The organism is Stutzerimonas xanthomarina DSM 18231 (assembly GCF_900129835.1).
Lineage (GTDB): Bacteria > Pseudomonadota > Gammaproteobacteria > Pseudomonadales > Pseudomonadaceae > Stutzerimonas > Stutzerimonas xanthomarina.
In genome coordinates this window covers 226,402-337,582 of sequence record NZ_FQXA01000003.1, presented here as the reverse complement: position 1 = coordinate 337,582, position 111,181 = coordinate 226,402, and the positions used below count along the sequence as shown (strand labels likewise).

116 protein-coding genes, 2 tRNA genes and 2 pseudogenes (1 of these 120 cut by a window edge) are annotated in these 111,181 nt (G+C 58.2%); 91 read left to right on the top strand and 29 right to left on the bottom strand.

Annotated features, from left to right (window positions below; all coding sequences use genetic code 11):
* The first annotated feature begins 58 nt into the window (after nt 1-58).
* From BUE09_RS09575 to murB, 8 genes are all read left to right on the top strand, one after another.
* On the top strand, nt 59-2,284 hold the full coding sequence (locus BUE09_RS09575) for a DNA internalization-related competence protein ComEC/Rec2 (protein WP_172830722.1): 2,226 nt from the start codon (nt 59-61) through the stop codon (nt 2,282-2,284).
* Nucleotides 2,285-2,355: 71 nt separating this feature from the next.
* On the top strand, nt 2,356-2,988 hold the full coding sequence (locus tag BUE09_RS09570; RefSeq protein WP_073300770.1) for a MotA/TolQ/ExbB proton channel family protein: 633 nt from the start codon (nt 2,356-2,358) through the stop codon (nt 2,986-2,988).
* Complete coding sequence (locus BUE09_RS09565; protein ID WP_073300769.1) at nt 2,985-3,413, top strand: ExbD/TolR family protein; 429 nt, start codon at nt 2,985-2,987, stop codon at nt 3,411-3,413. Before BUE09_RS09570 ends, BUE09_RS09565 begins: the two co-directional genes overlap by 4 nt.
* Nucleotides 3,413-4,420 (top strand): tetraacyldisaccharide 4'-kinase, encoded by a 1,008-nt coding sequence (gene lpxK, locus BUE09_RS09560; RefSeq protein ID WP_073300768.1) that lies wholly within the window; start codon nt 3,413-3,415, stop codon nt 4,418-4,420. The genes BUE09_RS09565 and lpxK overlap by 1 nt, the downstream gene beginning before the upstream one ends.
* 47 nt (nt 4,421-4,467) lie before the next feature.
* On the top strand, nt 4,468-4,653 hold the full coding sequence (locus BUE09_RS09555) for a Trm112 family protein (RefSeq protein WP_019342470.1): 186 nt from the start codon (nt 4,468-4,470) through the stop codon (nt 4,651-4,653).
* The gene (gene kdsB / locus BUE09_RS09550) at nt 4,650-5,414 is read left to right on the top strand and encodes a 3-deoxy-manno-octulosonate cytidylyltransferase (RefSeq protein WP_073300767.1); all 765 of its coding nucleotides are present in this window, start codon (nt 4,650-4,652) and stop codon (nt 5,412-5,414) included. The genes BUE09_RS09555 and kdsB overlap by 4 nt, the downstream gene beginning before the upstream one ends.
* 2 nt (nt 5,415-5,416) lie before the next feature.
* Complete coding sequence (locus BUE09_RS09545) at nt 5,417-5,881, top strand: low molecular weight protein-tyrosine-phosphatase (RefSeq protein WP_073300766.1); 465 nt, start codon at nt 5,417-5,419, stop codon at nt 5,879-5,881.
* Nucleotides 5,878-6,897 carry a UDP-N-acetylmuramate dehydrogenase gene (murB, locus tag BUE09_RS09540; protein WP_073300765.1) on the top strand — a complete coding sequence of 340 codons (1,020 nt, stop codon included), beginning with the start codon at nt 5,878-5,880 and terminating at the stop codon, nt 6,895-6,897. The genes BUE09_RS09545 and murB overlap by 4 nt, the downstream gene beginning before the upstream one ends.
* 217 nt (nt 6,898-7,114) lie before the next feature.
* On the opposite strand, the gene rne is transcribed toward murB, so the two are convergent.
* The gene (rne, locus tag BUE09_RS09535) at nt 7,115-10,261 is read right to left on the bottom strand and encodes a ribonuclease E (protein ID WP_197675245.1); all 3,147 of its coding nucleotides are present in this window, start codon (nt 10,259-10,261) and stop codon (nt 7,115-7,117) included.
* Nucleotides 10,262-10,812: 551 nt separating this feature from the next.
* Here rne and rluC point away from each other — a divergent pair.
* The 3 genes from rluC to sppA are packed head-to-tail and all read left to right on the top strand — an operon-like array spanning nt 10,813 to nt 13,421.
* Nucleotides 10,813-11,766: a 23S rRNA pseudouridine(955/2504/2580) synthase RluC gene (rluC, locus tag BUE09_RS09530; protein ID WP_073300763.1), complete on the top strand. Its 954-nt coding sequence runs from the start codon at nt 10,813-10,815 to the stop codon at nt 11,764-11,766.
* Nucleotides 11,759-12,448: an HAD-IA family hydrolase gene (locus tag BUE09_RS09525; protein WP_073300762.1), complete on the top strand. Its 690-nt coding sequence runs from the start codon at nt 11,759-11,761 to the stop codon at nt 12,446-12,448. Before rluC ends, BUE09_RS09525 begins: the two co-directional genes overlap by 8 nt.
* Entirely contained in the window at nt 12,438-13,421 is a 984-nt protein-coding gene (gene sppA, locus BUE09_RS09520; protein WP_073300761.1) for a signal peptide peptidase SppA, read from the top strand. Before BUE09_RS09525 ends, sppA begins: the two co-directional genes overlap by 11 nt.
* 15 nt (nt 13,422-13,436) lie before the next feature.
* Here sppA and BUE09_RS09515 read toward each other — a convergent pair whose 3' ends face one another.
* Complete coding sequence (locus tag BUE09_RS09515; protein ID WP_073300760.1) at nt 13,437-14,015, bottom strand: Maf family protein; 579 nt, start codon at nt 14,013-14,015, stop codon at nt 13,437-13,439.
* 104 nt (nt 14,016-14,119) lie between these two features.
* Here BUE09_RS09515 and BUE09_RS09510 point away from each other — a divergent pair, with 104 nt between their 5' ends.
* The 14 genes from BUE09_RS09510 (at nt 14,120) to BUE09_RS09445 (ending at nt 25,921) form a co-directional block, all read left to right on the top strand.
* Nucleotides 14,120-14,647 (top strand): YceD family protein, encoded by a 528-nt coding sequence (locus BUE09_RS09510; RefSeq protein ID WP_073300759.1) that lies wholly within the window; start codon nt 14,120-14,122, stop codon nt 14,645-14,647.
* A 12-nt stretch (nt 14,648-14,659) separates the two neighbouring features.
* Complete coding sequence (rpmF, locus tag BUE09_RS09505; protein WP_019342480.1) at nt 14,660-14,842, top strand: 50S ribosomal protein L32; 183 nt, start codon at nt 14,660-14,662, stop codon at nt 14,840-14,842.
* A 3-nt stretch (nt 14,843-14,845) separates the two neighbouring features.
* Nucleotides 14,846-15,916 carry a phosphate acyltransferase PlsX gene (gene plsX, locus BUE09_RS09500; RefSeq protein ID WP_073300758.1) on the top strand — a complete coding sequence of 357 codons (1,071 nt, stop codon included), beginning with the start codon at nt 14,846-14,848 and terminating at the stop codon, nt 15,914-15,916.
* A gap of 61 nt (nt 15,917-15,977) precedes the next feature.
* Nucleotides 15,978-16,916 carry an ACP S-malonyltransferase gene (fabD, locus tag BUE09_RS09495; protein ID WP_073300757.1) on the top strand — a complete coding sequence of 313 codons (939 nt, stop codon included), beginning with the start codon at nt 15,978-15,980 and terminating at the stop codon, nt 16,914-16,916.
* A gap of 14 nt (nt 16,917-16,930) precedes the next feature.
* Nucleotides 16,931-17,674 (top strand): 3-oxoacyl-ACP reductase FabG, encoded by a 744-nt coding sequence (gene fabG, locus BUE09_RS09490; protein WP_073300756.1) that lies wholly within the window; start codon nt 16,931-16,933, stop codon nt 17,672-17,674.
* A gap of 190 nt (nt 17,675-17,864) precedes the next feature.
* Nucleotides 17,865-18,101, top strand: a complete 237-nt coding sequence (gene acpP, locus BUE09_RS09485) for an acyl carrier protein (RefSeq protein ID WP_003283670.1) — start codon at nt 17,865-17,867, stop codon at nt 18,099-18,101.
* A gap of 178 nt (nt 18,102-18,279) precedes the next feature.
* The gene (fabF, locus tag BUE09_RS09480) at nt 18,280-19,524 is read left to right on the top strand and encodes a beta-ketoacyl-ACP synthase II (RefSeq protein WP_073300755.1); all 1,245 of its coding nucleotides are present in this window, start codon (nt 18,280-18,282) and stop codon (nt 19,522-19,524) included.
* A 2-nt stretch (nt 19,525-19,526) separates the two neighbouring features.
* Nucleotides 19,527-20,342, top strand: coding sequence for an aminodeoxychorismate lyase (gene pabC / locus BUE09_RS09475; RefSeq protein ID WP_073300754.1), 816 nt, complete (start codon nt 19,527-19,529; stop codon nt 20,340-20,342).
* Nucleotides 20,339-21,406: an endolytic transglycosylase MltG gene (gene mltG / locus BUE09_RS09470; RefSeq protein ID WP_073300753.1), complete on the top strand. Its 1,068-nt coding sequence runs from the start codon at nt 20,339-20,341 to the stop codon at nt 21,404-21,406. Before pabC ends, mltG begins: the two co-directional genes overlap by 4 nt.
* Nucleotides 21,403-22,035: a dTMP kinase gene (gene tmk / locus BUE09_RS09465; protein WP_073300752.1), complete on the top strand. Its 633-nt coding sequence runs from the start codon at nt 21,403-21,405 to the stop codon at nt 22,033-22,035. Before mltG ends, tmk begins: the two co-directional genes overlap by 4 nt.
* Entirely contained in the window at nt 22,028-23,017 is a 990-nt protein-coding gene (locus BUE09_RS09460; protein WP_073300751.1) for a DNA polymerase III subunit delta', read from the top strand. Before tmk ends, BUE09_RS09460 begins: the two co-directional genes overlap by 8 nt.
* Nucleotides 23,018-23,048: 31 nt before the next feature.
* Nucleotides 23,049-23,405: a PilZ domain-containing protein gene (locus tag BUE09_RS09455; protein ID WP_019342489.1), complete on the top strand. Its 357-nt coding sequence runs from the start codon at nt 23,049-23,051 to the stop codon at nt 23,403-23,405.
* 143 nt (nt 23,406-23,548) lie between these two features.
* Nucleotides 23,549-24,334, top strand: a complete 786-nt coding sequence (locus BUE09_RS09450) for a TatD family hydrolase (protein ID WP_073300750.1) — start codon at nt 23,549-23,551, stop codon at nt 24,332-24,334.
* A 183-nt stretch (nt 24,335-24,517) separates the two neighbouring features.
* Complete coding sequence (locus tag BUE09_RS09445) at nt 24,518-25,921, top strand: amino acid permease (protein WP_073300749.1); 1,404 nt, start codon at nt 24,518-24,520, stop codon at nt 25,919-25,921.
* A 206-nt stretch (nt 25,922-26,127) separates the two neighbouring features.
* On the opposite strand, the gene BUE09_RS09440 is transcribed toward BUE09_RS09445, so the two are convergent.
* On the bottom strand, nt 26,128-27,261 hold the full coding sequence (locus BUE09_RS09440) for an aminotransferase class V-fold PLP-dependent enzyme (protein ID WP_073300748.1): 1,134 nt from the start codon (nt 27,259-27,261) through the stop codon (nt 26,128-26,130).
* A gap of 73 nt (nt 27,262-27,334) precedes the next feature.
* On the opposite strand from BUE09_RS09440, the gene BUE09_RS09435 reads away from it, so the two are divergent.
* The 4 genes from BUE09_RS09435 (at nt 27,335) to BUE09_RS09420 (ending at nt 30,147) form a co-directional block, all read left to right on the top strand.
* Nucleotides 27,335-27,955, top strand: a complete 621-nt coding sequence (locus tag BUE09_RS09435; RefSeq protein WP_019342493.1) for a TetR/AcrR family transcriptional regulator — start codon at nt 27,335-27,337, stop codon at nt 27,953-27,955.
* A gap of 47 nt (nt 27,956-28,002) precedes the next feature.
* Nucleotides 28,003-28,893 (top strand): radical SAM protein, encoded by an 891-nt coding sequence (locus BUE09_RS09430; RefSeq protein WP_073300747.1) that lies wholly within the window; start codon nt 28,003-28,005, stop codon nt 28,891-28,893.
* Nucleotides 28,894-28,965: 72 nt separating this feature from the next.
* A complete protein-coding gene (locus tag BUE09_RS09425; RefSeq protein WP_073300746.1) occupies nt 28,966-29,571 on the top strand; it encodes a DUF4823 domain-containing protein in 606 nt (201 codons plus the stop codon).
* 9 nt (nt 29,572-29,580) lie between these two features.
* On the top strand, nt 29,581-30,147 hold the full coding sequence (locus BUE09_RS09420; protein WP_073300745.1) for a DUF1285 domain-containing protein: 567 nt from the start codon (nt 29,581-29,583) through the stop codon (nt 30,145-30,147).
* 110 nt (nt 30,148-30,257) lie between these two features.
* Here the strand turns inward: BUE09_RS09420 and BUE09_RS09415 are convergent, their stop codons facing one another.
* From BUE09_RS09415 to dapE, 3 genes are all read right to left on the bottom strand, one after another.
* Nucleotides 30,258-30,629, bottom strand: a complete 372-nt coding sequence (locus tag BUE09_RS09415) for a hypothetical protein (RefSeq protein ID WP_073300744.1) — start codon at nt 30,627-30,629, stop codon at nt 30,258-30,260.
* Nucleotides 30,630-30,749: 120 nt separating this feature from the next.
* Nucleotides 30,750-31,553, bottom strand: coding sequence for a putative RNA methyltransferase (locus BUE09_RS09410; protein ID WP_073300743.1), 804 nt, complete (start codon nt 31,551-31,553; stop codon nt 30,750-30,752).
* Entirely contained in the window at nt 31,547-32,695 is a 1,149-nt protein-coding gene (dapE, locus tag BUE09_RS09405; protein WP_073300742.1) for a succinyl-diaminopimelate desuccinylase, read from the bottom strand. The genes BUE09_RS09410 and dapE overlap by 7 nt, the downstream gene beginning before the upstream one ends.
* 160 nt (nt 32,696-32,855) lie before the next feature.
* On the opposite strand from dapE, the gene tcdA reads away from it, so the two are divergent.
* Nucleotides 32,856-33,662: a tRNA cyclic N6-threonylcarbamoyladenosine(37) synthase TcdA gene (gene tcdA, locus BUE09_RS09400; protein WP_073300741.1), complete on the top strand. Its 807-nt coding sequence runs from the start codon at nt 32,856-32,858 to the stop codon at nt 33,660-33,662.
* 18 nt (nt 33,663-33,680) lie between these two features.
* Here tcdA and BUE09_RS09395 read toward each other — a convergent pair whose 3' ends face one another.
* The 4 genes from BUE09_RS09395 to BUE09_RS09380 all read right to left on the bottom strand — a co-directional run bounded on the left by BUE09_RS09395 (nt 33,681) and on the right by BUE09_RS09380 (nt 36,856).
* Nucleotides 33,681-34,112, bottom strand: a complete 432-nt coding sequence (locus tag BUE09_RS09395; protein ID WP_073300740.1) for a SufE family protein — start codon at nt 34,110-34,112, stop codon at nt 33,681-33,683.
* Nucleotides 34,109-35,314, bottom strand: a complete 1,206-nt coding sequence (locus BUE09_RS09390) for an aminotransferase class V-fold PLP-dependent enzyme (protein WP_073300739.1) — start codon at nt 35,312-35,314, stop codon at nt 34,109-34,111. The genes BUE09_RS09395 and BUE09_RS09390 overlap by 4 nt, the downstream gene beginning before the upstream one ends.
* A 93-nt stretch (nt 35,315-35,407) precedes the next feature.
* Nucleotides 35,408-36,442: a 2,3,4,5-tetrahydropyridine-2,6-dicarboxylate N-succinyltransferase gene (gene dapD, locus BUE09_RS09385; protein WP_073300738.1), complete on the bottom strand. Its 1,035-nt coding sequence runs from the start codon at nt 36,440-36,442 to the stop codon at nt 35,408-35,410.
* Between the two features lie 42 nt (nt 36,443-36,484).
* The gene (locus tag BUE09_RS09380; protein WP_073300737.1) at nt 36,485-36,856 is read right to left on the bottom strand and encodes an ArsC family reductase; all 372 of its coding nucleotides are present in this window, start codon (nt 36,854-36,856) and stop codon (nt 36,485-36,487) included.
* Nucleotides 36,857-37,043: 187 nt separating this feature from the next.
* On the opposite strand from BUE09_RS09380, the gene BUE09_RS09375 reads away from it, so the two are divergent.
* Both BUE09_RS09375 and BUE09_RS20365 read left to right on the top strand, forming a co-directional pair.
* The gene (locus BUE09_RS09375; RefSeq protein WP_073300736.1) at nt 37,044-37,289 is read left to right on the top strand and encodes a hypothetical protein; all 246 of its coding nucleotides are present in this window, start codon (nt 37,044-37,046) and stop codon (nt 37,287-37,289) included.
* An 11-nt stretch (nt 37,290-37,300) separates the two neighbouring features.
* A complete protein-coding gene (locus BUE09_RS20365) occupies nt 37,301-37,447 on the top strand; it encodes a hypothetical protein (protein WP_167369778.1) in 147 nt (48 codons plus the stop codon).
* A 36-nt stretch (nt 37,448-37,483) separates the two neighbouring features.
* Here BUE09_RS20365 and dapC read toward each other — a convergent pair whose 3' ends face one another.
* Genes dapC through purM form a run of 5 tightly spaced genes read right to left on the bottom strand, consistent with a single transcriptional unit; the run spans nt 37,484 to nt 41,876 of the window.
* A complete protein-coding gene (gene dapC / locus BUE09_RS09370; RefSeq protein WP_073300735.1) occupies nt 37,484-38,680 on the bottom strand; it encodes a succinyldiaminopimelate transaminase in 1,197 nt (398 codons plus the stop codon).
* A 49-nt stretch (nt 38,681-38,729) separates the two neighbouring features.
* Nucleotides 38,730-39,395: a COG3650 family protein gene (locus BUE09_RS09365; protein ID WP_073300734.1), complete on the bottom strand. Its 666-nt coding sequence runs from the start codon at nt 39,393-39,395 to the stop codon at nt 38,730-38,732.
* A 56-nt stretch (nt 39,396-39,451) separates the two neighbouring features.
* A complete protein-coding gene (locus tag BUE09_RS09360) occupies nt 39,452-40,162 on the bottom strand; it encodes a DUF3108 domain-containing protein (protein ID WP_073300733.1) in 711 nt (236 codons plus the stop codon).
* Between the two features lie 8 nt (nt 40,163-40,170).
* The gene (gene purN / locus BUE09_RS09355) at nt 40,171-40,818 is read right to left on the bottom strand and encodes a phosphoribosylglycinamide formyltransferase (protein WP_073300732.1); all 648 of its coding nucleotides are present in this window, start codon (nt 40,816-40,818) and stop codon (nt 40,171-40,173) included.
* Entirely contained in the window at nt 40,818-41,876 is a 1,059-nt protein-coding gene (gene purM / locus BUE09_RS09350) for a phosphoribosylformylglycinamidine cyclo-ligase (RefSeq protein ID WP_073300731.1), read from the bottom strand. The genes purN and purM overlap by 1 nt, the downstream gene beginning before the upstream one ends.
* A gap of 325 nt (nt 41,877-42,201) precedes the next feature.
* Here purM and BUE09_RS09345 point away from each other — a divergent pair, with 325 nt between their 5' ends.
* From BUE09_RS09345 to hda, 3 genes are all read left to right on the top strand, one after another.
* Nucleotides 42,202-43,335, top strand: coding sequence for a DUF2066 domain-containing protein (locus tag BUE09_RS09345; RefSeq protein WP_073300730.1), 1,134 nt, complete (start codon nt 42,202-42,204; stop codon nt 43,333-43,335).
* A 134-nt stretch (nt 43,336-43,469) separates the two neighbouring features.
* Nucleotides 43,470-44,558: an AI-2E family transporter gene (locus tag BUE09_RS09340; protein WP_073300729.1), complete on the top strand. Its 1,089-nt coding sequence runs from the start codon at nt 43,470-43,472 to the stop codon at nt 44,556-44,558.
* Nucleotides 44,555-45,259 carry a DnaA regulatory inactivator Hda gene (gene hda, locus BUE09_RS09335; protein ID WP_073300728.1) on the top strand — a complete coding sequence of 235 codons (705 nt, stop codon included), beginning with the start codon at nt 44,555-44,557 and terminating at the stop codon, nt 45,257-45,259. Before BUE09_RS09340 ends, hda begins: the two co-directional genes overlap by 4 nt.
* A 181-nt stretch (nt 45,260-45,440) precedes the next feature.
* Here the strand turns inward: hda and BUE09_RS09330 are convergent, their stop codons facing one another.
* Genes BUE09_RS09330 through arsC form a run of 3 tightly spaced genes read right to left on the bottom strand, consistent with a single transcriptional unit; the run spans nt 45,441 to nt 46,799 of the window.
* Entirely contained in the window at nt 45,441-45,851 is a 411-nt protein-coding gene (locus BUE09_RS09330) for a DUF2069 domain-containing protein (protein WP_073300727.1), read from the bottom strand.
* A complete protein-coding gene (gene wrbA, locus BUE09_RS09325; protein ID WP_073300726.1) occupies nt 45,844-46,449 on the bottom strand; it encodes an NAD(P)H:quinone oxidoreductase in 606 nt (201 codons plus the stop codon). The genes BUE09_RS09330 and wrbA overlap by 8 nt, the downstream gene beginning before the upstream one ends.
* On the bottom strand, nt 46,446-46,799 hold the full coding sequence (gene arsC, locus BUE09_RS09320) for an arsenate reductase (glutaredoxin) (RefSeq protein WP_073300725.1): 354 nt from the start codon (nt 46,797-46,799) through the stop codon (nt 46,446-46,448). The genes wrbA and arsC overlap by 4 nt, the downstream gene beginning before the upstream one ends.
* Nucleotides 46,800-46,960: 161 nt before the next feature.
* Here arsC and BUE09_RS09315 point away from each other — a divergent pair, with 161 nt between their 5' ends.
* Nucleotides 46,961-48,181, top strand: a complete 1,221-nt coding sequence (locus BUE09_RS09315; protein ID WP_073300724.1) for a virulence factor BrkB family protein — start codon at nt 46,961-46,963, stop codon at nt 48,179-48,181.
* Between the two features lie 36 nt (nt 48,182-48,217).
* A complete protein-coding gene (locus BUE09_RS09310) occupies nt 48,218-48,679 on the top strand; it encodes a TlpA family protein disulfide reductase (protein ID WP_073300723.1) in 462 nt (153 codons plus the stop codon).
* 28 nt (nt 48,680-48,707) lie between these two features.
* Here BUE09_RS09310 and BUE09_RS09305 read toward each other — a convergent pair whose 3' ends face one another.
* The 4 genes from BUE09_RS09305 to BUE09_RS09290 all read right to left on the bottom strand — a co-directional run bounded on the left by BUE09_RS09305 (nt 48,708) and on the right by BUE09_RS09290 (nt 53,390).
* Nucleotides 48,708-49,280: a lytic transglycosylase domain-containing protein gene (locus BUE09_RS09305; RefSeq protein ID WP_073300722.1), complete on the bottom strand. Its 573-nt coding sequence runs from the start codon at nt 49,278-49,280 to the stop codon at nt 48,708-48,710.
* A gap of 8 nt (nt 49,281-49,288) precedes the next feature.
* Nucleotides 49,289-50,236 carry a hypothetical protein gene (locus BUE09_RS09300; RefSeq protein WP_073300721.1) on the bottom strand — a complete coding sequence of 316 codons (948 nt, stop codon included), beginning with the start codon at nt 50,234-50,236 and terminating at the stop codon, nt 49,289-49,291.
* Nucleotides 50,237-50,244: 8 nt separating this feature from the next.
* Nucleotides 50,245-51,960: a proline--tRNA ligase gene (locus tag BUE09_RS09295; protein ID WP_073300720.1), complete on the bottom strand. Its 1,716-nt coding sequence runs from the start codon at nt 51,958-51,960 to the stop codon at nt 50,245-50,247.
* A 164-nt stretch (nt 51,961-52,124) separates the two neighbouring features.
* Nucleotides 52,125-53,390, bottom strand: a complete 1,266-nt coding sequence (locus tag BUE09_RS09290; protein WP_073300719.1) for an OprD family porin — start codon at nt 53,388-53,390, stop codon at nt 52,125-52,127.
* A gap of 454 nt (nt 53,391-53,844) precedes the next feature.
* Between BUE09_RS09290 and BUE09_RS09285 the strand changes: the two genes are divergently transcribed.
* Nucleotides 53,845-54,273 (top strand): HIT family protein, encoded by a 429-nt coding sequence (locus BUE09_RS09285; RefSeq protein WP_073300718.1) that lies wholly within the window; start codon nt 53,845-53,847, stop codon nt 54,271-54,273.
* Nucleotides 54,273-54,479, top strand: coding sequence for a SlyX family protein (locus tag BUE09_RS09280; protein WP_019342525.1), 207 nt, complete (start codon nt 54,273-54,275; stop codon nt 54,477-54,479). Before BUE09_RS09285 ends, BUE09_RS09280 begins: the two co-directional genes overlap by 1 nt.
* A gap of 63 nt (nt 54,480-54,542) precedes the next feature.
* On the opposite strand, the gene BUE09_RS20755 is transcribed toward BUE09_RS09280, so the two are convergent.
* Together BUE09_RS20755 and BUE09_RS09270 are read right to left on the bottom strand one after the other, a co-directional pair.
* On the bottom strand, nt 54,543-55,172 hold the full coding sequence (locus BUE09_RS20755; RefSeq protein WP_073300717.1) for a cold-shock protein: 630 nt from the start codon (nt 55,170-55,172) through the stop codon (nt 54,543-54,545).
* A 294-nt stretch (nt 55,173-55,466) separates the two neighbouring features.
* Nucleotides 55,467-55,937 (bottom strand): Dps family protein, encoded by a 471-nt coding sequence (locus tag BUE09_RS09270; protein WP_073300716.1) that lies wholly within the window; start codon nt 55,935-55,937, stop codon nt 55,467-55,469.
* Nucleotides 55,938-56,310: 373 nt separating this feature from the next.
* Here BUE09_RS09270 and aspS point away from each other — a divergent pair, with 373 nt between their 5' ends.
* From aspS to nadA, 17 genes are all read left to right on the top strand, one after another.
* On the top strand, nt 56,311-58,086 hold the full coding sequence (gene aspS, locus BUE09_RS09265; protein ID WP_073301023.1) for an aspartate--tRNA ligase: 1,776 nt from the start codon (nt 56,311-56,313) through the stop codon (nt 58,084-58,086).
* Nucleotides 58,087-58,161: 75 nt separating this feature from the next.
* Nucleotides 58,162-58,908: a YebC/PmpR family DNA-binding transcriptional regulator gene (locus BUE09_RS09260; protein WP_073300715.1), complete on the top strand. Its 747-nt coding sequence runs from the start codon at nt 58,162-58,164 to the stop codon at nt 58,906-58,908.
* Nucleotides 58,909-59,055: 147 nt separating this feature from the next.
* The gene (gene ruvC / locus BUE09_RS09255) at nt 59,056-59,580 is read left to right on the top strand and encodes a crossover junction endodeoxyribonuclease RuvC (RefSeq protein ID WP_073300714.1); all 525 of its coding nucleotides are present in this window, start codon (nt 59,056-59,058) and stop codon (nt 59,578-59,580) included.
* Between the two features lie 81 nt (nt 59,581-59,661).
* Nucleotides 59,662-60,267: a Holliday junction branch migration protein RuvA gene (gene ruvA, locus BUE09_RS09250; RefSeq protein WP_073300713.1), complete on the top strand. Its 606-nt coding sequence runs from the start codon at nt 59,662-59,664 to the stop codon at nt 60,265-60,267.
* Nucleotides 60,268-60,402: 135 nt separating this feature from the next.
* The gene (gene ruvB, locus BUE09_RS09245) at nt 60,403-61,455 is read left to right on the top strand and encodes a Holliday junction branch migration DNA helicase RuvB (RefSeq protein WP_073300712.1); all 1,053 of its coding nucleotides are present in this window, start codon (nt 60,403-60,405) and stop codon (nt 61,453-61,455) included.
* A gap of 51 nt (nt 61,456-61,506) precedes the next feature.
* A complete protein-coding gene (ybgC, locus tag BUE09_RS09240; RefSeq protein WP_073300711.1) occupies nt 61,507-61,950 on the top strand; it encodes a tol-pal system-associated acyl-CoA thioesterase in 444 nt (147 codons plus the stop codon).
* Nucleotides 61,951-61,952: 2 nt separating this feature from the next.
* The gene (gene tolQ, locus BUE09_RS09235; RefSeq protein WP_073300710.1) at nt 61,953-62,645 is read left to right on the top strand and encodes a protein TolQ; all 693 of its coding nucleotides are present in this window, start codon (nt 61,953-61,955) and stop codon (nt 62,643-62,645) included.
* A gap of 12 nt (nt 62,646-62,657) precedes the next feature.
* Complete coding sequence (tolR, locus tag BUE09_RS09230) at nt 62,658-63,110, top strand: protein TolR (RefSeq protein ID WP_073300709.1); 453 nt, start codon at nt 62,658-62,660, stop codon at nt 63,108-63,110.
* Nucleotides 63,110-64,114 (top strand): cell envelope integrity protein TolA, encoded by a 1,005-nt coding sequence (gene tolA, locus BUE09_RS09225; protein WP_073300708.1) that lies wholly within the window; start codon nt 63,110-63,112, stop codon nt 64,112-64,114. The genes tolR and tolA overlap by 1 nt, the downstream gene beginning before the upstream one ends.
* Nucleotides 64,111-65,412: a Tol-Pal system beta propeller repeat protein TolB gene (gene tolB, locus BUE09_RS09220; RefSeq protein WP_073300707.1), complete on the top strand. Its 1,302-nt coding sequence runs from the start codon at nt 64,111-64,113 to the stop codon at nt 65,410-65,412. The genes tolA and tolB overlap by 4 nt, the downstream gene beginning before the upstream one ends.
* A gap of 49 nt (nt 65,413-65,461) precedes the next feature.
* Nucleotides 65,462-65,965, top strand: a complete 504-nt coding sequence (pal, locus tag BUE09_RS09215) for a peptidoglycan-associated lipoprotein Pal (protein ID WP_045428720.1) — start codon at nt 65,462-65,464, stop codon at nt 65,963-65,965.
* Nucleotides 65,966-65,971: 6 nt separating this feature from the next.
* Entirely contained in the window at nt 65,972-66,799 is an 828-nt protein-coding gene (ybgF, locus tag BUE09_RS09210; RefSeq protein ID WP_073300706.1) for a tol-pal system protein YbgF, read from the top strand.
* A 113-nt stretch (nt 66,800-66,912) separates the two neighbouring features.
* Nucleotides 66,913-67,560: a 7-carboxy-7-deazaguanine synthase QueE gene (queE, locus tag BUE09_RS09205; protein ID WP_073300705.1), complete on the top strand. Its 648-nt coding sequence runs from the start codon at nt 66,913-66,915 to the stop codon at nt 67,558-67,560.
* Between the two features lie 56 nt (nt 67,561-67,616).
* Nucleotides 67,617-68,291 (top strand): 7-cyano-7-deazaguanine synthase QueC, encoded by a 675-nt coding sequence (queC, locus tag BUE09_RS09200; RefSeq protein WP_073300704.1) that lies wholly within the window; start codon nt 67,617-67,619, stop codon nt 68,289-68,291.
* Nucleotides 68,292-68,344: 53 nt separating this feature from the next.
* Nucleotides 68,345-68,420: transfer RNA gene (locus BUE09_RS09195), tRNA-Lys, on the top strand.
* Between the two features lie 197 nt (nt 68,421-68,617).
* Entirely contained in the window at nt 68,618-70,114 is a 1,497-nt protein-coding gene (locus BUE09_RS09190; protein WP_073300703.1) for an acetyl-CoA hydrolase/transferase family protein, read from the top strand.
* Nucleotides 70,115-70,351: 237 nt separating this feature from the next.
* On the top strand, nt 70,352-71,410 hold the full coding sequence (gene nadA / locus BUE09_RS09185; protein WP_073300702.1) for a quinolinate synthase NadA: 1,059 nt from the start codon (nt 70,352-70,354) through the stop codon (nt 71,408-71,410).
* A gap of 61 nt (nt 71,411-71,471) precedes the next feature.
* Here the strand turns inward: nadA and BUE09_RS09180 are convergent, their stop codons facing one another.
* Complete coding sequence (locus tag BUE09_RS09180; RefSeq protein ID WP_073300701.1) at nt 71,472-72,902, bottom strand: M48 family metalloprotease; 1,431 nt, start codon at nt 72,900-72,902, stop codon at nt 71,472-71,474.
* Nucleotides 72,903-73,008: 106 nt separating this feature from the next.
* Here BUE09_RS09180 and BUE09_RS09175 point away from each other — a divergent pair, with 106 nt between their 5' ends.
* Both BUE09_RS09175 and BUE09_RS09170 read left to right on the top strand, forming a co-directional pair.
* Nucleotides 73,009-73,260: a sulfurtransferase TusA family protein gene (locus BUE09_RS09175; protein ID WP_073300700.1), complete on the top strand. Its 252-nt coding sequence runs from the start codon at nt 73,009-73,011 to the stop codon at nt 73,258-73,260.
* 19 nt (nt 73,261-73,279) lie between these two features.
* Nucleotides 73,280-74,359 carry an AI-2E family transporter gene (locus BUE09_RS09170; RefSeq protein ID WP_073300699.1) on the top strand — a complete coding sequence of 360 codons (1,080 nt, stop codon included), beginning with the start codon at nt 73,280-73,282 and terminating at the stop codon, nt 74,357-74,359.
* An 89-nt stretch (nt 74,360-74,448) separates the two neighbouring features.
* On the opposite strand, the gene BUE09_RS09165 is transcribed toward BUE09_RS09170, so the two are convergent.
* Both BUE09_RS09165 and BUE09_RS09160 read right to left on the bottom strand, forming a co-directional pair.
* Nucleotides 74,449-74,922: a peroxiredoxin gene (locus BUE09_RS09165; RefSeq protein ID WP_073300698.1), complete on the bottom strand. Its 474-nt coding sequence runs from the start codon at nt 74,920-74,922 to the stop codon at nt 74,449-74,451.
* A 14-nt stretch (nt 74,923-74,936) separates the two neighbouring features.
* Complete coding sequence (locus BUE09_RS09160; protein WP_019342548.1) at nt 74,937-75,497, bottom strand: glycine cleavage system transcriptional repressor; 561 nt, start codon at nt 75,495-75,497, stop codon at nt 74,937-74,939.
* A gap of 220 nt (nt 75,498-75,717) precedes the next feature.
* Here BUE09_RS09160 and dapA point away from each other — a divergent pair, with 220 nt between their 5' ends.
* From dapA to BUE09_RS09035, 25 genes and pseudogenes are all read left to right on the top strand, one after another.
* The gene (gene dapA, locus BUE09_RS09155; RefSeq protein ID WP_073300697.1) at nt 75,718-76,596 is read left to right on the top strand and encodes a 4-hydroxy-tetrahydrodipicolinate synthase; all 879 of its coding nucleotides are present in this window, start codon (nt 75,718-75,720) and stop codon (nt 76,594-76,596) included.
* A 39-nt stretch (nt 76,597-76,635) separates the two neighbouring features.
* Nucleotides 76,636-77,736, top strand: coding sequence for an outer membrane protein assembly factor BamC (gene bamC, locus BUE09_RS09150; protein WP_073300696.1), 1,101 nt, complete (start codon nt 76,636-76,638; stop codon nt 77,734-77,736).
* 135 nt (nt 77,737-77,871) lie between these two features.
* The gene (locus BUE09_RS09145; RefSeq protein ID WP_073300695.1) at nt 77,872-78,741 is read left to right on the top strand and encodes a phosphoribosylaminoimidazolesuccinocarboxamide synthase; all 870 of its coding nucleotides are present in this window, start codon (nt 77,872-77,874) and stop codon (nt 78,739-78,741) included.
* A 122-nt stretch (nt 78,742-78,863) separates the two neighbouring features.
* Nucleotides 78,864-78,953 (top strand) — tRNA-Ser (locus BUE09_RS09140).
* A 312-nt stretch (nt 78,954-79,265) separates the two neighbouring features.
* Complete coding sequence (rfaH, locus tag BUE09_RS09135; protein ID WP_231975577.1) at nt 79,266-79,763, top strand: transcription/translation regulatory transformer protein RfaH; 498 nt, start codon at nt 79,266-79,268, stop codon at nt 79,761-79,763.
* A gap of 611 nt (nt 79,764-80,374) precedes the next feature.
* Entirely contained in the window at nt 80,375-80,899 is a 525-nt protein-coding gene (locus BUE09_RS09130; RefSeq protein WP_073300694.1) for a hypothetical protein, read from the top strand.
* A gap of 83 nt (nt 80,900-80,982) precedes the next feature.
* Nucleotides 80,983-82,170, top strand: a complete 1,188-nt coding sequence (locus BUE09_RS09125; RefSeq protein ID WP_073300693.1) for an outer membrane beta-barrel protein — start codon at nt 80,983-80,985, stop codon at nt 82,168-82,170.
* 77 nt (nt 82,171-82,247) lie between these two features.
* Entirely contained in the window at nt 82,248-82,781 is a 534-nt protein-coding gene (locus tag BUE09_RS09120; RefSeq protein WP_073300692.1) for a polysaccharide biosynthesis/export family protein, read from the top strand.
* Nucleotides 82,782-82,917: 136 nt separating this feature from the next.
* Entirely contained in the window at nt 82,918-85,164 is a 2,247-nt protein-coding gene (locus BUE09_RS09115) for a GumC family protein (protein WP_073300691.1), read from the top strand.
* 559 nt (nt 85,165-85,723) lie between these two features.
* A complete protein-coding gene (locus BUE09_RS09110; RefSeq protein ID WP_073300690.1) occupies nt 85,724-86,449 on the top strand; it encodes a tyrosine-protein phosphatase in 726 nt (241 codons plus the stop codon).
* Between the two features lie 65 nt (nt 86,450-86,514).
* Nucleotides 86,515-87,201, top strand: a complete 687-nt coding sequence (locus tag BUE09_RS09105) for a hypothetical protein (protein ID WP_073300689.1) — start codon at nt 86,515-86,517, stop codon at nt 87,199-87,201.
* Nucleotides 87,164-87,688 (top strand): annotated as a pseudogene (locus BUE09_RS09100) (hypothetical protein); the annotation flags it as partial. The gene BUE09_RS09105 and the pseudogene BUE09_RS09100, both read left to right, overlap by 38 nt.
* A gap of 52 nt (nt 87,689-87,740) precedes the next feature.
* Nucleotides 87,741-88,520 (top strand): annotated as a pseudogene (locus BUE09_RS09095) (nucleotide sugar dehydrogenase); the annotation flags it as partial.
* Nucleotides 88,521-90,050 carry an MATE family efflux transporter gene (locus BUE09_RS09090; RefSeq protein WP_073300687.1) on the top strand — a complete coding sequence of 510 codons (1,530 nt, stop codon included), beginning with the start codon at nt 88,521-88,523 and terminating at the stop codon, nt 90,048-90,050. It begins immediately after the preceding pseudogene.
* Nucleotides 90,047-91,132 carry an NAD-dependent epimerase/dehydratase family protein gene (locus BUE09_RS09085; protein ID WP_073300686.1) on the top strand — a complete coding sequence of 362 codons (1,086 nt, stop codon included), beginning with the start codon at nt 90,047-90,049 and terminating at the stop codon, nt 91,130-91,132. Before BUE09_RS09090 ends, BUE09_RS09085 begins: the two co-directional genes overlap by 4 nt.
* On the top strand, nt 91,129-92,895 hold the full coding sequence (locus BUE09_RS09080; protein WP_073300685.1) for a thiamine pyrophosphate-binding protein: 1,767 nt from the start codon (nt 91,129-91,131) through the stop codon (nt 92,893-92,895). Before BUE09_RS09085 ends, BUE09_RS09080 begins: the two co-directional genes overlap by 4 nt.
* Nucleotides 92,896-92,902: 7 nt before the next feature.
* Entirely contained in the window at nt 92,903-94,036 is a 1,134-nt protein-coding gene (locus tag BUE09_RS09075; protein ID WP_143164648.1) for a polysaccharide pyruvyl transferase family protein, read from the top strand.
* A gap of 52 nt (nt 94,037-94,088) precedes the next feature.
* On the top strand, nt 94,089-95,003 hold the full coding sequence (locus BUE09_RS09070) for a glycosyltransferase family 2 protein (protein ID WP_073300684.1): 915 nt from the start codon (nt 94,089-94,091) through the stop codon (nt 95,001-95,003).
* Between the two features lie 407 nt (nt 95,004-95,410).
* A complete protein-coding gene (locus tag BUE09_RS09065; RefSeq protein WP_073300683.1) occupies nt 95,411-96,517 on the top strand; it encodes an EpsG family protein in 1,107 nt (368 codons plus the stop codon).
* The gene (locus BUE09_RS09060; protein WP_073300682.1) at nt 96,514-97,308 is read left to right on the top strand and encodes a glycosyltransferase; all 795 of its coding nucleotides are present in this window, start codon (nt 96,514-96,516) and stop codon (nt 97,306-97,308) included. Before BUE09_RS09065 ends, BUE09_RS09060 begins: the two co-directional genes overlap by 4 nt.
* Before the next feature lie 79 nt (nt 97,309-97,387).
* On the top strand, nt 97,388-98,461 hold the full coding sequence (locus BUE09_RS09055; RefSeq protein ID WP_073300681.1) for a glycosyltransferase: 1,074 nt from the start codon (nt 97,388-97,390) through the stop codon (nt 98,459-98,461).
* A gap of 272 nt (nt 98,462-98,733) precedes the next feature.
* Nucleotides 98,734-100,137, top strand: a complete 1,404-nt coding sequence (locus BUE09_RS09050) for an undecaprenyl-phosphate glucose phosphotransferase (RefSeq protein WP_197675246.1) — start codon at nt 98,734-98,736, stop codon at nt 100,135-100,137.
* Nucleotides 100,138-100,215: 78 nt separating this feature from the next.
* On the top strand, nt 100,216-101,292 hold the full coding sequence (galE, locus tag BUE09_RS09045; RefSeq protein ID WP_143164647.1) for a UDP-glucose 4-epimerase GalE: 1,077 nt from the start codon (nt 100,216-100,218) through the stop codon (nt 101,290-101,292).
* A gap of 224 nt (nt 101,293-101,516) precedes the next feature.
* Complete coding sequence (locus BUE09_RS09040) at nt 101,517-101,912, top strand: VanZ family protein (protein WP_073300680.1); 396 nt, start codon at nt 101,517-101,519, stop codon at nt 101,910-101,912.
* Nucleotides 101,913-102,092: 180 nt separating this feature from the next.
* The gene (locus BUE09_RS09035) at nt 102,093-102,446 is read left to right on the top strand and encodes a hypothetical protein (RefSeq protein ID WP_143164646.1); all 354 of its coding nucleotides are present in this window, start codon (nt 102,093-102,095) and stop codon (nt 102,444-102,446) included.
* Nucleotides 102,447-102,448: 2 nt separating this feature from the next.
* Here BUE09_RS09035 and BUE09_RS09030 read toward each other — a convergent pair whose 3' ends face one another.
* Nucleotides 102,449-103,870: an O-antigen ligase family protein gene (locus BUE09_RS09030; RefSeq protein ID WP_083380814.1), complete on the bottom strand. Its 1,422-nt coding sequence runs from the start codon at nt 103,868-103,870 to the stop codon at nt 102,449-102,451.
* Nucleotides 103,871-104,054: 184 nt separating this feature from the next.
* Between BUE09_RS09030 and BUE09_RS09025 the strand changes: the two genes are divergently transcribed.
* The 3 genes from BUE09_RS09025 to BUE09_RS09015 all read left to right on the top strand — a co-directional run bounded on the left by BUE09_RS09025 (nt 104,055) and on the right by BUE09_RS09015 (nt 106,154).
* Nucleotides 104,055-104,603, top strand: coding sequence for a hypothetical protein (locus BUE09_RS09025; RefSeq protein ID WP_073300678.1), 549 nt, complete (start codon nt 104,055-104,057; stop codon nt 104,601-104,603).
* A 320-nt stretch (nt 104,604-104,923) separates the two neighbouring features.
* A complete protein-coding gene (locus tag BUE09_RS09020; RefSeq protein WP_073300677.1) occupies nt 104,924-105,355 on the top strand; it encodes an OsmC family protein in 432 nt (143 codons plus the stop codon).
* Between the two features lie 253 nt (nt 105,356-105,608).
* Entirely contained in the window at nt 105,609-106,154 is a 546-nt protein-coding gene (locus BUE09_RS09015; RefSeq protein WP_073300676.1) for a Tll0287-like domain-containing protein, read from the top strand.
* Between the two features lie 231 nt (nt 106,155-106,385).
* Here BUE09_RS09015 and BUE09_RS09010 read toward each other — a convergent pair whose 3' ends face one another.
* Nucleotides 106,386-106,646, bottom strand: a complete 261-nt coding sequence (locus BUE09_RS09010; RefSeq protein WP_073300675.1) for a hypothetical protein — start codon at nt 106,644-106,646, stop codon at nt 106,386-106,388.
* A gap of 167 nt (nt 106,647-106,813) precedes the next feature.
* Here BUE09_RS09010 and BUE09_RS09005 point away from each other — a divergent pair, with 167 nt between their 5' ends.
* The 5 genes from BUE09_RS09005 to BUE09_RS20245 all read left to right on the top strand — a co-directional run.
* Entirely contained in the window at nt 106,814-107,461 is a 648-nt protein-coding gene (locus BUE09_RS09005) for a hypothetical protein (RefSeq protein ID WP_073300674.1), read from the top strand.
* A 285-nt stretch (nt 107,462-107,746) separates the two neighbouring features.
* The gene (locus tag BUE09_RS09000; protein ID WP_231975578.1) at nt 107,747-109,108 is read left to right on the top strand and encodes a GMC oxidoreductase; all 1,362 of its coding nucleotides are present in this window, start codon (nt 107,747-107,749) and stop codon (nt 109,106-109,108) included.
* A gap of 9 nt (nt 109,109-109,117) precedes the next feature.
* Nucleotides 109,118-109,537 (top strand): hypothetical protein, encoded by a 420-nt coding sequence (locus BUE09_RS08995; RefSeq protein WP_073300672.1) that lies wholly within the window; start codon nt 109,118-109,120, stop codon nt 109,535-109,537.
* 122 nt (nt 109,538-109,659) lie between these two features.
* On the top strand, nt 109,660-110,661 hold the full coding sequence (locus BUE09_RS08990; protein ID WP_073300671.1) for a 2-hydroxyacid dehydrogenase: 1,002 nt from the start codon (nt 109,660-109,662) through the stop codon (nt 110,659-110,661).
* A 431-nt stretch (nt 110,662-111,092) separates the two neighbouring features.
* Nucleotides 111,093-111,181 carry the 5' portion of a hypothetical protein gene (locus BUE09_RS20245; protein ID WP_156889446.1) on the top strand. The gene runs 79 nt beyond the window's last position, so 89 of the gene's 168 nt are visible here — the first part of the coding sequence; it begins with the start codon at nt 111,093-111,095; the stop codon falls past the right edge of the window.

The window sequence follows — 111,181 nt, the reverse complement described above, 5'->3', positions numbered from 1 at the left end:
TGACGCGGTGTCTGAATTTGCCAGACGGCCGATGACTGGAACGGACTCCGGAGATCCGATGCGTACAGCGATGCTGGCGCTAGCAGCAGGCGTTCTACTGCTGCGTTTTTTACCGCAATTGCCGCCCGCTTCGGTGTTGCCATTGGTGTTGGTGGCCGGCCTGGTGTTATTACCGTTCCGCTGGCAGGCGATCGGGTGCTTTCTCTGCGGGTTTGCATGGGCCTGTCTGTGCGCCCATGGGGCGTTGGACGACCGCCTTTCAACTGAACTCGATGGCCGTACGTTCTGGCTCGAAGGCAAGGTGACCGGCCTTCCGGATGTTCGCGACGGTGTGGTGCGCTTCGAGCTGATCGATATAACGTCCCGGCACGGTGGCCTTCCATCCCGTCTTCGCCTTGCGTGGTACGGCGGTCCGGTAATGCAGGCAGGGGAGCGATGGCGGGTTGCTGCCAAGTTGAAAAGGCCACGGGGCTTGGTCAACCCGCATCCTTTCGATTACGAGGCCTGGCTTCTTGCCCGGCAGATCGGTGCCAGTGGCACGATAAAAGCTGGAGAGCGCGTGGCAGCAGCGGAAGGCGGGCTGGCATGGCGTGACCAGTTACGGCAGCGCTTGCTGGCGGTTGACGCTCAGGGTCGCTCCGGCGCCCTGGCGGCATTGGTGGTCGGCGATGACAGCGGTCTGTCCACCGCTGACTGGCGCGTGCTACAGGACACCGGAACCGTCCATTTGATGGTTATCTCGGGACAGCACGTGGGCATGCTGGCCGGCTTACTTTACGGCCTGGTGGCATTGTTAGCGCGTTGGGGACTCTGGCCACGTGGCGTAGCCTGGTTGCCCTGCGCTTGTAGCCTGGCTTTGGTTGGAGCGCTTGCGTACGGTTGGCTGGCTGGCTTCGAAGTCCCGGTCCAGCGAGCGTTGGTTATGGTCGCTCTGGTGCTTCTGTGGCGTTTGCGGTATCGGCATCTGGGTGTCTGGCTGCCGCTGCTGATCGCGCTTGATGCTGTCCTGCTGTTGGATCCGCTAGTAGGGCTGCAGTCGGGCTTCTGGTTGTCATTCCTGGCGGTGGCGCTTCTTGCGCTGGTGTTCCGCGGCCGGCTTGGCAGCTTGAGCTGGTGGCGCACGCTCGGTCGCGCACAGTGGAGCATGGCCCTGGGGCTGTTGCCGATCCTGTTGGCGCTGGGCCTGCCGGTTAGCCTGAGCGGGCCGATCGCCAACCTCTTTGCTGTACCGCTGGTCAGTGCGGTGATCGTTCCGTTTTCGTTATTGGGCACAACCTTGCTGTGGGTGCCAGGCATTGGCGAGCCAGTGCTATGGGTGGCCGGTGGGTTGTTGGCAGTTCTCTTCGATGCGCTGCAATGGCTTGCCGGCTGGCAACCGGCATGGCTTCCGGCGTCTTTACCGCTATGGAGCTGGCTGTTGGTTGCGCTTGGAATGCTGCTGATCCTGCTACCGTCAGGAGTGCCGTTTCGGGCGTTGGGTCTGATGTTTCTGTTACCGCTGCTATTTCCACCCGCCGACAAGCCGGCAACAGGGCAGGCGGAGATCTGGCTGTTCGACGTCGGTCAGGGACTCGCCGTGCTGATCCGCACGCGTGAGCATGCTCTGTTATATGACGCGGGGCCGCGATATGGCGATTTCGACATCGGTGAACGGGTTGTCTGGCCATCGTTGCGCACGCTAGGAGTGAGCGGTCTTGATCTGCTGATTCTCAGTCATGCTGATAGCGACCATGCCGGCGGCGCTTCGGCGATCCAGCGGCATATGCCAGCTGATCGAGTGGTTAGCGGTGAACCGGAAAGCCTACCGGCGTCGCTAAACGCCGAGCTTTGCCGTTCCGGGGACGTCTGGGAATGGGATCAGGTCAGCTTCATGCTTTGGCAGTCACCTCAGGCCAAAGATGGAAATCAGTCCTCCTGCGTGTTGTTGATCGAGGCGAATGGCGAGCGGCTGCTGCTCACCGGTGACATCGATGTGCAAACCGAGCAGGCGCTCCTATCGAGCACCATGCCACTCGACGTCGAGTGGTTGCTGGTGCCACATCACGGCAGTCGTAGCTCCTCATCAACGGCGTTCATCGAGGCGACTGGAGCGGGCGGGGCGCTCATCTCGCGTAGCTTGCATAACGCATTCGGTCATCCTCATCCCGAAGTGGTGCGGCGACTTCAAGCGGCCGGTGCTCAGCTTCATGACACGGCAGAACAGGGCGCGCTACGGATTCGCCTCGGCCGTTACGAGCCTATTCGAGGATTACGTGCCGAGCGTCGATTCTGGCGGGAAAAATGAGAACCGGGGCCGTCGGCGGGCTGGCGGCCCTATGCTAGAGTGGCGCCACTTTTTCGAGGGGGATTCATCTCGTGTGGGAGCTGGTTAAAGCGGGCGGCTGGATAATGCTGCCAATCATCCTGTGTTCCATCGCCGCCGCCGGTATCGTTGCCGAAAGGCTGTGGACGCTTCGGCCTAGCCGAGTGACCCCGTCACACCTGCTCGGTCAGGTATGGAAATGGATCAAGGACAAGAAGCTCAGCAACCAGAAGCTTAAAGAGCTGCGCGCCGACTCGCCGCTGGGCGAGATCTTGGCTGCTGGTCTGGCTAACTCCAAGCATGGTCGGGAGATCATGAAAGAGTGTATCGAGGAAGCAGCCGCCCGCGTTGTCCATGACCTGGAGCGCTACCTCAATGCCTTGGGTACGATTGCCGGTATCGCGCCCTTGCTCGGGCTTCTCGGTACGGTACTGGGCATGATCGAAATTTTCAGTGCCTTCATGGGCTCCGGTATGGCCAACGCGCCGTTGCTCGCAGCGGGCATTTCCAAGGCGTTGATTACCACCGCTGCGGGTCTGATGGTTGGCATCCCGGCACTGTTCTTCCATCGTTTCCTCTTGCGCCGTGTCGAAGAGCTAGTGGTCGGTATGGAACAGGAGGCGATCAAGCTGGTTGAAGTGGTACAGGGTGACCGTGACGTCGACCTAGGAGAGGGCAAGGCGTGAAGTTTCGGCGCAAGGCGCGGGAAAACGTCGACATCGGCCTGGCCCCGCTGATTGATGTGGTGTTCATCCTGCTGCTGTTCTTCGTGGTGACGACTACCTTTACTCGCGAAACCCAGCTCCAGGTTGATCTTCCGGAGGCGGCTAGCGGTGTGCCACCACAGGAAAGTGAGCAGAAGCGGCTGGAGGTTGTTATCGACGTCAACGGCAACTTCAGTCTCAACGGCAAGGCACTGATCAAGCATGATCTGAACACCTTGATGGCGGCACTCAGCAAGGAATCGGGCGGCGATACGAGTTGGCCAATGATCATCAGTGCCGATGGCAAGACTCCGCATCAGGCGGTTATTACCGCCATGGATGCGGCCGGGAAACTGGGCTTTGCGCACCTGCGCATCACTACCGTTGAGGCCCAGGCGGAGCCCTAATGTCCTTTGCTGATCGCTTCCAGCGGGCCTGGTACGAAGGACATCCTGCCCTGGCGCTGCTCGCACCGCTGGAAATGCTCTACCGCCACGTGGTGACCGCTAAGCGTAAGCGGTTCATCAGTGGCGTGAGCGACTGCTATCGCTCGCCAGTGCCTGTGGTGGTGGTCGGTAATATCACCGTCGGCGGCACCGGCAAGACTCCCTTGATTCTCTGGCTCATCGAGCACTGTCAGCGACGGGGCTTGAGAGTTGGCGTCGTCAGCCGGGGCTACGGTGCCAGACCACCCGAGTATCCGTGGCGAGTTGAGCCCGAGCATTCGGCAGCCGAGGCTGGCGACGAGCCGTTATTGATCGCGCAGCGAACAAACGTACCGGTAATGATCGATCCTGATCGCTCCCGCGCGGTTCGTAAGTTGCTTGAGCTCGAGTCACTGGATCTGATTCTATCCGACGATGGGCTGCAGCATTACCGGTTGGCTCGCGACCTGGAGCTAATCCTTATCGACGCGGCTCGCGGGCTGGGCAACCAGCGCTGCCTTCCCGCAGGCCCACTGCGAGAGCCACTGGAGCGACTAGACTCGGTGGATGCGGTACTGATCAATGGCACGCTGACGGACAGTCCCTCCGGTTTTGGGTTCGCCCTGCAGCCCTCAGGACTGATCGAGCTAAGCACTGGGGACGTCAGGTCGCTTGATTATTTCCCGGCAGGCCAGCAGATGCACGCGGTCGCTGGAATCGGCAATCCGCAGCGTTTCTTCACTACGCTCGAGGCGCTACACTGGCGACCGATTCCGCATGCCTTCGCCGATCACGCCCGCTATAGCCTGGAGCAGCTGAGTTTCAGCCCAGAGCTACCCCTGGTGATGACCGAGAAAGATGCGGTCAAATGCCGGGCTTTCGCGCTGCCGGGCTGGTGTTATCTCCAAGTGCAGGCCGAGCCTTCCACAGCGTTCGTCGCCTGGTTTGATGCCCAGCTGGACCGTTTGCTGCCGCCCGTTCATATCTAAGCCGCTCGATCTGCCTGGTGCAGTCGGCTGCACCCAAGGACTGCGCTATGGATACCAAACTGCTCGATATTCTCGCCTGCCCGCTCTGTAAGGGCCCGCTGAAGCTGACCGATGACAAGTCCGAACTGATCTGCAAGGCTGACGGCATGGCCTTTCCGGTCCGGGACGGCATCCCGGTGATGCTCGAAAGCGAAGCCCGCACCCTTGATGTGGATGAGCGTCTGGACAAATGACTAACGCTTACACCGTAGTGATCCCGGCGCGTTACGCATCCACCCGCCTTCCGGGTAAGCCCCTGCAGGACATCGCCGGCAAGCCGATGATTCGTCATGTATGGGAGCAGGCCTGTAGGAGCGGAGCACAGCGGGTGGTGATCGCCACGGACGATCAACGCATTCTGCAGGCTTGCGAAGGCTTTGGCGCGCAGGCATTGCTGACCCGCGCCGACCATAACTCGGGCACCGATCGGCTCGCCGAGGTGGCGGACCAGCTGGGCCTTGCGGCTGATGCGATAGTTGTCAATGTTCAGGGCGATGAGCCATTGATCCCGCCTTCGGTGATCGACCAGGTCGCGCTCAATCTGGCTGCGCACCCCGAAGCGGCTATCGCTACGCTCGCGGAGTCGATCAGTGATCCGCATGCGCTCTTCAACCCGAACGTAGTAAAGGTGCTGTGCGATATCGATGGCCTGGCGCTGACGTTCAGCCGTGCACCGCTGCCGTGGGCGCGCGACGCGTTCGCGCGTGATCCCGATGCGCTTCCGAACGATGTTCCTTACCGTCGGCACATTGGTATCTATGCTTACCGCGCCGGGTTCCTGGCTGACTTCGTGGCCTGGGGTCCATGCTGGCTGGAAAATACCGAATGCCTTGAGCAGTTACGTGCGCTCTGGCATGGCAAGCGTATCCATGTCGCCGATGCGGTCGAGGCGCCCCCGCCCGGGGTCGACACGACTGAAGACCTTGAGCGAGTCCGCAAACTGCTTGGAGCGTAAGCGTGAAAGTCCTGTTCGTTTGCATGGGCAACATATGCCGATCACCGACCGCTGAGGCGGTGTTTCGCAAATGCGCAGAAAAAGCCGGGATGGATAAGCGAGTCACCATTGATTCGGCCGGGACGGATCGCTGGCATATCGGCAAAGCACCGGATCAGCGTGCTTGCCTAGCGGCCGCCAGACGCGGCTACGACCTTGCGGCGCTAAGGGCGCGACAGGTCTCCGTGGAAGATTTTCAACGTTTTGATCTGATCCTAGCGATGGATCATGACAATCTGGAGCGCCTGCGCGCCCTGCGTCCGGCGACTTGTAATGCCGAGGTTGATCTGTTTCTGCGCCGATACAGGTTAGGTGAGGATGCCGTGCCCGATCCGTATTATGGCGGCGAGGACGGTTTCGAGCAGGTGCTCGATCTGATTGAAGATGGCGTTGCGCAATTGCTCGACGAGATCAGAGGGCGTCAATGAGTCTTCATATCGAGCAGCGTCGCTCACTCAAGGCGTTCAACACCTTCGCTGTTGAATCCCATGCCGCCTACTTCGCTGAGGCGCACGACGATCAGGCAGTAATCGAAGCGATCCATGAAGCCCGCCGCCTTGATGTTCCGCTATGGATACTGGGTGGTGGTAGCAATCTGGTATTGACCGGGAACCTAGACGCCTTGGTGCTGCACATGACCAGCCGCGGTATTCGAATCCCTGAAGATGACGGCCAGCGGGTGGTGATCGAGGCGGAGGCCGGCGAACCCTGGCATCCATTCGTGTTGCGTAGCTTGGAGCTGGGTTTGGCTGGACTGGAAAACCTCAGCCTGATCCCCGGTACGGTCGGTGCCGCGCCGATCCAGAATGTCGGCGCCTACGGTGTCGAGATCAAGGATGTCTTCGCTGGGCTGACCGCACTGGACCGCCAAACAGGCAATCTGGTTGAGTTTGATCTGGCTTCCTGCGAATTTGCCTACCGCGATAGCCTGTTCAAGCGTAATGCCGGACGCTACGTGATTCTTCGGGTGCGCTTTGTGCTTCGCAGGACTGCGGCGCTCAGCCTCGAATATGGCCCCCTGGGTCATTGGCTGCAGCAGCACGATATCCAATCACCGACGGCTATGGACGTCAGTCGCGCAGTCTGTTCGATTCGCAGTGAAAAGCTGCCAGACCCCCAGGTCCTTGGAAATGCCGGCAGTTTTTTCAAAAACCCATTGATTCCACAATCGACCGCTAACGCCTTGCTCGCGCGATATCCCGATTTGGTAGCGTTTCCGCAAGGAGACGGGCAGGTCAAGCTTGCCGCTGGCTGGTTAATCGAGCGTGCAGGCTGGAAGGGGTACCGAGAGGGGGATGTGGGCGTCCATAGGCTGCAGGCGCTGGTGCTGGTCAACTACGGCCAGGCAAGCGGCCGGCAAATTCTGCAGCTTGCCGAAAAGATCCAGGCTGACATTCTGGAGCGTTTTGGTGTGCAGCTGGAAATTGAGCCTAACGTCGTCTGACTAAGGGTGGGTTGCGCCGCGTCCATTTCTTGCTTCCGATAATAGTAGATGGTGCTTCGCGGATTTCAGCTACATCGGAGCTTTGAGTGCCGACTAGGCGACCATTTTCCTGTTATCTGAGCGCCCGACCAAAGCGCAGTGCAATGGCTTTTAAACGATCGCCGACAAAAAAAGGGATGCCGAAGCATCCCTTTTTGTATTGCCGCGTCGGTCAGTCCTAACGCTTGTCTGCGTCCTGCGGCTTGGCTTGCTCCGCAACATCCGTGTCGGCTTCGGTGGCGGATTTGAACGTATCCATTTCAGACTGAAGCGGTTCGGCAGTCGGCTGTTCGGCTTCCGTTTGAACCGATGACACGTCCGGCTTCGGGGCGACCTCGAGGCTTTGCTCCACATTGCCGTTTGCAGTGCTGACCGATTGCTCGGTGGCTGGAACGCTGTCCGGCTCCCTGACAACAATTTCGGGGCTGGTCAGTTCCAGTTCTGCCGGAGCTTTGGTTTCTGTCGGGGCTTTCGCTTCAGCTTCGGCCGCTTCCTTGGCCAGACGCTCTTGCTCCAGACGTCGGCGACGCACCTCGCGTGGATCATTAGGCGCTCGACCGCTTGCAGTCACGGTCGGTGCTTCAGTCTCGGCAGCTGTTGACTGCACAGGCTCTGCCACAATAGGCGTGACTACCGCCTGCGCAGCCTCGGGCTCGATTGTCGGCGCCTTCGGCTCGCTGGATGTCTGCGGTGCGGGGACTGGCGCGGCTTCTGCCATCACCGGCACCGTAGCTTCGCCATCCAGCGCTCCGGTGGCATCGGCTGGCTTGTCAGCTTCGGTCGCTTCACTCGATTTGTTAAAGGCTGCGGCTGGCGCAGATGTTTCTGCTTCCTTTGTTTCGCCCTGAGGCTCAGCGGGTGCGGCGGCGGTGTCTGCGGTGTTGGCCGCAAGAGCGGCAGCAGTCGCGGCAATAGCAACCTGCTCAGATTTCACCGGTGCATTGCTTTCGCTGACCTCGGCGTTGTTGCTCTGTGCATCGTCGTCGATCTCGTTGCCATTGGCATCGCGTTGACGGTCACGGCGGTTGCTGCGACGACGCTGGCCGCGAGAACGGCGGCGAGGACGATCGCTACCTTCTGACGGATCCTGATCCTCCTGGGAAGCCTCCCCAGTTTCGATTTGTTGTTCTTCCACGTTCTCGGCTTGTTCTACACGAGGTTTGCGCTCTTCGCGAGGCGCACGAGGCTTGCGCTCAGGGCTCTCTTCGCTGGCCGCTGCCGCGGGTGCGGTCTGGGTCGAATCGTCGAGCGGTGCGCGCAGTTCACGCTTGCGCTCTTCTCGCGGCTGCCGATCCTCGCGCGGGGTGCGATCGCGACGTGGTTGCTGTTGCGACTGTGCATTGCTTTCGCTGGCATCGACTGGCTCACGGGATTCGCGCGGTTCGCGGGCCTCGCGAGGCTTGCGCTCTTCACGTGGCGGACGTGGCTGACGCTCTTCGCGAGGCTGCCGGTCTTCACGAGGAGAGCGCTCTTCGCGAGGCTTGCGTTCTTCGTCGCGGTTGCTGCGCGAATCGCGGCGACGGTTCTGCTGGCGCCCGCTACGGCGTTCATCGTTGCGTTGTGGGCGGCTAGTCGCGGCGGTTTTCTTCTCGACTTCTGCGGCTGGCGCTTCCTGCTTGCCGGCGAAGAGGCCGACCAGTGACTTGACCAGGCCCTTGAAAAGGCTCGGCTCCGGGGCGGCAGGTGCAGGCAGCTCAGTCGGTGCAGTGCTTGGAGTTGGCGCTGGCGCAGTACGCTGCGGTGCGGTCTTGACGGCCGCCTCCTGGCGAACCAGCGTGCGCGTCGAACTGACTGGTTGAGCTTCCTCAACCTCGGTTGGGCTCATTTCATAGCTGGCCTGACCGGCGATGATTTCCGGGCTGTCGTCGCGAAGACGCTGCACTTCGAAGTGCGGGGTCTCCAGGTGATCGTCCGGGAGGATGAAAATGCGCGCCCGGCTGCGCAGTTCGATCTTGGTGATAGCGTTGCGCTTTTCGTTGAGGAGGAAGGCCGCAACCTGGAAGGGCACGCGGGCACGGACCTCGGCTGTGCGATCCTTGAGGGCTTCTTCTTCGATCAGGCGCAGGATAGCCAGAGACAGCGATTCGACGTCGCGAATGATCCCTTGGCCATTGCAGCGCGGGCAGACGATACCGCTGGTTTCACCGAGCGACGGACGCAGGCGCTGACGGGACATTTCCAGCAAGCCGAAGCGTGAAATGCGACCGACCTGAATACGTGCGCGGTCGGCTTCGAGGGCTTCGCGAACTTTTTCTTCCACGGCGCGTTGGTTCTTCGCCGGGGTCATGTCGATGAAATCGATGACGATCAGGCCCCCGATATCACGCAGGCGCAGCTGACGGGCGATCTCCTCGGCCGCTTCGAGGTTGGTCTGCAAAGCGGTTTCTTCGATGTCGCCGCCTTTGGTGGCGCGCGCGGAGTTGATGTCGATAGACACCAGTGCCTCGGTCGGATCGATAACGATCGAGCCGCCGGACGGCAGCTTCACTTCGCGCTGGAAGGCCGTCTCGATCTGGCTTTCAATCTGGAAACGATTGAACAGCGGCACGCTGTCCTCGTACAGCTTGATCTTGCTGGCGTACTGCGGCATGACCTGTTGGATGAAGGAGAGCGCTTCGTCCTGAGCTTCAACGCTGTCGATCAACACTTCGCCGATGTCCTGGCGCAGATAGTCGCGGATGGCGCGGATAATAACGTTCGATTCCTGATAGATCAGGAACGGGGCGGGGCGATCCTGGGAGGCTTCTTTGACGGCGCTCCATAGCTGCAACAGATAATCCAGATCCCACTGCATTTCTTCGCTGGAGCGGCCAAGGCCTGCGGTCCGAACAATCAGACCCATGTCGGCTGGAACGTTAAGGCCATTCAGTGCTTCACGGAGTTCGTTGCGCTCTTCGCCCTCGATGCGGCGAGAGATACCGCCGGCACGCGGGTTGTTGGGCATCAGGACAAGGTAACGGCCGGCGAGGCTGATAAAGGTGGTCAGGGCTGCGCCTTTGTTGCCGCGCTCCTCCTTCTCGACCTGGACGATCACTTCCTGGCCTTCGCTCAAAACTTCCTTGATGTTGACGCGGCCTTCTGGCGCCTTCTTGAAGTATTCGCGGGAGATTTCCTTGAGAGGGAGAAACCCGTGGCGGTCAGCGCCAAAATCCACGAACGCCGCTTCGAGGCTGGGCTCGACGCGGGTGATCTTGCCTTTGTAGATGTTGGCTTTTTTCTGTTCGCGGGCGCCGGACTCGATGTCCAGATCGAACAGGCGTTGGCCGTCGACCAGTGCGACACGCAACTCTTCGGGCTGAGTTGCGTTAATTAGCATTCTTTTCATGTAGTACCGTCGGTTTCCAAGGCAGCGGAAACGGCGTTCGGCACACACGACTCTCGCGGTCGGTGTCAGGTGAGTCAGGAATGGTTGTAAAGCACTCCAGTGTCCAGCGATGTGCGGCCATTTGGGGCCGGCGTCGCGACGACGTCTCCTGCTTGCTGTCGGAACAGAAGCAATGGTTCGGGAGGAGGAATCAGTCACCGGTAGCGGACGGAATGAAGCGTCTATGAAAGCCTTTGCTACGCAATCCGATGGCTGTACATCTCCACCCAACACTCATACTTTGAAAATCGGGTGCCGCTCACAGAATCCGGGAGCGGGTTATCGATTGTCGCGATTCCCCATCGGGGGCACGCATCATGTCTTCAAGGCTTGTTTCGGAACTTGTGCTACTTGAGAAAAGCTCCGTTGGACGGCCTCACGTCCTCAAACATTGCTGGGTCGGGAATGGCGGTTTCGCTGGCATTCCCCGACCTGTCCGCTTTTGGCGGCGCCTGGACTATAACAGCAATGTTTAAGTGCTTCAAATAAGGGAAAATTGATATCATCCGCGGATGACAAATACCCCATCTCAGACCTCCGGCGTGCAAATGCTCGAGGTCTCGCCGGAGCTTGCCGGTCAGCGCATTGACAATTTTCTTCGTACTCAACTCAAGGGTGTTCCCAAGACCTTGATCTATCGCATCTTGCGCAAGGGCGAGGTGCGGGTTAACAAAGGACGTATCAAACCCGAGTACAAGCTCCAGGCGGGAGACATGGTGCGAGTGCCGCCGCTCAGGTTGCCCGAGCGGGACGAGCCGGTCCCGCTTGCACAAGGTCTTCTTGAGCGCCTCGAGGCGGCAATAGTCTTCGAAGACAAAGCGTTGATCGTGCTGAATAAGCCTGCGGGTATCGCCGTGCATGGTGGCAGTGGGCTCAGTTTCGGGGTGATCGAGGCGCTGCGTCAGCTGCGCCCGGACGCAAAGGAATTGGAGCTGGTGCATCGCCTGGATCGGGATACCTCCGGGTTGCTGATGGTCGCGAAGAAACGCAGCATGTTGCGTCACCTGCATCTGCAATTGCGCGGCGATGGTGTCGATAAACGTTATATGGCGCTCGTGCGGGGCCGTTGGGACACCAGCAAGAAACAGGTAAACGCGCCTTTGCTGAAGAATACGCTGCGCTCGGGTGAGCGAATGGTGGAAGTCACCGACGAGGGCAAGGACGCGCTGACGCTTTTTCGTGTGCTGCGCCGTTTTGGCGACTTCGCCACGCTGGTCGAGGCCAAGCCAGTTACCGGGCGTACACACCAGATTCGGGTGCACGCCCGTCATGCCGGTCACAGCATTGCTGGAGACAGTAAATATGGGGATGAAGAGTTTTCCGCTGTTATCCGTGATCTGGGTGGTAAGCGGTTGTTTCTGCATGCCTATGCGCTGAGAGTGCCTTTGCCTGATGGCGGCGAACTGAGTCTGGAGGCGCCGGTCGATGATGTTTGGGCTCGGACGCTGGAGAGGCTTGGTGAATAAATACGAACTGCTGATCTTCGATTGGGACGGAACGCTGGTGGATTCGATCGGGCGTATCGTCGAATCCATACTGGTTGCTGCCGCCAGGTGTGACCTGCCGCGCCTGGATGAGCACAGTATCAAGGGGATCATTGGGCTAGGTTTGCCTGAAGCGATTGCCGTGCTGTATCCAGACGTGACGGACCGGAAGCTGGTCGAGGCGTTCCGTCGTGCCTACGCCGATCATTATTTGGCATTGGAGGCTGAGCCGTCGGTGCTCTATCCGGGGGTCGCGACGGCGCTGCAACAGTTTCGTGAGCAGGGGCATCAGCTTGCCGTGGCGACCGGTAAGGGGCGGCGCGGGCTCGATAGGGTGCTGGCCGGGCAGGGCTGGAGCGACTTCTTTGATGTGACCCGCTGTGCCGACGAGACGGCGAGCAAACCCGATCCGCTGATGATTCATGAGATTCTCGAACACTGCGGCGTCAGCCCCGAGCGAGCCCTGGTGATCGGGGACTCGGTTTTCGATCTGGAGATGGCTAGGCGAGCCGGCGTGGACAGCGTTGCGGTTTCCTACGGTGCGCAGCCGCTCGATGTGCTGTTGTCGTGCTCGCCATGCATGGCTATCAATTGTTTCTCGGAGCTTGGTGAGTGGTTGTGCTCTGTTAGTAATCCCGCTGAGGTAGCTGCAAATGTCGGATGAATGGGGGAGGCCTGTGAGCGAGTCTAAGGAAGACGCTAACAGCTGGAAGCTGTTGGAAAAGACGCTGCTTGCCGGGGTGCAGGAACAACGGCGAGCTCGGCGCTGGGGAATATTTTTCAAGCTGTTGACCTTTATCTACCTCTTCGGGGCGCTGCTGATGTTCTCGCCCTTGTTGCAGGTCGGGGATGGGAAGGCCGTTGGCGAGGCCCATACCGCTGTCATCAATGTTCGAGGGATGATTGCTGACGAAGAGGCGGCGAGTGCGGACAATATCGTCGGTGCGCTGCGTGCGGCCTTTGAGGATTCCAGTACAAAAGGAGTGGTACTGCGGATCAATAGTCCGGGCGGTAGTCCGGTGCAGTCCGGTTATATCTATGACGAGATCCGCCGGCTGCGTGGCGAATACCCGGCGATCAAGGTCTATGCGGTGATTGCTGATTTGGGTGCTTCGGGTGCCTATTACATCGCCAGTGCCGCAGATGAAATCTATGCCGATAAGTCAAGTTTGGTTGGCTCCATCGGTGTCACTGCGGCGACCTTCGGGTTTGTCGAGACAATGGACAAGCTAGGTGTTGAGCGCCGGGTGTACACCTCGGGTGAGCACAAAGCGTTTCTAGATCCCTTTCAGCCGGAAAAGCCAGAGGAAACCGAGTTCTGGCGCAGTGTGCTTGCGACCACTCATCGGCAGTTCATCGATAGCGTGAAGCAAGGCCGTGGCGACCGGCTGCAAGTCGCTGATCATCCTGAGCTTTTCTCGGGGCTTATTTGGTCCGGTGAACAGGCGCTTGAGCTTGGCTTGATCGATGGTCTTGGCAATACCAGCTACGTCGCGCGCGAGGTGATTGGGGAGGATGAGCTGGTTGACTTTACCGTCAAGGAGTCGCCTCTGGAGCGGTTCACCAAGCAGCTCGGCGTCAGTATTGGTTCGCAGTTGGCTTTGTGGATGGGGTTCCAGGGGCCGCAGCTACGTTAGTTTCTCGTCGGCCTGTCACGGCACTTCGATTCCGGCGTGGTTGAGCATATCGACCAGTCGGATCAGTGGGAGCCCGATCAGGCTTGTGGCATCTGATCCTTCGGTGGCGCGAAACAGGCTGATCCCCAGGCCTTCGGCCTTGAAGCTACCTGCGCAATCAAAGGGTTGCTCGGCCTGTAGATAACGCTCGATCTGTTGATCATTGATCGCTCGGAAATGAACGGCGAACGTTATGCAATCGACTTGGGCGGTCCCTGTCCGACTGTCCAGCAGCGCTAGCCCAGTCAGAAAGCTTACGCTTTTGCCGCTGCAGGCCTGCAGTTGCTGCCTTGCTCGCTCGAATGTGTAAGGTTTGCCGAGAATTCTCTCTCCAAGCACGGCCACCTGGTCGGAGCCTATAATCAAATGCTGCTGGTGGGTCGGTGCCAGTGCCTGAGCTTTTTCAAGGGCCAGTCGGCGTACAAGCTGTTCCGGTCGTTCTCCCGCCTGGGCGGTTTCGTCTATTTCCGGAGCCCTGCAATCGAACTCCAGCTGCAGGCGTGAAAGCAGTTCTCGTCGGTAGGGGGAGCTTGAAGCGAGAAGCAGGCGGCGCATTTTCCTTCCTTTTATATAGCTGTCAGGTGGGTGGTCGGTTTGGCCCAATTGTCCGGCTGAATTCCTTTGACAGTCGAGGGGCGCATCCCTAGAATGCCGCGCTTATGTTGAAAGGACCAATACCTCCGCACGTAGATCCGCGCAAGCTCGCTGACCGAGCGGCTTCCCTTAAGGGTGAGCTGCAATTGTCTGGGCTGAAGCGGCTCGTCGATCCTCTTGAGGACGATAAGGGTGTGGTGCGCGCCAGTTTTGATTTTGGGCGCGACGAGCAGCGCACTGTGGTCATTCACAGTGATCTGGACGTTGAGGTCACGATGATTTGCCAGCGCTGTCTGGAGCCGGTTGTTCTGCCAATTCATAGCGAGTGCGATTATGCCGTCGTGAATGAGGGTTCGAGCAGCCAGCACCTGCCTAAGGGCTATGACGTGCTGGAAGTGGGAGAGGATCCTCTGGATCTGCTGGCGCTGGTTGAAGAGGAGCTTCTGCTTGCTCTTCCGATTGTTCCACACCATGACCCAGAAGTTTGCCAGCCGCCGGCTGGGCCTGATGAGCCCGAGCCGAGTGAGGACGAGGTATCGCGGTCCAACCCGTTCAGCGTACTGGCTCAGTTAAAGCGTGACCCAAACGTTTAGGAGTTGATCCCAATGGCTGTTCAGCAGAACAAAAAATCCCGTTCCGCCCGTGACATGCGTCGTTCGCACGACGCGCTCGAGCCGAACGCCCTGTCCGTAGAAAAGAGCACAGGTGAAGTTCACCTGCGTCATCACGTTTCTCCGGAAGGTTTTTATCGTGGTCGTAAAGTGATCGATAAGGGCGCTGACGAGTAAATCTTGTCTGCTCCGGTCATAGCGATCGATGCAATGGGTGGGGACTTCGGTCCCCACTGCATTGTTCCAGCCAGTGTCCAATGTCTGGCTGAAGTCCCCTCGCTGCATCTGGCCCTGGTTGGCCAATCCTCCTTGCTTGAAGAGATCATCGCTCAGTATCCCGCGGTCGATCGCGCTCGTCTGACGATTGTCGACGCCGATGAAGTGATCGGTATGGATGAGCGCCCGGCACAGGCGTTGCGCGCCAAACCGCGCTCGTCCATGCGCGTCGCTCTGGAAATGGTGCGTGATGGACAGGCCCAGGCGTGTGTCAGTGCTGGCAATACCGGAGCGCTGATGGCCCTTGCCCGCCAGGTACTGAAAACCCTTCCTGGGGTTGATCGTCCGGCAATGGTGACGGCGATTCCTACGCTCGAGGGGTCGTGCCTGTTGCTTGACCTTGGCGCGAATGTGGACTGCACTGCGGAGCAGCTCTATCAGTTCGCGGTCATGGGGTCGGTTGCGGCGCAAAGTCTCGGCATCGAGCAGCCGCGCGTTTCGTTGCTGAATATCGGTACCGAAGAAATCAAGGGTAACCAGCAAGTCAAGGCGGCGGCGGGTTTGTTGCAGCAGGCCAGCGGTATCAACTATCAAGGCTTCATCGAGGGTGACGGGCTGTTCCGCGGCGAAACGGATGTGGCGGTATGCGATGGGTTTGTTGGCAATATCCTGCTGAAGTCCAGCGAAGGTCTGGCGCATATGGTTGCTCTGCGCGTCGAAAAGCTTTTCCGTCGCTCATTTATTTCGCGCCTGGTGGGTGCGCTGGCTCTGCCGCTGTTGCGTCAACTGCGGGCTGACCTGCGTCCGGCTCAGTACAACGGTGCCAGCTTTCTTGGACTTCAGGGCATCGTCGTAAAAAGTCATGGTGCCGCAGGGGCTGAGGGTTTTCGGTCGGCTATACGCCGTGCAGCTCAGGATCTGGAGCGCAATCTGCCGGCCCATTTAAGCAGCAGTCTCGAGCACTTGCTTGTGACCAGTCGGTCTCCACGCGACCCTGGTGATGTGACTGCTACCGGTGGCTTGCCATCCAACTGACGATTCGTTGCGCCCTTTACGCGTATTCTTTCCCGACGAACAACCACAAGAGAGCCGTTTCATGTCTGCATCACTTGCATTCGTCTTTCCAGGTCAGGGGTCCCAGGCCCTTGGCATGCTTGCCGAGCACGGCGTACAGCAATCGCTGGTCATCGATACCTTCGGCGAAGCCTCGTCTGTGCTGGGTTACGATCTTTGGGCGCTTTGCCAGCAGGGTCCGGAAGATCAGCTTAACCAGACTGACAAGACTCAGCCGGCCATTCTGACCGCTTCGATTGCTTTGTGGCGTTTGTGGCTGGCTGAGGGCGGTGCGAAACCGTCCTTTGTTGCGGGCCACAGTTTGGGCGAATACTCCGCGCTGGTCGCTGCTGGCAGCCTACCGTTTACCGATGCGGTAAAGCTGGTTGAGTTGCGGGGTCAGCTGATGCAGCAGGCCGTTCCGGCCGGCACCGGCGGCATGGCAGCAATTCTCGGTCTGAACGATGCCGATGTGCTGGCAGCGTGTGGCGAGGCAGCGCAGGGCGAGGTCGTAAGCGCGGTCAACTTCAATGCGCCTGGTCAAGTCGTGATTGCCGGAAATGCTGCCGCGGTCGAGCGAGCCATTGAGATCTGCAAGTCTAAAGGGGCCAAGCGCGCCATGTCGCTGCCAGTCAGCGTACCCTCTCACTGCGATCTGATGCGCCCAGCGGCCGAGCGTTTTGCCGCGGCCGTCACCGATGCAGCCTGGCAAGCACCGGAAATTCCCTTGGTGCAGAACGTCAGTGCAGCGATCGTTTCGGATCTCGATTCGCTCAAGCGCGACCTACTGGCTCAGCTCTATAGCCCGGTTCGCTGGGTCGAAAGCATTGTCGTGTTGAGTGAGCATGGTGTGACCGATCTGATTGAGTGCGGTCCTTGCAAGGTGCTTTCTGGTCTTAACAAACGCTGCGTCAAAGGCCTCAACACCTACAATCTGGATACCCCCGAAGGTTTCGCGGCCACCCGTGGCGCAGTGATCTGAATAAGGAGAAATGTATGAATCTGCAAGGCAAGGTCGCTCTGGTAACAGGCGCCAGTCGTGGTATCGGTCAGGCCATCGCGCTTGAGCTTGGTCGTCAGGGTGCCATCGTGATCGGCACGGCGACTTCTTCTTCAGGGGCTGAGCGCATCGCCGAGACACTCAAAGAGAACGGTATAGAAGGTGCCGGGCTGGTATTGGACGTCACCAATGATGAGTCCGTAGCCACCACGTTGGAGCATATCCAGCAGCATCTCGGGCAGCCGGCTATTCTCGTGAACAATGCTGGCATCACCCGCGACAACCTGATGCTGCGGATGAAAGATGACGAATGGCATGACGTGATCAATACCAATCTCAGTAGCCTGTATCGTCTGACAAAAGGCGTCTTGCGTGGAATGACCAAGGCGCGCTGGGGGCGGATTATCAGCATCGGTTCGGTGGTGGGTGCCATGGGCAACGCCGGACAGGTAAACTACGCTGCAGCCAAAGCCGGACTTGAAGGTTTTAGTCGGGCCCTGGCTCGTGAAGTCGGTTCGCGGGGTATCACGGTGAACTCCGTGGCGCCTGGCTTCATCGATACAGACATGACGCGTGAGCTTCCTGAAGCTCAGCGTGACGCATTGCTGGGACAGATACCTTTAGGTCGTCTTGGGCAAGCGGAAGAGATTGCCAAGGTTGTCGCCTTCCTAGCTTCTGAGGGCGCCGCCTATGTCACCGGGGCTACGGTCCCGGTGAATGGCGGTATGTACATGAGCTAATGTGACGCCAAACGCATGCACGCAGTCATAACGGCTGATTAGTTTCGTTATAAATTGCGGTTTGTTTATAGACAGATGGTTGAAAGCAGGTTCATGCTTGCCCGCTTTCAGCTTGAAATGCGGAAAACGCTTTCTATACACTACCGCGCAGACCAGCTGCCTGATTTTTCCATAGGAGTGAAAACAAGGTATGAGCACCATCGAAGAACGCGTCAAGAAAATTGTTGCCGAGCAACTTGGCGTCAAGGAAGAGGAAGTTACCAACAGCGCTTCCTTCGTCGAAGACTTGGGTGCCGACTCCCTTGACACCGTTGAGCTGGTGATGGCCCTGGAAGAGGAATTCGAGACCGAAATCCCGGACGAGCAAGCCGAGAAGATCACCACTGTTCAAGAAGCTATCGATTACATCAACGCGCACGCGCAGTAAGACGTAGTCCTGCTTCGAACCAGTAAGCCGCACTGCCTCGAAAGGGCAGTGCGGCTTTTGTTTGAGTTAGTTGAATGCAGCTGGTCGTGCCCGTGGCCGACATCTGTGGAGGCGGCTCTCTTTCCGTTACAGGTGCTAGCGGAACAGGGCGAGTCGAATGAATGCAAGGAGAATTGCTGTGTCGCGTAGACGCGTCGTAATTACCGGTATGGGCATGCTCTCACCGCTGGGTAACGATGTGCCAAGCAGCTGGCAGGGGATTCTCGCCGGCCGCAGTGGTATCGGCCTGATAGAACATATGGACCTTTCCGCCTATTCCACTCGCTTTGGCGGATCAGTCAAGAATTTCGATGTTGAGCAATACCTGCCTGCAAAAGAGGCTCGTAAGCTCGACCTTTTTATCCAGTACGGACTGGCTGCCAGCTTCCAGGCGGTACGTGATTCCGGGCTGGAAATTACCGATGCCAATCGCGAGCGTGTTGGCGTCGCCATGGGCTCGGGCATTGGTGGCCTGACCAATATCGAAAACAGCTGCAAGGCGTTGATCGAGCAAGGGCCGCGCCGAATTTCCCCCTTTTTCGTGCCCGGCTCGATTATCAACATGATCTCGGGCTTTCTATCGATCCATCTAGGTCTGCAAGGCCCAAACTACGCTATCGCTACAGCCTGTACTACGGGTACGCATTGCATCGGTATGGCTGCACGCAACATCGCTTATGGCGAAGCTGACGTGATGGTCGCAGGCGGCTCGGAAATGGCGGCCAGCGGGCTTGGCATCGGCGGGTTCGCGGCAGCTCGCGCGTTGTCTACGCGTAACGACGATCCTGCGTCAGCCAGCCGCCCATGGGACAAGGATCGGGATGGCTTCGTATTGTCCGATGGAGCCGGCGCGCTGGTATTGGAAGAGCTCGAGCACGCCAAGGCTCGCGGGGCAAGGATCTATGCCGAGCTGATTGGTTTCGGCATGAGTGCCGATGCCTTTCACATGACGTCTCCGCCGGATGATGGCGCGGGCGCTGCTCGCTGCATTCGCAACGCGATAGTGGACGCACGAATCGACCCCACCCAGGTTGATTACATCAACGCTCATGGCACCTCGACACCAGCCGGCGATAAGGCTGAGGCCGCTGCGATCAGAACGGTATTCGGGGATCACGCATACGATCTGTCGGTCAGTTCGACCAAGTCAATGGTTGGTCATCTGCTGGGCGCTGCAGGCGCCGTTGAGGCGATCTTCAGCGTGCTTGCCATCCGCGACCAGGTGGCGCCACCGACAATCAATCTTGATGAGCCCGGCGAGGGATGCGACCTTGATTTCGTTCCGCATGAGGCTAAACCGCGGACAATCGATATCTCTGTCTCCAACTCCTTTGGTTTCGGTGGCACCAACGGATCGCTGGTGTTCCGCCGGTTCACCGAGTGACGTTGAGTTGGGTAGATGGGCAGCCGGCTGCAGGGCTGCCCATTCATGATCGAGCGCTTGCGTACGGCGACGGTTTGTTTGAAACGATCAAGGTGGTGCGTGGCCGGCCCGAGCTGTTCGATCGACATTTGCAGCGGCTGACACTCGGCTGCGAGCGCCTGGCGATTCCCTGTGACATTGATCTGCTGAGCAGTCAGCTTCGGGCTTTCAGTGCCGAGCTTGGCGGCGGGGTTGCGAAACTCATTGTCAGTCGGGGGGAGGGCAAAAGGGGCTACGCTCCGCCCATACCTTGTCAGCCTCGCACTGTCATGACGGGCTCGCCCTTGCCGCACTACCCGAAAGCACATGCTGAACAGGGTGTGCGCCTCTTCCCTTGTACGACCCGTCTTGCCGAACAGCCGATTCTGGCCGGGCTGAAACACCTCAATCGTCTGGAGCAAGTGCTGGCCCGCGCCGAGTGGCAGGACCCCGTGTTCGCCGACGGCCTGATGCGCGACACCTCTGGGCGAGTTATCGAAGGCGTCTTCAGCAATCTGTTCATCGTCGAGTCGAACCTGTTGGTGACGCCTTCCCTCGAGCGCAGCGGCGTCGCGGGGGTCATGCGCGCAGAGGTGCTGGAGCAAGCGCGGCACGCTGGAGTGCCGACCCGGATCGGCGATCTTTCGCTCGAACAGCTATATCACGCGGACGAGGTTTTCCTGTGTAACAGCCTGTACGGCATCTGGCCTGTACGCCAATTGGACGCCCGCGTATGGCCGGTAGGGGCTCTCACACGTAAACTTCAACGCCTGGTGGCTGATCTGTCGAGCGATACGTGATTCGAAAACTGTCTTTTGCGCTCATCGGCGCTTTGCTGGTCGCAGCGTTGGCGCTCGGTCTGGTCTTCTGGAAGCTTCATACCGCGTTGGGGCAACCATTGCGGTTAAATGCGGCGCAAACGCTCGAGGTCCAGCCCGGAGATACGCCCAGTGGCTTGTTTCAACGGTTGGAGCGAGACGGCGTCTTGGACGACTCGTTTTGGTTGCGGCTGCATTGGCGGCTGAAGCTTTCCGGGCATACCTTGCACAGCGGCGAGTATCAGTTGCGGCCTGAAATGACTGCCCGCGACATGATCGGGCTATGGCAACGAGGCGAGGTTGTGCAGCACACCCTGACCATCGTAGAGGGGTGGAACTTTCGTCAGGTGCGCGCGGCGCTGGCGGCCCTCCCAACGGCTCAGCAGACGATCGGTGGCCAGTCGGATGACGAAGTCATGCAGCGACTCGGTCAAGCGGGCTTGCACCCCGAGGGACGTTTTTTCCCGGACACCTATAGTTTCACCCGAGGTGTCACCGATCTCGAACTGCTCCAGCGCGCTTATTCACGGCTGGAAACGGTACTGGCCGAGGAATGGCAACAGCGTAGCGAAGGCTTGCCCTATCAAGACCCGTATGAGGCGCTGATCATGGCTTCAATCATCGAAAAGGAAACAGGGGTTCCGTCAGAGCGCGGCGAGATCGCCGGCGTTTTCGTGCGCCGGCTGGAGCAAGGCATGTTGCTGCAGACTGACCCAACGGTGATTTATGGCATGGGCGAACAATATAGGGGTCGCATTACCCGCAGTGATCTGCGCCGACCGACCCCCTACAACACCTACACCAATAGCGGGTTACCACCGACGCCAATCGCCATGGTTGGTCGTGAAGCGATTCATGCTGCTCTGCATCCGGTCGAAGGAAAAAGCCTGTACTTCGTCGCGCGGGGTGATGGCAGTCATGTATTCAGTAATTCCTTGAGCGAGCACAATCGCGCGGTGCGTGAATATCAACTTAAGCGCCGAGCTGACTATCGTTCCAGTCCTCCGCCCCGGCAAGCTCCGGCGCCAATTGAGAATGCCCAGTGACAGGACTCTTTATTACGTTGGAAGGACCCGAAGGTGCTGGCAAGAGCACTAATCGCGAATACCTCGCGCAGCGTCTGCGCGACCGCGGCCTTGATGTCGTATTGACGCGCGAGCCGGGGGGCACGCCATTGGCTGAGTCTATTCGTGAGCTGCTGCTGGCCCCTGCAGACGAGCCGATGAACAGCGATACGGAGCTGTTACTGGTGTTTGCGGCGCGCGCGCAGCATCTTGCTCAGGTCATACGCCCCGCGCTTGCGCGTGGAGCCGTGGTTCTGTGCGACCGTTTCACCGATGCCACCTATGCCTACCAGGGCGGTGGGCGTGGGCTCTCCACGCAGCGCATCGAGCAGTTGGAAAGCTTCGTGCAGGGCGAGATGCGTCCGGATCTGACGCTGATTTTCGACTTGCCTGTAGAGGTCGGTCTAAGCCGTGCTGCTGCGCGCGGACGCCTTGACCGGTTCGAACAAGAGGGGCTCGAATTCTTCGAGGCCGTGCGCAGCACTTATCTCAGTCGCGCGCGAGACGACCTGCAGCGCTATCGTATTGTCGATGCGAGTCAGTCTTTAACCGCCGTGCAGCAGGATCTGGAGGAGCTCTTGCCTGAGGTGTTGGAGCGTGCACTTGGCTGACGGCGTTCTTCCATGGCAGGCTGATCTCTGGCAGTCGCTGGCTGCTCGTCAACAGCACGCTCATGCGTATCTGCTGCATGGGCCCGCAGGCATCGGCAAGCGGGCGTTAGCCGACCAGCTAATGGCACTTTTGCTCTGTCAGCGCCCTTCTGCGCATCGCGCCTGTGGCAGCTGTAAAGGCTGCCTGTTACTCGCAGCTCATACTCATCCAGACCATTACATCCTGGAGCCCGAGGAGGTCGATAAGGCCATCAGGGTCGATCAGGTTCGGCAGTTGGTAGGGTTCGTTACCCAAACCGCTCAGCTTGGCGGGCGCAAGGTGGTGCTGCTCGAGCCGGCCGAGGCGATGAACCTGAACGCTGCCAACGCATTGCTCAAGAGCCTCGAAGAGCCGGCGGGCGATACCGTACTGCTGCTTATCAGTCATCAACCCAGCCGGTTGCTGCCGACGATCAAGAGTCGCTGCGTGCAGCAAAACTGCCCATTGCCCAGGCGTCAGCAGAGCCTTGATTGGCTGGCAGCAAAACTGCCTGATGTGTCGTCCGCGCAGCGAGAAGAGCTACTCGCATTGTCTGCAAACTCGCCTTTGGCTGCGCTCAAGCTGCACGATGGCGGAGTACTCGATATGCGGGTGCAAGTGGTCGAAGGGGTAAAGAAGCTGCTCAAACGGCAGCAATCGCCCAGTCAGCTGGCCGAGGCGTGGAACCCACATTCGCTGATCCTGTTGTTTGACTGGTTTTGCGAGTGGGCGCATTTGATATTGCGTTTTCAGATGAGCGGCGATGAGAGTGGCCTGGGCGCGGCCGATATGCGGAAGGTGGTTCAGTATCTTGCGCAGAAGTCGTCACCTGATCGGCTGCTGACGTTTCAGGACTGGCTGCTGGCCCACCGGCAGAAAGTGTTGGGCAAAGCCAACCTTAACCGTGTCTTGCTTCTCGAAGCGCTTCTGGTGCAGTGGGCAAGCTTGCCCGGGCCAAGCTAGAATCCATCGGAACTGTCGTTAGGAATACTGCATGAGCTTGCCTGCAAACCTTGGTCCGCGTAACGGCATTCTGTCCCTGACCATCAAGGACAAGTCGGTGCTCTATGCCGCGTTCATGCCGTTCATCAAGCATGGCGGATTGTTCATTCCGACCAACAAGAGCTACAAGCTCGGCGATGAAGTGTTCATGTTGCTGAGCCTGATGGATGAGCCAGAGAAGATTCCGGTTGCCGGCAAGGTCGTGTGGATCACGCCCAAGGGCGCTCAAGGCAACCGCGCGGCGGGCGTTGGCGTGCAGTTTAATGAGGGCGACTCGACTGCTCGCAACAAGATCGAAACCTATCTGGCCGGCGCGATGAAATCCGACCGTCCCACGCACACCATGTAGTTTCATCTCGGGCGATTGCTCGTTCGCTGTACCGCTTTCTGGCCGCTGCTTTTCGCTCGGCGCCGGCCTGACCTTACCGCCCTGACTGCGACCAATTGATTGCTTTGTTCTACAATGGCGCGTTTTAGGTTCGGACACTTTCCATGCTGATCGACTCGCATTGCCACCTGGATCGTCTCGATCTCGCCTCGTACAACGGCTCCCTCGATGCAGCACTGGATGCTGCGCGTCAGCGTGGCGTTGGGCATTTCCTCTGTATTGGCGTCAGCGCCGGGAACACAGCAGCGGTCAAGGCGCTCGCGCAGCGCTATGAAGATGTCGACTGCTCGGTGGGCGTGCATCCGCTGGACCTTGAGCCCGGCGCCGAGCCAGCGCTGGGCTGGTTGTTGCAAGAGCTGGACGCCCCCGGCGTGGTGGCAATCGGCGAAACCGGGCTCGATTACCATTACGAGCCCGAAGCTGCCGAGCTGCAGCAGCAGTCGTTCCGCCTGCATCTCGAGGCCGCACGGATCTGCGGAAAACCGGTCATCGTCCACACCCGGGCGGCGCGTGCCGACACGCTGGCGCTGCTTCGCGAAGCGTCGTTGCCGCAGGCCGGTGTACTGCACTGCTTCACCGAAGACTGGGACATGGCCAAGGCGGCCCTGGATCTCGGGTTCTATATTTCACTATCGGGCATCGTGACATTCCGCAACGCCGAAGCTCTTCGCGATGTTGCTCGCCGTGTTCCAGCGGATCGCCTTCTGGTGGAAACGGATTCGCCGTACCTGGCCCCAATCCCCCATCGCGGTAAACCTAACCTGCCGCAGTATGTGCGCGAGGTTGCCGAGTACCTTGCTGAGTTGCGTGGGGACGGTTTCGAGGCCCTTGCGGCCCAAACGACGGAGAATTTCAAGCGGTTGTTTCCCTTGGCTCGCGTCATCAACTGAAGCGCGTGAGTGCTTGCAAACCGGTGCACGTGGCGGGCCTTCTCCACAGATGCGGTGTACAATCCGCGCCGCTTCAGGCGTGCTGGCTACCGGCATGCGGTGACGACGGTTTGGGTTGGTGCTCAAGCATAGCCGGCCGTCAGTCTCGTCATTTCTCCGTCACAGACCAAACAAGGTGACGCCATGTCCAGCGATACGCTGCACACCGGACCGCTCCAACGCGGCCTGAAAAACCGGCACATCCAGCTGATCGCGCTCGGCGGCGCTATCGGAACGGGGCTCTTCCTCGGATCGGCTGGCGTGCTGCGCAGTGCCGGTCCTTCGATGATTCTCGGCTATGCCATCGGTGGGATGATCGCGTTTCTGATCATGCGGCAACTCGGCGAGATGATCGTCGAGGAGCCGGTTGCCGGGTCCTTTAGCCATTTTGCGCACAAATACTGGGCACCCTACGCGGGGTTTCTGTCCGGTTGGAACTACTGGGTGCTTTACGTGCTGGTGGGAATGGCCGAACTGACGGCGGTCGGCAAGTACGTCCAGTTCTGGTGGCCGGAGATGCCGACCTGGGCCACTGCTGCGGCGTTTTTCGTACTTATCAATCTGATCAATCTGGTCAACGTGAAGACCTTTGGTGAGACCGAATTCTGGTTTGCGATCATCAAGGTGGGCGCCATTATCGGCATGATCGCGCTCGGCTTGTACTTGCTGGTGAGCGGAGCAGGGGGCGAACAAGCTGCGCTCAGCAACCTCTGGAGCCACGGTGGGTTCTTCCCCAATGGCGTCAGCGGGATGGTCATGGCCTTGGCAATTATCATGTTTTCCTTTGGCGGCCTGGAGCTGGTGGGGATCACCGCAGCCGAGGCATCCGACCCGAAGACGGTCATTCCCAAAGCCATCAATCAGGTCGTTTACCGGATTCTAATCTTCTACATCGGCGCGCTCAGCGTTCTGCTGGCGCTCTATCCTTGGGACAGTCTGCTGGAAACGCTGGGCTCGGCCGGCGACCCCTACAGCGGCAGCCCTTTCGTGCAGATTTTTTCACTGATCGGCAGCGACACGGCGGCGCATATCCTCAACTTCGTGGTGCTGACAGCTGCCCTCTCGGTCTATAACAGCGGCGTGTACTGCAACAGCCGCATGCTTTACGGGCTGGCAGAGCAGGGCGATGCGCCAAAGGTGCTGATGATGGTGAATCGACGTGGAGTGCCGGTGCTGGCAATCGCTCTTTCAGCGCTGGTCACCATGCTCTGCGTGCTGGTGAACTACCTGCTGCCGCAAACAGCCCTCGAATTGCTCATGTCGCTGGTGGTTGCAGCGCTGCTGATCAATTGGGCGATGATCAGTCTCGCTCACTTGAAGTTCCGCAAAGCAATGAAAGGGCAAGGGATCGAGCCTTCGTTCAAGGCCTTCTGGTACCCGTTCAGTAATTACCTTTGCCTGGCTTTCGTCGCATTGATTGCGGCGATCATGCTGTCGATGCCCGGTCTGCGAACATCCATCATAGCCATGCCGTTCTGGGTGCTGTTTATCTGGATATGCTTCCGGTTGCGCCGTGCGAGCCTTCGTGTAGCGCACGCCAAAACCTGAGTCGCGGGCAAAAAAAACCCGGCGTCGCGAGGAGCCGGGTCAAGACCATTAGGAGTATGAGGTCACGTTCCTCGCTCCCTCAGCTGGCCGAGCATTGGGGGGATTGCGCGGCCAGTGATTGAAGTATTGGTCCGGATCGTTAACCCTGCTGGGCGAATACGCTCATTCTTAAACGGATTTGGAATAGTCGGTCAAAGGCTGATCGCTCACTTTGCGAGCAGATGGTGAATGATCGCCAAACTCTGCTCGATGACCTCAGGTCGCGTGTAGAAATGCGGCGAGAGCCTCACTCCTCCACCACGAAGCGCACAGACGATCTGCTCCTGTTTGAGGTGATGGAAAAGCGTTGGGTTGTCCATCCCGTCGATGCTGAACGTCAAGATTCCAGCTCGTCGAGCTGGGTCGGCTGGGCTCAGTAATGCGACACCCGGCATGGCCGACAGCTCGTGCTGAAGATGATCGATGCGTTCAGCCAACGCCGTGCCTACTGCGACCATCCCCACTTCTTCCAGCAGGGACAGGCTTGCGTCCAGTGCCATTGCGCCGAGCAGGTTCGGGCTGCCGCACTCAAAGCGCCGAGCACTGGAGGCTGGCTGCCAATCGCTACGGTCATAATCACCGGCGTGCTCGAGCATATGCCAGCCGTATTCATGTAGCTTGAGCTGACCGCGCAAGTCGCTTCGGCAATAGAACACGCCCAGGCCTTCCGGGCCCAACAGCCATTTATGTCCGTCCGCCATGGCGAATGCACATCGGTACTGTTGAACATCGAATGGCAGCGCGCCCAGTTGCTGGATTGCATCGATGCACAGCAATACGCCCCGTTGTTCGCAGCCTTCACCGAGTCGCGGCAGATCGAGCCGCAGACCGCTCGCATACTGCACTGCGCTGATCGCCAGCAAGCGTACATTCGGTCCGCAGGCGGCGAGCAGATCGCCTTCGGGGTCCTTGCCCTTGAGACTGACCTGAATGACCTCGACTCCTTGCGGCTGCAATGCCTCCCAAACCACGCGATTGGAAGGAAACTCCTCGTCGCTGATGACGATCTGGTCACCTGGTTGCCAGTCCAGCCCAAAGGCCACAAAGGAAAGCGCTTCCGAGGTGTTTTTGACCAGCGCGATGTCCGCCGGGGTGGGTGCGTTGAGTAATCTGGTCAGGCGGTCTCGCAGGCGGGCTTCGACCGCTAACCACTGCGGATAGTCGCGCGCGCCAATCGTGATGTTCTGCTGGGCAAAGCCGATCACCGCATCGCTCGCTCGACGCGGCCAGGGCGAGACGGCGGCGTGATTTAGGTATCGTAAGCCTTCGATTTGCGGAAATTCGTCATTCAATGTGCTCATGGGCAATGCTCCGTGCATTTTCTGACTAAACAGGCATAATCACCTGCTTCGATTGTTCACACCGCAGCCTCTTATGCAAAATGAATCCCGCAAGGTCCGCGAATTTCGCCGTCGCGAACAAGAGATTCTCGACACGGCGCTCCAGTTATTCCTCGAACAAGGTGAAGACAGTGTCACCGTCGAGATGATCGCCGACAGGGTGGGCATCGGCAAAGGCACCATCTACAAGCACTTCAAATCTAAGGCCGAGATCTATCTACGGCTGATGCTCGACTACGAGCGGGATCTGAATGAGCTGCTGCATTCACCGAGTCTCGATCAGGACAAGGAAGCGCTGTCGCGCGCCTATTTCGAGTTTCGTATGGGCGACCCCCAGCGTTATCGACTGTTTGACCGGCTTGAGGAGAAGGTGGTCAAGGGTAATCAGGTGCCGGACATGGTCGAGGAGCTTCATCGTATCCGTGCTTCCAACTTCGAACACCTGACCCAGTTGATCAAGGGACGCATCGCCGAAGGCAAGCTGGAAGACGTGCCACCTTACTTCCACTATTGTGCCGCCTGGGCGCTGGTGCATGGGGCCGTTGCGCTGTATCACTCGCCATTCTGGAGCAATGTTCTCGAGGATCAGGAAGGTTTCTTCCAGTTCCTGATGGATATCGGCGTACGTATGGGCAACAAGCGTAAGCGCGACTAGCAACTTGGACTAGCAGCAATGACTAGCTGGCGAGGCGGGTACATCCGATGAGCACATTTCCCATCAGCTACATCGAGCCGGTGTTCCGGCCGCCAAGCGAAGCGCACTCGCTGATCTTGCCTGTTACCAATGGATGCTCCTGGAATCGCTGCACCTTCTGCGAGATGTACGTTCAGCCGCAGAAGAAATTCCGCGCTCGAGATGAAGAACAGGTGCTCGAGGAAATCAGGCGATGTGGCGAGCGGATGATCGTTCAGCGCGTGTTTTTAGCTGATGGAGATGCGCTGGTACTACCGACTCGCCGACTGCTGACCATTCTCGAGCAAATCCGCAAGCACATGCCCGATGTCGAGCGCGTGTCGAGCTACTGCCTGCCACGTAACCTGCGCAAGAAGTCGGTCGAGGAGCTCAAGGAGCTGGCTGATGCTGGTCTCAAGATGGCTTACATAGGCGCGGAATCCGGCGACGACGAGGTGCTCGCGCGGGTCAATAAAGGTGAGACCTACGAGTCGACGCTCAGCGCATTGGACAAGTTGCGGCAGGCTGGAATCACGCGCTCGGTGATGATCCTCAACGGCCTGGGCGGAACGGCCCTCAGTGAGAAGCATGCAGTGAATTCGGCCCGCTTGATGAACCAGGCGCAGCCTGAGTATCTGTCTACGCTTGTCGTCAGCTTCCCTGGTGGCGAGGCGCGCTTTCGCGAAGGATTCGCGGATTTCGAGGCGCTTGACCGTCAGGCGCTGTTCGCCGAGATCCAAACCCTGCTGGAGGCGCTGGAACTCAAAGACACCGTGTTCCGCAGCGACCATGCTTCAAATTATCTGGTTCTCAAGGGGGTTCTTGGCCAGGACAAGAGCGCCCTGTTGGCTCAGGTCCGCCAGGCTATTGAATCACCAGAGCGTGCACCGCTGCGCCAAGAGTGGCAGCGGGGGCTTTGAGGGATTCCTGCGAACTGGCGTGTTTGCTGCATTGCTTTGCCGAACGTCGGTTTTCCGTCAGGACTGGTGCAGATGATGAAAGTGTTCAGCCTTATCGTGGCCGTGCTCATGCTGAGCGGCTGCATGAAGGTCAGCGATATGGCCGAGGAAACCCGCTACCAATTGCGAGACGTTGGCATTCTCGACCATAGCGAGACTGTGAGATCCGCCTCGTGGCGGCTGCAGCCGGATTCATTCATCTACATTGCGCAGGGGCATTTCGTTCCTCCAGGCGGGGCCTATCCTCGGCCGAACGTGGTCGCCGAAGAAGCGTTTGAGAGCTTCGTTCGTTATTTTCCGCTGGTCCGGCGCGCTCCAGAACCCGTAGGACTGGAGGAAGCATTGAACCAGGCGGCGATCGCTGGTGCCCATTACTTGTTGTATTCGCGTTTCGCCGCGGCCGATGACCGTATTGGCAGTTTTGACGAGCTCAACGATCAGCGTGCGCTTGATCGTCTGGGTGTCGATACTAGCGTGGTTCAGTTGATGCTGATCGAGACCGGCAATCGGTATCTGGTCGATACGGCAAGTATTCGAAGCCGCGGCGGTTTGCTAAACATTTATGACGCGACACCACAGGTCTTGTTGGGACCGCCCTTGCGTGACTACGCCCGGCGCCTGATAGGTCTGGGACGCTGAGGAGCCGATATGAGTGATACGGGAAAAGCTGCGAACCTGTTAAGTCAGATTCCCAAGGCCGAGAAAAAAGGCCTGCCACCGGTACACCTGTGGAACCCGCCGTTCTGCGGTGATCTGGATATGCGAATCGCGCGCGACGGGAGCTGGATCTACCAAGGTACGCCAATCGGCCGGCCAGCGATGGTGCGGCTGTTTTCCTCGGTGATCCGGCGGGACGGCGATGATTATTTCCTGGTGACCCCAGTCGAGAAGGTCGGCATCAAGGTGGATGATGCGCCGTTCGTTGCAATCGAGTTGATGGCGGAAGGCAGTGGCGAAGGCCAGGTGTTGCGCTTTGTCACCAATGTTGGCGACGAAACCGAAGCGGGAGCAGAGCACCCAATCCGGGTCGAGCTAGATCCGAATACTCAGGAGCCAGCGCCCTATGTTCATGTGCGGGCCAACCTCGAAGCGCTGATTCATCGCAACGTGTTCTATCAGTTGGTGGAACTGGCAGTGCCACGAGAAATCGATGGTGTTGCTTGGCTAGGTGTCTGGAGCCATGGTCAATTTTTTCAGATAGGTCGCCCCGAGTAGCGCGTCAGTGCGGTTTGAGCCGCTCACTTTCCGACCTCGGTAATCTCTTTGCGCTGGCCCTGGGTTTGCGTCTCGGCACAGACGTACCGAGTGCGCTGCCCCGACTGAGGTCAGTCGGTGCGCCAGACGATTTCAGCTTCACCACGCTCACTGACGCTGATCCAGCGGTCGGCCTCTTCCACCGATTCTTCTTCCTGCCAACCGCCCGGTGCGCAGCGAATTTCCACGCCAAGTGCCTGATAGGCATCGCGGGCGCAGGCTACATCGTCTTCCCAAGGTGTGGCGTCGCTTTCAATCAGCAGGCTGTGCCACTTGCCCACGGCCTTGGGCAGCCAGGTCACTGGAACGTCGCCGGCCCTGCACTTGAAGGTTTTACCCTTTGCTTGCCAGGGGGAGCAAGTTCCGACCGCCTGGCTCAGCCAGTCAGTGACGGCGTCTTGGCTGGCGTCCCTGAGGTAGATTTCGATATCCGGTTGACGCATGGAATGGCCTTGTCTGGCTGACGTTGCAGCGGTTGGATGGTAAGTGTTGAGACCTCAATGGCCACATCAGACGCATTGCAAAGAATCTAGGTCGAGGTAGCGTTCGCTTGCAGGTTCTGTTCAGTCTCGCTGAATCCAGTCATAGCGTATCGCAACCCGTACGTGCAATGGCGCCTCAATGACTGCTGCGCGGCGTTCCGCACTTGCGCGCCAGCCGTGCGGAGTCATCGCCAGCAGATCGGCTCGCGCCTGCGAGTCGTCCAGCTGCAACTTGAAAGACAGTGTCTCGCTGTGTGCGAGGTGCATACCTTCAGGAATAAGCGACAGATGCTTCTGGTCGTCGTAATCACGGACCTCGTCATACAGCAGCCCTCGCAGTTCCCATAGGTGCTCGCGAGTCGGCCCCATGCGCAGCAGGCCGCCGCCGGGCGCTAGCAGGCGGCGTGCTTCGGTCCAGTCCAGCGGGCTGAAGACGCTGGCCAAGAGACCGCAGCTGGCATCAGCCAGTGGCACCCGTGCCATGCTTGCTACCAGCCACTCGATCTGCGGCGCACGCTTACAGGCGCGCTTGACGGCTTCGCGGGAAATGTCCAGCGCATAGCCTTGCGCGCAGGGCAGCGCTTGAGCAATCTGCGCCGTGTAATAGCCTTCGCCGCAGCCAATATCGAGCCAGCGACGCGGCGAGCGCTCGGCTGCCAGCTGTGCCAGACGCGTCGCCAGCGGCGCGTAGTGACCGCCATCGAGAAAGCGCCGCCGCGCCTCGACCATGGCCTGGTTGTCGCCTGGATCGCGGCTGTTCTTATGTTGCACCGGCAACAGGTTCAGATAGCCCTTACGGGCTCGATCGAACCGGTGATTGGCCGGGCAGGCAACGCCATTTTCCACCGCACCCAGCTCGCCGTGGCAGATAGGACAGATCAGCATGCGAGCAGATTGACCAGGGTCTGGTAGTAGATCTCGGTAAGCAGATCGAGGTCGCTGGCGAGGATATGCTCGTCCACCTGATGAATCGTCGCGTTGACCGGCCCCAGCTCGACCACCTGGGTGCCCAGTGTGGCGATGAAGCGCCCATCCGAGGTCCCGCCGCTGGTTGAGGGCTTGGTCTCGCGGCCGGTGACGCTGCGGATCGCCGCAGCCACGCCATCGAGTAGGTCACCGGGTTCAGTCAGGAAGGGTAGGCCCGAAAGGGCCCAGTCGACGCTCCAGTCGAGACCGTGTTTATCGAGAATCGCCGCAGTGCGTTGCTGCAACCCTTCGACGGTGGATTCGGTGGAAAAGCGGAAATTGAACACCGCCTCCAGCGTGCCGGGGATGACGTTGGTCGCGCCGGTGCCTGAATTCAGATTAGAGATCTGGAAGCTGGTCGGCGGGAAGAAGTCATTGCCATCGTCCCAGTGTTCACCCGCCAGTTCGGCGAGTGCCGGTGCCGCCAGATGGATCGGGTTCTTGGCAAGATGGGGGTAGGCCACATGGCCCTGTTGTCCGCGAACCGTAAGCGTGCCACCGAGGGAGCCGCGGCGACCGTTTTTGACCACGTCGCCGACCAGCGTAGTGCTCGATGGCTCACCAACAATGCACCAGTCAAGCCGCTGGCCGCGCTCACGCAAGCGTTCTACCACAGCCTTTGTGCCGTGGTGTGCAGGGCCTTCCTCGTCGCTGGTGATGAGGAAAGCGATCTGGCCTTTGTGGTCCGGCTGCTCAGCGGTAAAGCGCTCGACCGCGACAATCATCGACGCCAGGCTGCCTTTCATGTCGGCAGCACCGCGGCCATGGAGCATGCCGTGCTCATCGATCCGCGCGGCGAACGGCGGATTCTGCCACGCCTGTATCGGGCCGGTAGGGACCACATCGGTGTGGCCGGCGAAGCATAGGACCGGACCTTCGTTGCCGCGAGTCGCCCAGAAGTTTTCGACGTCCTCGATGTGCATCGGCTCAATGGCGAAGCCGCAGGCGGCGAGACGCTCACTCATCAGTTGCTGACAGCCCTCATCCAGCGGGGTGACCGATGGCCGATTGATCAGCTCGCAGGCGAGTTCGAGGGTCGGGGAGAGGGCGGCGGCGGTCATCACGGCTCCGGGGCAAGGCGGGGAAAGGGCGCCATATTAAATTAAAAAGCAGGGCAGCAGCGGGTCAGAACCAGCCTGGTTGAAAACGCCTCGGTATGCCTGGCTGCGACGACGAAGGGCTCAGGCCTATAATCGGCAAATGTCTTGTTTGAGGTATGCCATGTCTATCGACGATCAACGGTTCGGCGGCATCGCCCGTCTGTACGGCTCCGAGGGGCTGCAGCGGCTAGCGGCTGCGCATGTCGCGGTGGTCGGTATCGGCGGAGTTGGGTCGTGGGCGGCCGAGGCGCTGGCGCGCAGCGGTGTCGGTGAAATCAGTCTGTTCGATCTCGATGATGTCTGCATCACCAACACCAATCGGCAGGTGCATGCGCTCGAAGGCGCGGTGGGCAAGCCGAAGGTAGACGAGATGGCGGCCCGGATCAGGGCAATCAATCCGGAGTGCGTGGTCCATGCCGTGGCCGATTTCGTTACCCGCGAAACCATGGCCGACTACATTACCGAGCAGCTCGATTGCGTCGTCGACTGCATCGACAGCGTACCGGCAAAGGCCGCGCTTATCGCCTGGTGCAAACGTCGCAAGATCCAGATCATCGCCACTGGCGGCGCGGGCGGACAGGTGGACCCCACCCAGATCCAGGTCGCCGATTTGAACAAAACGTTCAACGACCCGCTGGCGGCGAAAGTGCGTTCGCTGCTACGGCGCGACTATAACTTTTCCCGCACGCCGGGGCGGACCTACAGCGTGCCCTGTGTGTTCTCCACCGAACAGCTGCGCTATCCCAAACCGGACGGCGGCGTTTGCCAAAGCAAGAGCTTTGTCGGTGAGGGGGTAAAGCTCGACTGTGCCGGCGGGTTTGGCGCGTCAATGATGGTAACTGCCAGTTTCGGCTTGGTCGCTGCAGCGAAGGCGGTTGACAAGCTCATCGCTGGGGCTCGGCGACCGGCGGAGCGTTCGAAGGGCTGAAACTGCCACTGTGTGGCCTCAGCCTTTCGAGGCGGACTTGGCGGCCGCCGCCATCTCGCGCATTCTGCCGAGAACGGCGTTCATTCCATTGGCCCGGGATGGCGACAGCTGCCGAGAGAGGCCCAATTGGCCGAACCAGTCCGCTACGTCGAGCCGCTGTAGCTCGTCGGCATCCAGGCCATCAACCCGAACCAGCAGAACGGCAAGCAGCCCACGCAACAGGCGCGCCTCGCTGGTACCGCGAAAATACCAGCGGTCGTCTCGCTGTTCGCCGATCAGCCAGAGCTTGCTGTCACAGCCGGCAACCAGGTTGAGTTCGTTTCGCTCGTCATTGATCAAGGGCTCAAGCTGATCACCGCGCTGCATCAACAACCGCGCACGTTGCTCCCAACCTGCTGCCAATTGAAAGGCGTGCAGCGTTTCCTCAGCGGCTTCGGCCAGCTTGGTCATCGCAGCATTTCCAGAGCCTGATCCAGCGCTTCGAAGAATCGCTGCAGATCGACCCCATCGTTATAGAGTCCGAGCGATACGCGAATCGCGCCCTCGACACCCAGAGATTTCATCAGAGGCTGCGCGCAGTGGGTGCCGCTGCGTATGGCAATGCCTTGTTCGGTCAGCAGATGGGCCAGATCACCGTGATGGATGTCATCGACGGTAAAGCTTACGAGCGCAAGCTGCGGATCGCCGAGCAGTCGCAGGCCTTCCCGCTCAGCCAAACCTATGCGCAACGCGCTATGCAGGGCGAGCTCGTGCCGGTCAATAGAATTGGCATCCAGTCTCGACAGGTAGTCCAGTGTGGCGCCCAGGCCGATCACACCTCCGATGGGCGGGGTTCCGGCTTCAAAACCCAGTGGGGCCGCGTGGAAGTCGGCATGCTGAAAATCAGCGACACGGACCATTTCCCCGCCGAACTGCCAATGCTTGAGTTTGAGCAATGACTCGCCCCGGCCGTAGAGCGCGCCAACACCTTCCGGGCCGTACAGCTTGTGGCTGGATAGCACGTAGAAATCACAGTCCAGCGCCTGCAGGTCATGCCGGCCATGAACCACACCCTGAGAGCCGTCGACTACGCTAAGCGCGCCCTGCGCCTTGGCCAGTGGCAACAATTCTGCCAGCGGCTGCCAAGCGCCGAGTACATTGGATAGCTGACTGACGGCAAGCAGGCGGGTGCGCGGGCCGATCAGGCTGGCTGCTGCCTCGAGGTCGATAATGCCGCGCTCGTCGAGCGGCAGTACGACAAGCTTGGCGGCACGTCGCTTGGCCAGCTGCTGCCACGGCAGCAGGTTGGCGTGGTGCTCCAGGGCGCTGACGACGATTTCATCACCCGCTGTGATCAGGTGTTCCAGGCCGTAAGCCAACAGATTCAGCGCTTCGGTGGCACCGCGTGTAAAAATGATTTCGGTCGGACATGCGGCGTTGAGCCAGCGCGCCACCTTGATACGTGAATCCTCGAATGCGCGGGTCGCCCGTTCTCCCGGGTGGTGCTGGGCGCGATGGACGTTGGCGGTGCCGCAGGTGTAATAGCCGGTAAGGGCGTCGATCAGTGCCTGGGGCTTCTGCGAAGTGGCCGCGCTGTCCAGGTAGGTCTGACCCTGGGACTCAAGGATAGCCAGGGCGGGGAAGTCGGCGCGCCAGGGGGATGTCAGCGGCATGGATACTCCTGAAAGCAGGACGGGACGCCTGTTGGAGAAACTGCGTAAACAGGCGGACTAAAGCGTCCGCCTGTTTACATCGGGACGCTGCGCTTAGTTGTGCGCGTGCAACGCCTCGTTCAGCTCGATCGCAGACTTATGCGTCTTGCATTCGACCGCACCGCTCAGCGAATTACGGCGGAACAACAGGTCAGTCTGGCCGGCCAGTTCGCGCGCCTTGACCACCTTGACCAGCTCGCCTTGTTCATCGAGCAGGTTCACTTTGGTGCCCGCTGTGATGTACAGGCCGGATTCCACGGTGTTGCGGTCGCCTAGGGGGATACCGATCCCTGCGTTTGCGCCGATCAGGCAGCCTTCGCCGACCGAAATGACGATGTTGCCGCCACCGGAAAGGGTGCCCATGGTCGAGCAACCGCCGCCCAGGTCCGAGCCCTTGCCGACGAACACGCCAGCCGAGACGCGACCTTCGATCATGCCCGGCCCTTCGGTGCCGGCGTTGAAGTTGATGAAGCCTTCGTGCATCACGGTGGTGCCTTCACCCACATAGGCACCGAGACGAATGCGTGCGCTGTCGGCGATACGGACGCCGGTCGGAACCACGTAGTCGGTCATCTTCGGGAACTTGTCCACCGAACCGACTTCCAGCAGGTAGCCCTTCAGGCGCGCTTCCAGTTGACGTTCGGCCAGTTCGGTTAGGTCGACAGCACCCTGATTGGTCCAGGCGACGTTGGGCAGCAGCGGGAAGATGCCAGTGAGGTTCAAGTCGTGCGGCTTGACCAGCCGATGCGAGATCAGATGCAGCTTGAGGTAGGCTTCCGGGGTAGACGTCAGCGCCGTGTCTTCGGCCAGCAGCGTGACCACCAGCGGGCGCTGGCTCTCGGCGAGGCGGGTAAGCAACGCGTGCTGAATGGGATCAATCGTCTTGATTGCATCGGCCAGTTGCGCCGCCTGAGTGGTATTGATGGCGATCGCTTGATTGCCGCCCTGGTAATTGAGCAGCGGTGCAACCGCGTCGACCAGCTCGCCGGCCGGACGAAGCAGGGGCTGCGCGTAGAAGACTTCGAGCCAATTGCCCTGACGGTTTTGAGTGCCGACGCCAAACGCCAGGCTGAAGAGGGGGTTGCTCATGGTGGAATCCTTTATTAGTCGCGCTCGTCTTGGCGAGCGGTTTCAGTTCTTGGCTGCCAGCTCGGCAGCGTAAATGTCTGGCTTGAAGCCAACGAGCGTCTTGTCGCCCAAATCAAGAATCGGGCGTTTGATCATCGACGGCTGGGCCAGCATCAATTCGATGGCTTTTGCCTGGTCAAGATCGGCTTTTTGCTCATCGTTCAGCTTGCGGAAAGTGGTGCCAGCACGGTTGAGTACGATCTGCCAACCATGTTCATTGCACCAGGCTTCCAGATGGGCGCGGTCGATCCCGGCGCTCTTGTAGTCATGAAACTCATAGCTTAGCCCCTGCTGGTCGAGCCAGGTTCGGGCTTTTTTCATGGTGTCGCACGCCTTGATGCCGTATAGACAGCGTCCTTTGCTTTTATCGGGCATAACAGCTCTGCTTTCTCCGGCCAAACTGGGCCGCGGATTATGCCACGACGAGACGAAGCCTGCCGTCCGCAGCGCGAGACTGGTCCAACTTCGCTGTCGCATGCACTCGCTACGCGAGCAAAAGTGGTTCGACCTTTTCCTCCCTCCACGTTGTCCATTGATCACAATCGTAACGATGAGGTCATGTATGGCACGCAAGCATTTTGAGAACTATGAGGCCATTTCGTCCGCCGTTCCTGCTGACGAAGGGTTCGAAGCGGTGATCGCCGTCAAGCGTCGCGACTCTGACGAAAATGCACAGGTCTTCAAGGTCGCCAATGGCCGCCATTACGACCTTGCATCAGAGGCTGACGTGGCTGCTGAGGCAGCGCTGACCAAGGTCAAGGAGGTCAGCGACGTAGGTGAACTGATCTGGGAAGAAAACGCGATCTGACGGAGGTTGTTATGAGCGAGTCAGAAAAGCCGAACACGGAAGGGCAGGGCAAGCAGGACGAGAACACCAAGGCTGACATTCCCGAGCATATGAAGCCGGAGAATCTGGAGAAACTGCGGGACTACGGCAAGGACAAGATTCCCCCAGGTGTTGCCTGAACCGTCAGGCCGGACGCCATGGCGTCCGGCCTGACATCAAAGTGTCATGACGAATGCGCGGATTCTCTCCGCAGCCTCGACGCAATCCTCCAGCGGCGCTACGAGCGCCATGCGCACTCGGTTAGTGCCTGGGCTGATGCCATCTACCTGACGTGACAGGTAAGAACCTGGGACGACGGTGACATGCTCACGTGCATACAGCTCGCGGGTGAAGAGCTGGTCATCCACCGGCGTCTTCGGCCACAGATAGAAGCCGCCGTCCGGTCGCTGCACGTCCATGACTGGCGAGAGGATGTCCAGCACCGCGTCGAACTTCTCGCGGTACAGCTGCCGATTGGCCTGCACATGCGCTTCATCGTTCCAGGCGGCAATGCTGGCGAGTTGCGTCTGCATCGGCATGGCACAGCCGTGGTAGGTGCGGTACAGCAGAAACCCTTTGAGTATCTCGGCATCGCCGGCGACGAAGCCTGAGCGCAGCCCGGGCAGGTTCGAGCGTTTGGAGAGGCTGTGAAAGACCACGCAACGCTTGAAGTCGTGGCGCCCGAGCGCTGCGCATGCAGTCAACAGCCCAGCGGGCGCTTGGTCCTCGTCAAAATACAGCTCGCTGTAGCATTCGTCGGCTGCGATGACAAAATTGAACTCGTCCGCCAATGCGATCAGCTTCTTCAGCGTTTCAAGCGGGACCAGTGCGCCGGTCGGGTTGCCTGGAGAGCAGAGAAAAAGGATCTGCGTCCGCTGCCAGACCTCTGGCGAAACCGCGTCGAAGTCTGGATTGAAGCCATTATCCGCGGTGCAAGGCAGATAATGCGGCGTGGCGCCGGCCAGAAGTGCCGCACCTTCATAGATCTGATAGAAGGGATTGGGGCTGATAACCAGCGCACCCTGTTCGCGGTTGACTACGGCTTGGGTGAAGGCGAATAGCGCTTCGCGGGTACCATTGACCGGCAATACATGCCGGGCCGGGTCGACAACGCCCGGAGCCACACCAAAGCGTCGTTCGCACCAGCGGGCGATCGATTCGCGCAACGCCGGGATGCCCTGCGTGGTGGGGTACACCGCAAGCTGGTCAAGGTTGTCGGCCAGTGCCTGAGCGACGAAATCCGGCGAACGGTGCTTCGGCTCACCAATCGACAGCGCGATTGGGCGCTTGTCTGCTGGCGGCTGCGCACCGGCCAGCAGGCCGCGCAGTTTTTCAAACGGGTAGGGCTGCAACAGGGTCAAGGCTTCATTCATGGTCAGGTCTTCGAAACGTCGAGAGGCGCCAGGCTGCGCCTCGATTGATTCAGTCTTGGCGGGCGCCGCCGTAGTAGGCGCAGCCGCGTAAGGTCTGGCCGTCCAGGCGCAGCTCGGCAGTCAGATGGCTGACCGCACCGGTTGCGCTGTCCAGGCAGCGTTGCGGGGCCACCCACAGATCGAGGCGTTGATCGTTGGCCTCCGTGCTGAAACTGGTCTGCCCACTCGGCAGTTGCTCTTCCAGGTAGGGCAATGCCAAGGGAGATTGACCGGGACGCTCAAGAAGCAAGCCGCTGCTGGTGACCGTCACGCTCCAGCCGGGTTCGTGACCCGTCGCGCGCAGGAGCAACCGGTTGAATGCATCGTTGTTGCAGCCCGGTCCCTCTGCCTGCAGGCGATACACCTGGGTCAGCTGAAACTGGCCGCTATCGCCATTTTGGTTGATCAGGCTGCCACGGATATCGGCGAACAACGGCTGCTTGCTTCCGGCTAGCAGCGCCTGTGCGTCATCGGGCAAGCCGGTCGCGCCGCTGTCGAGCAATGCGAGATTGCGGCGGCCCTGGCAGCTGCTGAAGTGCAACCCGCCGTCCTGCTGAGTGATGGTGCCTTGCATGCGCTCGGTTGATCTAGCCGGAGGCTGATCGTCCCATTGCAGTGACTGGCAACCGGCAAAAACGGGAAGAAGACTGAGCAGTAAAGCGCGGGGTGTGATCATCAGCGGGCTCGAATTCAGGCGGGCAATGCTGCGCCAGTGGGACTGGCGCAGTTGGATCAGCTACCTTTGACAGCTCGGCCGTCGACGGTGCCTTCTTCGAGCATGATCTGATACTCCTTGCCATCCTTTTCCACCTGATGCAGGCGGACCAGCATGAAGTCCCAGTTCTTGGCGAACCAAAGGATGGTCTGCCGCTTGCTCTGCGTGGGATCGCGCACGCGCTCGACCTTGATTGCGTCGACCTGACCGGCCTTGGTGCTGACTTTTTCCTCGCCTAGAACGCGGAAATCGTAGGTTTCGATCTCATCGCCATCTACAACCTGATAGCTCATGCTCTTCTCGCCTGCTGCAACCGCCTCCTGAAGAGCGATCTGATAGGTGGATTTGTCTAGCAGGCCGCGATTAAGTGGCAGCTTCACCGGGTCACCACGGTCTTCGCCGACCACCTGCTTGGCTTGCCAGTCAAAGTCGTGCTTGATGGATTTACCTTTGCCCAGTCCGCTGCGCTTCAGTCGGTATTTCTGCGGGAGGAAGGTTTCGCCTTCGACTGTGAACACGCTGCGCTCATTGAAGCTGGCAACCAGCATCGAGGCTTCGAAATCCAATTCCCAGGTATTGTCATCGCGTTTCTCCAGGCTGCGCTGGGCTGTGCCACTGACAGGTACCTGTTTCCAATCGGCGGTGTAGCTGGCAGAGAAGGGCTTCAGCTCAAGCGCCTGGACCGGCAGGGCCAGCACGGCGAGAGTGAGCAGCAGGGCGCGACGCATAATGTCTCCTAGATTCTCAATAGATGGCCGGAGGCCGGCAGCAACGTGTCGTCCAGCATCGCGCCTTGATCGGCAAGGCGCAAGCGGCCCTCGGCGAACCAGCGGACAGCGAGCGGATAGATGATGTGCTCGGCTGCATGCACTCGGTCGGTCAGCTTGTCGATGCTTTCGTTGGGTTCGATCCTTAGGCAGGCCTGTATGGCCACAGGTCCGCCGTCTAGCTCTTCGGTCACGAAGTGCACGCTGCAACCGTGTTCCTGATCGCCGGCATCGAGTGCGCGGCGGTGGGTATCCAGTCCCTTATACTTCGGTAGCAGCGAGGGGTGGATGTTGAGCAGGCGACCCTGATAGTGGCGAGCGAAGCCGGCGCTGAGAATGCGCATGAAGCCGGCCAGCACCACCAGCTGCGGCTGGTATGTGTCGATAATTTCAATCAGTGCCGCATCGAATGCTTCGCGATCAGCAAAACCCTTGTGCTGCACAACATGCGTATCGATGCCGGCCGCTTGTGCACGTTGCAGGCCGAAGGCGTCTGCGCGGTTCGAAACCACGGCGCGAATGCGCACGGGACTGTTTTCGTCGAGGCTGTCGATCAGGGCCTGGAGATTGCTTCCAGACCCAGAGATCAGCACAACAACATTGCAGGGCGCGTGCATCAATGGCTTTTCAGGTTGTTCAGGAGAACGCGCTCGGCACCCGCGCTAGCCGAACCGATTTCGCCGATGACCCAAGGGCTTTCGCCGGAGCTGCGCAGATTGGCGAGGACGGTTTCGACCTGATCCCGGGCGACACAGATCACCATGCCGACGCCACAGTTCAATACACGGTGCATTTCGTGTTCATCGACGTTGCCTTGCTGCTGCAGCCAGTCAAATACAGCAGGGCGCTGCCAACTGGCGACATCAACGACCGCCTGGCTACCTTCGGGCAGTACGCGCGGGATGTTGTCCAGCAGCCCACCGCCGGTGATGTGCGCCATCGCTTTCACCGCACCGGTGTCCTTGATCAGCTTGAGCAATGGCTTCACATAGATACGGGTCGGCGCCATCAACAGCTCAGTGAGCGGCTTGCCGCCGAGTTGGGTGCTCTCGATATCGGCGCCAGCCACTTCGATAATTTTGCGGATCAGTGAATACCCGTTGGAATGTGGACCGCTCGAAGGAAGGGCGATCAAGGCATCGCCAGCGGCTACCTTCGAGCCGTCGATGATTTCACTTTTCTCCACCACGCCCACGCAGAACCCGGCCAGGTCGTAATCTTCACCTTCGTACATGCCTGGCATCTCGGCGGTTTCGCCGCCCACCAGCGAACAACCCGCCAGTTCACAGCCAGCGCCAATACCGGTTACCACCGTGGCGGCGATATCGACGTTGAGCTTGCCGGTGGCGTAGTAGTCAAGGAAGAACAGCGGCTCGGCACCGCAAACCACCAGGTCGTTGACGCACATTGCGACCAGATCCTGGCCGATGCTGTCGTGCTGGTTGAGATTCAACGCCAGGCGCAGCTTGGTGCCGACGCCGTCGGTGCCTGAGACCAGCACCGGCTGCTTGTAACCAGCCGGAATCTCGCAGAGCGCGCCAAAGCCGCCCAGGCCACCCATGACCTCAGGACGAGCGGTGCGCTTGGCTACGCCTTTGATGCGTTCGACCAGCGCTTCGCCTGCATCGATGTCGACACCGGCGTCCTTGTAGCTGATGGAGGGTTGCTTGCTCATATGAATCCGGACCTGTGAAGGGGAGTGCGGGCGACCGGGTCAGAATCAGGTTTCTGTCGCGACGCGGCGAGGCGCCGGACCGGTCTGCGGAAAGCGCGCGATTTTATCAGGCTTGCCGCACAGCGACCATCCCGCGAACGGTGATGTCGAACAGGTGTGCTAGGAACGGACCTGAGATTGCGCGGCAAGATGCGTAGCCTGTGACTGCTGCGGTTGCCGCGAGTTAGGGGCCTGTTTAAGGTATAACGCTTGATCACCGTAGCCGAACCCGGTCACCACCCGCGACGGCCGCCCTTATGACTGGCTAGCCAGCGAGTTTCTCAATATGCGCGTAATTCCCCGTCTTCTTGCACTGTGCTGCGCCGTCGTGTCCGCCCATAGCATGGCGGTTCCCCTCAGCGATCTCTACAGAGTGCGTGAGCCGGTTGCCAGCCAACAACCAGCCGAGCGTGAAGAGGCGCTGCGCAAGGCGTTCGACACGCTGGTGCTGCGTCTGACTGGTGACTCCAGCTCTGACCAGAAGGCCGTTGCGCCATTGCGCAACGATCCGCAGCAACTGGTGAGCCGGTACGCCTATGAGGGGGACGCCGTCATTGTGAGCTTCGACCCGGTGACTACCGAGCGGGCGCTGCGATCAGCGGGGATTCCGTTGTGGGGCGCTGAGCGCCCGAGCATCCTGACCTGGTGGCTGGGAGAGTCAGCGAACGGTTCGCAGCTTGTTGGCGATGCGCAAGAGGGTTCCGCGGACTTGCGCGCCGCCGCCCAGCACCGCGGTCTGCCGTTGCGTTTGCCGCTGGCTGACCTGAGTGAGCAGCTCGTAGCCACCCCCGATACGATCACGGCAAGAGACCCGCAGGCGCTTCGCGATGTTTCAGAGCGGTACGATACCGACGGGCTGCTAGCTGTCATGGCGAAACAGTCCGGCGAAACCTGGCAAGCCAACTGGCGCCTTTGGCTTGGCGACAAACAGACTCAAGGCAAGGTGAGTGGCGACACTCGAGCGGCGCTGGCCGATGAGGTCATGCTCGCCGTAAGCACATTCCTCGCGCCGCAATACCGCGTTGAGCCCGGTGACAGCTCGGATATTACGCTCGAAGTGCTTGGGGCTGACGTGGGACGTTTCGCCGAGCTTGATCGCCTGCTCGAACCCTTCGGCGCACGCCTGCAGCGAGTTGATAGCGATCGGCTGGTGTATCGCCTCAATGCCAGTCCCGAGCAACTGCGGGCTCAACTGGCCTTGGCGCGGCTACAGGAAGTCACTCTGGATGAATTTGATCCGCCGTTGGATACCGCTGGCACCGATACAGCCCTCGATCCTGTCGACAGCGGTGAAGTGTCGGCCGGCGGCGCTGAAGCCCCACCCATCGAGGCCCAGATTCCTCCCGAAGCGCCGGGCGTATCGACAAGCGAGCCATCTCAGCCCGCAGATCAAGGCACCTTGCTGCGCTACCGTTGGTAGCGGTCGTCGGCCCATGATCGCGACAGTAAACGCTGTAGGCGCTGTCGCCCATGGCGCTTATGGACCCCATGATTTCGCCTTTCGTCTGCTGTAGCCACTTGGCTTCCGATTACCCCAAGCAAGATATCTAGAACATGACCATCACCCACAACAACCGCTGGCTTTGGCTGGTGGCGCTGTTACTGATTGGCTGGCTGATCTATCAGCTGTCACCGATCCTTTCGCCGTTTCTGGTCGGCATCCTGCTGGCCTATCTGGGTGACCCGCTGGTTGACCGGCTGGAGCGCTGGAAACTGTCCCGGACCTGGGGCGTGATCCTGGTTTTTTCGCTGTTCACATTGCTGTGTCTGTTGTTGTTGCTGGTACTGGTGCCGATGCTTGGCAAGCAGCTGATGCATCTGTACCAACTGGCGCCGCAAGGTCTGGACTGGCTGCAGCTGACGGCGTTGCCCTGGGTGCAGGGGCAGTTTGGCCTCGATGAGGAATTCTGGCGCGTCGATCAGCTCAAGAGTGCGTTTTCCGCCAATCTCGGCAGCACCAAGGACGTGGTAGCAGTCATCCTCAGTCAGGCTACGGCGTCGAGCATTGCTTTGCTGGCGTGGTTGGCGAACCTCCTGCTGGTGCCTGTGGTGTGTTTCTACCTGCTGCGCGATTGGGACCTGATCATGGCCAAGCTGCGCACGCTGCTGCCGCGGCGGCGCGAGGTGGCCGTCATGGCTCTGATGCGCGAGTGCCACGAGGTGATCGGCGCCTTTCTGCGGGGCCAGTTGCTGGTCATGTTGGCGCTGGCGGTGGTCTATTCGGCCGGTCTGATGCTGGTCGGCGTCGAGTTGGGGCTGTTGATCGGCGTCCTGGCTGGCCTCGCCAGCATCGTGCCGTACATGGGGTTCGTGGTGGGTATAGGCGCTGCAGTGATTGCCGTGCTGTTCCAGTTTGGTTTGGAACTCTATCCCCTGCTGGGCGTCGTTGCGGTGTTCACAGCCGGGCAGATGTTGGAAGGCATGCTGTTGACGCCGCTGCTGGTGGGAGACCGTATCGGCCTGCACCCGGTTGCGGTGATCTTCGCGGTGCTGGCGGGAGGGCAATTGTTCGGATTTACCGGTGTGCTCCTGGCATTGCCTGTCGCAGCGGTAATCATGGTGCTGCTGCGTCATGTGCATGATCTCTATAAACTCTCCGACCTTTACGCAGAGCCGCCGGTAGACTCACCCCGCCAACCATGAAACCCATCCAGCTCCCCCTGGGCATTCGTCTTCGTGACGACGCCACTTTTGCCAACTTCTATCCGGGCGCCAACGCGGCCGCGCTTGGCTATGTCGAGCGTGTTTGTTCGCCGGCTGCTGGCTGGTCCGACGAACTGGTCTATCTGTGGGGCGGCACCGGTGTCGGCCGCAGCCATCTGCTTCAGGCGGCCTGCTTGCGCGTTGAACAGCGCGGTGAGCTAGCGGTGTATCTGCCATTGGCGGAGGTGGCGGAATACGGCCCGGCGCTTCTGGATAATCTGGAACGGAGTGAGCTGGTCTGCCTGGATGATCTGGACGCCATAGCGGGTGATCCGGTGTGGGAAGAAGCCTTGTTTCATCTGTTCAATCGGCTTCGCGACAGCGGTCGACGTTTGTTGCTCGCCGCTGACGCCTCTCCGCGAGAAATCGCGGTGCAGCTTCCAGACCTCAAGTCCCGGTTGAGTCTATCGCTGGTGTTTCAACTGCAGGAGCTTTCGGATGAGGACAAGCTGCGTGCCCTTCAGCTCCGAGCGTCGCGCCGCGGTCTGAACCTGCCGGACGATGTCGGCCGCTTTATCCTCACGCGCGGAGCGCGCAGCATGAGCGCCTTGTTCGAGTTGCTCGATCGGCTCGATCAGGCCTCCCTTCAGGCGCAACGCAAACTGACTATTCCGTTTCTTAAGGAAACGCTCGGCTGGTAGGAACGCTGGCAGCAGGCTGTTGAGCTCGGCCTGGCGTTGCAGGTCAGCACGGCCAAGCCGAGCCGAAACGTTGTCATGCGGCTCACCCGGGAGTAGGTTGAACTGCTGGCGTAGGGTGGGCTTCAGCCCACCGACGCTGTTCAACGTACCTGAGAATCTGGCGCCGTGCCTCCTGCTCGTCTCAGCTTTCGCCTGACGCTTTGCGACCGTACTGGTAAGCCCAACGGGTATAGAGCAGAGCGCTTATGAAGAGCGTCAGGCTGATGATTGCTTCCAGCCAGCCGTATACCATCCGGGCCGGGTTGATAGCGGCAAGCACGCCCTGAATGAAGTACAGATTGACAACAAAGCAGGTCCAGGCATGGGCGCGCGGGCTCCCGGAGAGCATGCCCGGAGCCACCAGCAAGAGCGGAATCAGCTGAATGCTGACCACTACCCAGGTGCGCGCGCCGTGCAAGTCGGCAAATGCCAGATTCCAGACAACCAGCAGTACGGCCAGTCCAATAAAACTGGCCAGACTGATCGCGCGGCTGAGTTTTACCCTCGGTGTCAGCCATTCGAGCGATGGCAGCGGTTTGGGCTTTTTAGCCACGGACATTCTCCAGACGCTGGGCGGTTTGCGCGAGGCGTTGGCCCAGTGCGCGGCAAAGACTGATTTCATGCTCGTCCAGCAGGCGCTTTCCGTCGGCTCCGGCATGGTGGCTCGGGCCATACGGCGTGCCGCCGCCTCGGGTCTCGAGCAGCGCATTTTCGCTGTAGGGCAAGCCGAGCACCAGCATGCCATGGTGAAGCAAGGGCAACAGCATCGACAGCAGGGTCGTTTCCTGCCCGCCGTGCAGGCTTGACGTCGAGGTAAACACACCGGCGGGTTTACCTACTAGCTCACCGGTCAGCCACAGCCCACTGGTGCCGTCGAGAAAATACTTCATCGGGGCGGCCATGTTGCCGAAGCGGGTGGGGCTGCCCAGCGCCAGACCGGAGCAATACTTCAGGTCGTCGAGGGTTGCAAAGATGGCGCCGTGGTCAGGAATCGCAGGCGCAACCGCTTCACATTCGGCTGACACGGCCGGTACAGTGCGCAATCTGGCCTCCAGCCCTGCCTGTTCGACGCCGCGGGCAATCTGCCGGGCCATTTCTGCTGTGGCGCCGTGACGGCTGTAATACAGCACCAGAACATACGGCGCACTCATGGCAAGATCTCCAGTACCTTTTCCGGCGGTCGACCAATCACCGCTACATCGCCGACCACCAGGATCGGCCGCTCGATCAGTTTCGGATGCGCGACCATGGCATCGATGATTTGCTCATCGGTGAGTGCTGGGTCAGCGAGGTTCAAGGTTTTGTAGTCCTCCTCGCCGCTGCGCAGTAGCTGGCGTGGGCTGACGCCCAATCGAGCGAGTATCTGCTTGAGCTCATCAGCCGATGGCGGTGTCTCGAGATAGCGAACGACGGAAGGGGAGAGGCCACGTTGTTCGAGCAGTTCCAAGGCGTTGCGTGATTTCGAGCAGCGTGGGTTGTGGTAAAGGATCAATTCGGTCATTGGGTTTGCTTCGCGCCAGATTAGGTGGCCATTCTAACCCTCAAAGCAGTGGTGCTCGAAACGGTGGTCGCGAAGCGCTGTCTGCCAAGGTAGGCTTTTGCTTGCTGCAGGCCTGCTGGCAATCGGGTTTCGACGATCGAGACTGGCACCGAGGGGATTGAATGCAACAACGGATCAAGGATTTTCTGGAGTTCGGTCGTTTTCTGGTGCAGCGCTTCCTCGCGGATCGCGGCCCACACAGCGCTGCCGCATTGACCTATACCACCCTGTTCGCGGTGGTGCCGATGATGACGGTGACCTTCGCCATGCTGTCCGCCATTCCCGCGTTCCAGGGAATCGGTGAGCAGATTCAGGTGTATATTTTTAGTAATTTCATTCCCTCCACCGGCGCGACCATTCAGGACTATCTGGTCGCGTTCACTGATCAGGCGAGGCAGCTGACCTGGTTCGGCGTGGGGTTTCTGATGGCGACGGCACTGATGATGCTGCTGACCATCGAAAAGGCGTTCAACGTGATCTGGCGGGTGCGCCAGCCGCGCCGTGGGATCTCGAGCTTTCTGCTGTACTGGGCGATCCTCAGCCTTGGGCCGTTGCTGCTCGGAGCGGGGTTTGCCATGAGCACGTACATCACTTCGTTGTCGCTGATTTCGGGACCGCATGCACTGATCGGTGCGCGCACGGTTCTGAAGGCGATGCCGCTGGTGCTCAGTGTCGCGGCATTCACACTTATCTATGCAGCCGTGCCAAACACTCGAGTGCCGCTGCGGCATGCAGTGGTAGGTGGAACCTTTACCGCTGTACTGTTCGAAACGGCAAAGCAGCTGTTCGGCTTGTATGTCAGCTATTTCCCCAGCTATCAGTTGATCTACGGGGCTTTTGCCGCGGTGCCGCTGTTTCTGCTATGGGTGTACCTGTCCTGGATGATCGTATTGTTCGGGGCGGAACTGGTCTGTGGATTGTCATCATCGCAGCAATGGCGGCGGCGTTCGGTGCCGCGTCTGCTGGTCATGCTCGGGCTGTTGCGGGTGCTTTACGAAAGCCAACAGACCGGGCGTGAGGTGCGTCTACGCGATGCTCACCGCAGCGGCTGGAAGCTGCCGGAGGACGAATGGGACGAGATTCTGGAATTCTTCGAGCGAGAGCAGCTCGTCTGTCGAACCGGATCGTCCGGCTGGGTGCTCTGTCGCGATCTCAATAGCTACAGCTTCGATCAGCTGTTGCGCTCCAATCCCTGGCCGCTCTCGGGCAAGCAGGCGTTACCGGAGCATCTGGATGAACCCTGGTACCCTACGTTGCGTCAATCCTTGGAGTTGCTTCAGCGAGAGCAGGCCAATCTCTTTGGTGGTAGCGTCGCAGACTGGCTGCAGTCGCAGCGGGTATGAACGAGCCGATACTCAGTAGTGAAGGAAAAATGGAAGATGAACAGAGGACTCAGCGGATTGCTCGGTGCGTTCGCCTGCTTGATGCTGGTGGGTTGTGGTGAGGACTGGGGGGCGGACCAGCACGGCGCAACCGTCACGGCGCAGCAGCTCGACGGGCAGTGGTTGCTGGTCAATTACTGGGCGGAATGGTGCGGCCCTTGCCGTACCGAAATTCCGGAACTGAACGCGCTGGACCGGTCGCGGGACGACATCACTGTGCTGGGGGTCAATTTTGACGGGCTGCAAGGCGACGAGCTTGCCGCTGCGGCCAAGCAGTTGAATATCGAGTTTCGAGTGCTTAGCGTCGATCCGGCGGAACGTTTGGACTTGCCTCGCAGTGCGGTGCTGCCGGTGACCTATATCGTCGATGCTGCCGGAGAGGTCCGTGAGAGTCTGGTTGGTGAACAAACGGCGGAAGGGTTGCTCGCTCGGCTGGATAAGCTAAGGAGCGAAGGCTAGCGGCAATCCTGCCTCTATGCTGCAGGCGTCATGGCTTTACGTACCAGAAATCCTGCCAGAAGCCGATCACCTTTGCCGGATAGTGCTGTTTGCCAAGGCTGCCGTTATAGCGTGCCAACGCCCGGTTGATATCACCGTTTTCCTTCTTCAGGTAATAGCTGAGAATGGTGCAGCCGTAGCGAAGGTTGGTGGCATTGTCGGTCAGATTGTCCTGCGGTCGCCCCAGTTCGGCTTTCCAGAACGGCATCACCTGCATCATCCCTTGCGCGCCGACACTGGAGATGGCAAAGCGGTCAAAGTGACTTTCAGCATGGATGAGTGCCAACACAATGTCTGGTTTGAGCCCCGCTTTGCTGGCCTCCTGATGGACCAATCGCAGCAATGTCAGCCGTTCCTGCGGGTCGGGAACGTAGCGTTTGAGACGGGTCGACATGTCGAGCAGCCAGACTTCCGCCTCAAAACGATCCTGAAAGCTCTCGGCATCGGCTACGGTGCGTTGCATCAGCTCGCGAAGCTCTGGCTCCGGTGCCTGGCGAAAAACCGCAGAGACTGGCCAGGCGGTGAGCAGCGCTAACAGCCACAGGAGTGGGAGCGGCTTCATGGCGCGGTCTAGTCGCCTTCGCCTGTATCGTGCGCCTGGCGTCCGGCATCCTGCATCAGGCTGCGCAGAAATTCCTGCTGCAAATCCGGGTCGTTGCGAGTCAGCTCGATCAAGCTCTGTTCAAGCTCGCTGGCCTCCTCCTCGAGGCCAAGCTCTGAAAGCCGCTTGACGCGATGCACCCATTGATTGACTTCGTCACCTTCGAGGTCATCGAAGATAAGGTCGTGCGCTTCCAGAAGCTTGCCACGCAGGGCTCGGCTGACAAAGAGCGTGGCGTCTGCTCGGGTGCCGTCCTGCGGGTCTTCGACCTGCAGCTGGAGTTTGCCTACCTGGCTGATGTCCTGATCGGCGAAGGGGCCATCGAGCAGATTCAGGCGCAGCACGCCGTTGCGGTCGGTGCTCAGTTCGTGCGTCTCGTTAGCTGTGACAATCTGCACCGGACGCTCAGCCCAAGGCAGGCTGGAGTACTCGAGCCGAGCGTCGCGTCGCTGCTCATCGATGCTGGCAAGATTCTGCTGCGAGCGACCATTGGACTCGGCATTGACGAACGGATTGAGGCCGGCAAAACCATAGCTGATCCAATCGCGGGTGGCGCTTTCCGGAAGATTGCCGAGCAATACGACGTTGAGCACATTCGCGCCAATGCCTGCTACCACCGCCGCAGCGCCCAGTGGGATCTCGTATAGCTCGCGCCAGGGTTGATAGGGTGTATAGCGGTCATAGCGCCGCGTTACCTCGAAGTCGGTGACCTCGAAGGTCTTCTGGTCGAGTATACGGATGCGCCGCTGGGGCAGCTCGAGCAAGGGTGCGCCCACTTCTATGCGCAGACTGTGATTGAGCAGTTTGCGTTCGGTGCGGGCTTCTTGTTCGCTGCGTTGAGGCAGCTGATTGGCGCAGCCACTCATAAAAAGCGCCATGCAAAGCATGGCGCAAGTTGAAGCACTTCGGTTGAGCATGATTTCCGTCAGCAGCTGGCGCGGGAATTAATGAATTCGAGAATGTTGGCAGCAGGAATGGCCTGGCTCTCGGCATCACGTCGATGCTTGTATTCCAGCGTGCCATCGGCAAGCCCACGCTCGCCGACAACGATGCGATGCGGTATCCCCACCAACTCCATATCGGCAAATTTGACGCCTGGACTGGTCTTTTTGTCACGGTCGTCGAGCAGAACGTCGTAGCCAGCAGCGGTCAGTTCCGCATAGAGCTTATCGGTGGCCTCGCGGACGGCCTGGTTTTCATATTTCATCGGGACCAGGGCAATTTGGAACGGAGCGAGCGCGTCCGGCCAGAGAATGCCGCGGTCATCGTAGTTCTGCTCGATGGCGGCCGCGACGACACGAGACACGCCGATGCCATAGCAGCCCATGGTCAGGATGACAGGCTTACCGTTTTCACCCATGACACTGCAATTCATCGCCTCGCTGTATTTGGTGCCCAGCTGGAAAATGTGCCCAACTTCGATGCCACGCTTGATGATCAGCGTGCCGACACCGTCAGGGCTTGGATCACCCGCGACCACGTTGCGCAAATCGGATACTTCCGGAAGCGGCAAATCGCGCTCCCAGTTGATACCGAAATAGTGCTTGTCGTCCTGGTTGGCCCCGGCAGCGAAATCACTCATCAAGGCTACCGAGCGATCGATTACAACGGCGATAGGCAAATTCAACGGGCCCAGTGAGCCGGGGCCTGCACCGATGGCTGAACGTATTTCTTCATCGGTGGCGAATATCAGCGGGCTCTCGACCTGAGCCAGATTGGCCGCTTTGATCTCGTTAAGCTCGTGATCACCGCGGACGACCAGTGCGACCAGTTGACCTTTTTCTGTGCCGCGCACGACCAGCGTCTTGATCGTTTTCTCGATGGGTAGCTGGAACTGCTCGACCAGTGCGGCAATCGTCTTGCAGTTCGGCGTGTCGATCAGTCGCAGTTCTTCGCTGGGAGCGCCGCGCTCAGTTTCACGCGGAATGGCCTCTGCTTTCTCGATGTTCGCTGCGTAGTCGGAACTGTCACTGAACGCGATATCGTCTTCACCGGATTCTGCAAGTACATGGAACTCGTGCGAGCCGGTGCCGCCGATGGATCCGGTGTCCGCCTGAACCGGACGGAAGTTCAGCCCCAGGCGGGTAAAGATGTTGCAGTACGCCTGGTGCATGCGGTCGTAGGTTTGCTGCAACGACTCCTGATCCACATGAAACGAATACGCGTCCTTCATCGTGAATTCGCGCCCGCGCATCAATCCGAAGCGTGGACGGATCTCATCACGGAATTTTGTCTGGATCTGGTAGAAGTTGATCGGCAACTGCTTGTAACTGTTGAGCTCGTTGCGCGCCAGGTCGGTAATGACTTCTTCATGAGTTGGGCCAACGCAAAACTCGCGATTATGGCGGTCTTTCAGACGCAGCAGTTCAGGACCGTACTGCTCCCAACGCCCGGACTCTTGCCACAGCTCGGCAGGTTGGATGGCGGGCATCAGTACTTCCAGCGCGCCGGCCTTGTTCATCTCGTCGCGAACGATGGCTTCGGCCTTGCGCAATGCACGCAACCCCATCGGCATCCAGGTATAGAGCCCCGAGGCCAGCTTACGAATCATGCCGGCACGCAGCATCAGCTGATGGCTGATGACAACCGCGTCGGAAGGGGTTTCTTTAAGGGTCGAGAGCAGGAACTGACTGGTGCGCATGTGGGCCGTTGTGTCCTTGCAGAGCGGAGAATTTGGCTCGGCATTGTACGGCGGCGATACTCTGGCGTACAGAATCGTTCCGATGGCGTGTGTCTGCAAGAAAGAAGAAGCCCGGCGAATGCCGGGCTTCTTGTTTAGCTCGAGTTACAGCTGATGGGCCTGTATTACAGGATGCTCAGCGGATACTCGACGATCAGACGCAGGTCGGTCAGGTCTGTGCCGTTAACAGGTGCGTAGTCGCTGTCGGACCAGTACTTCGCATGGCGCAGGCGAAGCGACAAATCCTTGGCCGCGCCTTCTTGGACGACATACTTGGCCTCAACGTCCCACTCACGCTCTTCACCGGTACCTGTCGGCGTGCTGATGTCATAGCCGCTTACATAGCGGGTCATGAAGCTCAGACCTGGAACGCCGTAGCTAGCCATGTTGATGTCATAACGCGCCTGCCAGGATTTTTCGTCTTCGCCGTTGAAGTCAGAGTACTGGACCGAGTTCGCCAGCCAGACGGTGCCGCCGCCGTCGTCACTATAGATATAGCCTTGACCGTCTACACCGCCATGCGATTGCTGGTAGGCGACAGTAAACTTGTGCGCATCGAACGCATACGTACCGGCAAGGCTCCAGATGGTGTTGTCTTCGTCATCGGCAGTGTTGACGTACTCCGACTCATATTCGCTTTGATAAATGTTGAAATCGAAGGCCAGCGACTGCTCGCCGCCCAGATCCATATTGTAATTGACGTTGCCGTAGTACTTTTCGAAGGCGTCTTTCAGGTCGGAGTAGTACAACGAAGTACTGAGATTGTCACTGAAAGCGTAGGTGCCACCGACGAAGATGATCTCATCTAGTCCCAGGGCGTCATGGCTGGATTCGCGTTGAGCACTCAGAGCAGTGAAGCGACCGGCATTCAGCTCCAGTCCGTCAATTTCACTGCTGGTAATCAAGCCGCCTTCGGCTGTTTCAGGAAGCAGGCGGCTGTCGTCTGTCGAGAAAACAGGCAGAGCAACAAACTGGGTACCGTACTTGAGCACCGTATTGGAAACGCGGAACTTGATTGCGGCACCGGCTTGCGAGTAATCATCGGCGACATGGTCATCGCCTTGTACTGCCGGGAATATGCCGTTGCCCTGGCGACCACGACCTGTGTCAAGCTTTACTCCCAGGAGGCCGATCGCATCGACACCGACGCCGATGGTGCCTTGAGTGAAGCCGGATTCGAAGGTGCCGATGAAGCCATGGCCCCATTCTTCGCGGTAGCTCTGCGCAGCATCATCACGGAAGTCACGGTTCATATACAGGTTACGGTTAAAGATGGTCAGGCTGCTGCCTTCCACAAAGCCTTCCGACTCCGACTGGCTGGACGCCAGCGCCATTTGCGATGTCCCGGCCGCAACGGCCATGGCGATAACGCTCCACTTCATCAATTTCATGATTGCTCCTTTGGTTTCAAATTGGTGCTTGCTTTCCTGCGTTCGCCGGAAAGAGGCATCTTTATTTTCGGTTCTCAAGCTCAATTCAATCCATGTCTGCCTAGCTGGTCGTAAACCTGCAGCAAGCCTTGGAATGTATTTCCGAGAATTACTGTGTAGCTGGGTAAACTAGCGCGAGCAAGCTTAACTCAGCTATTTCCGATTTTCTTCCCTTGTTCGTGCAGCTTTTTTGTTCATAGCAATAACCGTGCACAAAATCCAAACAACGAATTTCCGCGACGATTCGGGTCGATGGCTGGTGAAGCTCGCGCTAAAGCGGGACTGAATGCGAACGCGCTTGCGCTGCATTGGTGCGCGCCAGCGTTGGTGATCCCATCGAGCGCTGGAGTATCCTGCGGCAATCGATCAGGCACAGCTTGCTGCCGCCAATATCAATAAAGAACTGGAGACCGTTATGTTCGTTCTCGATGCGCGCCTGGAGCGGGATACGCTGGCGCTGGGTGATTTTCCGCTGTGCCGGTTGCTATTGATGAACGACGCCAGTTATCCATGGTTCATCCTGGTGCCCCGTCGAGAGGAGGTCAGTGAGCTGTTCCAGCTGGATCCGGCTGATCAGCAACTGTTATGGCGAGAGGCGACAATGCTTGCCGAGATACTCAAGGACACCTTCGGCGCGGACAAGATGAACCTGGCAACACTGGGAAATGTCGTGAGCCAGTTGCACGTGCATGTGGTCGCTCGGCGGCGGGACGATGTTGCCTGGCCGGCCCCTGTCTGGGGTTTTCAGCCGGCCAGGCCTTATAACGAAGCGCAGCTGGCTGGCGTCAGACAGAAACTGAAACTTGTCCTTGCCGACGGCTTTCAGTTCGAGGAGGGCAAATAATGGAGCTGGAGCAACGCATCACCGACTTAGAGGCGCGTCTGGCTTTTCAGGATGACACTATCCAGACGCTGAGCGATGTGCTGGTCGCACAGCAGCGAACAGTCGACCGGCTGCAGGCGCAGCTCGGTTTGCTTGCCAGGCGACAGGAAGATCTGCAAAGCAGAATGGAGGGGGAGGGAGATGAAGCGCCGCCGCCCCATTATTGACAGGGTGGCGGCGTAGTAACGGCAGAGTGCGCTGGCGCCTTGCGTCAGCAGTCAGCGGTTGGGCTAGTCGGCGACCACGTCTTCGGCCTGGAGGCCCTTGTCGCGCATCATGACGGTAAATTCGACGCGTTGGCCCTCGATAAGCACCCTGTGCCCTTCGCCTCGAATAGCCCGAAAGTGGACAAAGACATCGTCGCCACTGTCACGGGAAATGAAACCGAAACCCTTTGAAGTATTGAACCACTTGACGGTGCCTTTTTCGCGCCCGGCGGCCGGAGCGGCGGCGTGACTGGGCTGCACTTTGCGGGATTTGCCAGCGCTGCGGTTCGGTGTGCCTGTGTTTCTGCTTTTCGTTTGGCTTGTTGCCAATTGCAGCAGTACGGCAATGAAAGCGAGCATGAGGCTGGCTAGGGTTGCCGGCTGGCCTGCGACGCTGGCGACCGGGATCAATACGACAACAGTCTGGACGGCGGCTGCAGCGACTAGCAGTGCGGATGCGCCGAACAATAGTGGACGGGTATGACCGTTGGTGTTCAGTTGGGCGGAGGCAGCGAACTGCACGTTCAGCAGGCCCAGAAGCAGCAGGCACAACGCTGCAGGCTGGACCAGTACTGGCATGGCGCCGGTCAGGCTGGGTACGAACGATAATATCAAGGCGGCTACGCCCGTTAATACATGAAGGATCTTAAGCATTCTTATGGCTCACAGTTAACTAGCACGACAGAAAGCGGCAGGCTTTAGGGCAAATGGAGACGCTGAGCGTAAGTGAGGCGATCGCTCATATTTAATGGTGCCCTGCCTGCGGCGCGCGCGAATTTAACAGTAAAGGATGGCGTCGCTCAATTCGGTGTGCTTGAGGTTCGCGATTGAGTGGGGCGTGGGGCGGGTGAGGTCGAGTCTTCCAGGTTCGTTTTGTCCTGGAACGGTTCCGGTGGGATAACCGCTCGTGCGGCTATCCCGTTTGCAAGCGAATACGCTGGCGGATGGTCAGGCAGCCAACAGGCTGCGCAGCATCCAGGCGGTTTTCTCGTGGATCTGCATGCGTTGGGTCAGCAGGTCAGCGGTGGGCTCGTCGCTGACTTTTTCCAGCAGCGGGAAAATGCCACGTGCAGTACGGACTACCGCTTCCTGGCCCTCAACTAGCAGTTTGATCATCTCCTCGGCAGAGGGGATGCCCTCTTGCTCCTTGATTGACGACAGCTTCGAATAGGCGGCGTAAGTGCCTGGAGCCGGAAAGCCCAGTGCGCGGATACGCTCAGCAATGTCATCCACCGCCAGTGCAAGTTCGGTGTACTGGGTCTCGAACATCGTGTGCAGCGTGTTGAACATCGGGCCCGTCACGTTCCAGTGGAAGTTGTGGGTCTTCAGATACAAGGTGTAGGTGTCGGCCAGCAGGCGGGACAAACCGTCCGCAATAGCGGCGCGATCCTGTTCGGCAATACCAATGTCGATTTCCATGGTTTTCTCCCGTTTGGTGAATTCGCTGACATTCTATGCCAGAAAATGAGTGTCTTCGGTAAGTGCTGCGCTGGCAGCTGAGATTCATGGCTTGGAAGGCGTAATGATGGTTTCGGTTCAAAAATCGATGCTTATCGGATCGATTGTTCGGCCCTAACGGCAGCCGGCTGCGTTGAAAGGATTATGCGGATATAATCCCGCGCTTGTGTCGGGCGGCTCGTTTTGCCGTGCGAGGAAGCGCTGCGGTGCTGGTGCGTGATCCTTCCATTGCCGACGATCGATATCCCGGGCGGGACGCCATCAGGTGGCCGTCTGCACAGTCGCGATTCGAGCGACCCAACGAATTTTCAAGATGCGAGAAGCGAACCTCACCATGATGCGCAGCCACTATTGCGGCCAGTTGAACGAAAGCCTGGACGGCCAGGAAATCACTCTTTGCGGCTGGGTTCACCGTCGCCGTGACCACGGCGGGGTGATCTTCCTCGACGTGCGTGACCGCGAGGGGCTGGCTCAGGTCGTGTTCGATCCTGATCGCGCCGATACCTTTGCCGCCGCAGACAAAGTGCGCAGCGAGTATGTGATCAAGATCACCGGCAAGGTGCGCCTGCGCCCGGCTGGTGCGGTCAACCCGAACATGGCTTCCGGCGCTATCGAAGTGCTCGGCTATGAACTCGAAGTGCTCAACGAGGCAGAAACTCCGCCGTTCCCCCTCAATGAATACAGCGACGTTGGCGAGGAAACTCGTCTGCGTTATCGCTTCATTGATCTGCGTCGGCCAGAGATGGCCGAGAAGCTCAAGCTGCGCTCGAGAATCACTGCCAGCATCCGCGGCTACCTCGATGAGAATGGCTTTCTCGACGTTGAAACGCCGATTCTCGGGCGTCCGACACCTGAAGGTGCGCGTGACTACCTGGTGCCTAGCCGTACCCATGCCGGTAATTTCTTCGCGCTGCCCCAGTCGCCGCAGCTGTTCAAGCAATTGTTGATGGTCGCGGGTTTCGACCGCTACTACCAGATCGCCAAGTGCTTCCGTGACGAAGACCTTCGTGCGGACCGTCAGCCGGAATTCACCCAGATCGACATCGAAACCAGCTTCCTCGAAGAGTCCGACATCATCGGAATCACCGAGGGCATGGTGCGCAAACTGTTCAAGGAAGTACTGGACGTCGAGTTCGGTGAGTTCCCGCATATGCCATTCGAAGAGGCCATGCGTCGTTATGGCTCCGACAAGCCGGATCTGCGCATTCCGCTGGAGCTGGTCGACGTGGCCGATCAGCTGCAGCAGGTCGAGTTCAAGGTGTTCAGCGGTCCGGCGAATGATCCCAAGTGCCGTGTCGCCGCGCTTCGCGTGCCAGGCGGGGCGAGCATGCCGCGCAAGCAGATTGACGACTACACCAAGTTTGTCGGTATCTACGGTGCCAAGGGTCTGGCGTACATCAAGGTCAACGAGCGCGCCAAAGGCGTTGAGGGTTTACAGTCGCCGATCGTGAAGAACATCCCAGAAGACAAGCTCAACGTGATCCTTGATCGCGTTGGCGCCGTCGACGGCGATATCGTCTTCTTTGGTGCGGATAAGGTCAAGATCGTATCCGAGGCGCTGGGCGCACTGCGCATCAAGCTTGGCCATGATTTGCAGTTGCTGACCTGTGAGTGGGCGCCGATGTGGGTGGTCGACTTTCCGATGTTCGAGGAGAACGACGACGGCTCGCTCAGCGCGCTGCATCATCCGTTCACTGCGCCTAAGTGCACACCACAGGAGCTTGAGGCGAACCCAGCGGGTGCACTGTCGCGGGCCTATGACATGGTGCTAAACGGCACAGAATTGGGAGGTGGTTCGATCCGTATCCACCGCAAGGAAATGCAGCAAACGGTATTTCGCATCCTGGGCATCGATGAGGCAGAGCAGGACGAAAAGTTTGGCTTCCTGCTCGATGCGCTCAAGTTCGGTGCGCCGCCGCACGGTGGTCTGGCGTTCGGCCTCGATCGTCTGGTGATGTTGATGACCGGCGCGCAATCGATCCGTGAGGTCATCGCTTTCCCGAAAACCCAGAGCGCCGCGGATGTCATGACCCAGGCACCGGGTGCGGTGGATGGCAAGGCCTTGCGTGAATTGCACATTCGCCTGCGCGAGCAGCCGAAAGCCGAATGACGGCACAAGAGCCCAGGGAAACCTGGGCTCTTGGTTTCAGCAAGATGAAAAGTTGATCGGAAAGGGAGGCAGTTAATGGCTGGTCATTCCAAATGGGCCAACATCAAGCACCGCAAGGGGCGTCAGGACGCCAAGCGCGGCAAGATCTTTACCAAGCTGATTCGCGAGCTGACGGTTGCCGCCAAGAGCGGGCCGATTCCAGCAGACAATCCGCGCCTGCGCTTGGCAGTCGATAAAGCACTGGTTGCGAATATGTCGCGCGACGTGATTGACCGTGCCATTGCCCGCGGCGCGGGCACCAATGACGCTGATAATGTCGTCGAGTTGACCTATGAAGGCTATGCACCTAGCGGTGTCGCCATCATTGTCGAGGCCATGACTGACAACCGTAACCGTACGGCCGCAGAAGTGCGTCATGCCTTCAGCAAACACGGCGGCAATCTCGGCACAGATGGTTCGGTCGCCTATATGTTCGATCGCAAAGGGCAGATCACCTTTACGGCTGGCGTTGAGGAGGACGCATTGATGGAAGCGGCGCTCGAAGCCGGCGCAGACGATGTGGAAGTGGGCGATGACGGCTCGGCGCTGGTGTCTACCAGCTTTACGGATTTTCACGCGGTCAACGAGGCGCTAGCTGCTGCCGGATTCAAAGGTGACGAAGCGGACATCGCGATGATCCCGTCGATTGCCGCGCCGCTGACAGATCTGGAAACTGCACAGAAGGTGCTGCGTCTGATCGATGCGCTGGAGGATCTGGACGACGTGCAGAACGTCTACCATAACGCCGAGATTCCGGATGAGCTCATGGAGCAGCTGGACTGACTCGTTGCGATGGACAAAGAGCCGGAAGTCACCAAAAGTGCTTCCGGTTTTTTTTCGAGGAGCGCCCGGCGTCTCGTTATGTCTCTGGCCGCAGCGAAGGGGCATCCTTATACTAGCGGCTGGATAAATAGACAGTACGGCGGCTGCATGACGCTTATTCTGGGCATAGACCCGGGCTCACGAATCACCGGCTACGGCGTAGTGCGGGATAACGGTCGCACCTGCGAGTATGTCGCGTCGGGTTGCATTCGCACGGGTGGCGGTGAGCTTTCGGCGCGCTTGCAGGCGGTGTTCTGCGGCGTCAGCGAAGTCATTCGCCTACATGGGCCCGTGACGATGGGCATTGAACAAGTGTTTATGGCGCGTAACGCCGACTCCGCATTGAAGCTGGGTCAGGCGAGGGGAGCTGCAATCGTGGCGGCTGCGGAGCAAGGGCTCGAGATCTCCGAGTACACTGCCACGCAGGTCAAACAGGCGATTGCCGGAACCGGCGGTGCGGACAAGCAGCAGGTACAGATGATGGTGATGCATCTGCTGAAATTGACGCAGAAGCCGCAGATCGATGCCTCCGACGCTCTGGCCATTGCCTTGTGTCACGCACATCATCGTCAGAGCCTGATTCCGCATGGCCTTGCCGGCGCTAAGCGAAGAGCTGGACGCCTGCGGCTGTAGTTGAACTCTTCGGCATATGCCTAGAGAGCAGGTTTAAGTAATCCGATCGGTTGAGTATCGATCGAACGAGGACGTATTACAGTGATTGGACGCTTGCGCGGGACCCTGGCGGAAAAACAGCCGCCTCATCTGATTCTCGACGTCAATGGCATCGGTTATGAGCTTGAGGTGCCAATGACCACGCTGTATCGCCTGCCTGCGGTGGGTGAGCCGGTCACGCTGCATACCCATCTGGTGGTCCGTGAAGACGCGCATCTGCTGTACGGCTTTGCTGAAAAGCGCGACCGAGAGCTGTTCCGAGAGCTGATTCGGCTTAACGGCGTCGGGCCGAAACTTGCCCTTGCGTTGATGTCCGGCCTTGAGGTGGATGAGCTGGTGCGCTGCGTTCAGGCGCAGGATACTTCGGTGCTGGTCAAGATCCCGGGTGTTGGAAAGAAGACGGCTGAGCGCCTGCTGGTTGAGCTGAAGGATCGTTTCAAGGCCTGGGAGACCATGCCGTCAATCGCCACGCTGGTAGTGGAACCCCGCGGCACCGTGGCAGTCTCAAGCGCCGAGAATGACGCAGTCAGCGCATTAATCTCCCTTGGCTTTAAGCCGCAAGAGGCGAGCCGGGCCGTATCAGCCGTACAGGAAGAAAACTTGAGCAGTGAAGACCTGATCCGCCGTGCACTGAAGGGAATGGTCTAGCGTGCGCTTTCAAATGTTTGCCGCGGCGTTGGTTGCGGAGCGGCTTTGTCTGTCTGTGCTTTGCTCACCTGGTGCGCTGGCGTTGCGCCTCATGACGGATCTGTCTGAAACCGAATCGGTTGAAGGCAATCGCTCATGATCGAAGCTGACCGCCTCATCACGGCTACCGGCCGTGACCGCGAAGAACAGTTTGATCGCGCCATCCGCCCGCTGAGCCTGGCGGAATATATTGGTCAGCCAGTAGTGCGCGAGCAGATGGACCTTTTTATCCGTGCGGCGCGTGGACGCAAAGAATCGCTGGATCACACGCTGATCTTTGGTCCGCCAGGGCTGGGTAAGACCACGTTGGCCAATATCATCGCGCAGGAAATGGGCGTCTCGATCAAAAGCACCTCGGGCCCAGTGCTCGAACGGCCGGGTGATCTTGCGGCGCTGCTGACTAATCTGGAAGAAGGCGATGTACTGTTCGTCGACGAGATCCACCGGCTGTCGCCAATTGTGGAGGAAGTGCTCTATCCCGCGATGGAGGATTTTCAACTCGACATCATGATCGGTGAGGGCCCCGCGGCACGCTCGATCAAACTCGACTTACCACCGTTCACTCTGGTTGGCGCGACGACCCGGGCCGGCATGCTCACCAATCCGCTGCGCGATCGTTTCGGTATCGTCCAGCGTCTCGAGTTCTACTCGACGGCAGACCTGGCGACGATTGTCACTCGATCAGCCGGGATTCTCGGCCTACCTATCGAGGCGGAAGGGGCGGTTGAAATTGCCCGTCGTGCCCGAGGTACGCCGCGTATTGCCAATCGCCTGCTGCGCCGGGTGCGCGACTTCGCCGAAGTGCGTGGTAATGGCGAGATCAGCCGCAGCACTGCGGACCTCGCGCTGAACATGCTCGATGTCGACGAACGTGGCCTCGATCATCAGGATCGCCGGCTGCTGCTCACGCTGATCGAGAAGTTCGATGGCGGTCCGGTTGGGATCGACAGCCTGGCGGCAGCCATCAGCGAAGAGCGTCATACCATCGAGGATGTGCTTGAGCCCTATCTGATCCAGCAGGGCTACATCATGCGCACCCCGAGGGGGCGCGTCGTCACACGTCACGCCTATTTGCACTTTGGTTTGAACCTGCCGAAACGCCTGGGAGATCCGCCTACTCCCGACCTTTTCAGTGGTGACACAGAGTGACGAAAATTTCTTTGTTTTACCCAATTGGCAATTGCAGGGCCTGGCACTAGTATGCGCGCGGAATCACAAGCTCATTTGTTCTCCCACCGTTGTCGCGTGTACTACGAAGATACCGACGCGGGTGGCATCGTTTATTACGTCAATTACCTCAAGTTTATGGAGCGGGCCCGTACCGAACGGTTGCGCAGCCTGGGTTTTGCCCAGTCGCAGCTGGTTGGTGAAGACCTGCTTTTTGTCGTGCACTCCAGTGAGGCGCGTTATCACTCGCCGGCGCGTCTGGACGACGAACTGCTGGTAACTGCTGAAGTGGTCGAAGTGAAGCGTGCAAGCCTGCGTTTCAAACAGCAGGTGCGGCGAGCTGATGATGATGTACTGCTCTGCGAAGGGCAGTTCGTGGTGGCGTGTGTGCGCACCGAGAGTTTGAAACCCCGTTCTATTCCAGAGCTGCTGCGTGCCGCTTTCGTCAGGTCGGGTCTACCCCCAGTAGGAGAGTAAGCGTGGAATCCAACGTCGATCATATGTCCATGTGGAGCCTGATCAGCAACGCCAGCTTTGTGGTTCAGCTGGTGATGCTGATATTGGTGGGCGCCTCGGTGACCTCATGGATCTTGATTTTTCAGCGCGGCAATATGATCCGAGCCGCCAAGCGTTCCCTGGACGCTTTCGAGGAGCGTTTCTGGTCGGGCATCGACCTGTCCAAGCTTTATAGACAGGCTGGAAGCAATCCGGACCCGGACTCCGGTGTCGAGCAGATTTTTCGTGCCGGTTTCAAGGAGTTTTCCCGTCTGCGTCAACAGCAGGGTGTCGACCCAGACGCGGTGATGGATGGCGTAAACCGGGCAATGCGAGTGGCCATCTCTCGCGAAGAAGAAAAGCTTGAGCAGGGCCTGCCGTTTCTGGCAACTGTGGGTTCCACCAGTCCCTATATCGGCCTGTTCGGTACTGTGTGGGGCATCATGAACTCTTTCCGCGGGCTGGCTCAGGTTCAGCAAGCCACGCTGGCCACCGTTGCGCCGGGTATTGCCGAAGCCCTGATTGCCACGGCAATCGGTCTATTTGCGGCAATTCCAGCGGTCATTGCTTACAACCGCTTCGCGGCGCGTGGCGAGATGCTCATCGGTCGTTACTACACCTTTGCCGATGAGTTCCAGGCGATCCTCCATCGCAAAGTTCACACTTCCGAAGATTGAGGCCCATAGGCCATGGCAAGAATTCGCAACAGACGCAAACCCGTCGCCGAGATGAACGTGGTGCCGTACATCGACGTGATGCTGGTACTGCTGGTGATCTTCATGGTGACCGCCCCGATGCTTAACCAAGGCGTGAAAGTCGACTTGCCGAAAGTGAGCAGCGAAGTGCTGCCTCAGGATAATGACTCGCGAGTCCTGACAATCTCGATAAAGGCCGACAAGACCTATTACTGGAATATTGGCAGCGAGGTCGACACGGATACCGTCCAGGACAAGGCGCTGACGCTCGAGGAAATGACCAAGGCGGTCACCGCGATCATGAATCAGAACCGAAGCCAGGGTAAGCAGATCCAGGTCTTCGTTCGAGGCGACAAAGCTGTCGATTATGGTTCGGTAATGGCAGCCATGGGTGGTTTGCAGGAGGCGGGCGTGGGTAATGTCGGCCTGATCACCGAGGCGCCTTGATGCAGCAGTCGGATCGTTCGCGCTCTGAGAGCCTCTATTGGCCCACCATTCTGGCGGTGGGCCTGCATGTAATTATTTTTGGGATGCTCTTCGTCAGCTTCGCCATGACGCCGGAGCTTCCGCCGTCCAAGCCTATCGTCCAGGCGACCCTGTATCAGCTCAAATCACAGAGCCAGGCCAAAGTACAAACGAACCAGAAAATTGCTGGCGAAGCGCAGAAGACCGCTGCCAAGCAGTATGAAGCTGAGCAGCTGGAGCAGCGCAAGGTAGAACAGCAAAAGCAGGCGGCCGCAAAAGCTGCGGAACAAAAAAAGGCTGACGAGGCTCGAAAGGCCGAGGCAGCGAAGGCTGATGCTGCAAAGAAGGTCGCTGAGGCCAAAAAAGCTGACGAAGTAAAGAAGGCCGAGCAACAGAAGCAGGCGGAGATCGCCAAGAAAAAAGCGGCCGAGGAAGCACAGAAGAAGAAAGCCGCTGAGGAAGCGAAGAAGAAGGCAGCAGCTGAAGCGGCGAAAAAGAAAGCTGCCGAGGACGCGAAGAAAAAAGCGGCTGCTGAGGCAGCAAAGAAGAAAGTCGCCGAGGAGGCAAAAAAGAAAGCTGCAGCTGAGGCCGCTCGCAAGGCCGTCGAAGACAAGAAGGCACAAGCACTGGCCGAGCTGTTGTCCGATGATACGGAGCGACAGCAGGCGCTGGCTGACACCCAGGGGGACCAGACCTCGGGCAACTTTGACGATCTGATTCGCATGCGAGCCGCTGAAAACTGGACCCGACCACCATCGGCGCGAAACAACATGTCGGTTACGCTACGGGTCAACATGCTGCCGGACGGCACCATTACCGCTGCAACTGTTTCGCGTTCCAGTGGGGATGCTCCGTTCGACAGTTCCGCGGTAGCGGCAGTAAAGAATATCGGTCGGCTGACCGAGATGCAGGGGCTCTCTGCTCAGGATTTTCAGCCGTATCGCTCGTTCACGATGACATTTACGCCTGAGGATCTAGCGTTGTGATCAATTACCTTCGAGGTTTTATCGTTCTTCTCCTGTTCGTACTGGGCAATGCCGTTGCTCAGGAGAAGAACATTGTCGTTACCAGCGGTGCTGATCGCGCTATTCCGATCGCTGTAGTTCCGTTTGGCTGGCAGGGCGGAACCGTGCTGCCCGAAGACATGGCCGAAATAATCGGCAATGACATGCGTAACTCAGGAATCTTCCAGCCTATTCCCAAGCAGAACATGATCAGTCTGCCCACCCGCGGCACTGAGATCATCTTTCGTGACTGGAAGGCGCTGGGCGCCCAGTACGTCATGGTCGGTAATATCACGCCGGGCGCCGGCAAGCTGCAGATTCGCTACGAGGTGTACAACGTAACTACCGAGCAGCAGGTACTGACCGGCACTGTTGGCGGTTCTCAGGACCAACTGCGTGACATGGCGCACTATGCGTCTGATCAGGCTTTTGAAAAACTTACAGGCATCAAAGGCGCATTTTCGACTCGCCTTCTGTATGTCACAGTCGAGCGTCTTGGCAGCGCGAATACGCGCTACACCCTGCAGCGCTCCGACTATGACGGTGCTCGCGCAGTCACTTTGCTGCAGTCCCGCGAGCCAATCCTGTCGCCGCGCTATTCGCCGGACGGCCGCCGCATTGCCTACGTCTCGTTCGAGCAGAAGCGCCCGCGTATCTTCATGCAACACATCGATACCGGTCGCCGCGAACAGATCACTAATTTTGAAGGGTTGAACGGTGCGCCGGCATTCTCGCCGGATGGCAATCGCCTTGCCTTTGTACTGTCTAAGGACGGCAATCCGGAGATCTATGTAATGGATCTCGGCTCGCGTCGGCTGCAGCGTCTAACCGACCATTACGCTATCGACACGGAGCCTTTCTGGGGCGCCGATGGCCAAACCATCTACTTCACCTCAGACCGCGCCGGCAAGCCGCAGATCTACAAGCAACGCCTGGGGACCAATAGCGCTGAGCGTGTGACCTTTGTGGGCAACTACAACGCCAACCCGAAGCTGTCGGCAGACGAAAAGACGCTGGTCATGATTCACCGTCAGGAGGGTTACACAAACTTCAAGGTGGCGGCACAAGACCTGCAACGTGGCAATCTGCGCATCCTCTCCGAGACAAGTTTAGATGAGTCGCCCACTGTTGCGCCTAATGGCACCATGCTAATCTACGCGACCCGCCAGCAGGGCCGGGGAGTCTTGATGCTCGTATCAATCAATGGTCGAGTTAGGCTCCCGCTTCCTACTGCTCAAGGCGAAGTCCGTGAGCCATCGTGGTCCCCTTACCTGAACTGATGCGGTATCAACGCTTTATCTAACCAAAACACACCTGGGGTTGTTACACATGGAAATGCTGAAATTCGGTAAGTTCGCTGCGCTGGCTCTGGCTATGGCCGTAGCTGTTGGTTGTTCGTCCAAGGGCGGCGACGATTCTGGCGAAGGTTCCTCTGCCATTGATCCGAACGCTGGTTATGGTGCCGACAGTGGTGCCGTTGACGGCAGCATGAGCGAAGAAGCTGCTCTGCGCGCTATCACTACTTTCTATTTCGAATACGACAGCTCGGACCTGAAGCCGGAAGCTATGCGCGCGCTGGATGTTCATGCCAAGGATCTGAAGTCCGCTGGCAACCGCGTTGTTCTGGAAGGTCATACTGACGAGCGTGGTACTCGTGAGTACAACATGGCTCTGGGCGAGCGTCGCTCCAAGGCTGTTCAGCGTTACCTGGTTCTGCAGGGCGTATCGCCTGCGCAGCTGGAGCTGGTTTCCTACGGTGAAGAGCGTCCGGTTGCCATGGGCAACGACGAGCAGTCCTGGGCTCAGAACCGTCGCGTTGAACTGCGTAAGTAATAAGCCATGCTCAAGCACCGTTATGCTCTGACGCTTTTTACACTTGGACTGCCGCTGTTTGCGGCGGCCCAGGTTCCGGTAGTGGACTACGACTCGCAAAACCAAAGCGGTACGGCCGGGTCGAGTTATTCAACTGGGGCGGATACTGGCGGTGCCTATGCTGGAGGCGGAGCATCAGCTCCGTCTTCGGCGCAGGGCATGCTCTTCGTGCAGTTGCAACAAATGCAGGAAGAGATCGCGCAACTGCGCGGGATGTTGGAAGTGCAACAGAATGAGATCCAGCGCCTGAAGCAAGAAGGGCTGGAGCGTTATCAAGATTTAGACCGTCGCTTGTCGAACGCCTCGTCGGGCGGCTCGACTAGCCAGAATTCGTCAACCGCTGGTGCCATCGATGCCAGCGGGGCTGTGCAGGCGCCCACAGGCGCCTCAACAGCGCCAGCGGCGAGCAGCCAGTCAGCTGACCCTGAAAAGGAAAAGCTTTATTACGACGCCGCGTTTGACCTCATCAAGGCAAAGGACTTTGATAAGGCCAGCCAGGCCTTCGCTGCTTTTCTACGCAAGTATCCGAACAGTCCCTACGCCGGCAACGCCCAGTATTGGTTGGGAGAAGTGAATCTCGCCAAGGGTGATATGCAGGGCGCTGGACAAGCGTTCGCCAAGGTCAGCCAGGCGTATCCTCAGCACAACAAGGTGCCCGATTCGTTGTACAAACTTGCGGATGTCGAGTTGCGTTTGGGTAATCGTGACAAGGCCAACGGCATTCTCCGTCAAGTCATAGCCGATTACCCGAACAGCTCGGCTGCGCAGCTGGCTCAGCGCCAATTGAATCGATAGGGCTTACCTTGCTCCACGTCAAACCCGCCCCTTCGGCGGGTTTTTCGTTAGAATCGCACCCCCTTTACACAACGGAGGCGGATGGCCTGTTTAGCTGTCACGCCCGTGGTGCTATGCAACATACCTTGCGAATTTCCGAAATTTTCTACTCGCTACAGGGGGAGACGCGTACCAGTGGGTTGCCCACAGTATTCGTTCGCCTGACGGGCTGCCCGCTGCGTTGTCAATACTGCGACACCGCCTACGCCTTCAATGGCGGAGAGGTCATCCCACTCGATGTCATCGTGGCCCGCATTGCCGCGTATCGCCCCCGTTACGTATGTGTTACTGGCGGTGAGCCACTGGCTCAGCCGAATTGCATCCCGTTGCTGGAGCGTCTATGTGATGCTGGCTACGAAGTGTCGCTGGAAACGAGCGGTGCATTGGACATATCAATGACTGATGTTCGGGTGAGTCGGGTCGTGGATCTGAAAACACCAGATTCGGCGGAAATGGCGCGTAACCGCTACGAGAATATCGGTCAGCTGACGAAAAATGATCAGGTCAAATTCGTGCTCTGCTCACGTGAAGACTACGATTGGGCGGTGTCCAAGCTGATCGAGTACAGGTTGGATGCGCGGGCCGGCGAGGTGCTGTTTTCACCCAGCCACGGACAATTGGACGCACGCGCGCTGGCTGACTGGATCGTCAGCGATAACCTTCCGGTGCGGCTGCAGCTGCAGCTGCACAAGATTCTCTGGAACGATGCGCCCGGGCACTGACCGGCCGTGAGTCGCTGCCGCTCAGGTGTCGCAGCAGAATTCGACAGGTATTTGTGATGACTGGCAAGAAAGCGGTAATCCTGCTGTCCGGCGGGCTCGATTCGGCCACAGTGGTTGCGATGGCCAAGGCTGATGGTTATGCCTGCTATAGCATGAGTTTCGATTATGGCCAGCGTCATCGCGCAGAGCTGCAGGCTGCGGAGCGGGTCGCTCAACAGTTGGGCGTAGTGGAGCACAAGGTTATCGGTATGAGCCTCAACGGGATCGGCGGATCAGCATTGACCGATAGCCGCATTGCCGTGCCTGAGTCGCTGGGTGAAGGGATACCGGTGACCTATGTGCCGGCACGCAACACCTTATTTCTTTCCCTGGCATTGGGTTGGGCTGAGGTGCTGGATGCGCAGGACATCTTCATCGGTGTGAATGCGGTTGACTACTCAGGCTATCCAGACTGTCGTCCGGCGTTTATCGAAGCCTTCGAGCAGTTAGCCAATCTGGCCACCAAGGCGGGTGTAGAAGGGCGCAGGTTTTCCATTCGCGCCCCGCTGCAGAACCTTAGCAAGAGTGAGATTGTTCAGGCTGGCGTGCGGTTGGGTGTCGACTACAGCATGACCGTTTCGTGCTACCAGGCGGACGAAGATGGGCGCGCATGTGGCAGGTGTGACAGTTGCCGTTTACGGGCGGCCGGTTTCGATGAGGCAGGTGTCGCTGACCCCACCCGCTACATGTGATCCCAAAAAAAACTTGATTTACTCAATCAAATCAGTATCATGCGCTCCGCATCGGGTCGTTAGCTCAGTTGGTAGAGCAGTTGGCTTTTAACCAATTGGTCGTAGGTTCGAATCCCACACGACCCACCAAATTCCCTTCGGGGACGAAAAAGCCGGAGGCCGAAAGGCCATCCGGTTTTTTTATGTCTGTGCGTTGTGTTTGTTTTGCACGTCTAGTTCTCGTGGTTATAACTGGCGTTTTTCACTACGACCTTGGTCTGTGCCCCGCGCGTAAATAAACGTAATAGACTGCGACCTTCCGATTGTTCCGTTGGTTTGAGGCTCACATGTATTCTGATCGCATCCGCTTGTCCTCCCTGCAGTGCAAGGTCATGAGCGCCCGAGAGGCCGCTACCCTAATTAACGATGGCATGACCATCGGCATGAGCGGGTTCACCCGAGCGGGTGAAGCCAAGGCCGTACCGTTAGCACTGGTCGACCGCGCAAAGGACGAAAAGCTGAAGATCAGCCTCATTACTGGCGCGAGCCTGGGTAACGATCTTGACGGAAAGATGGCCGAAGCTGGTCTTCTGGCCCGCCGTGTTCCCTTCCAAGCGGACGCTACGCTGCGCAAGGCGATCAATCAGGGCGAGGTCATGTTTATCGACCAGCACCTGTCGCATACCGTCGAGCAGATGCGCAACCACCAGATCAAGCGGCCTGATGTAACTATCATCGAGGCGGTGTGCATTACCGAGCAGGGTCATATTGTTCCGACCACCTCGGTTGGCAACTCTGCCAACCTGGCAGTCTTTGCTGACAAGATCATTGTCGAGCTGAACCTGGCACACAACCTCAACCTTGAAGGCTTGCACGATATCTATTTCCCGGGTGACCGTCCGAATCGCGGTCCGATCCCGCTGACCAAGGTGGATGACCGTATTGGTACGCCGGCCATCCCGGTCGATCCGGCGAAGATCGCTGCAATCGTCATCACCGAGCAGCCGGACTCCTATTCCACAGTTACCCCGGCGGACGAAGATACTCAGGCTATCGCCAACCATCTGGTCGAGTTCTTCAAGACCGAAGTCGAGGCCGGGCGCCTGCCGAAGAACCTCGGCCCGATGCAGGTCGGTATCGGTAACATCGCCAACGCCGTGGTCTGTGGCTTGATCGATTCACCGTTCGAAGATCTGGTTATGTATTCCGAAGTGTTGCAGGACTGCACCTTCGAGTTGATCGACGCCGGAAAGATGAAGTTCGCCTCCGGTTGTTCCATCACGCTCTCCGAGCGCTGCAACGATCGCGTATTCGGCAACCTGGAAAAATACAAGGACAAGCTGATTCTGCGTCCACAAGAAATTTCCAACCATCCTGAGCTTGTGCGTCGTCTCGGTATTGTCGGCATCAACACAGCGCTGGAATTCGATATCTACGGCAACGTCAACTCGACGCATGTCGGTGGCACCAAGATGATGAACGGGATCGGAGGATCGGGCGACTTCGCACGAAACGCAAACATGGCGATCTTTGTCACCAAGTCCATTGCCAAGGGCGGCAATATCTCCAGCGTCGTTCCGATGGTCGCCCACGTTGACCACACCGAACATGACGTCGAGATCCTGGTGACCGAGCAGGGCCTGGCCGATCTTCGCGGTCTGGCACCGAGGGAGCGCGCACGTGTAATTATCGACAACTGTGTGCACCCGTCCTACCGCGACGCGTTGAATGCTTACTTTGACGCAGCTTGCAAGAAGGGTGGGCAGACACCACATTTGCTGCACGAGGCGATGGATTGGCACACCAATCTCGAAGAGCACGGACACATGCTCAAGGGCAAGTGATGCGGAGCCCGCCGACGCAAGTCGGCGGGCTTTTCAGTTCAGCGCAGTAATTTGTCGTTCCCCGTCCGCTTTCACTTTTCTGAAAGCTTCGGCTAGTATTTCGCCCCCTTAGTAACAGCAGGGGTGAAATGCTCGGTCTTCCTCGCTTCACCTCTCCTTTCGCTACGCCCGTACTCTCGGCCTCGATGGCTATAATCGGCGACTCGTACACCGCCGTGCTTGCAGGAACCAGCGAACATGACGCAAATACCCGAACGTATTCTTGTGCAGGCTCACCTGGCGGCCAAGCAGCCCAAGCCGCTGACGGCTCAGCAGGAAGCACAGTTGCGCAGCGATATCGCCGCCGAGCTGACGCGGCAAAACGCGGTACTGGTTGCGCACTACTACACCGATCCGGTGATTCAGTCATTGGCCGAGGAAACCGGCGGTTGCGTTTCGGACTCCCTGGAGATGGCGAGATTCGGCAACGAACATAGCGCGCAAACCGTAGTTGTCGCAGGCGTCAAGTTCATGGGTGAAACGGCGAAGATACTCAATCCGGAGAAGCGGATTCTGATGCCGACACTGGAGGCCACCTGTTCCTTGGATCTGGGTTGCCCTGTCGAGGAGTTCTCGGCGTTCTGCGACCAGCATCCTGAGCGCACCGTTGTGGTTTACGCCAACACATCTGCCGCGGTGAAGGCGCGCGCCGACTGGGTTGTTACCTCCAGTTGCGCTCTGGAGATCGTCGAGAGCCTGATGGACAATGGTGAAAAGATCATCTGGGCACCCGACAAGCATCTCGGAAACTATGTGCAGCGTGAAACCGGCGCGGACATGCTGTTGTGGGACGGTGCCTGCATCGTTCATGAAGAGTTCAAGTCAAAGCAGCTGGAGGACATGAAAGCGCTATACCCCGATGCGGCTGTGCTGGTTCATCCCGAGTCACCCGAATCGGTGATCGCGCTTGCTGACGCCGTCGGTTCGACGAGCCAGTTGATCAAAGCGGCGCAGACCCTGACGAACCCGATGTTCATCGTTGCGACTGACCGCGGGATCTTTTACAAAATGCAGCAGCTTTGCCCGGACAAACAATTTGTCGAAGCGCCGACAGCTGGCAGCGGGGCTACCTGCCGGAGTTGTGCTCATTGCCCGTGGATGGCGATGAACACACTCGAGCGTACGCTGGAATGCCTGCGCACTGGCAGTGGTGAGATCACGGTGGACCCGGCATTGATTCCGCGAGCGATCAAGCCGCTTAAGCGCATGCTGGAATTTACCCAGGCGGCGCGCCTCCGGCAGGCCGGCAACGCCTGACGCGCCAAACGGTACTGGTGGTTGCAAGTGAGTCGTGCGGCAATCTTAAGGGTGGCACGACTCAGCGCAACATCTCTTCCACCATCCGCTTTTCTTCGGCCAGCTGCTTCTGTCGGGCATCGATTCGTGCGGCGCTCTGGAAATTGTCAGAGCGACGTTTGGCGAAGTCCAACTGCTCGATCGCCTGGTCATAATCTCCGACAAGTGCAAAATATTCCGCGCGGGCTTGATGCAGGCCAATAATGTTGCCGGTGAGCCCGCGGATTTCAGCAACCTGATACCAGATGTCCGGGTCCTGTGGCCGGGCTTCGACCAATGCGTTGAGCTTTTGCTCAGCATCCTGCAGTTTGGTTTCCTTGATCAGCAGATCAATGTTTGCCTGGCGCACCGGATAATTTCCCGGGTAAAGGCTGAGCAAGGTCTGCATGCGCGTGCGTGCAGCGCCAAGACGGTTAGCGGTTATATCCAGCTCGATCTGGGCCAGGTTGTAGGTAACGTCGTCCGGTTCCTTTGCCAGCAACGGCTCAAGATTCGTTGCAGCTTCCTTCAGCTGGCCGCTTTTCATCTGCGCCAGCGCCAGGCCATAGCGCGCGGCGTCGAGGTCCGGATCGTCCGCGAGCATCGCACGGAAGCGCTTGGCGCTCAGCCCTGGGGTGCTTTCGAATTTCAGGTCCATGCGGGCACGTAGAAGCTGATACCGCAGGCTGTCTTCGACGCCCGTATCGGGGTATTGCTCGGCGCGGTTCTTGGTGTCCGCGATACGTGATTCGGTGACCGGGTGAGTGAGCAGAAATTCCGGCGGCTTCTGGTCGTATCGATACTGGCGCATCAGGCGACTGAACATTTCTGGCATGGCGCGGGGGTCATAGCCAGCTCGTTCGAGGTTGACGATGCCAATCCGGTCGGCTTCCTGCTCGTTCTGTCTGGAGAAGCGCCGCTGAGACTGAATGGCCGCCGCCTGGGTCGAGATGATGGCTGCGATGCCGGCATCCCCAGCGCCAGCCGCAGCAGCAACGACGCCGGCCAGCATGGCAGCCATCAGCGGTAGCTGCATACGTTTCTGCGCTTCCAGCCCGCGTGCAAAGTGGCGCTGGGACAGGTGAGCCAATTCATGCGCAAGTACCGAGGCGTATTCGGCTTCGGTCTGGGCATGAAGAAACAGCCCGCCATTGACTCCAATGATGCCGCCCGGCGCGGCGAAGGCGTTCAGCTGTGGGCTGTCGAGCAGCACGAATTCCAGCCGGCGATCCTGCAACTGGCTGGTCTCGGCCAGGCGGTAGACGCTGCGTTCGAGGTAATCCTTGAGCAGAGGGTCAGAAAGCTGTGGGACCTGGCCGCGCAACAGGCTGAGCCAGGCCCTGCCCAACTGATGTTCCTGCTCTGGCGAGACGATGCCGGAGCTGGAGTCGCCAAGCGAGGGAAGGTCGTTAGCCATTACCGGCTGGCCAATCAGGCAGGCGAGTGTCAGTAGGGTAGGGCGCAGCAATTTCATCCAGACTGGCTCTTCAAGGCGGAAGCGCTACTGTAGCCTTGTGCTCGGGTCGCTGGCCAGAGCTGGGCGCAGCTCGGTATTCTGCAGTCCTTTCGAGGAGATGAACATGACTCAACAGGTTGTCCCCGGCATGGCCTGCGACGCCGAGCTGGACGCAGTCGGGCTGGCCTGCCCGATGCCGTTGCTCAAGGCGAAACTGGAACTCAGTCGGTTGGCCAGCGGGCAAGTATTGAAAGTCACGGCAACGGACCCGGGATCGCAACGCGATTTCCGCAGTTTCGCCAAGCTGGCCGGCCACGCACTGCTCCACGAGGAGGCGCAAGAAGGGCTCTATCGTTACTGGCTTCGTAAGGCCTGACGGCTGCTAGGGAAGGCATATGTTGAACGTGTTGAGGGGCTGGATTCATCGCTATTTCTCGGACGAGGAAGCGGTGGTCCTTGGGGTGCTGCTGGTGGTTGCCTTTGCGACCGTGCTGACCCTCGGTCATATGCTCGCCCCGGTTATCGCCGGCCTGGTGCTGGCGTACCTGATGCAGGGGCTGGTCGGTGTGCTGGAGCGAATCAAACTGCCGCATCTGGTAGCGGTTTGGCTGGTGTTTCTGATGTTCATCGGCCTGTTGACGGTCTGTATTCTGTTCTTGGCGCCGTTGATGTGGCAGCAAGTGCTGACGCTGTTCAATGAACTCCCGCGGATGCTGGTGGAATGGCAGTCGCTGCTGCTTCTTCTGCCCGAGCGCTACCCCCAATTGCTTACCGAAGTACAGGTGCTGCGCGGTATCGATTTCTTCCGAGGCGAAGTGGGGCGCTACGGTCAAATCATGCTCACGTCTTCGCTGTCGAGCCTGCCGCTACTGTTGAGCCTGATGATCTATCTGATCCTGGTGCCAATCCTGGTGTTCTTTTTCCTCAAGGATCGCCAACAGATTAACGATTGGCTCAGCGGTTACCTGCCGCACGAACGAGGGCTTATCACCCAGGTGGCGCAGGAGATGAACGTACAGATCGCCAACTACATCCGCGGCAAGGCGATCGAAATCCTGATTTGCGGTGTGGTCTCGTATGCGGTTTTCGTTGTGTTGGAGCTGAACTACGCCGCGCTACTGGCGATGCTCGTCGGAATCTCAGTCGTCGTGCCTTATATTGGCGCCACGGTCGTGACCATTCCCATCGCGTTGATCGGCTTGTTCCAGTGGGGGCTGGGTGACCAGTTCATTTATTTGATGGTGGCCTACGCCATCATCCAGGCCCTGGACGGCAACGTTCTGGTTCCGTTGTTGTTCTCCGAGGCGGTGAACCTGCATCCTGTAGCGATCATTTGCGCTGTGTTGCTGTTCGGCGGCCTGTGGGGCTTCTGGGGTGTGTTCTTCGCGATCCCGTTGGCAACCCTATTCAAGGCGGTGCTTTATGCGTGGCCGCGCCGGTCGGCTACGGTACCGGTGGTGGAGCACGTCGGGTAACAGCTAGCTAAGTTGCGAGCGCCAATATGCTGGAAAGTGAAGGCAGGCCGCGCACGCTTCACCGTTGAGGCGGCCCGCTTCGCAATCTTCTAGTGCTGCTGCAATGCCTGGGCGGCCTGCAGCACAGCCTCGACATGTCCTGGCACCTTCACGCCGCGCCATTCCTGGCGAAGCAGCCCATCATGGTCGATGAGAAACGTGCTTCGGTCTATGCCCAGATATTCCTTGCCGTAGAGCTTCTTCAACTTGATCACGTCGAACAGCTGGCAAAGCCGCTCGTCCTTGTCGCTGATCAGCTCGAACGGGAAGCCCTGCTTGGCCTTGAAGTTTTCGTGGGTTTTGAGGCTGTCTCGCGATACGCCGAACACGACCGTGTTGGCAGCGACGAAGGCATCGTGCTGGTCGCGAAAGCCCTGGCCTTGGGTTGTGCAGCCTGGAGTATTGTCCTTTGGGTAGAAGTACAGGACCACCTGTTTGCCCTTCAACGCCTCTAGGTTGACCTGTGTATCGCTGGTCGCCTGTGCCTGGAAGGCTGGCACAGGTTGGTCAATGGCAACAGACATAGTGGTTTTCCTACTTAAGGGTTCTGAGGGCGCCAGGGTTCTATCAGCGCATCCAGATTCAAAGCATCAGCGAAATCGAGGAACTGGTCCCGCAGCCAGCTGATTTGCGTGCCGGCCGGCAGCGTCACGGTCATCGTTGCGTTGAGCATGGTGCCGCCAGTTTGTGGTGCCTCATAGGTGTCGCATGTGAGGGCTTCGAGCTCGACACGATGGTCGATAAAGAACTGGCATAACTCGTTGAGGATGTCAGGTCGATAGGCCGAGCTGACATACGCGACATAGGGTAGCGCCTGCGGTCGGGTTTCCAGCGCTTCGCTGCGCACTACATTAGTGGTGAACTCATGCTTCTTGGCCAGGCTGGGCAGCGCTGTTTCCATTCGAGCGAGCGCGTCCCAGGTTCCGGTGATTTCAAGGACCAGGGCACAGCATTCGCCGTGTCGAGTCAGGCGCGTGCTTACCACGGCGCAGCGATTCTCGTTGCTGGCCCGGCAAAGCACATTGGTGAGCGCCATCGGGCTACGGCCCATGGCGCTGATGACGAGAAACTGTTCTCGAGGTACTGGGGGGGTGGACATGCAGGTTCCTGGCGGTGATGAATCGGTCGGCCAGCCAAGCCGAAAACGGCTAAGGGTAGCGAAAAGCGTCGTCAGTGGGAATGCGTGAGCTAAGTGAGTCATCTGACTGCGGTGTCGACGCTCAGCTGCTATTCCCGCGGTTGTTGGTTCCAGCGTACTCGCAAAGCGCTCGGGAGCCTTGTACCATTACGCCTCTCTTTTTCCGGCAGGAGTGGGTTGCATGATTGCGGGCAGTATGGTGGCGTTGGTCACTCCCATGGACGCTCAAGGTGGTCTTGATTGGGATAGCCTGAGCAAGCTTGTCGACTTCCATCTCCAGGAAGGCACCAATGCAATCGTTGCAGTCGGTACCACTGGTGAGGCGTCTACGCTCGAAGTGTCTGAGCACATCGAAGTCATCCGTCGCGTTGTTGATCAGGTCAACGGCCGCATTCCGGTCATCGCCGGTACGGGTGCCAACTCCACTCGCGAAGCCGTCGAACTCACCGAAAATGCCAAGCAGGCCGGTGCCGACGCCTGCCTCCTGGTGACACCGTATTACAACAAGCCGACGCAGGAAGGCATGTATCTGCACTTCCGGCACATTGCCGAAGCCGTCGCGATTCCGCAGATCCTGTACAACGTCCCTGGGCGCACTGCCTGTGACATGCTGCCAGAAACCATCGAGCGCTTGTCGCAGGTGCCGAACATCGTTGGCGTCAAGGAAGCGACCGGTGATCTCAAGCGCGGTCAGGAGGTGCTTGATCGCGTGGCCAAGGACTTCCTCGTCTATTCCGGTGACGACGCTACTGCCGTTGAGCTGATGCTGATGGGCGGCAAGGGCAACATCTCCGTCACTGCGAACGTTGCTCCGCGTGCGATGAGCGAGCTGTGTGCTGCTGCCATTACTGGCGATGCAGAGAAGGCGCGCGCCATTAATGCGCTGTTGATGCCGCTGCACCAGACCCTGTTCCTCGAGGCCAACCCGATCCCGGTGAAATGGGCACTGCATGAAATGGGCCTGATACCGGACGGCATTCGCCTGCCGCTAACCTGGCTTAGCCAGCGGTGCCACGAGCCGCTTCGCGATGCAATGCGACAGTCCGGTGTGCTGGCCTGATTGTCTCAGGTGTACTGGTTTATTAATGAAGGAACATGCATGAAGCGATTGGCCGGCCTCTCGACCCTAGCCCTGATTATCTCTGGAACCAGCGGTTGTGGCTGGATATGGGGTGAAGACGGATATTTCCGCGACCGTGGCAGCGACTACCTGCAGGCACAACAGGTGCCACCAATGGAGGTGCCCAGCGACGTGGAGCTGCGTCCAATCGAGCCGCTGCTTCCGATCCCTCAGCAGGTAGCCGACAGCCGTGCAACAGGCGAGTACGAAGTGCCCCGCCCACAGCGACTGGTTGCCGCCGACGAGGTGAGCGAATACAGCCTGCAAACGTCTGAAGATGCACGCTGGCTTGTTGCAACGCGTGCGCCATCACAGGCTTGGGCGGCGGCTCGTCAGTTCTTCACTGACAACGGCTTCGAGATTGCAGAGGAACGGCCTCAAACTGGTGAGTTCGTCACTGCCTGGCAGACGCGTGACCAGCTCGCGCCTGCCTTGGTACGCAACCTCGGCCTGGGCGAAGGCGAGACCCGCGTCCGGGTTCGCGTCGAGCCAGGCGTTCAGCGCGATACCAGTGAGCTATTCCTGATCAGCGTTCATCGCCCCGCAAACAGCACTGCCGATGTTGCCTGGCCTGAAACTCCGGCGAATGCGGAGCGCGATCGCGTCCTGCTCGATGAGTTGCAGGCGGGGCTGAACAGCAGCACCGCACAAGGTGGTTCCGCCTCACTGCTGGCGGAGCGCGAGTTTGACGCGCCAAGCCGAGTGACGCTGATCGAAGCCGGCAGCGGCGAGCCAGTGTTGCAGCTCGATACCGACTTCAACCGTGGCTGGTCGAGCGTCGGCCGCGCACTGGCGGCGAGCGATATCCTCGTCGAAGATCTCGATCGAAGCCTCGGCGTCTACTACGTCAACCTGTCGGAGGGCGCGGCGAATCTGGATGAGAAACCCGGTTTCTTCTCCCGGTTGTTCGGCGGAGCGCCTGACCGCGAAGAGATCGAGGCGCGCGCCGAGCGCTATCAGGTGCGCGTAACCGATGTGGGTGGCAAGGTGCAGGTCACCCTCGACAAAGACCTCAACACCGTCGCTCCGGCTGAAGTGTCCGGACGAGTGCTGAACATGCTCAAGGACAACCTGGACTGATTCTGCAAGACAGTCCGCTCCGATCCATTCAGGCGAAACCTTTCGGTTTCGCCTGTTTCGTTTGATGACTGATCGAATCGTTGTGGCTGCGCTGTTGCGTAAGCCAGCGTAGATTCGGCAACCGCGAGACTCGCCATGACCACTCCAAACTCCCTGAGCCTGAAAAAAATCTATTCTGGCAAGGTGCGTGATCTGTACGAAATCGACGACAAGCGCATGCTGATGGTCGCCACCGACCGCCTCTCGGCGTTTGACGTGATCCTTGCCGAGCCAATCCCGGAGAAAGGCAAGATTCTTACCGCAATTTCCAACTTCTGGTTCGACAAGCTCGCGCAGCTCGTCCCTAACCATTTCACTGGCGACAAGGTGGAAGACGTTGTGCCTGCTCAGGAACTGCCCTTGGTAGAGGGGCGGGCGGTGGTGGCCAAGCGGCTCCAGCCTGTTGCAGTGGAGGCTATCGTGCGCGGCTATATCGCCGGCTCAGGCTGGAAGGAATATCAGCAGAGCGGCACCGTCTGCGGCATCCAGCTGCCAGTTGGCCTGAAAGAAGCGGCCAAGCTGCCGCAGCCGATCTTCACGCCGTCAACCAAGGCGGCAGTGGGCGATCACGACGAGAACATCTCGTTCGAGCAGTGCGAAGCAATCATCGGCAAAGACCTGGCTGCGAAGGTGCGTGACACCTCGATCGCACTGTACAGCGCGGCCGTTGCCTATGCAGCGACGCGGGGCATCATCATCGCCGACACCAAGTTCGAGTTCGGCCTCGACGAAAACGGCGAGCTGACACTCATGGATGAAGTGCTTACGCCCGATTCCAGCCGCTTTTGGCCAGCAGACAGTTACGCCGAAGGCAGCAACCCGCCGAGCTTCGACAAACAGTTCGTGCGTGATTGGCTGGAATCCACCGGCTGGAACAAGGAGCCACCAGCTCCGCCCGTGCCAGCTGATGTTGCGCAGAAGACCGCCGATAAATACCGTGAAGCGCTGACGCGCCTGACCAGCTGATTGGAGGCGACCGGGCGGGCTGATCACTGCAGCCAGCCTGGCTGTCACGATATGGCGCCGTTAAAAAATCTGAGCAGTTGGGGTTAGACAAAACACGCCGAACTGCTATGATGCGCGCCGCTGGAGAGATGCCGGAGTGGCCGAACGGGACGGATTCGAAATCCGTTGAACTGGCAACAGTTCCTAGGGTTCAAATCCCTATCTCTCCGCCACTATCTGAACCAAGAGCCCCGAGTTTCGGGGCTTTTGCGTTTCTGGGGTGTTTGTTCCCCCACTCTAGCGATCCTTGATCCCGTTCCCATGCATGCAGGCCGGCGACTGCCGCCGTTGTTGTCAGGTCAGAGGCTGGGCAGTGCTTGATGCCTCAGAGGGACCGATCAGGTGCGCACCGTACCTGAGGTCAATCCAATCTATTTCGCATGGATGGCGATGCCGGCAATCGGCTCGGGTTTATACATGTTGCATCGCGTATATCAAAACGCCATCATTCTGGTTGTTGGCGTTTGCCTGAAGAGAGTATTCACGTGGATCGTGAGGCTGGGTGCTGGTATTTAATCCAGTGCAAAGTGCGCCAAGACGAGCGTGCTGAGGAGAATCTGGTCCGTCAGGGCTATGAATGTTTGCGTCCAACGCTTGCGTGCGAGCGAGTCGTGCGCGGCAAACGGCAGCGTGTCGTGGAGTCGCTGTTTCCGGGCTACCTGTTCATTCGGCTCGATGCGGGAGACAACTGGGGGCCGTTGCGCTCGACGCGCGGGGTCCTTCGCCTCGTTGGGTTCGGCGAGGGCGCGCTTCCAATAGATCCCGGAATTATCCTGCAGCTTCGGCAGCGAGCAGAGCAGGCGGAAGGATCACCCGTATTGGTTGTCGGTGAAACAGTCCGGATCATCAGCGGCCCGTTTGCTGAGCTGGAGGCCATCTTCTGTGCCATGGATGGCGACGACCGGGTCGTGCTGCTACTCAACTTTCTGCAGCGTAAGCAGAGGGTCCGCGTGCCGCTACGCGGCATCGCCAAATCCAACTAGAAGATTGCCGCGACATTAAAACATGATGCCTAAATGCCATCTCGCCAGTATACTCCGCGGCGATTTCTATCCTGCCCTCATGGGGCCAGGTAGAGCGATGGACCCTGCAGCCGACGGATAAAAGTCGGCGCAGCGTCAGAGCAGTGATAGATGGATGCTCGAAAGGCCGAACACAGGCCTGAGTTAAATCACCGCGTGCAATAGCGACATTTTTCTTCGCGCTGCCAAGCCGCGAAGTTTATCTGGGGAAAATTTCCACTCGTACGTCGTCGCGGCTCCCGCGATTTCATCGAAGCATGGATTTCATACCGCGCCGTTTTCAGGAATCCAACGGAAAATCCTGGGGCGGTAGCGTGTCTGCAGCCTCGTGACTGCTGCGCTCGTTAAAGGATTAACGTTATTTCTAATCTCTTCTCTGATTACCACGCGATGCGGGCATGTCCGCGTCGTGTTTGCGTTCGTCCGCCAATCGGCGGCCAGCACGGACAGAGCTACGGGTCCGCGCACCAGCCGGCTCTAGGCGGCTCCGGGCGAAAACGATAACTCCCGCTGCCCGCTGCTGGTGCAGAGGGAGGGCAAGAACCATGTAACAGCCAACGAGGACGTTCACTATGCGCAAAACTCTAACCACCCTTACTCTGGCCATGGCGCTGGCTTCCGGCCACGCCCTAGCCGATCAGGCCACTCTGGCGGCCATCCAGGCGACTGGTGTACAGCTGACCGAAGCCCAGGCACAGACCCTCGCCGCCGCTCAAGGTGATGCCTTGGCACAAGCCGTTGCGGCCGTCGTCGCCGCCAACCCTGAAGCGGCTGCTTCGATCGTAGCAGCCGCAGTCGCTGCTGCCCCAAGTCAGGCCGCTTCCATCGTTAGCGCTGCGGTAAGCGCTGCACCGGCTCAGGCCGCAGCAATCGTGACGGCTGCGATCAGTGCCGCACCGACTCAATCCGTAGCCATCACCAATGCTGCAGTGGCCGCTGCTCCGGCCCAAGCCGCCGCTATCAACGCAGCTGCATCAACAGCTGGTGCCGCTCCGGCTGGCGCTACGGCAGGTTCTACTACGACAGTCTCCGCTAACAGCCCTGCAAGTAGTGGCGGTAGCGGTGGCGGGGGCAGCTCTTCCGCCAGCCCCAACTGATCGACGCGATCAACGCCAGAAGTCGGCGATAGGCCGGCTTCTGCTCTCGAAACTTCCTGTCGATGTGTAAGGGACTGGAACGCATGAGCAACACAATCAAGGCCAGCGTGCTGGCAATCGCTGTTTCCGCTGCAAGTGGTAGCGCTCTGGCTGTTGAAGCCATGAGCATGAAGATCGCTGACGGTCTGGAATTTACCCCGACGCTGAAAGTGACTGAAAGCTATGACGACAACTTCCGTGAAGTGGAAAACAACGAAGAATCGTCCTGGATCACCCGTATTTCGCCGACGCTGGCACTGACGGCGTACGGCCGTAAATCCGAATATGTCCTGGCCTACACCGCTGACAGTGACACCTTCCACTCCAGCCACAAGGACAACAACACCGACCATCACCTGACGGGTGATGCTGGGTTCCGCTTCAATGCGCGCAATCAGCTTGTCCTGAATGCCGGTTACCACAAGGTGGAAGAAACCACCTCGGCGACTCCGGGCGTGCAGGGTGACAAGTACAACAGCAAGAACATCGGTGGCGTGTACACCTATGGCGTCGAGACTGCCCGCGCACAGATCGACTTCGGTGCCGACTACAAAGAGCTGCGCTACGACAACACCGGGCTTCGCTCCAACGGTACGCGCCTGAACTCCGAAAAGGAGCGTGACGCCACAGCACTGCGTAGCACGCTGTACTACCGCCTCGGCGCCAAGACCCGTGCGCTGGCCGAGCTGCGCCACACCGATTACTCCTACGTTTCGGCCAAGAGTCTGGACGCCACCAACCTGGCATTCCTCGGCGGTCTGACCTGGGACGCCACGGCCAAGACCACCGGCACCGTCAAGTTCGGTCGTGAAAAGAAAGAGTTCGACCGCAACATCAATGACGACCAGTCGGGCGGTATGTGGGAAGCCGGCATCACCTGGCAGCCGCGCACCTATTCCACCTTCGGCCTGAAAGCGCGACGCGCCCTGGACGAAGGCGAAAACGGCGCATCGGCAATCCAGGCAACCAGCACCACCCTGGACTGGAAGCACTACTGGCTTGATCGCGTGTACTCCATCGCTAGCTACACCCGTAGCGAGCAGGATTACATCGATGACACGGTCAACAACCGTCTCGACAAGACCGACATCTTCGGTCTGGGCCTGAACTACGAAATGCGTCGCTGGCTGGATATCGGCGTCGGCTACAAGTACGCCGAGAACGATTCCAACGTGGTGAACGAGAGCTACGAACGCAACATCTATTCGATCAGCTTCACAGCCAGCCTGTAATACCCGCGGTTACGGACGATCCGGCAGCAGCAAGGCTTCCGGATCATTCGCGCGACAACCAAGAGAAACCGAGTCATATGTTCAGTCGATTGTTCTTCAGCATGCTCTTCGGCATGTTCCTTCTCAGCGCCAATGCCCAGGCCGAAGGCAGCTCTACCTACAAGCTGGCTTCAGGCGACGTCATTCGCATCAACGTATTTGGCGAACCGGATTTGAGCTTCGAGGAGCTGCGCCTTACCGATGCCGGCACCTTCTCTTATCCGTTCATTGGGGAGCTGCGCGCCAAGGGCAAGACTGCGTCGGAAATTGAACAGATGCTCGTCGACAACCTTAAGGGCGAATACCTGATCAACCCACGCGTATCGGTCAGTGTTCTGACCTACCGTGAGTTCTTCATCAGCGGTGAAGTGAAAGAACCGGGCGGCTATCCCTACCAGCCGGGCCTGACTCTGCGGCGTGCCATCGCCCTTGCGGGCGGCTTGACCGAGCGCGCTTCGACTAAGCGAATCAATGTGATCCGCGACCAGCAGAGCGACAAGCCGATCAGCGGCACACTCGACACCGTTGTCGCACCTGGCGACACCATCACCGTCGATCAGGGTTTCTTCTAGCCCGTCGAAGCTGAGCCAGCGCCGCTGTAGACCTCGCGGCCGATACGTAAATCGTCGTTCCTGATGGGCGGCCTCCGAGCCGACTGGGCGCGGTCCGGTGCCTGAGCGCCTACATCTATTCAGAGTTTTTCCGAGCATGACAAGCGACAATACCCAGATCATCGAGCGCAACCTGGTCGGCCAGCGCCAGGACGACAACGACGATGACGAAATTGACCTGTTGAAACTTTGGCAGACCGTCTGGCGCCGCAAGTGGAGCATCATCACCCTGGTGCTGGTGGTGACCATGGTGACGATCCTTGGGGTGCTCGCGATCACGCCGATCTATCGCGCAGCGGCAACGCTGCTGATCGAGGAAAAAGCCGCCAAGGTTGTTTCCATCGAACAGGTATACGGACTGGAAGGCGCGGGTACCGAATATCTGCAGACCCAGTTCGAACTGTTGAAATCCCGCGCTCTGGCCGAGCGTGTGGTGCGTCAGCTGAACCTGACCACCCACCCAGAGTTCGATCCGCGGCAGCAGCCCGAGCCGCTGATCGATGTGAGCGGCGTGCTGGCCAAGCTGGATTTCCGCAAGGCGATGCCCTTCACCATGCCGGGCGACCTTCAGAGTGGACTGGACACTACCGAAGCGGACATCTTCGATGCCGTCACTATCGAGTTCATGGAACGCATCAGCATCGCGCCGCAAGGCAAGAGCCAGCTGGTCAAGGTTCAGGTCGACATGGCCGACCCCTACACCGCTGCTCTGGCTGCAAACGCCCTGACCAATGGCTTTATCGAAACCCAGCTGGAAGCGACCATGGAAATGTCCATGACCGCTACCAATTGGATGAACAGCCGCCTCGGTGAGCTGCGTACCAAGCTCAAGAGCGCTGAAGACCGCCTGCAGGCGTTCCGCGAAAAGGAAAACCTGGTTGATGTCGACGGCGTCACCACCATCAGCGCGGCCGAGCTGTCGCTGACCGGTGATCGCATGATTGATGCACGTAGCCAGCGCGCTGAGGCCGAAAGCCAGTATCGCCAGGTGCAGAGCATGCGCAACGGCGGCTGGGAGCGGCTGGCGACCATCCCCGCAGTACTGGGGCATCCGCTGATTCAGCAATTCAAGGCGGAGCAGGCCAAGGCCCAGGCGAAGGTTGAGGAGCTCTCCAAACGCTATGGTCCGGGTCATCCGGCGATGGCCGCCGCGCGCTCTGACCTCAGCGCCGCCTCGGGTAGCTTGCGCGGGCAAGTTGAACAGATCGTTGCCGGTATCGAGCGCAATTACCAACTGGCACTGGCCAACGAGAATTCACTGCAGGCCTCGTTCAATTCCAATAAATCGAAAATTCAGGACATCTCCCGCAAGGAGTTCCAGCTGCGTGAACTGCAGCGTGAAGTCGACGGCAACCGTGCGCTGTACGACACCTTCATGACCCGTCTGAAGGAAACGGCCGCCACCTCCGACATGGACAGCGCCAATGCCCGCGTCGTCGACAAGGCCGTTGTGCCGAACGAGCCGATCAAACCGAAGAAGTCGCTTATCGTCGCCATCGCCGCGCTGCTGGCGCTGTTTGTCGGCGTCGGCCTGACCTTGCTGCTGGACGCCCTGAGCAACACCTTCAAGAGCACGGAAGCGGTGGAAGGGCGCCTGAACATTCCGGTGTTCGGCATCCTGCCAATGATCAAGCAAGGCGAGCGCAGCGACATGGCGCGGCTGTTCACCACCGACAAGGACAAGAGCTTCTCCGAGTCCATCCGTACCATTCGCACCGGCGTCGTGCTGTCGGCCATCGACCACCCGCACAAGGTCATGGTCATCACTTCGTCGATTCCGGGGGAGGGCAAGAGTACCGTTTCGGTCAACCTGGCCTTCGCCCTGGGCCAGATGGAGCGCGTGCTGCTGATCGACGCCGACCTGCGCCGCCCGACGCTGGCCAAGAGCTTCGACTTCCCGGTGGGCACGCCAGGCCTGGCCAACCTCATCGCCGGCAACGCCAAACTTGAGGAGTGCATCAAGACCGTGGACGGCATCGACATGATCTGCGCCGGCACCGTACCGCCAAACCCGCTGGAACTGCTCTCCTCGCAGCGTTTTGCCAAGGCCATCGAAGTGCTCAAGGGCCGTTATGACCGCATCATCATCGACTCGCCACCGACCCAGGCCGTCAGCGATGCCATCGTCCTCTCCACCCTGGCCGACTCGCTGATCTACGTGATCAAGTCCGACTCCACCCACATCCCGCTGGTAGAGAAGGGCGTAGGCCAACTGCTGCAGAACAACGCCCCGGTCAAAGGCATCGTCCTCAACCAGGTAGACATCAAAAAGGCGCAGAAATACGGCTACAGCTACGGCGGCTACTACGACTACTACGGCTACAGCAGCAACAAAACCGCCTGACCCGTACGGCCTCTATCGGTGGCCAAAAAAGCGTTGGCCACCTACGCCACAAGCCCACGTCCCGTAGGGTGGATGTCGCTTTCCACATCCACCATAGCCACCATTCGGTGAATCGATAAAGCGCGAACCACCCTACGACACTGCACCGCTCCGCGGGCGCGCGCCCGCGGCGAATGCAGGCCAAGGCCTACCACAACCCAGGACCGTAGGATGGATGTCGCTTTCCACATCCACCATAGCCACCATTCGGTGAATCGATAAAGCGCGATCCACCCTACGACACTGCACCGCTCCGCGGGCGCGCGCCCGCGGCGAATGCAGGCCAAGGCCTACCACAACCCAGGACCGTAGGATGGATGTCGCTTTCCACATCCACCATGGCCGCCAATCGGTGGATCGATAAAGCGCGATCCACCCTACGACACTGCACCGCTCCGTGGGAGGCGCGCCCCCGCGGCGAATGCAGGCCAAAGGCTTGCCACAACCCAGCCACACCGAACCACCATTTTAAAAAACCTCACAACGAACTCACCGCTCCCACAACCAGACCCCCATCACCATGATCGACCTCCACAACCACCTGCTCCCCGGTATCGACGACGGGGCGCCTGACCTCGAAACCTCGCTTGCCCTGGCGCGCATGGCGGTGCGTGACGGCATCACCCACCTGGTCTGCACACCGCATATCCACCCCGGCCGCTACGACAACACCCCGGCAACCATCGCTGCCGCCAAGGCCGAACTGGTGGCCGGCTTGCTACAGGCCGGTATCGATCTGCACATAAGCACCGCCGCGGAAGTCCGCTTCGGCATGGAGCTGATGGTCGGCATCGCCCAGAACGAAATCCCCTTCCTGGGTGAATGGGAGGGCAAAAAGGTCCTGTTGCTGGAATTCCCCCACGGCGAAATCCCCTTTGGCGCCGAACGGCTCACGGCTTGGCTGTTGCAGCGCAACATCATCCCGATGATCGCCCACCCCGAACGCAACAAAGGCCTGCTGCGCACCCCAAGCAAGCTCAAGTCGTTCCTCGACCAAGGCTGCCTGCTCCAGGTTACAGCCGCCTCGGTAGCCGGCGGCTTCGGGCCGGCAGCGCAAGAGCTTGCACATAGCCTGTTGGAAGAGGGCGTCGTCACCATCCTGGCTACCGACGCCCACAACCAGCAGTACCGCCCGCCACTGCTCAGCGAAGGCATGCAACATGCCGCCCGCCTCATCGGCGAGGCCAAGGCCGAGGCGCTGGTCAGGCACAACCCCTGGCAAATCGCCCAACACCACTTCCAATGACAGAACACACTCAAGGCCGGGCGAGCCGCCGGGTACGCCGGCATTCGCGCTCCCAAACGGAAAACGTGAAAAGCGTCACGCAAAAAGGCCTGGCGCTCGTCGTGCTGCTGCTCATGCTCATGCTGGCCTACACGGGCGGCCGCATGACACTCGCCGGCATGGCCAGCTACCAGACAGAAATCTTCCTCAAAGACTGGGCCAGCAAAGGCCAGGAACCGACCCCCCGCGCCTGGGCCGTCGCCCAGGCCGCTGCACAACGCGCGGTAGACCTGTACCCGACCGCCAACGGCGAATACCTGGACCGGCTAGGCCGCGTCTACAGCTGGCAACAGTTCACCCAAACCTTCGGAAATCCCGAGGCCCAGGCATCGCGACTGGCCGCACTGGACAGCTATCGCGCCTCCACCCAGGCACGCCCGACATGGCCCCACACCTGGTCCCGGCTGGCGCATACCAAGCTGCAACTGGCCCAGTTCGATGACGAATTCCGCCAGGCACTTGGCCAGGCAAGCGACCTGGGGCCATCACGCATCGAAGTGCAGCGTGAAGTGGTAACTATCGCCTTCGCGGCCTGGCCGCAGTTGACCAAAAGCGAGCGCGAGCGCTTTCTCGAATCCGCCCGTTTCAACGTTGCCTACGGCCCGCGTGATGCGCAGTACACGCAAGCACTCGCCGCGCAACACGGCCTGACCGATACCCTTTGTAACAGCCTTGATGCATCGCTCAAGGCCACCCGCAAGCTCTGCCAGTGAAGGCAGCACGTTTTCGAGGAACTTGCTTGTGACGCAGTTTGACTCCAGCACCTACAGGGTAATCGCGCAAAGCCAGCCGCAATCGGCGCAGCGTCGCGCAGTAGGCGTGCACAGGGCGCAAACGCTGTCTGGTCGTGGCCTGACATTCTGGCTGCAGTGGCTTACCGCCAACGTGGCGCTGACGCTGTTGCTGGTGACGCTGGCGGACATCAAGACAGGGACCATCGACCCGCACTATCGCATCCTGGTGATCGTGACGCTGTTTGGCTCCGTGCCGGTCTACTCGCTGCTGCAGGTGTACTACAAGCAGCATGGCTACCTGATCGGTCTTGCCCGGCTCTTGGGCGCATGGCTGGTGCTGCTGGCCGGGTTGACCGCGTTGGCCTTCGTCACCAAAACCAGCGAGCTGTATTCCCGCGAGGTGATCCTGCTCTGGGCTGTGCTGGGTTTTGCCGCCCAGGCCGCCATCTTCCTGCCGCTGCACAAACTCGCACGGCGCTATTGGCAGGAACAACAGGCGCAACGCACCTCGCTGATCGTCGGATATCCGCATCGCCCACTGCCCCGAACGTGTTTTGCCCGGCCATGTATTGCGCGAACTGGTACAGAACGACCGCGTGATTGGTGGCATGACGCCCAAATGCTCGGAAGCTGCGACAAGCCTGTACAAGCTGTTCAGGCAGGGCGAGTGCGTGATCACTAACGCCCGCACCGCCGAAATGTGCAAGCTGACGGAAAACAGCTTTCGCGACGTCAACATCGCCTTCGCCAACGAGCTGATCCGCCTGGCTAACCGCTATCCCCGCGTGAATATTCTGCAACCCGGCCCCGGCGTGGGCGGCCACTGCATTGCCGTTGACCCCTGGTTTATCGTCAGCAAAACACCGGAAGAAGCGCGGCTGATCCGCACTGCAAGGGAAGTGAACGACAGCAAGCCGGAATGGGTAATCAATAAGGCCAAACAGGCGGTTGCGGAATACCTGATGGAAAACCCGGATAAAACCGCGAAGGACGTGACCATTGCCTGCTTTGGGCTGGCATTTAAGCCGGATATTGATGATTTGAGGGAAAGTCCGGCTTTGGCGATTACTCAGCAGATCGCAGCCACCCATCCTGGGCCGGTGTTGGCCGTGGAGCCGAATATCAGGGCGTTACCGGCAAGCCTTGAAGGCCGGCTGCGACTCGTTGCACAACAGGAGGCTGAGCAGTACGCCGCTATCAACGTGCTGCTGGTTGACCACCAGCAGTTCAGGAGTGCCAGCACAACTGCCAGCCAATCTGGCAGCGTCATAGATACCCGCGGCATCTGGTCAGCCTGAATGCGCAACAAACGAATCCTGAAAAATACGCTGGCGCTCTACAGTCGTCAGATCGTCATAGTGCTGATCAACCTGTACGCACTGCGTGTAGTGTTGAACGCCTTGGGTGTGGGCGACTTCGGCATCTACACCGCCGTGGCCGGCTTTGTCACCCTTCTCAGCTTCCTGCCCGGCACCATGGCCTCTGCCACCCAACGCTTTTTCGCTTACGCCATAGGCCAGCAGGATGATCTCAAGCTAAAGCAAACCTTCAGCGTAAACTGGGTGCTATATCTGGCAATCGGCCTGATTGCCCTGCTACTGCTACAGACCATAGGCCTGTGGTTTGTCACAGAAGAATTAAATCTGCCAACAGATCGCAGGCTGGCAGCCCTGCATGTCTACCAATTGGTTGCCTTGGGTTTTGTCGCTAGCATCCTGGCATCGCCGTTCATAGCCATCCTCATCGCCCATGAGGACATGCACCTGTATGCGCTGGTTTCAGTGATAGAGGCCGTACTCAAGCTGGGAGCTGCAATGCTGCTGTCGCGAGCGGCCGGTGATGTGCTTGTACTCTATGCCGGATTTCTATTGATTACGGCCCTAATCACCACGACCATTTACATCGGCATCTGTTTGAAAAAGTATGCCGAATGCCAGTTCCGCAAAATCCATTGGGACAGAGCACAGCTCAAAGAAACCCTCGACTTCACGGGCTGGACGCTCTTCGGCCAGCTCACCACGGTATTCCGCAACCAGGCGGTTACCGTACTGATCAACCAGTTGTTCAACCCTGCGACAGTTGCTGCGCGAGCCATCGCGCTGACGGTGGCCGGTCAGGCCATGGTCTTCTCACAGAACCTGAACACCGGCCTGTATCCCCCGATCATCAAAAGCTACGCAGCCGATCAGAAGGACGAAATGTTCAACCTGATCCTAAATGGCTCAAAACTTACGTTCTTTCTGATGTGGGTCTTTGCCCTGCCGATGATGCTCGAAATGGAAGCCATCCTGACCCTCTGGCTGGCCACACCACCTCCGGAGGCCGTGTTGTTCACGCAATTGGCATTGGTTGAATCGTTGATCCTCTCTTTCAGCCTGCCGCTTGCCACCGCAGCCCGGGCGCCCGGCAAAATGAAACTGTACGAGCTGTCTCTGGGTAGCATTCAAGTGGCGATCTTTGGGGCATCCTGGGCAGTGCTTGAGGCGGGCTACCCGGCGTACGCCGTGTTTATCGTCGCCATCATCGCCAACCTGCTGATGTTCAAGGTTCGCCTGCTGCTCGTAAAAGGCCTGATTGGCCTTCCAATGACACCCTACTACCTAAAAGTTCTGTATCCGCTCGGCATTGTCACCCTGCTGTCGGCAACACCCGCGCTCCTGCTCAAGCAATGGACAACCGATGGCTTGCTCGGCTCAGCGGCCGTCGTAATGGTGAGCGTCATTGGCACCACGCTCTTCACCTATTACTTCGGTCTCGACAAGGCTTGGCGTACAAAAATAAAAGCGCTGATCCTTTTGCGCGTAGCAGGAAAAGGGGCGAACGCATGAAAGTGCTGGTACTCGGCGGCACGGGCGCAATGGGCGTTCACTTGGTGGATTTGCTGGCCCAGAAGGCTTCGCGGGTTGTGGTGACTTCGCGCAGCAAAGCCGGCCAGCTTGGCAACGTGCAATACCTTAAGGGCGACGCGCAGGACGAGCTATTTCTCAGAGGGCTGCTCAGCGAAACCTGGGACGCGATCATCGATTTCATGGTCTATCCGACCAGTGTTTTCAAGCAACGCTATCAGCAATTCCTGAATGCTACGGGCCATTACATTTACCTAAGCTCCGCGCGCGTGTATGCGCAATCCCCAACGCCCATTACCGAAGACAGCCCGCGCCTGCTGGATGTATGTACGGATAAGGATTACCTCGCGACCGACGAATATGCGCTGTCCAAGGCACGTCAGGAGAACCTCCTGCTCGACGCCAACAGCAGCAATTGGTCGATTGTTCGCCCCTACATCACCTTCAGCGCGCAGCGCCTGCAACTAGGAGTACAGGAGAAGGAAGACTGGTTGTACCGGGCGCTTAACGGCCGGACCATCCTGGATTCGAAGGACATTCAGTCAAAACGCACCACGCTCACCTACGGGCTGGATGTGGCCAATGGTATTCAGGCACTGGTTGGCGCCCCCGGCGCCCATGGCCAGGCCTTCCATATCACGGCGAACACTTCGCTAGCGTGGTCCGACGTACTGCGCGTCTACCTGCAAGTGCTCCAGACTCACTTGGGCTCAAAGCCAGAAGTGGTACTGCAAGCGATGGATGAATTCACGCGCTGGCGCTCAGGCAAGTACCAAATCCTCTACGACCGCCTTTACAACCGCGAATTCGACAACAGCAAAATCCGCCGCTTTGTAGATACCTCGCACTTTACCGACCCACTATCGGGGTTGGCGCAGTGCCTTGAACAGTTCCTTACAGCGCCCAGCTTCTTGGCCATCAACTGGCGCGTTGAGGCCACCAAGGATCGCATGCTGGCAGAGCACACCCCCTTTAAGGCCATACCTGGATGCAAAAATGCCGCCAAGTATTGGCTCTTCCGTCACACACCTCTTGCGACATTACTTCAGCATAAATACCAATGACCTATAACTACGCCTACACCCGGGAAAAGAATGCACAGGTCATCCTGTACCTGCTGAAGGCCCACAACATCAGGCACGTGATTGCATCCCCCGGCACCACCAATACAGCGCTGGTGTCCAGCATGCAGCAGGACCCGCACTTCATCATGTATTCCTCCGTGGACGAACGCTCCGCCGCCTACATGGCCTGCGGACTGGCGGCGGAGCTGAATGAGCCAGTGGTCATCAGCTGCACTGGGGCTACTGCCTCACGCAACTACCTGCCCGGCATGACCGAAGCCTTCTACCGAAAGCTGCCAGTGCTGGCCATTACCTCAATGCAGGCATTCAGCAGAGTCGGTCATCACGTCGCACAGGTGATTGACCGAAGCTCCATGCCGAAAGATGCCGTAACGCTGAGCGTTGAACTCCCCATCGTTAAAGATGACGAGGACGTCTGGGACTGCGAGATCAAGGTCAACAAAGCCATTTTGGAACTCAAACGCCATGGCGGCGGGCCGGTACACATCAATCTGCCCACTACCTACAGCAAACCCTATGACGTCAAACAGTTGCCCGATTACCGGGTGATCGAACGGATCAGCGAACAAGACCGTTTTCCCGAACTGGGCACGCCGGATCACAGGAAAATAGCCGTCTTCGTCGGCGCTCACAAAACCTGGAGCAAAGCCGAAACCGAGGCCTTGGAAAGCTTCTGCGAGCAATATGGTGCCGTGGTGTTCTGTGATCACAGCAGTGGCTACCAGGGCAAAAACCGCCTGCTATTCGCCCTCGCAGCCGCACAGACCATGCTCGACAAGAGCCCCTGCCAGCCGGATGTGTTGATCCACATCGGCGAGGTAACTGGTGACTACGCCACCCTTGGCATGGCCGGCAGGCAAGTCTGGCGGGTCAGTGAAGACGGCGAGATCAGGGACACCTTCAGAAAGCTGCGCTATGTGTTCGCCATGCCCGAGCAGGCATTCTTTGCCCACTATGCCGGGCAGGCCGCAGGTCAGGCACCGGTCAACGCCGGCTATTACGAACAGTGCCGCCAGCAACTGCAGGCCATTCGCGACAATCTGCCTGAGTTGCCTCTGTCGAACGCCTGGCTGGCCAGCCAGCTGGCCCACCGCATACCGGCAGGCTCGACCATACATTTCGGTATTCTCAACAGCCTGCGCTGCTGGAACTTCTACGAGCTGCCAGCCAGCGTCACTGCCGCCTCGAATGTCGGCGGCTTTGGCATTGATGGCGGCCTCTCATCGCTGATTGGCGCCTCGCTGGCCAACCCAAACAAACTCTACTTTGCGGTGATCGGCGACCTGGCCTTTTTCTACGATCTCAACGTACTGGGCAACCGACATGCCGGCAATAATCTGCGCATACTGCTGGTCAACAACGGCAAAGGCACCGAGTTCCGCCAGTACAATCACCACGCAGCTTACTTCGGTGAAGGTGCCGAAGAGTTTGTGGCAGCTTCCGGCCACTTTGGCTGCAAATCTCCAACCTTGGTAAAGAACTTTGCCACCGATCTTGGCTATGAGTACCTGGCGGCTACCAGCAAGGAAGAGTTTGCCGTCCACTACCAACGCTTCATCGCCCCCGAAGTTGGCGGCAAATCGATCATCTTCGAAGTATTCACCGACAGCGAACTGGAAAGTCAGGCACTGGAAAGTATCCAGAACATTGCCTCAAACCCGGCGGGCAAGACCAAGGAAATGGCCAAGAAACTGCTGGGCCCGAAAGGCATAGAAACCGTCAAACGTTTACTGAAGCGCTGAATAATCCATGAAAATCGCCATCATGACCCAGCCGCTGGGTAAAAATTACGGCGGCATCATGCAGGCTTGGGCACTGCAACAAGTGCTGAAGCGTATGGGGCACGAAGTTGTCACCATTGACCGCCAACCCGACCAACCCGGCTTGGCCTACAAGGCCGCCCGCATCGCCTACCGCGCGGGTATGAAAGCCATCGGCAAGCGCAAAGCGCCGATCAACTTCGAAAAGCACCTGCCAACCATACTGCAGCACACTCGACGTTTCATCGATCAACATCTCACCATGTCCGAGCCGCTGTACAGTACGCAGCAGCTCAGGGACCATTTTGATCGTGAAAATTACGACGCAGTGATCGTTGGCAGCGACCAAACCTGGCGGCCTCAATATTCACCCAACATCTACAACTTCTTCCTGGATTTTCTAGAAGACAAGGATATCCTGCGCATCGCCTATGCTTCATCCTTTGGAGTGGATACATGGGAATACACTAGAAAGCAAACAGAGCGCTGCGCCCAACTTGCTAAAAAATTCAACATCGTCAGCGTACGTGAAATCTCAGGCATTCATCTTTGTGAAGAGCATTTCGGCGTGGCGGCCTCCCATGCCTTGGACCCTACACTCCTGCTAGACAAGTCCGACTATGAACAGCTGATTGATCCACAGCATCTGAAAGAAAACCCATATGGTATCTTCACTTATTTTCTAGATAAAACATCTGAGAAAACTGAGTTGGCAAAAAAAGTTAGCGAAGAAATGGATGAAACACTCTACGAGTGTCCAACTGAAAATTTCGCTGAATCAGATCTGACCAACTATAAAAAACCACCTGTAGAGGACTGGCTCTCCGGCCTTTATAACGCGAAATTCGTGCTGACCGACTCATTCCACGGCATGGTTTTCGCAATCCTGTTTGGAAAGCCTTTTAAGGTGATATTAAACAGCAGCAGAGGCGCGACCAGATTTACATCCCTGGCGCGCATGATAGCCGAAGAAGGCGAATCAATACACATATCGACTGCGAGCATAGAACGACATATACCATCCCCAAGTGGGCACTCAGTTAATATTCAGCGCGCACCGTCACTCCAGCAATTTAAGAACCTACATAATACTGCCAAGCCGAGCAGGTTTATTGCTTCATAAACGCCGCCCTCAGCCACCAACTTTAGAGGCACCAAGCCTAAAGAGCAATAACGTGAATACCGCCACCAAAAAAACAAAGAAAACCATATCAGTCATAATTACCGTATACGAAGAATACGAGTATCTGAGACAGGCGATAGAATCCGTCCTCAGCCAGAAACTTTTACCAGATCAAATCATTGTCATTGACGACGGGAGCAGACTGGATACTGCCAAACATATAACATTTGAATTTTCTGGTAAAACAAAAAACATCGAAATCGTATACTTCAAGAAGATTAACGGAGGCGTTTCCAGCGCAAGAAACTACGGGCTACAAAAGGCATATGGCGACTGCATTGCATTCTTGGATGTGGACGATAAAATGCTACCTAACAATCTCGAAGATAAATATGAGATTCTAAAAAAATTAGACAGCGAATATTTTGGAGTTTACGGAGCAGGCATAACATCCGAAGGCAAGACGCAGGTCTTCTCTAGCAAAGATGGGATTATCGAGACGCACCTAATAGACGTAGAAGGGACGGGAGTCCCAGGTGCAGTTTATTATTACCTATTCAACAGATCAAATCTTATTTCAGTCGGCGGGTTCGATGAAACATTAAAATGCAACGAAGATTACGACATATTAATAAGACTATTTAAATCCCAAAAGAAATGCAAAGGCGCAACCGGAATCGGCTATTACAGAAACATCAGAAATAATTCTCTCTCCAGACCTAAAGACCCCTTGCCTCAACTTAATAACGTAATGGGCTTTTTAATAAAAGCAGAAAAAATGGAATTCTTCAGTCCTGAGCATTTAGGCTATAAAAGAATGGAATCCCATATGTATCCAGTCAAAACTCTTCTGCTGCGGGGAGATATTTTAAACTCCATAAAATACGCTAGGAAAGCTTTTAAATTCCACAAACCAGTTACAATCAAACAAAAGATTGTGTATCTCGCGTCTTTTTCCTTTATTTAAATTTACACTACTTTCGCAGGATAACTAAAACCAAGGGGCAGATTTATTTTCAGTTGCTGATCCACGCTGAGTTCTCCACGGAACGTGCAGGCACGCATGCCTAAGACGGGTCGCATCAGCTTACGCAACCATCCGCATCATCTGCCTGCAGAAATGAGCATAATCCGGGGGGCTTTGTAGCGCGGGATACCTATGATCAATAGTCGATTCGACAATCAAATCCAGAAGATCGCTGGGTTGCATATTGAGCGAAAGGGCTGAAAGGAATCCTGCGATTGGTAATAAACTCGCCGTAAAATAAATCTATACCCTTTTTAGCTCTATTGAGCGCGCTGTAAAAAATCACCATAACATAAAAACTGCAAAAGCCCCTGTACGTTTATAAATAAACCACACAGTGATAAAAGATGCTTCCACTCTTCGCCTTGGGCACTTATTTACTCTCAAGTTGGCTAATCTCATTAGCCCCACAGAGAAACACTTTAATTTACGAAAAATCCCGCGCATACAACGCCCACAATCTTATTTTTTTTACACTTCCCCCACTTATAATAGGATTGTATTTTATCGGCTTCAGACCTTTTAGCTCTGGCGGTGATACCGCAACTTATTTATCCGCCTTTGGGCGGATAGGAAACCCACTAACTGCTACCGAAGATGCGCGATACGGGACGGAAATATTATTTTGGCCCACACAGGCTTTATTAAAGAATCTATTTAATGAGCGAGGTTGGCTTGTTGCAAATTACCTTGTGATAGCATCCCTCACATATATAGCCTATAAAAAAACCCTCAAGGACACGAAACTATCACCGCTCATATTCGCCCTAGTCTTCACAACATTCTTTGCTGTATACACCGGCAACGCGATGCGGCAAGTATATTCAATACCTATTGGTCTGCTTGCCTTCCATTATTTCTATCAAAAAGAAACCAAAAAATTCCTCATATTTTCCGCACTTGCGACATGCTTCCATTGGTCGGCAGTTATAGTTTTTTTATATCCTGCTTTCGCTAGAGTGCCAAACAAAACGAAGTACTACATAGCACTACCGGTGCTCGCATTTGTAAGCTCTCCGCTTATTTCCATATTTATGGATACATTAGCTAGCGTTACTGGATTCAGTTGGCTCATAGAGAAAACCAACCTTTATTTCAAAGGAGACCGAATATCACACATCGGAGCAGCTTGGGAAACAACTAACTTCTGGCTATGCATTACTATCTACGCGGGACTATTGATAACAAATTCAATTAAATCATACGAAAAAATCTCAAAATACTTGCTCATGATTTTATCTTTAATGTTTTTTTTCATTAGCAACCCTGACATATCAGAAAGATATATGGTCTGGTTTATTTTTTCCGTGCCCATATCTGTGGCAATAATTATATCCACCATAAAAATACCTGCAGCAGCCAAGAACAGTGTATATAGTCTATTATTCTTAGCAATGGCTATACTTGTCTTCACTCGAGCAAGCGCCGTTGAAACACTCGGAATTGTGCTATGAAACAATGTTGTGTACTCATCCCATACTTTAACGATGACGACTCGTTGCTTACCTCTATCCATTCTATTGACAGAATCAGCAATGGACCTGATGTGATAGTGGTCGATGACGGAAGCACCAACAGCAAGGCTATCGATATAATTCCACGCTATAACGGATCCCTAAATATTCACCTCATTGAACTGGAGAAAAATCAGGGCATTGAGCATGCTTTAAACAAAGGATTGGAATTTTGCAGCAAGCACTATAAGTATGTAGCCCGACTCGACTGCGGAGACACTTGTAAGAACTCCAGGATCCAGAAACAAATAAACTTCCTAGAGCAGCACCCGTCTTATTGCCTTGTAGGAAGCTGGGCAGACTTCACGGACATGACCGGAAATAACATGTACACGTTGCGCCAACCAGAAACTCATAATCAGATAAAAAAAGCGATGTTTATTAATGCTGCCTTTACTCATCCTTCTGTAATGTTCCGAAGCAGCATTATTGGATCGGTAGGCTTATACCCCACTAGCTACCCAGCAGCAGAGGATTATGCTTACTTTTTCAAAATAATCAAAAAGCATAAAACCTATAACATCCAAGAATCCCTTGTGAACTGCACCATCAATCCCAACGGCATCTCCAGCAAAAAGAGAAAAATCCAAATAAAGAGCCGAATTAGAATTATCTTGAATAATTTTGATTGCAGCCCCATAGCCTTCTATGGCCTTTTTCGATCTATCTTTTTGCTCTATACCCCAAGGGGCTTTACTGTAGCCTTAAAAAAAATCCTTCAAAAAAACTAACTCACGCACCATCCCTCACCTGATTTACCTACACCCCCATTTCATTGCACACCATCAATCAACAACATAAAGTAAACCCGTGAAAATCACGCATATTATCGAAGCAACTGCTACGGGAACACTATCAATGGCAGCCCTCTTGGCGAATGCTCAAGTAAAGAGAGGCCACATCGTAAGCGTGATATATTCAGCCCGCTCAGAAACACCAAGAGAATTCAATAATCTATTTGACAAAGAGATAAAGCTTTTTCAAGTACAAATGAATTCGCCTAAAGAAAAATTAATCAGCATACTGCCGCTCAGAAAAACACTGAACTCCCTGTCACCCGACAAAGTATTTATGCACTCATCCTTTGCTGGTTTTCTGGGAAGGCTCGCTGCTCTTTTCACGCTGAACAAAACAAAATTTCTCTATATCCCACATTGCATATCTTTCATGAGGAAGGATATTGGGCAATTTAAAAAAATTGTCTTCATTACTCTTGAGTGGATAGGTTCATTAAAAAAATCCAGCTATATTGCCTGCTCCAAGAGCGAGCAACTTGCAATTCAAGCAGCTATCCCTTTTCGCAAATGTTACCTGGTTGAAAATGCCCTGGATTTCAGCTCCGTACCAGCCACAAGCAAATCATCGCTCACTAATGAACGTACGGTAATTACGGTCGGACAGATTCGCCTACAAAAAGGGCCTGAGCATTTTGCAGAAATTGCCAAAGCAGTCAGATCCAAAGACCCTTCTATCAATTTTCTCTGGGTGGGAGATGGTGACCCCCCCCTTCGCAAAATACTTGAATCTGCCGGAGTACGCATAAGCGGCTGGGCTTCAAAAGAGCAAGTTTGGGCGTTTCTATCCGAAGCCGATCTATATCTTTCAACTGCTCTTTGGGAAGGCATGCCAGTCTCTGTACTGGAAGCCATGTCCATTGGTGTTCCTGTGGTTGCATCAGATTGTGCAGGCAACATAGACGTGGTGGATCACGATAAAACCGGATGGCTATTCAATAAGAATGCGGATGCCGCTTCATTGATTATTAAGGCCTTCTCTCAGAAAGAACTATCTGCGGAAGTTGCGCAAAACGCGCTTCGTACTGCAAAAGAACGTTTTAACTTGAATCGTTACCTCAAGGACATGGAAGCACTGCTTTCGAAATAACGGAATCATTTTATGAAGGGCGGGCACGCTAGAACGCATTGCTGTCGCCGATCTGGACGCTGCGCTGCAGGCCGCAAGCCTGACAGGCAAAGCTGTGCGAGATTGCATCAGCGACTGAACCTGCCTGGTTCTCGCCCATTTCTTCATGTATTTGCCGGCGCATGTTCAATGCGCTGCAAGTAACCGTTACCTACTCAAAGAAGTTGATTGGCAGCTGTCGCGGATGTCGCTACGGCGCTGACGATACCGCCGTTTCATTGCTTGGAGGCATTGTGGAACTGACATTCAAACGAAGCAGAAGCCTGTCCCACCAGTATGGTTGGCTCAGTGCCAGGCTTGCGCAGTTGACCGATGCGGCTGCTACGGCATTGGCTGCCTATGTGGTTTATGTTGCCTATTTGAAGCAGTGGGTAATGGAGCCTCAGTATGTTTGGGGCGTGACGGTTGGCGTGTTGTTGGTGGCCATCGTGCTGCCCTCGATGGGGGTATACAACACTTGGCGGGGTCGGGTGCTAAGCCCGCTGCTCTTCAAGCTATTGATGGGGTATGTGATCGTCGGGCTGAGCTGTACCAGCCTGTTGTTCCTCACCGGCCTTTCGGAGTCGTTTTCACGGGTGTGGCTGGTGAGCACCCTTGCCGTCGCATTCCTTGGTTCAGTCTCGGCCCGAGCAGCCGTTTACCCGCTGCTCAAGCGCTATCGAATGCTGGGCCGCAACCGCCGCCATGTGGTGCTTATCGGCGACGCGCACTCCTGTGCCACGGCAGCCGGCCACTTGCAGGCTGAGCCAACCGCCGGTTTCGATATCAGCTCGATCTACCTGATGGGGGACGACACCGATAACGAGCTGGCGCAAAGCAAGCTCAGCTGGCTCCCCTATTCAGCCAGCCGTGTTCAGGATATTCAAAGCGACGAGGTGTGGATCTGCCTGTCGCTGGCAGAAGGAGAGCGGGTCAAGCAGACCATTGCTGATCTTGGTGTTACGGCGGCAAACGTGCGCTTCATGCCGAATATGCGTGACTTCCGCCTGATCAATCACAACATTTCCCACGTTGCCAACCTGTATCTGCTGGATATGAGCTGCTCGCCGATTTCGGGCGGAGCGCGTTTTCTCAAGGCTGTTGAAGACCGCGTTATCTCGGCGTTGATCCTGCTGATGATTTCGCCGGTGATGCTGGCCGTGGCGATTGGGGTAAAACTGTCGTCGCCCGGCCCGGTGTTCTACCGACAGGAGCGTGTGAGCTGGAACGGCAAGCCCTTCCAGATGCTGAAGTTTCGTTCGATGCCGGTGGACTCGGAAAAGACCGGCGTGACGTGGGGCGGCGCGCAAAGCAAGCAGACCACGAAGTTCGGTGCCTTTATCCGGCGCACAAGCCTGGATGAGCTGCCGCAATTCATCAATGTGCTCAAGGGCGATATGTCCATTGTCGGGCCTCGCCCCGAGCGGACGGTATTCGTGGACAAGTTCAAGTATGAAATTCCGGGCTATATGCAGAAGCATTTGATGAAGGCCGGTATTACCGGCTGGGCTCAGATTAACGGCTGGCGCGGCGATACCGACCTGGAAAAACGCATCGAATGCGACCTCTGGTATATCGAGAACTGGTCGTTGCTGCTGGACCTGCGGATCATCCTGCTTACGGTCTTCAAAGGGTTTATCAACAAAAACGCCTACTGAACCTCCGGGTGCGGCTTGCCCGAGGTTTTGGTATTTCATAGCGCCGGTGTGGCGCTTTTTTTATAAAGGGACGCATTTGTGACCTCGACAATCTTGGTGACCGGCGGCGCTGGCTATATCGGTTCCCACGCAACGCTTGCCCTGCTTGAGGCTGGGCATGATGTGGTGGTGCTGGACAATCTGTGCAATAGCTCGGTCGAGTCCCTTGAGCGGGTGGAGCGCATTTGCGGCAGGGCGCCAAGCTTCGTGCGTGGCGATATTCGTGATGCGGCGATGCTCGATCTGTTGTTTGCCACCCACAATATCAGTGCCGTACTGCACTTCGCCGGGCTCAAGGCCGTGGGCGAGAGCGTGCGTGAGCCGTTGGCCTACTACGAGAACAATGTGGCCGGCAGCATTTCGCTTTGCCGCGCCATGGCTCGGGCGGGCGTGTTCCGGCTGGTGTTCAGTTCATCGGCCACGGTGTACGGCGAGCCGGAGCGCATGCCTATTGCCGAAGATTTCCCCACCGGTACGCCGACCAACCCCTATGGCCGCTCCAAGCTGATGGTGGAGGAGGCGTTGCGCGACTTGGCGGCGTCCGACTCGCGCTGGGCGATTGCGCTGTTGCGTTATTTCAATCCGGTGGGTGCACACGAAAGTGGGTCGATCGGGGAATCGCCCAACGGTATACCGAATAACTTACTGCCGTACATAAGCCAAGTCGCTGTTGGCAAGCTCCGTGAACTGACGGTTTACGGCAATGACTATGCGACGCCGGACGGTACCGGTGTGCGTGACTATATCCATGTTGTGGACTTGGCCGAGGGGCATCTGAAGGCGCTGGCGCGCCTCACTTGCGGTACGGGCCTGCACGTGTGGAACTTGGGTACTGGTACAGGCTACAGCGTGCTGCAGATGATCCACGCGTTCGAACAGGCGTCAGGCCGATCGATTCCCTATCGCATCGCGCCACGTCGCCCCGGCGATATCGCTGAATGCTGGGCGGATCCTCGTAAGGCCGCCTCGGAATTGGGCTGGCAGGCCAGGCGAGGGATCGACGCGATGATGCGCGATACGTGGCGCTGGCAGCTGGGCAATCCGGATGGTTATGTTGATGAAGATTCAGTGCTGGAATCGGGTGTGCCGTTACCTCCGGCATCTATCGCCTCGTAAGTGATCTGCCTGTCGATGGCACACAGGCGCGGCCAAGACATTTCGCCCTTGATTTATCGCTTCGTGATGTCGAGGTCATGGCCGGTTTTGCTTTACCCAGTCGGTTTAGCGGCTCCCAGCTCGCCATCGTCGCGCTTTCCCTGACCATGCCTATACGTGGCACCTGCATTCCTTAATGCGGGTTAGCTTCTTCCTTCCTTTTGGTTTGCCGAGAGTCTCGATTGATGCGCTATTGGCGATTCCTGCCGTTGCTGGCTGTAACGGCAATCCTTCTCTATGCCGGGTTGCGGCCCGATCCGGTGCCGCAGGTGTTTGATCGGCAGGACAAACTGCACCACTTACTGGGCTTCGCTGGGTTGGCGTTCAGCATGCGGCTGGCTTTGCCACGCTGGTCTGTTGGCTGGATCTTTTCGCTGTGCTTGGCGACCGCCGTGCTGATCGAGCTCGCTCAGGGTTACCAGCCGCATCGCTTCGCCTCCCTGGCGGACATGGTCGCTAACATGCTGGGAGTAGGGGGCGGAATTGTAAGCTCGGTAGCCTGGCGTGGCATTTGCCGCCGCTGGGCTCGTCATCAGCACCCAATTACGGCAGTACAAATAGCCGTGAAGGGCCGCGCTTGAGGCCCGTTTATCCAAGCGCGCCGATATCTGACATAAGCCGCAACCAACGCCTGAGCTGACCGTTCATCGGCGTCGCCGTTTCGCTTGCAACGTTGTACATCCGCCTCGGTCCGTATTCATGTTCGGCGGGATTCGAGGAAGACGATCGCTTCGCCCGCTCCAGATGGATGAGGGCGAAATATGGCTAGTCGATTGAGGGGTGTCGAAACCGCAATTCTTCCGGTGTCTGGTTGGCATTCATCCGTACGTCTCGCACCGGCTGCGATTGTGTACGCCCTGCTGGCACTGCTGACGGGGTGCGCCAGTGAACCGGCTACGCCAGTCACGCGGGACGAGGCGCTTATCCACGTGCGGCTGGTCGACAAGATCGATTACAAACCCAGCATGAAGGCCTTTGGTCTGTCGCGTTGCGCCAATGGCGTGTGTGTCGTCGAGGTGTTGCGGGAGAACTATCCCTACTGCGTGGGGCACGAGATTCGTCACGTGTTCGAGGGCGACTGGCATGCCGGGCACGAGAGCACCGAGGGTTGCTGAGTCTAGCCGGTGGCAGTGGTCGGTGATTTCAGCCCCAACCCGGTGAGCCGGGTAGTGCTTGAACGCTCGCGGTTGGTTCTAGGCACTCGCTCCCGTGAGTGACTGCCGGCAAGTACTGCGATGGCGCAGACCACCACCAAAGTGGCGGCGTTGGCCGGTATCTGCAGATTGAAGTCGGTACTGGAGTGGATCAACAGCGAGATGATCCCCATCGCCGCACCGAAACCTACGCCACTTCGATAGATGGATTCGCGCTGCCACAGCGCACGCAGTGCCTGCCAAAGTGCGAGCAGCACGAAGGCGGCGAGCGGCAGGCTGCCAAGCAAGCCAAACTCGATGCCGAACTGAAGGTAGTCGTTGTGGGCGTGGTCGAAGTGCAACCGAATGTCCGGCCCCGGATACTTCGGAAAGACCGCCTCGAAACTGCCCGCACCCTGGCCGGTCAGCGGGCGTTCCAGCAGCAGCGGAATGGCATAGCCGAACACGTTATCACGCACCTCGTTGGCTTTCTGGACGACTTCGCCATCGACGATCTCATCCGTGAGCTGCGTGTTGAGTACACGGTCCTTCAGCCGCTCGAGGCCGAAGTACTGACTGATGACTAGGACATCGATCAGGATAAGGCTGATCAGGATGATGCTGTTGCGTAGGCGGTGTTCCTTGTCCAGCAGCACGAACAGGCCACCAACGATGAGCAGGCTGGCGAAAAACGCGGCATTGCCCATGCGCGAATGCGTCATCACCAGCGCAATGACCATCACCACCAACGCCAGACGCAACCGCGCCTTGGCGCCCATCAGCAATTCGAGCAGGTTGACCCAGCTGAACGGGCGGCTGTCACGCAGTGCCATTAGCAGGCCGATGCCGCAGGCCAGCGTCAGTTCCAGGTAGCCGGCCAGATGGTTGCGGTTGACGAAGGTGCCGGTGGCCACGCCGATGTAACTGGTTTTCGGCCCGATCAGCAGCCACTCGACACCCGACAAAGTCATCAGTGCACCCCAGAACGCCTGTAGTGTTCCGCTGACCACCAGGGTCGCCAGCAACAATGTCAGGCGTTTACGGGTATTAAAGAGGCTGATGATGAGTAGGAATAGCAGGCTGTAGGCAACGCCCAGGGACAGATACTGGAAGGTGGCGCCGTTATCGACGGTGAAGCCAAACAACCACTGCGCCGCCACCCAGAGCTGGCTGAGTAGCAGCAACGCCAACATCGGTCGCGCTGCTTTCATTGCGTTGGACGGCATGATTGGCTCGCCTGTGCGGGCTCTGTTTACCGCCCATAGTCCGCACAGGCCACCCACCAGCACAACCAGCACACCCACCGCCCAGTCACGATTGCTGCCCAGCGGTAGCGGCAGCCACACCAGGGTGAAAAGAACGAGGGCTACGAGCAGCCGTTCGAGGTGGTTGACGGGTGGAGGCATGACGGTTCGCCAGTCAGCGCCGCACAAGCGGCTGAATGTGAGGCGCGATTGTAGAGTCTTGAACAGGTGATAACCATGGCGAACAGCCATCATTTCGCAGGAATACAGCGGGCCGAATAGAAAGTTCCTGCAAAGGCAAATGGCACTCTGCTAGCATCGATCCGTTGCAATCAGGAGAGCAGCCATGACTTGTGTCGCTTGCGGTTACCAGCCGACCGAAAAAGAACGCGCCGAACAGCCCTATGCGTGCCCGCGCTGCGAGCCAGAATCATGGCGACCGTCGTTGGCACAGGCCACGAAGGATTGCTTTAAGAGTCTGGCTAAAGCTGCGCTTGGGTCACAGCTGATCGGCGGCGTCGCGGATAGGAGGCGTTTTGCCAAGGGTTTCGCCGATGCCATGGATGACCTCGAGGCAATGAACGATCCGCGCAATACAGCGCACAGCATCGCGGCTGCTCACGAGCAGCGACGTGCAAGCCCTGGGCTGGTTCGCACATCATTTGGCTGGGTGGGCTCGCTCTGGCCTGCCAAAAAAGAATCAAAGGGCGGTCCTGCGAAACGCGACATGACGCCGCAAGAAGAAGCAGCGCAGCTGTCAGAAGCGGTTACCCATGCGCTTGATCAGGTTGAAACTGTTGTTCATGCCTATCAGCAGAGCCGTTCACCCGTGACGGCGAGCACGCCTGAATCTCCCCCTGAAACCTCAGCCCAGACAGCCAGCAAGGCGTCGTAGACACGCGCCCTTGCTGCCACCCTGTTCCCTCCCGTGTTGCTCCGCCAGCTGGTTGCGGCGCACCACACGCTCTGCCATCAGCCATCGCTAGCGGACCCGGGCCTGGGATCATCTCTACCATTCCCCATTCCCCATTCCCAATTTTCAATCAGGCCTTAGGTCTGCAGCCAGAAAATAGCCTTGAAACAATACATATAAAAATATAATGTAATTGAGTTAATTGAATGGCAATACGACAGGGCCGGCGATTTAGGCTGGACGCTCGATGTCATCAGTGTATTGCTCATCGAAAGGACTTTTTCTCAAGGACAAGACCGCACATGAAGACCATCAGTGTTCAAGGCAACATGGGTAACGGCTTCGCAATCGAAGTGGACTGCGGCAATCACCGGGTACTAATCGACCAGCCGCGTGCAGCGTTCGGTACTGATACCGGGCCGAGCCCGCTGGAGTTGGTCTTGGCGGCGCTTGCGGGTTGCTTCGGAACCATCGGTCGTTTCCTCGCCCACCAGCGCAAGGTGGAGCTGCGTGGCATGCGCTTCGAAGTCGAGGCGGACTACGATCCGGCCGGGTTGCTCGGGCGCGACACCAGCGTGCGGCCGGGCTTCGAGGAAGTGCGTCTTCGGGTAGATATTGATGCTGACATGACGCTGGAGCAAAAACAGGAATTTCTCGCCGAGATAGAGCGCCGGTGTCCGCTGGCAGACAACCTGTTGCATGGCACGCGGCTGCACAGCGAGTTGGCAGGCTGATCACTGAAGCTGCACAAGCGTCAAAGCAAAGGGCAGCTGACACGGAAGGCGCTGAAGCACTTCGGCGTAGGGGCTGGACAGTTGAATAGATAGGTTTTTTCGGCGCTGGCGCGCGCGTCCCGTGCAGCAACAGAGAAGAAATCCGCGGCAGCAGGCGCAGCTGCCTGGTGGCAGGACGGTTCGCTGATCGCCGGCCCTGTTGATTTTAGATTCCATTCATCGCATTCGGCCGTTAGGCCGGCAAGGAGTTTTTATGCGCTATCTGTTGCCTTTGAGCTGTTTGGCGTTGAGCTTGTCTGCCCAGGCAGAGCCTCTGGATCCGTTGATCAAGGAGGGGATGGCACTCATTCCTCCATTTCAGCAGCAGCTGATGGCCACGGTGAAGTCGGCGGTGGAAAGTGGCGGGCCGCAACAGGCGGTGCAGGCCTGTCAGCAACTGGCGCCGCAGATCACTGCCGAGCATAGTGAGGCGCCTTGGCGGGTGGGTCGCACGGCACTGAAGCTGCGTAGCCAGGACAATGCACCCGATCCCTGGGAGCGCGCTGTGCTGGAGCAGTTTCAGCAGCGCGCTGCGGAGGGGGAGCCGCTGCAAAACATGTCGCATGCCGAAATGGTGGATGGTGAGTTTCGACTGATGAAGGCCATTCCCACTGGCGAGGCGTGTCTGGCCTGTCATGGTGGTTCGATTAAACCCGAGCTGGCGGCGCTGATTGACCAGTATTACCCCGAGGACAAGGCTCGGGGGTTCAAGCTTGGGGAACTGCGGGGCGCTTTCACGCTCAGGCGTGCTGTCGACTAGCCGTCTGCTTTACTGACCTGCCCGTGGCCGCCCGGCTGCGGCGCACGGACGATGTAGTCACGCATAGGGACAGCGCCTTCCACAGACAACTGTCGCGTCCCGCCGAGTTGCTCGTGCGCCGATGCGTCCTGCCACGCTGGCCAGTCCGGTGATAACAAGGCTGATGGCGCCACAGTCGCAGACGGCAACTCAGGTCGTCCGATGGCGTTGTCTAACGCGATGGTCAGCCAATCAGCGTTTCTGCGAATCCTCTTCGTCATCGACGCGCTCGTCGTCTCCGTGAGCGTTTTCGATCGTGTCCTCGGTTAAACGCGGCTGCGGGTCTTCGCCGGTAGGGTTCTGGTAGCCATGTGCGCTTGCCTCGTTATCGAGGTCCTGCTGGGCCTGGCTGTTTGTGTCGGCCGGCTCATGCTCGGTCGGTTCCTGATTGGCCGACGCAGTCGTTGCCAGCAGGACTAGTAACACTGATGAAGCGATGCTCAAGCTCTTCATTTGCTTTCCCTCGACTGTTTGCGGGCTCCATGTTTCGGACCTGCAGCGGCTTGCGATCGTTCGTGTCTGCTGCTGGACGGGCCCCGCATTGACTCGTGCTTACCGACGGTGGGCACCCAGTCGTGTTTGGGCTGTCTCAGCTGCGAATCCGCATGCCGAGGCGCTACATGATCGATTGGTTGATGAAGAACCAGCAGCTGATTTCACTGCTGATCTCCTTGAGCACACTGCTGGTGTGGATGTTTTATGCGCACTTGCTCTTGCGCAACTTCAGGCGGCAACGTCGGCCGAGCCTGCTCATCAATCGCGGCGCAGGCAAAGGACTGGGCTCGCTTTGCCTGATCTCCAACATGAGTGCCGAGCCGATGTTCATCAATCAGCTGGTCGTTTCCGTCGAAACCTCGCGCGGGCCCTTGGACGTCGATATCACCGACATCCGCCAGAGCGTGGAGGATGATGTGCCTCCCGATCTCGCCATCCACCAGACCACCCACCAGGGCCCGTTGAACAGTGGCGAATTCATCCACGTCGGCACCTTTCAGGGGATGTTGCGGCGTGTCGCCGAGCTCAATGGCATCGAGCTCCAAGGCCATCAGCCAAAGGGTGACTGGCAATTCCACTGCATGGAAGTCCGCGCAGTGGCGTTTTATGGTCCCGAGCGCCACCCGCTCGGTGTGTTGCGTCGTTTCAAGTTGAGCGATGTCACCGATCCGGAATGCCGTCTGGTGCCGGAGAGCCCGTTTACCCAGCAGCTGACCTCTTGGCATGGCCGTAGACGAGTGCGCAAGTGGCTATCGGACGGGCTGAATGACTAATCCTTTGCAAGCATGGGCCTAAACACGCTGGAACTCCGGTTGGTTTCGAAGGTCACGTAGAACTGGCTTTCCAGCGACGGTTTTAACGATTGGCTGGGTTTGGCCGTGACATGCGCTGCGCAGCGGAACATTGCTGACGTGTAATTGATAGGACAGCTTGGTTTCGACGAGGCTGCAGCAGTAAGGGAATCGGTCGTGGAGATCAACCGGGTAAGCGCAAGGGACATCAACGAAGAACACTACGAGCTGGTTGTGATCGGGTCTGGTTTTGGGTCGAGCTTCTTTTTGACCGAAGCATTGAAGCATCTGACCGGGCGCGCATTGATCATTGAGTGGGGCGACTTCCATCCCTGGGATTGGCAGATCAAGACCCAGAGCAGTTCCGCAATCACGCCGGAATCCACCTACGACAATCGCGGCGAAAAGCCCTGGAACACCACCATCGCCCTCGGCGGCGGGATGAACTGCTGGTATTCACAGACGCCTCGCTTGCACCCCAGCGATTTCGCCATCCGCTCGCGCTACGGCGTCGGTAATGACTGGCCGCTGAGCTATGCCGACCTTGAGCCTTACTACTGCCAGGCAGAGCAGATCATGTCGATTGCCGGCGACCCGGACATGACCCGCGTGCTGCCACGCAGCCAGCCGTTCCCGCAGCCGCCGCACAAAGGCTCATCCATCGACATGCTGATGAAGGAGGCCATGCCTGACCATCATTTCATCATGCCGACCGGGCGTGCTCGGGTCGCGACCGGAACTCGTGGCGTCTGCTGTGCCAACGCCACCTGCAACCTCTGCCCGATGAATGCCAAATTCACTGCGCAGAATGGCCTGGCTGAGCTGTATAGCCATCCCAAGGTAGATGTGTGCTTGAAGACCGAAGTGCGCACGCTCGAATACCAGGGCAACATCATTAAGGGCGTCACGATCCGCTCCGATGGGCAGGAATCCAAAGTATTCGGCGACCTCTTCGTGCTGGGCGCCAATGCCATCCAGAGCCCGGCGATCCTGCTGCGTTCGGATATCAACTTTGGCGAAACCGGTATGGGCCTGCATGAGCAAGTAGGCGCCAACGTCGAGGTCTATCTGGATGGCTTGGGCAATTTCGACGGAAGCACGATTACCACCGGCCTCAATTACGCGCTGTACGACGGTGAATTCCGCAAGGAGCACTCGGCGTGCCTGGTCTATTTTGAGAATCGGTGGCCCTATGGGCTGCGGCCGGAAATCGGACGCTGGAACCAGACGCTACCGTTGATGCTGGTGAGCGAAGACCTGCCCAATGTGGAGAACCGAGTGGTCATCGACCCGCAGACCGGACAGGCCATCATCGATTACCGGGGCGAGTCCGATTACGGCATGAAGGGAGTGCAGTACGGGCTGGACAGCCTGGAGAAGCTGCTTGCGCCGCTGCCGGTGGAGTCGATCAATTTCAGGGAATGGCGTCTGACAGAATCGCACGTGCAGGGCACGTTGCGCATGGGGCAGGTGGATGACGGTTCGGTGGTAGACGGCCAGATGCTGCATCACAAGATGCGCAACCTCGTTGTCGTCGGTACTGCGACTTATCCGAGCTGCTCGCCGGCGAATCCCAGCCTGACGGCTGCCGCCTTGTCTATCCGTGCTGCTGATCTGCTGTATAGCTAAGGATTGCCTATGAAACGTCGTACGTTGCTCATTTCGTCCGCCGCCGCGCTTGGTCTGACCGCTGTGGGTGCTGGCGCCTGGGTCTACGAGGACCGTCAGGTCTTCATTCCTCAACTGCTGCAACGGCTGGTGGGAAACTTCCAGATGGATCCTGACGATCAGCGCAAATTTGTCGATGCGATGGCTGACCACTACGGCTCGGAGAAGCTGACCGCGCTGATGGGGCTGTACAAGATTCGCCAGGAAACCGGGGTAGGGGCGCCCTACACTGATCTCCGCGTCGATATTTTTGAGCGCCGGTTGTTAACGGACTTCATGGTTTCAACTGATTTCCTGCGACAGCAGAACAAGGCCAATCCCAAGGTCAGCTTTCTTGGCTACCGGTTGCCCTGCAGCAATCCTTATGCCCGGTTCGACGGGCTGGCGTGAGGCCATACGACCTTCGCCTGTCTTGTTGAAACCGTCGGTCATTGGACATTTGCAGTGTCATTCGTTGGATCAAGTGACAGGCTGGGTGCTCCCCTCAATCCGTCTCATCCGGAGGCCTGTTCATGCGCATCGCTGTCTTCAGTACCAAGCCCTACGATCGCACCTTTCTGGATCAGGCCAACCAGGCACACCAGCATCAACTGGTTTATCTGGACGCCCGGCTGACCGCGGAAACCGCGGCGCTAGCGGCGGGTTTCGCCGGCATCTGTGCCTTCGTTAACGACAAGCTTGACCGCGAGGTGCTGCAGCGCTTGCATGCCAGCGGCACGGAGCTCATTGCCCTGCGGTCGGCCGGTTTCAATAACGTCGACCTCACCGAGGCGGAGCGGCTGGGCATGACGGTCGCGCGAGTGCCGGCGTATTCGCCCCACGCGGTGGCAGAGCATGCGGTGGCACTGGTGCTCGGGCTCAACAGGATGACCCATCGCGCCTATAACCGCGTGCGTGAAGGAAATTTCTCCCTCGATGGCCTGCTCGGTTTCGACCTGTACGGCAAGACGGTCGGCGTTATTGGCACCGGGAAAATCGGCCTTATCTTCGCTGACATCATGCATGGCTTCGGTTGTAGGGTGCTGGCCAGCGATCCCTTTCCCAGCGCCGATGCGAAGGAATTCGTCAGCTATGTGCCGTTGGAAAAACTGTTCGGCGAAGCGGACATCATTTCGCTGCACTGCCCGCTGACCCCGGAAACCAACCACCTGATCGATGCCGACGCGATCGCTCAGATGAAGCCGGGCGTAATGTTGATCAACACCGGTCGAGGCCGTGTAGTCGATACGCGCGCAGTCATCGAGGGCCTCAAGAGCGGAAGGATCGGTCGGCTAGGGCTGGATGTTTACGAGGAGGAAGAAAACCTGTTCTTCCAGGACCTTTCGCAGCAGGTCATCAGCGACGATTTGTTCATGCGCCTGACGACCTTTCCCAACGTGGTGATCACGGGACATCAGGCATTCTTCACCGCTGAAGCGCTGACCAATATTGCCGAGACCACACTGGCCAATATCAGCGCCTTCGAGCGGGGGAGCGGAGCCCTGCACCGGGTGACCGTCGACAAGCTGGTGTAGCCATCACGGTTCGCTTTGACGCCTGGTTTGCCAGACTGAACCCTAACCGGATCAGCGCGGAATTTGCTCGCTGATCAGCATGCCGCAAGCGACTTGATAAATCTGATTTCCCCGTCTGATCGTCAGCGGCGCTCGTTCAGCAATCACTGCGCCGTTGTCGAGCATACGTTCGATGTGGGTACGCAGTTGATGGTATTGCCTGGTGTATTCCCGATGCATCTGGATCGGCTCCCTCAGGTATCTCGAGCTATTAGGCGTAACGATGCAGTTAGGACTCGCCAGATACGGGTTTGCTCGTACCGTTTGTCCGAGAGTGCACCTGCGATGTCGGTCACCTAGACCATTACGTGGCAATGGTATTCGTCCATGATCGCCGGTAGTATCAAAACGCTATCTCAGCCGCGAAGCGTTACTACAGGTGGGCCAGACGCATGAATGAACAAGCCATACCGGTGCTGATCACATTTCTCGCCGTTGCCGGTATCGCCGCGTGGTTGTTGCGTCGAGCGCTGGCCACCTT

Excerpts from the sequence above, each read along its gene's own strand:
- BUE09_RS09425 (WP_073300746.1), top strand. The coding sequence starts at position 28,966 with ATGATGAAAGTGTTCAGCCTTATCGTGGCCGTGCTCATGCTGAGCGGC.
- BUE09_RS09435 (WP_019342493.1), top strand. The coding sequence starts at position 27,335 with ATGCAAAATGAATCCCGCAAGGTCCGCGAATTTCGCCGTCGCGAACAA.
- BUE09_RS09390 (WP_073300739.1), bottom strand. The coding sequence starts at position 35,314 with ATGCCGCTGACATCCCCCTGGCGCGCCGACTTCCCCGCCCTGGCTATC.
- BUE09_RS08995 (WP_073300672.1), top strand. The coding sequence starts at position 109,118 with ATGAAACGTCGTACGTTGCTCATTTCGTCCGCCGCCGCGCTTGGTCTG.
- pal (WP_045428720.1), top strand. The coding sequence starts at position 65,462 with ATGGAAATGCTGAAATTCGGTAAGTTCGCTGCGCTGGCTCTGGCTATG.
- sppA (WP_073300761.1), top strand. The coding sequence starts at position 12,438 with ATGTCGGATGAATGGGGGAGGCCTGTGAGCGAGTCTAAGGAAGACGCT.
- arsC (WP_073300725.1), bottom strand. The coding sequence starts at position 46,799 with ATGACCGAATTGATCCTTTACCACAACCCACGCTGCTCGAAATCACGC.
- lpxK (WP_073300768.1), top strand. The coding sequence starts at position 3,413 with ATGTCCTTTGCTGATCGCTTCCAGCGGGCCTGGTACGAAGGACATCCT.
- BUE09_RS09110 (WP_073300690.1), top strand. The coding sequence starts at position 85,724 with ATGATCGACCTCCACAACCACCTGCTCCCCGGTATCGACGACGGGGCG.
- BUE09_RS09015 (WP_073300676.1), top strand. The coding sequence starts at position 105,609 with ATGCGCTATCTGTTGCCTTTGAGCTGTTTGGCGTTGAGCTTGTCTGCC.
- fabG (WP_073300756.1), top strand. The coding sequence starts at position 16,931 with ATGAATCTGCAAGGCAAGGTCGCTCTGGTAACAGGCGCCAGTCGTGGT.
- purN (WP_073300732.1), bottom strand. The coding sequence starts at position 40,818 with ATGCACGCGCCCTGCAATGTTGTTGTGCTGATCTCTGGGTCTGGAAGC.
- ybgC (WP_073300711.1), top strand. The coding sequence starts at position 61,507 with ATGCGCGCGGAATCACAAGCTCATTTGTTCTCCCACCGTTGTCGCGTG.
- rpmF (WP_019342480.1), top strand. The coding sequence starts at position 14,660 with ATGGCTGTTCAGCAGAACAAAAAATCCCGTTCCGCCCGTGACATGCGT.
- BUE09_RS09380 (WP_073300737.1), bottom strand. The coding sequence starts at position 36,856 with ATGCCCGATAAAAGCAAAGGACGCTGTCTATACGGCATCAAGGCGTGC.
- BUE09_RS09295 (WP_073300720.1), bottom strand. The coding sequence starts at position 51,960 with ATGCGCACCAGTCAGTTCCTGCTCTCGACCCTTAAAGAAACCCCTTCC.
- BUE09_RS09315 (WP_073300724.1), top strand. The coding sequence starts at position 46,961 with ATGCAACAACGGATCAAGGATTTTCTGGAGTTCGGTCGTTTTCTGGTG.
- BUE09_RS09300 (WP_073300721.1), bottom strand. The coding sequence starts at position 50,236 with ATGCTCAACCGAAGTGCTTCAACTTGCGCCATGCTTTGCATGGCGCTT.
- BUE09_RS09285 (WP_073300718.1), top strand. The coding sequence starts at position 53,845 with ATGTTCGTTCTCGATGCGCGCCTGGAGCGGGATACGCTGGCGCTGGGT.
- BUE09_RS09270 (WP_073300716.1), bottom strand. The coding sequence starts at position 55,937 with ATGGAAATCGACATTGGTATTGCCGAACAGGATCGCGCCGCTATTGCG.
- BUE09_RS09180 (WP_073300701.1), bottom strand. The coding sequence starts at position 72,902 with ATGAAATTGCTGCGCCCTACCCTACTGACACTCGCCTGCCTGATTGGC.
- ruvC (WP_073300714.1), top strand. The coding sequence starts at position 59,056 with ATGACGCTTATTCTGGGCATAGACCCGGGCTCACGAATCACCGGCTAC.
- BUE09_RS09455 (WP_019342489.1), top strand. The coding sequence starts at position 23,049 with ATGAGCTTGCCTGCAAACCTTGGTCCGCGTAACGGCATTCTGTCCCTG.
- BUE09_RS09340 (WP_073300729.1), top strand. The coding sequence starts at position 43,470 with ATGACCATCACCCACAACAACCGCTGGCTTTGGCTGGTGGCGCTGTTA.
- BUE09_RS09115 (WP_073300691.1), top strand. The coding sequence starts at position 82,918 with ATGACAAGCGACAATACCCAGATCATCGAGCGCAACCTGGTCGGCCAG.
- BUE09_RS09450 (WP_073300750.1), top strand. The coding sequence starts at position 23,549 with ATGCTGATCGACTCGCATTGCCACCTGGATCGTCTCGATCTCGCCTCG.
- nadA (WP_073300702.1), top strand. The coding sequence starts at position 70,352 with ATGACGCAAATACCCGAACGTATTCTTGTGCAGGCTCACCTGGCGGCC.
- BUE09_RS09165 (WP_073300698.1), bottom strand. The coding sequence starts at position 74,922 with ATGTCTGTTGCCATTGACCAACCTGTGCCAGCCTTCCAGGCACAGGCG.
- BUE09_RS09360 (WP_073300733.1), bottom strand. The coding sequence starts at position 40,162 with ATGCGTCGCGCCCTGCTGCTCACTCTCGCCGTGCTGGCCCTGCCGGTC.
- ruvB (WP_073300712.1), top strand. The coding sequence starts at position 60,403 with ATGATCGAAGCTGACCGCCTCATCACGGCTACCGGCCGTGACCGCGAA.
- BUE09_RS09125 (WP_073300693.1), top strand. The coding sequence starts at position 80,983 with ATGAGCAACACAATCAAGGCCAGCGTGCTGGCAATCGCTGTTTCCGCT.
- purM (WP_073300731.1), bottom strand. The coding sequence starts at position 41,876 with ATGAGCAAGCAACCCTCCATCAGCTACAAGGACGCCGGTGTCGACATC.
- tolA (WP_073300708.1), top strand. The coding sequence starts at position 63,110 with ATGCAGCAGTCGGATCGTTCGCGCTCTGAGAGCCTCTATTGGCCCACC.
- dapE (WP_073300742.1), bottom strand. The coding sequence starts at position 32,695 with ATGACCGCCGCCGCCCTCTCCCCGACCCTCGAACTCGCCTGCGAGCTG.
- BUE09_RS09375 (WP_073300736.1), top strand. The coding sequence starts at position 37,044 with ATGGCACGCAAGCATTTTGAGAACTATGAGGCCATTTCGTCCGCCGTT.
- queC (WP_073300704.1), top strand. The coding sequence starts at position 67,617 with ATGACTGGCAAGAAAGCGGTAATCCTGCTGTCCGGCGGGCTCGATTCG.
- BUE09_RS09555 (WP_019342470.1), top strand. The coding sequence starts at position 4,468 with ATGGATACCAAACTGCTCGATATTCTCGCCTGCCCGCTCTGTAAGGGC.
- ybgF (WP_073300706.1), top strand. The coding sequence starts at position 65,972 with ATGCTCAAGCACCGTTATGCTCTGACGCTTTTTACACTTGGACTGCCG.
- tolR (WP_073300709.1), top strand. The coding sequence starts at position 62,658 with ATGGCAAGAATTCGCAACAGACGCAAACCCGTCGCCGAGATGAACGTG.
- BUE09_RS09085 (WP_073300686.1), top strand. The coding sequence starts at position 90,047 with ATGAAAGTGCTGGTACTCGGCGGCACGGGCGCAATGGGCGTTCACTTG.
- BUE09_RS09010 (WP_073300675.1), bottom strand. The coding sequence starts at position 106,646 with ATGAAGAGCTTGAGCATCGCTTCATCAGTGTTACTAGTCCTGCTGGCA.
- BUE09_RS09080 (WP_073300685.1), top strand. The coding sequence starts at position 91,129 with ATGACCTATAACTACGCCTACACCCGGGAAAAGAATGCACAGGTCATC.
- BUE09_RS09040 (WP_073300680.1), top strand. The coding sequence starts at position 101,517 with ATGCGCTATTGGCGATTCCTGCCGTTGCTGGCTGTAACGGCAATCCTT.
- BUE09_RS08990 (WP_073300671.1), top strand. The coding sequence starts at position 109,660 with ATGCGCATCGCTGTCTTCAGTACCAAGCCCTACGATCGCACCTTTCTG.
- BUE09_RS09120 (WP_073300692.1), top strand. The coding sequence starts at position 82,248 with ATGTTCAGTCGATTGTTCTTCAGCATGCTCTTCGGCATGTTCCTTCTC.
- BUE09_RS09575 (WP_172830722.1), top strand. The coding sequence starts at position 59 with ATGCGTACAGCGATGCTGGCGCTAGCAGCAGGCGTTCTACTGCTGCGT.
- BUE09_RS09345 (WP_073300730.1), top strand. The coding sequence starts at position 42,202 with ATGCGCGTAATTCCCCGTCTTCTTGCACTGTGCTGCGCCGTCGTGTCC.
- dapC (WP_073300735.1), bottom strand. The coding sequence starts at position 38,680 with ATGAATGAAGCCTTGACCCTGTTGCAGCCCTACCCGTTTGAAAAACTG.
- BUE09_RS09020 (WP_073300677.1), top strand. The coding sequence starts at position 104,924 with ATGAAGACCATCAGTGTTCAAGGCAACATGGGTAACGGCTTCGCAATC.
- rne (WP_197675245.1), bottom strand. The coding sequence starts at position 10,261 with ATGAAAAGAATGCTAATTAACGCAACTCAGCCCGAAGAGTTGCGTGTC.
- acpP (WP_003283670.1), top strand. The coding sequence starts at position 17,865 with ATGAGCACCATCGAAGAACGCGTCAAGAAAATTGTTGCCGAGCAACTT.
- queE (WP_073300705.1), top strand. The coding sequence starts at position 66,913 with ATGCAACATACCTTGCGAATTTCCGAAATTTTCTACTCGCTACAGGGG.
- BUE09_RS09410 (WP_073300743.1), bottom strand. The coding sequence starts at position 31,553 with ATGCTGATCTGTCCTATCTGCCACGGCGAGCTGGGTGCGGTGGAAAAT.
- BUE09_RS09260 (WP_073300715.1), top strand. The coding sequence starts at position 58,162 with ATGGCTGGTCATTCCAAATGGGCCAACATCAAGCACCGCAAGGGGCGT.
- BUE09_RS09060 (WP_073300682.1), top strand. The coding sequence starts at position 96,514 with ATGAAACAATGTTGTGTACTCATCCCATACTTTAACGATGACGACTCG.
- BUE09_RS09395 (WP_073300740.1), bottom strand. The coding sequence starts at position 34,112 with ATGACCAAGCTGGCCGAAGCCGCTGAGGAAACGCTGCACGCCTTTCAA.
- BUE09_RS09190 (WP_073300703.1), top strand. The coding sequence starts at position 68,618 with ATGTATTCTGATCGCATCCGCTTGTCCTCCCTGCAGTGCAAGGTCATG.
- rluC (WP_073300763.1), top strand. The coding sequence starts at position 10,813 with ATGACAAATACCCCATCTCAGACCTCCGGCGTGCAAATGCTCGAGGTC.
- BUE09_RS09075 (WP_143164648.1), top strand. The coding sequence starts at position 92,903 with ATGAAAATCGCCATCATGACCCAGCCGCTGGGTAAAAATTACGGCGGC.
- hda (WP_073300728.1), top strand. The coding sequence starts at position 44,555 with ATGAAACCCATCCAGCTCCCCCTGGGCATTCGTCTTCGTGACGACGCC.
- BUE09_RS09170 (WP_073300699.1), top strand. The coding sequence starts at position 73,280 with ATGTTGAACGTGTTGAGGGGCTGGATTCATCGCTATTTCTCGGACGAG.
- BUE09_RS09090 (WP_073300687.1), top strand. The coding sequence starts at position 88,521 with ATGCGCAACAAACGAATCCTGAAAAATACGCTGGCGCTCTACAGTCGT.
- BUE09_RS09510 (WP_073300759.1), top strand. The coding sequence starts at position 14,120 with ATGTTGAAAGGACCAATACCTCCGCACGTAGATCCGCGCAAGCTCGCT.
- wrbA (WP_073300726.1), bottom strand. The coding sequence starts at position 46,449 with ATGAGTGCGCCGTATGTTCTGGTGCTGTATTACAGCCGTCACGGCGCC.
- BUE09_RS09005 (WP_073300674.1), top strand. The coding sequence starts at position 106,814 with ATGATCGATTGGTTGATGAAGAACCAGCAGCTGATTTCACTGCTGATC.
- BUE09_RS20365 (WP_167369778.1), top strand. The coding sequence starts at position 37,301 with ATGAGCGAGTCAGAAAAGCCGAACACGGAAGGGCAGGGCAAGCAGGAC.
- aspS (WP_073301023.1), top strand. The coding sequence starts at position 56,311 with ATGATGCGCAGCCACTATTGCGGCCAGTTGAACGAAAGCCTGGACGGC.
- dapA (WP_073300697.1), top strand. The coding sequence starts at position 75,718 with ATGATTGCGGGCAGTATGGTGGCGTTGGTCACTCCCATGGACGCTCAA.
- BUE09_RS09445 (WP_073300749.1), top strand. The coding sequence starts at position 24,518 with ATGTCCAGCGATACGCTGCACACCGGACCGCTCCAACGCGGCCTGAAA.
- BUE09_RS09430 (WP_073300747.1), top strand. The coding sequence starts at position 28,003 with ATGAGCACATTTCCCATCAGCTACATCGAGCCGGTGTTCCGGCCGCCA.
- BUE09_RS09130 (WP_073300694.1), top strand. The coding sequence starts at position 80,375 with ATGCGCAAAACTCTAACCACCCTTACTCTGGCCATGGCGCTGGCTTCC.
- BUE09_RS09025 (WP_073300678.1), top strand. The coding sequence starts at position 104,055 with ATGACTTGTGTCGCTTGCGGTTACCAGCCGACCGAAAAAGAACGCGCC.
- BUE09_RS09420 (WP_073300745.1), top strand. The coding sequence starts at position 29,581 with ATGAGTGATACGGGAAAAGCTGCGAACCTGTTAAGTCAGATTCCCAAG.
- dapD (WP_073300738.1), bottom strand. The coding sequence starts at position 36,442 with ATGAGCAACCCCCTCTTCAGCCTGGCGTTTGGCGTCGGCACTCAAAAC.
- BUE09_RS20755 (WP_073300717.1), bottom strand. The coding sequence starts at position 55,172 with ATGCTTAAGATCCTTCATGTATTAACGGGCGTAGCCGCCTTGATATTA.
- BUE09_RS09305 (WP_073300722.1), bottom strand. The coding sequence starts at position 49,280 with ATGAAGCCGCTCCCACTCCTGTGGCTGTTAGCGCTGCTCACCGCCTGG.
- tcdA (WP_073300741.1), top strand. The coding sequence starts at position 32,856 with ATGTCTATCGACGATCAACGGTTCGGCGGCATCGCCCGTCTGTACGGC.
- BUE09_RS09415 (WP_073300744.1), bottom strand. The coding sequence starts at position 30,629 with ATGCGTCAACCGGATATCGAAATCTACCTCAGGGACGCCAGCCAAGAC.
- BUE09_RS09065 (WP_073300683.1), top strand. The coding sequence starts at position 95,411 with ATGCTTCCACTCTTCGCCTTGGGCACTTATTTACTCTCAAGTTGGCTA.
- BUE09_RS09515 (WP_073300760.1), bottom strand. The coding sequence starts at position 14,015 with ATGCGCCGCCTGCTTCTCGCTTCAAGCTCCCCCTACCGACGAGAACTG.
- BUE09_RS09035 (WP_143164646.1), top strand. The coding sequence starts at position 102,093 with ATGGCTAGTCGATTGAGGGGTGTCGAAACCGCAATTCTTCCGGTGTCT.
- BUE09_RS09175 (WP_073300700.1), top strand. The coding sequence starts at position 73,009 with ATGACTCAACAGGTTGTCCCCGGCATGGCCTGCGACGCCGAGCTGGAC.
- BUE09_RS09310 (WP_073300723.1), top strand. The coding sequence starts at position 48,218 with ATGAACAGAGGACTCAGCGGATTGCTCGGTGCGTTCGCCTGCTTGATG.
- BUE09_RS09160 (WP_019342548.1), bottom strand. The coding sequence starts at position 75,497 with ATGTCCACCCCCCCAGTACCTCGAGAACAGTTTCTCGTCATCAGCGCC.
- kdsB (WP_073300767.1), top strand. The coding sequence starts at position 4,650 with ATGACTAACGCTTACACCGTAGTGATCCCGGCGCGTTACGCATCCACC.
- BUE09_RS09145 (WP_073300695.1), top strand. The coding sequence starts at position 77,872 with ATGACCACTCCAAACTCCCTGAGCCTGAAAAAAATCTATTCTGGCAAG.
- BUE09_RS09030 (WP_083380814.1), bottom strand. The coding sequence starts at position 103,870 with ATGCCTCCACCCGTCAACCACCTCGAACGGCTGCTCGTAGCCCTCGTT.
- bamC (WP_073300696.1), top strand. The coding sequence starts at position 76,636 with ATGAAGCGATTGGCCGGCCTCTCGACCCTAGCCCTGATTATCTCTGGA.
- fabD (WP_073300757.1), top strand. The coding sequence starts at position 15,978 with ATGTCTGCATCACTTGCATTCGTCTTTCCAGGTCAGGGGTCCCAGGCC.
- BUE09_RS09365 (WP_073300734.1), bottom strand. The coding sequence starts at position 39,395 with ATGATCACACCCCGCGCTTTACTGCTCAGTCTTCTTCCCGTTTTTGCC.
- BUE09_RS09280 (WP_019342525.1), top strand. The coding sequence starts at position 54,273 with ATGGAGCTGGAGCAACGCATCACCGACTTAGAGGCGCGTCTGGCTTTT.
- BUE09_RS09440 (WP_073300748.1), bottom strand. The coding sequence starts at position 27,261 with ATGAGCACATTGAATGACGAATTTCCGCAAATCGAAGGCTTACGATAC.
- BUE09_RS09290 (WP_073300719.1), bottom strand. The coding sequence starts at position 53,390 with ATGAAATTGATGAAGTGGAGCGTTATCGCCATGGCCGTTGCGGCCGGG.
- murB (WP_073300765.1), top strand. The coding sequence starts at position 5,878 with ATGAGTCTTCATATCGAGCAGCGTCGCTCACTCAAGGCGTTCAACACC.